Here is a 110,931-nt window from a genome sequence, read left to right on the forward strand (position 1 = left end):
GTGTTCAACGAGCTGTGCAAGCACGGCCGGGTGTCGGCGGTGGCGCAGAACCTGGGCATTTCGCAGCCGGGGGTCAGCAACGCGCTGGGGCGGCTGCGCAAGCTGCTGGGCGACGAGCTGTTCCTGCGAACCTCGCGCGGCATGGTGCCCACGCCCTATGCCGAGGCGCTGGCGCAGCCGATCGCCGACGCGTTGGCGGCGCTGCACGGCACGCTCAACGCGCGCGCCAGCTTCGATCCGGCGCGCAGCGAGCGCGCCTTCGTCATCGGCGTCAATGATGTCGGCGAGACCTACTTCCTGCCGCGCCTGATGCGGGCGCTGGATGACGCCGCGCCCGGCGTCACCATCCGCACCGTGCGCACCACCTCGATCGATGTGAAGGACGAGATGGAGCGCGGCCGCATCGACCTGGCGATGGGCTTTTTGCCGGGCCTGAAGCACGGCTTCTTCCAGCGCCGGCTGTTCCGCCAGCCCTATGTGTGCATCTTCCGCGAGGATCACCCGCTGGCGCGCACCGGCGTGTCGGCGCGACAGTTTCGCGCAGCGGAGCACGTCGCCATCGTGTCCGAGGGCACCGGCCACGGCGTGGTCGACCAGGTGATCGAGCAGGCCGGCATCCGCCGGCGCCTGCGCCTGACGGTGCCGCACTTCATGGCGGTGGGGCCGGTGCTGCAGGCCACCGACATGATCGCGGTGGTGCCGCGGCGCTTCGCCGATTGCGCCTGCAAGCCTTTCAGCCTGGCCACCGCGCCCTGTCCGGTGAAGATCCCGGAGTCCGTCATCAACGTGTTCTGGCATGCCCGCAACCATCGCGAGCCGGCCAACCAGTGGCTGCGGCAGGTAGTGGTGGAGCAGTTCGCGGACTAGGGCGGCGCGTGGCGACGGTTCGGCCGGGAAGGCTCCCGGGCGCTGGCCTGGCGTGTCATCGCGTGGCAGGGCCGGCGGTCCGGCAAATCAGAGTTCCGGGACGGGCGGGTTCAGGCTTCGCGCAGGGTCACCGGGAACCAGCCGCGCAGGGCGTTGGACAGCCGGATCTCGTCGGCGGCGTGCAGGTCGGCCAGGGTCAGCACGCGTTCGCTGACGTTGCCGGTATCGAGCAGTTCGGCGCGCTGCACGCCGGGCAGGCAGCCGCTGTCGACCGGCGGCGTGTACCAGTCGCCATCCAGGCGCAGGTAGACGTTGCTGCGGCTGCCTTCGCACAGCTCGCCGCGCTCGTTCAGGTAGACCAGGTCGAAGATGTGCGGATGGGCCGGCAGCCATTCGATGGTCTTGGTGTACCAGGGCCGATAGGTGGTCTTGTAGCGCAGCAGCGGCTCGGACGAGCGCAGCGCTTCGGGCGCCAGCATGATTTCCTGCACCGCCGGCAGGGGCGGCAGCATGGCGGTCTGGATGTGGCGGCTGCCGTCGCGCGCCACCAGCAGGCGCAGGCGGTGCGCGCCGGGGGTGTTCAGGCTGAGGGAAGCGATCATGATGTCGCTTTGCACCGCGTTGCCACCCCAGGCGTAGCCCAGCGCCTTGCAGGAATGCTCCAGGCGGCGCAGGTGGCGCGCCAGCAGCGGCACGCGGCGCTCGGCATCGACCAGGATGGTCTCGATCAGTTCGGGTTGCATGCGGGCTCCTGGTAAGCGGAGGACGGCGGGGCGGGCTCTATGCTACCCCGCGGACACGGATTGCGCACTCAGGCGCGCAGGATGCGGGCCTTCCAGTGGCATTCCTGCCATTCCTCGGCCGGATCGGAGTCGTGCACGATGCCGCCGCCGACGCTGTAGACGCCATGGCCGGTCGCGTCCAGCACCAGCGTGCGGATCGCCACGTTGAGCGAGAAGTCGCCGTCCGGCGCCAGCCAGCCGATGCTGCCGCAATACAGGCCGCGCGGCGCGGCCTCCATTTGCCGGATGCGGCGCATGGCGGCGACCTTGGGCGCGCCGGTGATGGAGCCGCACGGAAACAGCGCGCGCAGCACGTCCTCGAGCGTGGCGTGCGGCGCCTGCGCCGACACGGTCGAGGTCATGGTCCAGACCGTGGGATAGCGTTCCAGCGAGAACAGCGCCTCGACCTTGACCGAGCCGGGCTCGGCCAGCCGGCCCAGGTCGTTGCGCAGCAGGTCCACGATCATCAGGTTCTCGGCGCGGTTCTTGTCGCTGGCCAGCAGCGCCTGGCCCAGGCGCCGGTCCTGGGCCGGGTCGGGGTGGCGCGGCGCGGTGCCCTTCATCGGCCGGGTGGTCAGTCGCGCGCCGCGGCGGGTCACGAACAACTCTGGCGAGAACGACAGCACCGTGCGCGCGCCGTCCTCGATGTAGGCGCCGTGCGCCACCGGATTGCGCGCGGCGATGCGGCGGTACAGCGTGGCCGCGTCGCCCTGGTATTGCACGTCGAGCGGCTGGGTGTAGTTGACCTGGTACAGCTCGCCAGCGCTAATCAGGTCGCGGATAGCGTCGACCTGGCGCACATAGGCGGCCTCGGTCATGCGCGGCGCGGGCAGGCTGAGGGCGCCCGGCGCGCTGTCGGCGGCGGGGGCATCCCACGGCGCTTCGTCGATCTTGCGTTCGAACACCAGCGCCGTCAGGCGCGCCCGGCCGTCGTCGCGCGGTGGCGTCCAGGAGCCGGCGGGCGCGGGCCGGGTGGCTTCGGGCAACAGCCATTCGCCCAGCTCGTAGTCCAACAGCAGCGCGACCCAGTGGCCGCGCCGGCGCGCCGTGTCGATGGCGGCCAGCGCGGGGCCGACCTCGGCCGCCGCGCGCGCCTCGATGCGGGCCAGGAAGCCGTCCAGCCGCAGGGCGCGGCCGGCCAGCCGGTCTTCAAAACGACAATGCATGAATCTCTTTACTGTTGCGCCAGGAACTCCGTCAGCACCCGGCCCGTGTGGGAGTGGTCGCGCAAGCTCATGACGTGTTCCGGCGACCCCTGCGCCACCAGCTTGCCCCCGCCGGTGCCGCCTTCGGGGCCCAGGTCCAGCAGCCAGTCGGCCTCGGCGATGACGTCGAGATTATGCTCGATCACCACCACCGTATTGCCGGCTTCCACCAGGCGGTGCAGCACGTGGATCAGCTTTTCCACGTCGGCCATCGACAGGCCCACGGTCGGCTCGTCCAGCACGTACAGCGTGTGCGGGATGCGCGAGGCGCGGCCGGTCTTGATCAGGCCGTCGGTCAGGCGCGCCTTGGACAGCTCGGTGACCAGCTTGATGCGCTGCGCCTCGCCGCCGGACAGCGTCGGCGACGGCTGGCCCAGCGTGAGGTAGCCCAGGCCGACGTCTTGCATCAGTTGCAGCGGGCGATGGATCTTGGGATGGGCGGCGAAGTATTCGATGGCGTCATCGACTTCCATGGACAGCAGCTCGCCGGCGTTCTTGCCGCGCATCTGCACGCTCAGCGTGTCGCTGTTGAAGCGCGCGCCGTTGCAGGCGTCGCACGGCACCTTGACGTCGGGCAGGAAGTTCATTTCGATGGTGCGCATGCCCTGTCCTTCGCAGATCGGGCAGCGGCCGTCGCCGGTGTTGAACGAGAAGCGCGCCGCCGTCCAGCCGCGCATGCGCGCTTCGCGCGTGTCGGCGAACTGCTTGCGCACATCGTCCCAGAATCCGACGTAGGTGGCCGGGCACGAGCGCGGCGTCTTGCCGATCGGGGTCTGGTCCACTTCCAGCACGCGGTCGATCGCTTCCCAGCCCTTGATGCTTTCGCAGCCGGCCCAGCCGGGCGCCTTGCCCTGCGCGACGGCCTGCATCAGGTTGTCCAGCAGCACTTCGCGCGCCAGGGTCGATTTGCCGGAGCCGGACACGCCGGTGACCACGCTCAGGCGGCCCACCGGGATCTTGGCGTCGACGCTGCGCAGGTTGTGCAGGCGCGCGCCCTTGATCTCGATCATCGGCGTGTCGGCCGCGACCGGGCGGCGGCCCTGCAACGGGTGCCGCAGCGGCTTGGCCAGGTAGCGGCCGGTGACGGATTCGGGCGCGTCGATCAGGTCCTGCGCGCTGCCTTGCGCCACCACGCGGCCGCCGCGGATGCCGGCGCCGGGGCCGATGTCGATGATGTGCGAGGCGCGGCGGATGGTGTCGTCGTCATGCTCGACCACCACCAGCGTGTTGCCGTTGCCTTCCAGGCGCGCCAGCGCGTCCAGCAGGATGCGGTTGTCGCGCGGGTGCAGGCCGATGGTGGGCTCGTCCAGCACGTAGCAGACGCCCTGCAGGTTCGAGCCCAACTGCGCCGCCAGGCGGATGCGCTGCGCCTCGCCGCCCGATAGCGTGGGCGCGGCGCGGTCCAGCGCCAGGTAGTTCAGGCCGACTTCCTGCATGAAGTTCAGGCGGCCGCGGATCTCGGTGAGGATGTCGCGGGCGATCTCGCCTTCGCGGCCGCGCGCCACCAGTCCGGTGAAGAAAGTATGCGCGTCCGACACCGGCAGCGAGGCCAGCTCGGCGATCGACTTGTCGCGCCAGCGCACGGCGCGCGCGACGCGGTTCAGGCGCTGGCCGTCGCACTGCGTGCAGACCTTGGCCTCGCCTTCGTACCAGGCGTTCCAGGCGGTTTCCTCGCCGGTCTGCTCTTCGTCGAAGCCCTGCAGTTGCAGGCCGGTGCCGAAGCAGCCGGTGCACCAGCCATGCTTGGAGTTGTACGAGAACAGGCGCGGGTCCGGCTCGGGGAAGCTGGTGCCGCACGAGGGGCAGGCGCGCTTGACCGAGAAGTGCTGCTGCTGCAGTTCGCTGTTCAGCGCCTCGTGCAGCTTGTCCACCGGCCACACCACCGACATCACGCCCTGGCCGTTTTCCAGCGCGCTCTTGACCGCGGCGCGCAGGTCGGCCTCGTTGGCGGGGTCGACCACCACGTCGGCCACGGGCAGTTCGATGGTGTGTTCCTTGTAGCGGTCCAGGCGCGGCCACGGCGCCACAGGAATGAATTCGCCGTCGACCCGCAGGTGCGTGTGGCCCTTGGAGCCAGCCCACTTGGCCAGGTCGGTGTAGTAGCCCTTGCGCGCGGTGACCAGCGGCGCCAGCAGGCCGATGTGCTCGCCCTTGCGCTCGCGCAGCAGGCGCGCCACGATCTGGTCGGTGTTCTGCGGCTCCACCGCGACGTTGCAGTCAGGGCAGTATTGCGTGCCCAGCTTCACGTACAGCAGCCGCAGGAAGTGGTGGATCTCGGTCATCGTGGCCACGGTCGACTTGCGGCCGCCGCGGCTGGTGCGCTGCTCGATGGCCACGGTTGGCGGGATGCCGAAGATGGCGTCCACGTCGGGCTTGCCGGCCGGCTGCACGATGGCGCGGGCGTAGGCGTTGAGCGATTCGAGATAGCGCCGCTGGCCTTCGTTGAACAGGATGTCGAAGGCCAGGGTCGATTTGCCCGAGCCGGACACGCCGGTGATCACGGTGAACTTGTCGCGCGGGATCTCGACGCTGACGTTCTTCAGGTTGTGTTCGCGCGCATTGCGGATCTCGATCGCCATGTTGTCCTGGCGGCGCTTGCGCATGACCGATTGCAGCGGCGTGCCTTCGCCGGCGCCATAGCTGGCGGAGGGTTCGGCGACAAGGGCCGTCAGGCCCGCCTGCTCGGCTTCCTGCGCGTCGATGTCGCTGCTGACCACCACGTCGGCCGGCAGAATGCTGACCTCGTAGTCGCGCAGCGCCGCGCCGGTGTGCGAAGCGGGGTTGTCCATCAGGTCCTGCGGCGTGCCGACGCCGATCACCAGGCCGCCGGCGTCGCCGCCTTCGGGGCCCAGGTCGATGAGCCAGTCGGCCGCGCGGATCACGTCCAGGTTGTGCTCGATGACCAGCAGCGTGTGGCCCGCCGCCAGCAGCTTGCGGAAGGCGCGCATCAGGCGCGCGACGTCATCGAAGTGCAGGCCGGTGGTGGGTTCGTCGAACAGGAACAGGCTGCCTTTCTTGGCCACCTTGGCGGTGGAGATGCCGCTGCGCGCCGCCTCGGCCAGGTGGCCGGCCAGCTTCAGGCGCTGCGCCTCGCCGCCCGACAGGGTCGGCACCGGCTGGCCCAGCCGCACGTATTCCAGGCCGACGTCGGCCAGCGGCGCCAGGCCGGTCTGCACGTCGCGCAGGCCCTTGAAGAACTCCAGCGCCTCGCTCACGGTCATTTCCAGCACCTCGTCGATCGAGGCGCTCTTGCCCAGGTGCTCGACGCGCACTTCCAGCACTTCCGGGCGGAAGCGCTTGCCATCGCAATCGGGGCAGCGCAGGTAGACGTCGGACAGGAACTGCATCTCGACGTGCTCGAAGCCGGTGCCGCCGCAGGTGGGGCAGCGGCCGTCGCCGCCGTTGAAGCTGAAGGTGCCGGCGGTGTAGGCGCGCTCGCGCGCCAGCGGCGCCTGCGCGAACAGCTTGCGGATCGCGTCGAATGCGCCCACGTAGCTCGCCGGGTTGGAACGCGCGGTCTTGCCGATGGGAGTCTGGTCGACCATGACGACGTCGGCGATCTGCTCGGCGCCCAGCAGCCGCTCGAAGGCGCCCGGCGCTTCGGAAGGCTTGCCCTTCTGCTTGAGCAGGGCGGGGTAGAGCACATCCTGCACCAGCGTCGATTTGCCCGAGCCGGACACGCCGGTGACGCACACCAGCCGGCCCAGCGGCAGCTCGACCGAGACGTTCTTGAGGTTGTGGGCGCTGACGCCTTCGAGCAGCAGGCGCGGCGTGTTGGCCGCAACCGGCATGGGGCGCGGCGCTTCGACGCGCTGGCGGCCGCCGAGATAGTCGCCGGTCAGCGTATGCGCCGCGCGCAGCTGCGCCGGCGTGCCGTCGAACACGATCTGGCCGCCGCGTTCGCCGGGGCCGGGGCCGATGTCGATGATGCGGTCGGCGGCCACCATGACCTGCGGGTCGTGCTCCACCACCACCAGCGTGTTGCCGGCATTGCGCAGGCGATGCATGACTTCGACCACGCGGTGCATGTCGCGCGGGTGCAGGCCGATGGACGGCTCGTCCAGCACGAACAGCGTGTTCACCAGCGAGGTGCCGAGCGCGGTGGTCAGGTTGATGCGCTGTACCTCGCCGCCGGACAGCGTGCGGCTCTGGCGGTCCAGCGTCAGGTAGCCCAGGCCGACGTCGCACAGGAACTTCAGGCGCGCGCGCACCTCGGTCATGAGCAGGTCGGTGGCGGCGTCGAGCGCGCCTTCGAACGACAGCTTGTCGAAGAACGCGCGCACCCGTTCGATGGGCAGCAGCATCACGTCATGGATCGACAGGCCGTCCAGGTTGTCGAGCTGCTCGTGGCTCCAGTTGGCGCCGACCGGCATGAAGCGCTTGTAGCGGCCGTCTTCCGGCGGCAGCACGGCGTCGGCTTCGGCCTTGGTGCCCAGGCGCCACAGCAGGGCGTCGGGCTTGAGCCGCGCGCCATTGCAGGTGGGGCAGGGCGTGTAGCTGCGGTACTTGGACAGCAGCACGCGCACGTGCATCTTGTACGACTTGGTCTCGAGCCAGTCGAAGAAGCGCTGCACGCCATACCACTGGTGCTTCCAGGCGTCGTTGCCGCCCTTCCAGTCGGGCGTGCCGTACAGCACCCAGCGCTTGTGCTCCTCGCTCATGCTCTTCCACGGCACGCCCAGCGGAACGCCGGCGCGCGGCGCGTACTTCTGCAGTTCGTCCTGGCATTCCTTGTACGAAGGCGTGGTCCAGGGCTTGATGGCGCCTTCCAGCAGGGTCTTGTTCTCGTCCGGGATGACCAGGCCGAAGTCGATGCCGATCACCCGGCCGAAGCCGCGGCAGGCCTCGCAGGCGCCCAGCGGCGAGTTGAACGAGAAGCTGCTGGGCAGCGGGTCGGTGTATTCGATATTGCAGTCGGCGCAGTGCAGGCGGTCGCTGTACTTCCAGGTGTGCGCGTCGGCGCCCTCGGCGTCCATGACGTACACGGCTAGGTGGCCGGCGCCCATGCGCAATGCCGTATCCAGTGCTTCCATCACGCGTTCGCGTTCAGTGCCGGCGAAGCGGAAGCGGTCCTGGATCACGTGCAGGATGCGGCGCGCCTCGGTGCTGGCCTTGGCCTTGCCCTTTTCCTTCTTGGCGCCCTTGGCTGGCGCCGTGGCGTTGGGCACGGCGGTTTCCTCGGCGTGCACGCGGGTGTAGCCCTGCTGCTCGAGGAAGCCGCGCACTTCGTCTTCGGTGAAGTTGGCCGGCACGGCGATGGGGAAGGTCACCACCAGGCGCGGATCACCCGCGGCGGCCGAGCGCTCGGCCAGCGAGCGGTAGATCGATTCCGGGGTGTCGCGCTGCACCACCTTGCCACAGCCGCGGCAATGCAGCCGCGCGCCGCGCGCGAACAGCAGCTTGATGTGGTCATTGAGCTCGGTCATCGTGCCGACCGTGCTGCGCGAGCTGCGCACCGGGTTGGTCTGGTCGATGGCGATGGCCGGCAGGATGCCCTCGATACGGTCCACCTGCGGCTTGTCCATGCGGTCCAGGAACTGGCGCGCGTAGGGCGAGAAGGTTTCCACGTAGCGGCGCTGGCCCTCGGCGTAGAGGGTGTCGAAGGCCAGCGAACTCTTGCCGGACCCCGACACGCCGGTCACGACCACCAGTTCGCCGGTGGCGATGGTCAGGTCCAGGTTCTTGAGATTGTTCTGGCGGGCGCCAACGATGCGGATTTGGGAGCTCATGGACGGTATCGTAGCCTGAGGGAGGGGGCGGCCCCGGACGACGGCCAATGGCTGGTTCCGGGCGCGGCGATATGGAATAATTGCCTATATCGTGAGGCATGTGTCCACAATGTGGTCAAACATGCGCGACAAAGCTGTACAAATAAACAGTATCGCAGATTCGTCTGAAATTAGCGCGGTTTGCCGAGTGCTTTCCGCGGGCGCGTTGTTAACGCAGCGCATCTACCCGAGGTGGGGGCGGTTGTGTCGGAATCCAAGGTGGCGGGCGCGGCCGCGTTCGCCAAGTTCATGACGGTGTTGCAGGCGGTGGCGGACGCGCCCCGGCCGCCCACGGCGGCGGCGCTGGCGCGCAGCAGCGGCTATCCGCGGCCAACCGTCTACCGCATCGTGGCGGCGCTGGCCGAGCAGGGCATGGTGGCCGAAGCCGACGGCGCCTATCGCCTCGGGCCGCGCCTCCTGGCCCTGGCCAGCCGCGCCTGGTCGCAGTTCGACCTGCGCGCCGCGCTGGCGGCCGACCTGCAGGCGCTGCGCGACGCCACCGGCGAGACCGTGCACCTGGCGGTGCCGGCCGGCGCCGAAATGATCTATATCGACAAGCTTGAAAGCCCGGGCCCGGTGCGCATGGCCTCGCGCGTGGGCGCGGCGGTGGCGCTGCATTCGAGCGCGGTCGGCAAGGCCTACCTGGCGGCGCTGGGCGAGCCGGCGCGCGAACGCCTGCTGCGCGACCTGCCGCTGGAATCGCGCATGCCCGGCACGCTGGCGGACCTGCCCGCGTTGCGGACCGCGCTGGCCGAGACGGCGGCGCGCGGCTACGCCCTGGACAACGAGGAAAACGAGCCCGGCATCGTCTGCTATGGCGTGGCGCTGCGCGATGCCGGCGGCCAGCCGGTCGCATGCGTCAGCGTCAGCACGCTGATTTTCCGGCGCCGCGACGATCCGCAATCGGCCTATATCGAACCCCTGCTGCGGCTGCGCGATGCGGCCGCCGCCAAACTCGCCGTGCTGCCATCCGGCGGCGCCTGAACGCCCCTTCCCGAAAGGAATGCCATGACCGCTGCTCCCCGCGCCTCGAAACTCGACGCCCTGCTCGCCGCCAGGGTCGTGCCCGTGCTGCGCTACCAGGACGCCGCCACCGCGGCCTATGCCGCCGAAGTGGCCGTGGCCGCCGGCTGCACCACGCTGGAACTGACCTGGACCATTCCCGGCGTGACCGACCTGGTGCGCGCGCTGCGCGACAAGCACGGCCCCGCGCTGCTGCTGGGCGTAGGCACGGTGCTGGATGAAACCCAGGCGCGCGAAGCCCTGGTGGCCGGCGCCGACTTCCTGGTGTCGCCGGCCCTGGCCGCCGAGGTCGTCGATCTGGCGCACGCCGCCGACGCCCTCTGCCTGCTGGGCGCCTTCACGCCCACCGAAGTGCTGGCCGCGCGCCGCGCCGGCGTCGACGTGGTCAAGGTGTTCCCGGCCGACACCGGCGGCCCCAAGCACCTGGCGGCGCTGAAATCGGTGTATCCGGACACGGTGTTCTGCCCCACCGGCGGCGTCACCGCCGAGAACATGGCCGCGTATTTCGCCGCCGGCGCGGGCCTGGTCGGCATCGGCAGCAACCTCTACGACAAGGCAGCCTTCGCCGCGCGCGACACGGCCGCCCTGGTGGCGCAGATCACCCGCACCCGCGAGGCCGCCCATGGCTGATTTCGATATCGTCGCGCTGGGCGAGCCGCTGGTCGAACTGAACCAGACCAGCCAGGGCCAGCGCCAATACCTGCAAGGCTTTGGCGGCGACACCTCCAACGCCGTCATCGCCGCCGCCCGCCAGGGTGCGCGCTGCGCCTACCTGACGCGTGTCGGCGACGACGCCTTCGGCGCGCAGTTCCTGGCGTTGTGGCGCGACGAGGGCGTGGACACCTCGGGCGTCGAGGTCGATGCCAATGCGCACACCGGCCTGTACTTCGTGCAGCACGGCCCCGACGGCCACGCCTTCAGCTACCTGCGGCGCGGCTCGGCCGCCAGCCTGATGACGCCCGCCAGCCTCGACGGCGGCCTGATCGAACGCGCCCGGTTCCTGCACGTCTCGGGCATCAGCCTGGCGATCAGCACCAGCGCCTGCGACACGGTCTTCGCCGCCATCGCCCGCGCCCGCGCGGCCGGCGTGCAGGTCAGCCTGGACTCGAACCTGCGGCTGCGCCTGTGGCCGCTGGGCCGCGCCCGCGCCGTGCTGCGCGAAGCACTGTGCCACGCCGACCTGTTCCTGCCGAGCATGGACGACATGCAGCACCTGACCGGCAACGACGATCCCGAACGCACGCTCGACTGGATCCGCGACGCCGGCGCCACCGGCGTGGTGGTGCTGAAGCTGGGCAAGGACGGCTCCATCATCGACGACGGCAAGACCCGCACGCCGGTCGCGGCCCTGCGCGTGGACGCGGTCGATGCGACCGGCGCCGGCGACTGCTTCGCCGGCAGCCTGCTGGCGCGCCGCTGCCAGGGCGACGATTGGGCCGCCGCGGTGCGCTACGCCAACGCGGCGGCGGCGCTGTCGACGCTGGGCTATGGCGCCGTAGACCCGCTGCCGCGGGCGGAGCAGGTGCTGGCGAAGCTGCGGGGTTGACGCCTGGGGCTGAAAGGAGGGGGCCAGCGATTGGGGCCGGCACCAACCGTCGGCGCCGCGGGCGGCCCGTCGACAATGGCCTGCCGGCAATGCGCGGGTCGCCCGCCCGCCAGTTTCCCCGGGCCGTTTGTCTACCGCTGGCGTGCCCGGCCGCCCAAACAAAAAAAATCCCCGCCGGTTCGCACCAGCGGGGATTTTTTCGATCGGGCCGCATGCCAGGAAACCTGGCGCGGCGGGCGGGTCATTTAGACGCGCTTGATCTTTTCCAGCATCTTGAACACACCCTTGGGCGACTTGACGAACAAGCGCTTGAAGGCCTTGCCCAGGCAACGGCGTTCCAGGGTGTTGCGACGCACGCGTTTGCGTTCAGCCATGTTGATTCTCCTGTTGAATTTGCGGAAATCGAATTAGCGGGGCGAAGCCGCCTTCAAGCTTGGCTTGCGGGTGTCTTCGACCCGGCCGCGCAACCGGAAACTGGGCTGGCGGGGAAATTGGGTAACTCGGCATTCTAGCCTGAAAGTGCCGAGGGCGCCAATTTGGGGGCTTGTCTGAGACCCGAGAGCTCCTAAAAATAGGGACGCATTTGGCTTGATAGGTCGCCTTTCGGCCGGATTCGTGTGCAGGACATGCATCGACAAGGCAGCTAATTGGTCCCTTCGCACAGGCGAGAGCGCCGTCATCTCGACGCAAGACACCGCGTAAGCCTCAAAAGACCGCCCGCGCGGCCGGTTTGAGGCGGGCCCCGCAAAATCCTCCGCTCCACTCCTGATAGTCACCAGCACGCCAAGCAAGCCGACCGCCCCAACGCCCGCCGATCCCGCCACGCGCGGCGCAAGAATCCCGCATCGTCCAAAAAAACGACTACTCAGCCGGCCCCAACTTAGGCCGAATGAAATCCATGAACGCCCGCGTCTTGGCCGGCTGAATACTCGACGGATACACCACGTAGATCGAAATCGGATCCACCGACCACCCCGGCAACACCCTTCGCAGCGAATTGCGCTTGATGATCGGATCCAGCGCCTGGCAGTGCGGCATCCGTGTGATCGCCAGATCCAGCCCCGCCAGCGTCCCCGCGATGCTCATGTTGTTCGCCGCCAGATGTCCGCTCACCGGCACCTGCTCGCTCACCCGTCCATTGTGCAGCGTCCAATGCGAATGGGCGTCGTCGATCGTCGTGCGCAGGCATTGGTGCTGCGTCAGGTCCGACGGCGTCTTCGGTTCGCCGAAGCGTTCCAGATAGCGGTCCGAGGCATACAGATAGTTGTCCAGCGATACCAGCTCCTGTACCACCGCGCCGTCGCTGCGCGGCACCGGCGCCCCGCCATTGCCATTGTCGATGCCGGCCACCGGATAATCGCTGTTGCGGCCGAACCGCAGCACGATGTCGAAAGGCGTGCCCTGGGCGTCCGATGCCGTCATCATGCTCAGGTCGAACTCGCACACCACCTCCGGATAGCGGTCGGTGAAATCATTGATGGTTTCCGGCAGCAGCCAGATCGCCAGGCTGTAGGGCATCGACACCCGCAGATTGCCCGATGGGCCGCCCGACAGGGCCTGCAACTGCTCGTGCGCCAGGCGCGCCTCGTCGATCAGGCCCTGGCAGCGGCTCATGTAGGCCGTGCCGGCCTCGGTAAGGTCCAGGCGGCGGGTATTGCGGTTGATCAGGCGCAGGCCGATCGCGCGTTCCAGTTCGTTGATGCGGCGTGACAGCGTCGAAGTGGGAATGTTCAGGGCCCGCGCTGCCAGGCTGAAGCTCTTGCGCTTGGCAACCTCTACGAACAAGGCGATGTCATTGAGCTGAACGGTCGAGGCTTCCATAGGCATTCCGGTGTGGGCCGCCCGAGTTTACGCCACTCCGGCAGCGCATCCCAAAGGGGGCGGCCGTTGCCGGAACCGGTCCGGGAATCCGCAGATTGTCAGATTTGATTGCAAATTTGCATGACATGGCATGGGTTGGCGCGGGCATATCCCCTACACTTCAGGCGAAAACACCTAGACCAAGACCGCAGCGGTTGTCCGGAAATCGCAAAGGGGCCCAGTTCGCATGACCGATACGCCGACGTTCTTCACCGTCCTGACGCCCACCTACAACCGGGCGGGCACGCTGCATCGGGTGTATGAATCGCTTTCCCGCCAGACGTTCCGGGATTTCGAGTGGGTGATCGTGGACGATGGCTCCACCGACAACACGCATGAGGCCGTGCTCGACTGGCAGCAGCGCGCCGACTTTCCCATCCGCTATTTCTGGCAGAACAACCAGCACAAGAAGACCGCCTTCAACCGCGGTGTGCGCGAGGCCCGCGGCGAACTGATCGTGGCGCTGGACAGCGACGACGAAATGCCGCCCGAATCGCTGGCCACCTTCAAGGCCGCCTGGGACGCCATTCCGCCGGCCCGGCGCGATTCCTACGTGGCCGTGACCGGCCTGTGCGCGCGGCCCGACGGCAGCATCGTGGGTGATCGCTATCCGCAGGACGTATTCGACAGTACCTCTGTCGACGTGTACTTCCGCTATCGCATCAAGGGCGAGAAGTTCGGCTGTATGCGCACCGACATCCTGCGCAAGTTCCCCTTCCCCGAAGATGTGGCTGGCTTCGTGCCCGAGAGCCTGGTGTGGTGGGCGATCGCCCGGGCCGGCTACCTGAGCCGCTTCATCAACCAGGTGGTGCGCACCTACCATGACACCCCGGGCGGCTTGAGCCAGGGAGCGGTGTCGGTCGGCAACAATGCCCAGGGCCTGTACCTGCTGGCCTGGGACATGCTGCAGCACCACCTTGAGTTCTTCCGCTTCCGGCCGCGCGAATTCCTCATGGCCGCCGCGCGCTACACGCGCTTCCGCCTGCACCTGAAGCACTCCGGCGTACCGACCGCGGTGCAGGCCTATCGCCTGACCAATCCGTGGGCGCGGCTGATGGTGGGGGCGATGTGGCCGCTGGGGTATGCGCTGTATCGTCGCGACCGGCGGCGCGGCGTGGTCTGAACGGCTGCCGGCGTCCGCCACCGCCTCGCGACATCACGCCGGGGCCGGCGCCGCGTGCCCCAGTCCCAGGTACACCTCGACCACGCGCGGATCCTCGGCCACCTGGGCCGCCGGCCCTTCCAGCGTGACGCTGCCGGTTTCCAGCACGTAGGCGTAGTCCGCCACCTGCAGTGCGGCGCGGGCATTCTGCTCGATCAGCAGGATCGACACGCCCATGCCGCGCAACTGTTCGACGATGCGGAAGACTTCGCGCACGATGCGCGGCGCCAGGCCCAGGCTGGGCTCGTCCAGCATCAGCAGGCGCGGCTTGGCCATCAACGCGCGGCCCACCGCCAGCATCTGGCGTTCGCCGCCGGACAACGTGCCCGACAGTTGCGCGCGGCGTTCGCGCAGGCGCGGGAACAGGTCGTAGACCTCGGCCAGCGTCTGGTCCTGGTCGCGCAGGCCGCGGCGGAAGCGGTCGAAGGCGCCCAGCATCAGGTTGTCTTCCACCGACATCTCGGCGAACAGCTCGCGTTTTTCCGGCACCAGGTTCATGCCGGCCGCCACCATTTCCTCGATCTCGGCGTGTTCCTGGCGCTTGCCTCCGAACACGATCTCCCCGCGCGAGGGCAGCACGCCCATGATGGCCGACAGCAGGGTGGTCTTGCCGGCGCCGTTGGGGCCGATGACGGTGACGATCTTGCCTTCGTCCACCGACAGGCTGACGCCCGAGACGGCCTCGACCTTGTCGTAGGCCACGCGCAGGTCGCGCACTTCCAGCAGTTTCGCGCTCATCATTCCACTCCGCCCAGATAGGCTTCCAGCACCGCGGGGTTGTGCTGGATCTCGGCCGGCAGGCCCTCGGCGATCTTCTCGCCGAAGTCCATCACCACCACGCGATCCACCAGCCCCATCACGAAATCCATGTCGTGCTCGACCAGCAGGATCGCCATGCCTTCGGCCCGCAGCTTCTTCAGCAGCTCGGCCAATTCGCATTTTTCCTGGTAGCGCAGGCCGGCGGCCGGCTCGTCCAGCAACAGGATGCAGGGGTCCGACGCCAGCGCCCGCGCGATCTCCAGGATGCGCTGCTGCCCCAGCGCCAGCGAGCCGGCCTCGTCGTGCAGGTGTTTGCCCAGGCCGACGCGCTCGACCTGGCGCGCGGCCTCGGCCAGCAGGCGGGCCTCCTCTGCGCGGTCCAGGCGCCAGGCGGCCGGCAGCACGCCGCGATGGCCGCGCAGGTGGGCGCCGATGGCGACGTTCTCCAATACGCTCATGCGGCCCAGCAGGCGCACGTGCTGGAAGGTGCGCGACAGGCCCAGGCGGGCGATGCGGCGCGCGCCGGCGCCGGCCACCGGCTGGCCCAGCAGCGTGACCTGGCCGGAGGTGGGTGTGTCCACGCCCGAGATCTGGTTGAACATGGTGCTCTTGCCGGCGCCGTTGGGACCGATCAGCGCCAGGATCTCGCCGGCGCGGATCTCCAGGTTCATGGCGTTGTTGGCGACCAGGCCGCCGAACTTGCGGGTTACGTCCACCGCCTTCAGCACCACCTCGCCGCGCGGCGGCATCGGTTTGCGCGGCAGCGGCTCGGCGCGGGCGTCGATCTGGCGCTGGCGCTTGCGCACCGGCACGCAGCGCGCCAGCACCGGCCACAGGCCGCCGCGGAAGCGGTGCAGCAGCAGCACCATGCCGAAGCCGAACACGATTACCTCGAAGTTGCCGGTCTGGCCCAGCAGCCTGGGCAGCCAGTCCTGCAGCCACTGCTTGAGCACCGTGAACACGCCCGCGCCCACCAGCGCGCCCCAGACCTGGCCGGCGCCGCCGATGACGGTCATGAACAGGTATTCGATGCCCATCTGCAGGCCGAACGGGTTTGGATTGACGAAGCGCTGCATGTGCGCATACAGCCAGCCCGAGGCGCAGGCCTGCAACGCCGCGATGATGAAGATCACCATGCGCGAGCGGGCCGTGTCCACGCCCATGGATTCGGCCATGACGCGGCCGCCCTTGAGAGCGCGGATGGCGCGGCCCTCGCGCGAATCGAGCAGGTTGCTGGTGGACCACATGGCCACCAGCAGGAAGGCCCAGATCAGATAGTAGATGTCTTCTCCCTGCGTCAGCGCCCAGCCGAACAGGTGGATGGCCGGCACGTCGGGAATGCCGGTGTGACCGCCCAGGCCCTCGACCGAGCCGAACGCGAAGTACAGCGACAGGCCCCAGGCGATGGTGCCCAGCGGCAGGAAGTGGCCGGACAGCTTGAGCGTGATGGCGCCCAGCAGGTAGGCCACCACCAGGGTCAGCAGCAGGCCGGCCAGCAGCGTCAGCCAGGGCGAGGCGCCGAGCCACGCCAGCCAGGCGGGCAGGGCGTCGGCGCGGGTGGTGAGCAGCGCGGTGGTGTAGGCGCCGATGCCGACGAAGGCCGCCTGGCCGAAGCTGGTCAGGCCGCCGACGCCGGTCAGCAGCACCAGCCCCAGCGCTACCATGGCATACAGGCCGATGTAGTTCAGCAGCGTGACGTAGAACGGCGGCAACGCCAGCGGCGCGGCCGCCAGCAGCGCCAGGAACACGAGAACGAGGTGGCGCGGGGTCATTCTTCTTCTTCCTCGACGTGGTGGCTTTTCAGGGAGCGCCAGAGCAGCACGGGGATGATCAGCGTGAAGACGATGATCTCCTTGTAGGCGCTGGCCCAGAACGAGGAGAAGGCCTCGATCAGGCCGACCAGCACGGCGCCGGCGGCGGCCAGCGGGTAGCTCACCAGGCCGCCGATGATGGCGCCGACGAAGCCCTTCAGGCTGACCATGAAGCCGGAATCGAAATACATGGTGGTGATGGGCGCGATCAGGATGCCCGAGACGGTGCCGATCAGCGCCGCCAGGAAGAACGTGGCCTTGCCGGCGAATACCGGTGAAATGCCCATCAGGCGCGCGCCGAGCCGGTTGAAGGCGGCCGCGCGCAGGGCCTTGCCGTACATCGAGCGCTCGAAGAACTGGTACAGCACCACGATCAGCAGCGCCGACACCGCCACCACCCACAGCGCCTGGCTGTTGACGTTGACCGGACCCAGCGCCAGGCTGGCGTCGCTGAACGGCGCGGTGCGCGCGCCTTCGGCGCCGAAGGCCAGCAGGCCCAGGCCCACCAGCGCCAGGTGCACCGCGATCGACACGATCAGCAGCACCAGCGTCGAGGCCGAGGCGATCGGCTGGTAGAACAGGCGGTACAGTTGCGGGCCCATGGGCACCACCAGCAGCAGCGTCAGCAGCGCCTGTGCGGCCATCGGCAGTTGCGCCAGCGGCAGGCGGTAGAACAGCGCGGCCAGCAGCAGCGGATACACCACCTTGGCGCCGATGCGCCACAGTGGCGCGCGGCGTCCCGGCCGCCTGGCGCGCGCCAGCAGGTCGGCCACGGCCTCGGCCAGCGCGAACGCCAGCAGCAGCCACACCAGCAGCACCGGCTTGCCGGCCTGCAGCGCGGCCATGGTGAGCGCGCCGAAGGCGACGAACTCGCCCTGGGGGATGAACAGCACGCGGGTAACGGTAAAGACCAGCAGGATGGACAAGGCCAGCAGCGCGTAGATGGCGCCGTTGGTGATGCCATCCTGCCCGAGTATCAGGGCGATCTGAGCATTCATCGGTACTTCCGGATAACGGACAAATATCACCCCCCGAAGCGCTGCGCGCCTCCCCCCAGGGGGCATGCCTGCGGACCGGCAAAGCCGGCTCCGCGGCATCTCGATGGGGCAGCGTTCAAGGGGGGCTTACTTCACCAGCGTCCAGTTTCCGTCCTTGACGGTGATGAGTTCGCGGCCGCGGTCGTCGAAGCCGCTGTGGTCGGCGGCGCTCATGTTGTAGACGCCCTGGGTGCCGACCAGCTCGCGGGTCTGCTCCAGCGCATCGCGCAGCGCGCTGCGGAACTCCTTGGTGCCCGGCTTGCCGGCCTTTTCGGCCAGCGGCACGGCCTTTTCCAGCAGCAGGCCGGCGTCGTAGACGTTGGCGCCGAAGGTGGCCGGCTTGGAGCCGTTGAGTTTTTCGTAGGCGGCGATGTAGTCGCTGGCCACCTTCTTGGACGGATTGCTGTCGGGCATTTCGGGCAGCACCAGCATCAGGCTGGCGGCCAATACGGTGCCTTCGACCTTTTTGCCGCCAAGCTTGAGAAAGTCCGGCAGCGCGGCGCCGTGGGTCTGATAGAACTTGCCCTTGTAGCCCTGGTCGTACAGCGTCGTCTGCGGCAGCACGCTGGCGGCGCCGGGGGCGGCCACCAGCACGGCGTCGGGCTTGGCCGCCAGGATCTTCAGCGCCTGGCCGGTGACCGAGCTGTCAAAGCGCAGGTAGCGTTCGTTGGCGGTGATCTTGATGCCCTTCTCGGCGGCCAGGCCGGAGAACACCTTGTACCAGTTCTCGCCATACGGATCGTTCAGGCCGATGAAGCCGACCGTCTTGATGCCGGTCTTGGCCATGTGGTCGACCAGCGCACGGGCGATGATGTCGTCGTTCTGGGTGGTCTTGAAAACCCATTTCTTCTGTTCGTTCATCGGCAGCACCACGGCGGCCGTGCCCACCGGCGCCAGCATCGGCACGCCGGCTTCGGCGGCGAACTGGATCACGCCCATGGCGTTGGGCGAACCGGAAGGCCCGATCAGGGCATCCACGTTCTGCTCGGTGATCAGTTTCTTGAAGGCCGTGACCGAGTTGGTCGAGTCGCTGGCGTCGTCCAGCGAGATGTATTCCACGGTCAGGTCGCCGATCTTCTTGGGCAGCAGCGGCACCGTGTTCTTCTGCGGGATGCCGACCAGCGCGGTGGGGCCGGTGGACGAGGTGACGACGCCGACCTTGACCTGGGCCAGGGCGGGCAGGGAGACCAGGGCGGCCAGCACGGCGGCGGCCAGGGGGAGTTTCTTCGACAGCATGGCAAAACCTCCGGATAGGGAGCAGAGTGGGTGCGGCTGGAAAACGGAGAAAACGGGAAAGCGGATACCGCGGAAATTGCTTTTGGCTTCAACTTTCTGGCACTGCACTGTAGACGCGGTCTGCGTGCTTACCTATCCGTCAAAACCCGAAGCGGATGCCTGGGACGCCGGTCAGATGGTGATGGAACTGACGCTGGCGCCACCGCAGACGAACAGCGTCTGGCCGGTGACGAAGCTGTTGGCGGGGTCGGCGAAGAACATCACCGCCCGCGCCACGTCGTCCGAGCGTCCCAGGCGCTTGACCGGGATGCCGTTGGCCAGTTGCTTTTCGCGTTCGCTGCCGGGTTCGATCACTTCGTAGAACATATCGGTCTGGATCGGGCCGGGCGCCACCACGTTGACGGTGATGCCATGGGGCGCCAGTTCCAGCGACCAGGTGCGCGCCATGCCCACCATGCCGGCCTTGGTGGCCGAATAGGCGGTGCGGGTGGGCAGGCCCAGCGCGCCGCGCGAGGACATCATGACGATGCGGCCGAAATGGCGCTCCTGCATGCCGGGCAGGGCCGCCTGCACCAGGCTGATGGCCGCGCCCAGGTGGATCTGGGTCAGGCCGTGCAGTTCCTCCTGGGTCACCTGCGGCAGCAGGTTGGGCCAGATGACGCCGGCGTTGTGGATGACGTGGCTGACCGGAAAGCGCGCCGCGATCTCGGCGCCGGCCTGGGCCGTGGCGTCGGCGTCCAGCAGGTCCACCTGCACGTTGTGCAGGCGCGGGTGGCTGAACTCGGCGGCGCGGCGCGCCATCGAGATCACTTCGTAGCCGGCGTCGAGCATGCTGCGGCAGATTTCGGCGCCGATGCCGGCGCTGCCGCCGGTGACGATGGCGACGTTGGTGTGCGTCATGGTGGATCCCCCTGTGTTCTTTAGTTATCGGCCGCCGCTCAGGCGCGCGGCGCCAGCGCCAGCACCCGCAGCGGACTGCCCGAGCCGCTGCGGATCTTGAGCGGCGCCGAGAAGATCACCGCGCCGGTGGGCGGCAACTGGTCCAGATTGGTCAGGCACTGCAGGCCGTAGCGGTTGTTGCCGTGCATGAAATAGTGGCAGGGGTAGGGCGGATTCAGGTGATGGGCCTGGCCGGCGTCGGTGCCCACCGACTCCGTGCCGAAGCCGTGCACGTCGCGTTCCTTGATCAGCCACGGCACCACCTCGGCGTCGGGGCCGGGCGAGTGGGCGCCGTCTTGCTGCATGTTCAGGTATTCGGCCGGCTTGGCGCGCTTGGACCAGTCGGTGCGCATCAGCACCCAGGAACGGGCCGGGATGCGGCCATGCTGTTCCTCCCACTTCTTGACGAAGTCGATGGTCAGCAGGAAGTCCGGGTTGTCGCGCGCCTCGGCCGAACAGTCGATGACGCAGGCGCCGGCAATGAAGGCCTCCACCGGGATGGTGTCGACGGTGTTGTCGGGCTGGTCCTTGCCGGTGACCCAGTGCACCGGCGCATCGAAGTGGGTGCCGGTGTGCTCGGAGCACGAGAAATTGTTCCAGTACCAGGCCGGGCCGCGCTCGTCGTAGCGCGAGATTTCCTCGATGCGGAACGGCCAGGCCTGGCCGAACTCCGGCGGCAGCACGATGGTGGGAAATTCGGGCGTCAGCGTCTCGGTCAGGTCCACCAGGCGGATGCGGCCCGACACCAGTTCGGTCATGAATTGGGCAAGTATGGGTTGGCTCATCTGTTGCTCCTTTGGTTTTCGTGTCGGGGCGTCAGGCGCCCAGTTCCCGTTCCAGTCCCTTGGGGTTTTCCGCCAGCCGCGCGCGGAATTCCTGCGCGACGTCGCCGACGTACACGTCCTCGACGCCGTCCTTCAGCGCGCGCACGATGGCGCCCGCGATGGCCGCGGGGGCCACGCGCGGGGGCGGCGTGCGCTGCTCCCATTCGTGGTCGACCGGGCCGGGAAACACATTCACCACGCGCACGCCGGCCGGCCGCATTTCGGCGCGCAGGCATTGCGCCAGCGACAGCGCGGCGGCCTTGGAGGCCGACCACATGCCGCGCGCCGGCAGGTTGACGTGGGCGTAGATCGACAGCACGTTGACCCAGGCGGTGGCGTTGTTGACGCCGTCGGCGGCGCGGCCGCACAGCGCCGGGCCGAAGCCCTGCGCCAGTCGCATCAGGCCCAGCACGTTGACGTCCAGGGCGTCGCGCGCGGTGTTGACGTCCTTGCGGCCGAGCAGGCCGCCTTCGCGCTCCAGGTCGGCGGTGTTGACCAGGATCTCGACCTTGCCGCCAATCGACGCCGCGGCGCGCTCGATCGAGTCGCTGTCGGTCACGTCCAGCGCCAGCGCCTGCACCCGCGGATCGGTCGCCAGCGCGTCGAAGCCGGCGTCGCGGCGCCAGAGCTGCGGATCGCCCAGGAACACGGTCGGGCAGCCGGCGTCGAGCAGGGCGCGCGCCACCGCCTGGCCCACCGCCGACTTGCCGTCGGTGATCAGCGCCCGGCGGAATTTCGGATCGCACGAGGTCTCGCGCAGGGTCTTGTCGTCTTCCATATTGGGCGTGTTCCTTTCGGGCAGGGCGATCATCACGGCCTGGCCGCTGCGGTCCAGTTTCAGCGCCAGCCGCACGCGGGCGCCGTCGGCGCAGTCCTGGTGCACGTGCGCCACCACCGACGGGCCGGCGTCCATGCGCACCGTGCCCACGCGCCACGGCAGGCGTTCACGGAAATAGAGGTCGTTGCTGTGATGCAGCGTGGTGCTGACCAGCAGTTCCCCATGCGGGTCCACTGGCCGCCAGGGCAGGTGTTCCGACAGGCAATGGCCGCAGACTTCGCGTGGCGGGTACTGCACCGCGCCGCAATCGGCGCACGTCTGCAGCTCGAAGCGGCCTTCGGCGGCCGCGGCAGTCAGGCCCAGGGCGGCGCGGCTGCGGGCGCCCGGCGGCAGGGTGGGCTGGCGCGTGCGCGCCACGGGGTTCTTGCGCGGCGGCTTGGCTAGCGGCTCGGTCATGCGTCGCTCCTGGCCAGGATGGCCGCGGCGGTGCACAGGCCGCGGTCGTAGTTGATCATGCCGAAGCCGCTGACCAGACCCAGGCGCGCGTCGGCCACCTGCGTGCCGCCGGCCGTGCCGGTCAACTGGCGCAGCGCCTCGACCATGCCGAGGTAGCCGCCGGCGGCGCCCGCCTGGCCCACCGACAACTGGCCGCCGTTGGTGTTGAAGGGGAAGCTGCCGTCGATGGTGAAGGTGTTGGCGCGCACGAATTGTGGCGCCTCGCCCTTGGCGCAGAAGCCCAGGTCTTCCATCTGCATCAGGTTGATGACGGGGTAGTCGTCGTAGGCCTGCAGGAAGTCCATGTCGGCCGGCGCCGCGTCCGCCATGCCGTAGAGTTCGTCGATGTCCAGGGTCCAGCCGCCGCGGGTCTGGATCGGGTCCTCGATCCAGGCGTTGTGGCGCTCGATGGTGGACAGGATGCGGGCGTAGGGCAGATTGAGCGCCCGCGCCCGGTCTTCGCTCATCACCAGGAAGCCGTCGGCGCCCGCGCAGGGCATGACGCAGTCGAACAGGTGAATCGGGTCGGTGATGACACGCGCGTCCAGGTATTGCTTGAGCGTCAGCGGCTTCTTCATCAGCGCGTGCGGATAGCGCAGCGCGTTGTCGCGCTGCGCCACGCAGACCTTGCCGAAGTCCTCGCGGGTGGCGCCGGTGCTGCGCATGTAGTGCGCGGTCAGCAGCGCGAAGCTGGCGTTGGGGCCGCCCGCGCCATAGGGGTACACGGCATCCTGGGCGAAGCGCGAGAACTGGCTGACGGTGTTGCGGAACGAGTCGACCTGGTTGGTGTCGCCCGCGATGCAGGCAACGATGCCGGCGTCGCCCGCCTGCACCGCGCGCGCGGCGCGGCGCAGCGCGGCCACGCCGCTGGCCCCACCCATGGGGATGTGGTCGAGCCAGCGCGGGCTCATGCCCAGGTGCTGCGTCAGGCCCACGGCGGTGTCCGGCGCCAGCGTGAAGCTGGACACGCACAGGCCGTCGACGTCGGTCTTGGCGATGCCGGCCTGGCGGATCAGCGCGCCCAGCGCGCGGCCCAACCACCAATGCGCGGCATGGGTGGAGTAGCGTTCATACGGAATGCTGACGGGCAGGGCCGCCACCACGCCGTCGTAGCGGGCGCGCGGCGGGGTCATCGGGCCGGCTCCTGGCGCTTCTTCATCGCGGTGGTGTCGACGCAGCGGGCGGTGCCGGGCAGCGTCGGCGCCAGCGCCTTCATTTCGCCGCGCTGGATCTTGTTGGTGGTGGTGAGCGGCAGGCTGTCGACGAAGGCGACGTAGCCGGGCGCCTTGTAGTAGGCCAGTTGTTGCAGGCTCCATTGCACGATGTCGCGGGCCGCATCGTCGCGGGCGGCGTCGTCGGCGGGCGCGGTCTCGGCCACCACGCAGGCCAGCACCTCGTCACCGCGCACCGGATCGGGCACCGCGGCCACCGCCACAGCCTTGACCAGCGGATGCTGCAGCAGCACGCTTTCGACTTCCACGGCGGAGATGTTCTCGCCGCTGCGGCGGATCACGTTCTTCTTGCGGTCGACGAAACGCAGCGCGCCGTCGGCCTCGCGGCGCACGATGTCGCCGGTGTGGAACCAGCCGTCCTCCCAGGCCTGCGAAGTGGCCTCGGCGTCCTTCAGGTAGCCGGCGAAAAAGCCGTAGCGCGGATCGTCGCCGGCATGGCGCACCAGCAGCTCGCCTGGCTCGCCGGCGGCGGCCTCGCCGCCATGGTCGGCGACGATGCGCACCAGCACGTCGTCCTCTTCGCGGCCGAAGCAGCTGCTGCCGATATGGCGCGGTTCCTGGTTGGCGATGATGACGGCGCCGGCGCCGGTTTCGGTCATGGCCCAGGCTTCCAGCAGCGGAAAACCGAAGCGTTCCTCGAACGGCTGGTGCAACTTGCGGTCGACGCCCGCGCCGAAACCGAAGCGGATCGCCGGCTGCCTGTCGCGCGGCGAGGGTTCGGCCTTCATCAGGATCGCCGGCATCACGCCCAGGTAGTGCAGCACGGTGGCGCCCGAGTCGCGCACGCTGTCCCACCAGGTCTTGGGGTGAAAGCGGTCCAGCGGGATCAGGCAGCCCCCGGTCAGCACCATGGCCATGGCGGAATAGGCCATGGCGTTCATGTGCACCAGCGGCAGCGGCGTCAGCATGCGTTCCTCGCCCGGGCGCAGCGCGGCCAGGCCGCCGATGCGGGCGTACCAGCCGCCCGCGTGCAGGAAGTAGCGGTTCGGCAGGATGCAGCCCTTGGGGCGGCCGGTGGTGCCGGACGTGTACAGCAGCGCGCATTCGGTCAGTTCGTCGGGCGCGCCCGCCAGCGGCGCGGGGAAGGGCGCGGCGGGCGGGGCGTCGTCCGGACCCATCACGCGCAGCGGCCTGCCGGCGCGCTCGGCGGCGGCCAGCAGGTCGGCGTGGCGCTCGGGTAGGGCGACGGCCAGCGCGATCTCGGAATGGCCCGTCAGGTACTCCAGTTCGGCCGCGCGCAGGTCGGGGTTGATCGGCACCACCGACACGCCCAGCGCATTCAGCGCGAACCAGTGCAGGAAGAACGCCGGACGGTTTTCCAGCAGCAGGCCGGCGCGATGGCCGTGGCCGTAGCCGGCGCGGGCGTAGGCCGCCCGCAGCGTCTCGATGGCGGCGGCGGCCTGGGCGTAGGTCAGCTCGCCGGCGCCGATGCCGTAGATGGCGGCGGTTTCCGGCAGGATGCACAGGAAGGGCCGGGCGCCATGCCGGGTCGCGGTGTCCAGGAAAGCCTGGTGGACGGTGGTGCTCACAAGCCGCTCCTACATGAACAATTGGATGTTGCCGAAGGCGGCGTCGCAGTTCACCAGATCGACGCGCTTGAGGCGTATGCGCAGCGCGCCGTCCTGCTCGACCAGGTGATGGGTGGCCCAGCCCGCGTACAGCGTCTGCGCGTCCTGCCGTGTCTCGACGTAATGGAAGGCGGTACGCACCACGTGCCGTCCCTGGTCTGGCGCCGAGTCGGGGTGGTCGTGCTCGACCGTGGGCGCCTGCAGCAGGTGGTGGCAGCGGCTCTTGGGCTGTTGCGAGAAGGTGCGCTGGCCGGCCAGGCGCTCGACGCGCACGCGCAGCAGCAGCTTGTCTTCGTACATCAGCGAGGCGTGCAGGCGGGCGTCGGTCTGGTCGTGCGCCAGCGGCATCCAGTAATGGCCGTCCTCGGTGTACAGATCCAGCCAGTCCTCGAAGCGCAGCGCATCGAGCAGGCGCGCCTCGGCGTAGACGAAATCGATCAGGTCGCGGTCGCTCAAGCTCATGCCTGCTCCGTCATGTAGCGGCCCCATGCGCGGTACTGGTTGCGCATCTGCCATTCGTTGGTGCCGTTGGTGGTGACGTTCTTCTGGCCGATTTCGGCGGGGTCGTACAGGCGGCCGACATTGACCCAGTCGCGGGCGCGCGATTGCAGGCCGTCCTGGGCGCGCTCGTACATTTCCAGGTCGTCGTGGCCGACCACCGAGGTGGGCGCGTTGATCAGGCGGTTGTACATGAGGGTGCGTTCCAGCAGCAGGTCGGGCGCGCCGACCAGGCGGAAGGTCCACGACTCCACCAGGGTGCGGTCGGCGGCGATCGGTTTGAACACGCGCAGGGTCTGGATCGGGCCCTTGACCATGATGTTGGGGAAATACACGGTGTTGTGGCGCACGTCGCCCAGGATCTGGCGGGCGCGTTCCTCGCCGTAGGCGGCGACCATGGACTCCCAGTAGCCTGGAATGCCGGAATACGCGGCGTGGATCGAATCGGACACGCCGGTATGGCCGTGGCCGTTTTCCCAGACGCGGATGCCCATGTTCTCGAAGAACTCGTAGGGCGAGATGAAAGGCGCGAACAGTTCCACCGCCATCGGCTTGGGGGTGCCGGCCGGGGCCTGTTCCCAGACCTTGACCGCGGTGCCGGCCGACGACTCGTGCGCTACCATCGGATGGCAAGTGTCGGTCTGGTTGTCGACCAGCATCTTCCAGTTGCAGCGGTGCATGTAGCGCAGCACGCCGCCGGCCACTTCCAGCCGGCCCTCGGGCGAGCGGTCGACCATGTTGTCCAGCGTCGACAGCGCGTCGCCGAAGAATTCCTCGAACGACTGGCCGTTCGGGTTCAGGCGGCAGAACACGAAGCCGCGATGGTTGCGCACGTCTTTCACCGCCGCCATGCCCTGGCTGGCCTCGCACTGTTCCAGGCCGGTGTTCTCGTAGCCCTTCTTCAGCGGTATCGACAGCAGGCTGCCGTCGGTCTTGAAGGTCCAGGCGTGATAGGGGCAGCGGAAGAACTTGCCGGTGTTGCCGCAGGCGTCGCCCGCCACCATGGTGCCCTTGTGCGGGCAGCGGTTGTGCAGCACACGCACCGAGCGGTCGCTGTGGCGCACCATCACCACCGGCTGGTTGCCGACGGTGGTGGTGATGTAGTCGCCGGGGTTGGGCACCTGGCTGTCGTGGCCGACGTAGACCCAGGTGTTGGCGTACAGCCGTTCCATCTCCAGGTCGAACAGTTCGTCGTCGATGAACAGGTCCTTGTGCACCTCGGTCTCGCGCAGCAGGGCGCGGATGGCATCGGGGTTGTCGCGGTATTTGGCCATGGTGGTCTCCTCTTGTCGCGCCCGGCCCTACAGGTCCAGCACCAGGCGCGCCGACTTGGCGCGCGAAATGCAGATCTGGATGATCTTGCCGCTGGCCTTCTCGGTATCCGACAGGTAGTAGTCGCGGTGGTCCGGCTCGCCTTCCAGCACGGTGGCCTGGCACACGCCGCATTCGCCGCGCTTGCAGTCGTACATCGGGTCGCAGCCTTCCTCTTCCATCACGTCGACGATGGTCTTGTCGGCGGGAATAGTCAGCACCCGGCCGGACTGGCGCAGCTCGACCTCGAAGGGCTGGTCGCCGGCCTGCGGCGCGGCGGTCGCGAACAGCTCGAAATGGATGTGGGCGTCGGGCCAGTGGCGCGCGCGTGCTTCCTGGATGACGGCGTCGATCAGGCCCTTGGGGCCGCAGACGTACAGGTGCTGGCGCGGGTTGGCGGCGTCCAGCAGCGCCTTCAGGTCGAAGCGACAGGAAGCGTCGTCGTCGGCGTGGGGCACCAGCGCGTCGCCGGCCAGCGCCTGCAGTTCCGGCAGGAACGCCAGTTGGTCGCGGCTGCGGCCGCTGTAGTGCAGTTCGAAGGCGCGCCCGGCGGACTTGAGCGCGGCGGCCATCGACGCCACTGGCGTGATGCCGATGCCACCGGCGATCAGCACCACCGGCTCGTCGCCGGCCGGGCCCTCGTGCAGCGGGAAATCGTTCTTGGGGCCTTCGACGCTGATCGTGTCGCCCACCGCCAGACCGTGCATGTGGCGCGAGCCGCCCTGGCTGGCTTCTTCCAGCCGCACGCCCAGGCGGTATTCGACGGGTTCGGCGAAGCGGCCGGCCTCGGGCGCGAGTTGCACCAGCGAGTAGCAGCGCGGTTCGCGCAGGCCCGGCACGCTGACCTTCAGGTGGGCGCCGGGGCCGAAGGCGGGCAGGGCGCCGCCGTCTTCGCGCGCCAGGCGCAACGAGCGGATCAGCGGCGATTCCTGGCGGACTTCACGGACGATGAGTTTCAGGGTTTGCACGGCGTTCGTCTCTATCTCGATGTCAGGCGGCCAGTTTCTCGGCCAATTGGCGTTCCATGGGGCCGCATTTCTCGTCGGCCAGCGCGGCCTGGCGCAGGGCGCGCAGCGAGGCGGCCGCATCGGGCCGGCCCGCCAATTGGGCGGCGGCCGCGATCAATTGACGGTACTTGCCGCCGCCGCGCACGTGGGTGTCGCTGTAGCCCTTGACCAGGCGGCGGCAGTTGACGGTCTCGACCGCCAGGTCGTAGTCGCGCGGCGCCAGGCTGGCGATCAGGTCGAGCCATTGCTTCAGGCCCTCTGATTCGATCTGATGGCGCAGCGTGCGGCGGCGAAATCGGCGCATGCCGGCCAGCGTGTACAGCATGAGGAAGCCGCCCAACGTGCCGCTCTGCATGCGGCGGCCCTTGCCCAGGCGGCGTTCGACGAAGCCGCCGAACGCCTTCGATTGTTCGAGCCAGCGGCCCAGGCCGGCCGGCAGCGTGCCGCAGATTTCCTCCAACCGAGGATGCATGAATTCGGTGGTGTAGACCAGTTGGCCGGGCTTGGCGCCGACTTCGGCGCGCACCCGCTCGAAGCGCGTGCCGCGCGTCTTCAGATCGGCCACGCGGATCACGTCGTCGTAGGCCATGGCGGTGGCCAGGTAGCGCGCGGCGGCACAGGTCAGCGCCCATTGCTTCGATTCGCCGCCGTGGCGCGCGTCCAGTTCGCGGATCGCCGTCATGCGGGCCAGGTAATCCTCGGCGTACGCCAGGTCCTGGAACTCGATCTGGCGGCGCACGCCGGCCGTGAGCATCGGCTGCGCACAGACCGGGAAATCGCGGGTGATGCGATCCAGCAAGGCCTGCGCCTTCGGGCTGGCGGCGCGCTCGGGCACGACCGGCACCGGGCGCGCCAGATCGATCGCGGCCGGTTGCGCGGGCGCCTGGGCGGCGGCCTCGAAGCCCAGCGCGAAGGCGCGCAGGCTGGCGTCCACGCCGACGCCGGCGCGGCGCACGGTGGCCTCGAAGTCATCGCGCGAGAACGGCAGCGCGCCGCTGCCGGCCACGGCGCCGAACAGGCTGGCGCTGATGACGCTGCCGGCGCGGTCGGCCAGGTCCTGCAGGTCGAAGCAGAGGAAGCGGCGCGCCGCGGCGCGGCCGGCTTCCAACACCTTGTTGGGATCGGCGATGCCGTTGCCGGGCGCCGACTTCTCGCTGACCGCGTAGCTGCGGTGCGACGAGGCGATCAGCACGCTGCGGTCGGGCGTGACCAGCCCGCGCTGGATGGCGCGGCCGCCTTCCATCAGTTCGGCCGCCACCACCAGGTCGACGTCGCCCGGCGTGGGCATCAACGCCAGCGCGGGCGGACGGCCGGCGCTGGCCACGTCGGACTCGGGCAGCAGTTCCAGGTAATAGATGGTGGCGCCGGTGCGTTGCGCCACGCCCGGCACCGAGGTGGTCTGGGCCCACCAGCCGGCGTGCTCGGCCATGTCGACGATCCAGTCGGCCAGCACGCCGCCGCCCTGGCCGCCCATGGCCAGGATGGCGATCTTGATGGGAGTGCCTTGCTGCAATGCCACCGGGTTCATGGGGCGGGTCCTCACAGGGCGAATTTGGCCAGGCGCGCTTCGCGGCGGCGCTGCAGGTAGCCGATCACGCCCTGGCGCACACGCGCCAGGAAACGGTCGCGGCCGCTGGGGTTGTGGACGATGTCGGCGCGGTAGAAGGACGGGCACAGCACGGCGGCGTGCGCCACCTCGCCGCAGTTGCCGCAGCCGACGCAACTGCTCTCGACGTGGGCGACCGGATCTTCCTTGAGGGGATCGCCGCTGTCCTTGACCGTCAGCGACGGGCAGCCGGACAGCCGGATACAGGCGTGGTCGCCGGTGCAGACGTCGGGGTCGACGCCGAAGCGTTCCTTGACCACGCGCTTGCCCGCCTTGACCGCCTGGTTGAACAGCGGCTTGATGCGGCGCTGCTTGTTCAGCATGCATTCCGACTGGGCGATGATGACCTTGGGGCCCTTGACGTCTGTGGTCAGCGCTTCCTCGATGGTGGCGCGCACCTTGGCGACGTCATAGGTGCGGTCCAGCGTGCGCACCCACTTCACGCCCACGCCGCGCACGGCCTGGTCGATGGGATTGTTGGTGGAGCGGTCAGGATTCTCGGCGCGCGAGGACAGGATGTCCTGCCCGCCGGTGGCCGAGGCATAGAAGTTGTCGACGATGACGATGACGCCGTCGTACTTGTTGAACACCGCGTTGCCGATGCCCGAGGCCAGGCCGTTGTGCCAGAAGCCGCCGTCGCCCATGATCGAGATGGGCCGCTTGGCCGCCGGCACGTTGAAGGCCGCGGCGCTGGACGCGCCCAGGCCGTAGCCCATGGTGGTCGCGCCCAGGTTGAACGGCGGCAGAATCGAGAACAGGTGGCAGCCGATGTCGCAGGAGATATGGTGCTGGCCCAGCTTTTCCTGCGCCAGCGTCAGGGCCGAGAAGATCGGCCGCTCCGGACAGCCGGTACAGAAGCCGGCCGGGCGCGGCGGCACCACGGTGGCGAGTTCCGCGACGTGTTTGTGGAAGGTGATGGGCTGTTCGGCCGGACGCGGCGCGGGCTTGGGCCGCGTGATCTCGGTGACGTGCAGCGTGGTTTCGGCCGCGCCGGCGTCGGCGGCCATGGCCGGATGGGTCTGCAGCGATTCGGGGCGTTCGCGCTTGAGGAAGGCGCGCAGGCCGTCGCGCATCACCTGGGTGGTGTATTCGCCCGCCATCGGCAGCACGTCCTTGCCGGACAGCTTCGTGTTGATGCCGGCCTTGCGCAGCACCGCGTGCAGGGCCTGTTCCAGATAGTCGGGTTGGCCTTCCTCCAGCAGCAGCACGGCGCGCTTGCCGCGGCAGAAGTCGATGACCTCGTCCTCGATCACGGGGTAGGCCACGTTCATCACATACAGCGGGATGCGGCTGTTGCCGAAGTTGTCCGCCAGGCCCAGCAGTTGCAGGGCGCGGATCACGCCGTTGTACAGGCCGCCCTGCAGGATCAGGCCGATGTCGTCCTGGTCGCCGTCGAAGTGCTCGTTGAGCTTGTGTTCCTTGATATAGCGGATGGCGGCGGGCCAGCGTTCCTTGATCTTTTCCTGCTCGTGCAGGAACGACGCGGGCGGCAGCACGATGCGGCTGGTGTCGCGCGCCGGGCTTTCCAGCGCCTGGGCCAGCGAGAACGCCGGCCGCTGGTTGTCCTTGGCGATGAAGCGGCCATGCACGTGGCAGCCGCGGATGCGCAGTTGCAGCATCACTGGCGTCTTGCTGGCCTCCGACAGCGCGAAGCCATCTTCCACCGCCTTGACCATGCTTTCCAGGTTGGGGCGTGGATCGAGCAGCCAGATCTGCGATTTCATGGCGAACGCGTGCGAGCGTTCCTGCATGATGGACGAGCCTTCGCCGTAGTCCTCGCCCACGATGACCAGCGCGCCGCCGGTGACGCCGCCCGAGGCCAGGTTGGCCAGCGCGTCGGAGGCGACGTTGGTGCCGACGGTGGATTTCCAGGTGACCGCGCCGCGGATCGGGTACATGACCGAAGCGGCCAGGGTGGCGGCGGCGGTGGCCTCGGAGGCGCTGGCCTCGAAGTGCACGCCCAGTTCCTGCAGGATGTCGTTGGCGTCGGCCAGCACGTCCATCAGGTGCGAGATGGGCGAGCCCTGGTAGCCCGCGACATAGCCCACGCCGGATTGCAGCAGCGCCTTGGTGACCGCGAGAATGCCCTCGCCGCGGAACTCTTCGCCCGCGCCAATGCGCAACTGCTGGACTTCTTTCTTGAAAGACCTTTCAGCCATCTCGAACTCCTCCACGCGGACCGGCATCCGGGTCCCGCAGCCATGCTGCTTCGCAGCAACGCCATGTCACGAAATCTCGCCCTGAAAAATACTTTAGGAGTCAACGTTTTAGCTGTCAACAAAAAAGATGAAATTTCATGGAATCAAAAAAATATCACGCTAAAACAAGGGTGTATATACTGGTTGTTCTCTATCCAAAGCGCCTCGAAAAGGCGCTTTGATGGTGCAAAAACGGGTTGCGATTCGGGGTATACCCTGTGCTGCGCAACAGCATTGCGCCGCGTCATGGCGCAGGCTCGCGCCAACGTGGTGCAATGCGCCTGCCGGCCTCGGGTCGCCTATTCAATATTGATGCGTGGGAGCGGAACAACATGCGGTCGGACAAGCAGGGCGATACCCAGGCCAGCGGCGCGCGCTTCGTCGACGATTACCTGGCCTACCTGCTGGCGCAGGCCAGCCAGCGCATCTCGGCGGAATTCCACCAGCAGGTCAAGGCCGCCGGCTTGTCGGTGACCGAATGGCGGGTGCTGGCCAGCCTGGAAGGCAGCCAGGGCGAGACCATCGGCGATCTGGCGGTGTTGGCGATCACCAAGCAGCCAACCTTGAGCAAGGTGGTGCAGCGCATGGAAACCGAAGGGCTTGTGACGCGCACCGAAGTGCGCGCCGACCGCCGCCAGACGCGGGTGGTCATCACCACCAAGGGCCGGCACCTGATCGGCGCGCTGTGCGGACAGGCCATGCAGCACCAGAAGGCGGTGCTGGCGCCGTTCGGCGAGGATCAGGCGGCGCTGCTGATCGACATGCTGCGGCGCCTGATGGCCGAGCACGTGCCGCTCGACCTGCCGCTGGACGCCGACGAGTAGGCCGGCGCGGGCGGGCGGGCCGCCCACGGCGCGTCGGGACGTGACGGGGCCGATCGAACGCCGTTCACATCCAGGGACAGCGATTTTTTTTGGCATATCCATATACGTCCCCAAATAGGTTTTCCCTGTGAAAACCTGTTCCGCTACGCATAAACCCTTAATTGACGCGGGTCTTGGCGCTAGGCAATATCGCGCCGGTATTCAGACTACTGTCAGGAGTTGAATCTATGCGCCGCACTTTGATTGCTATCGCGATCGCCGCCGCCGCGGCCGCGCCCTCGATCGGGCAGGCCAAGACCTTCCGTTGGGCCGCCCAGGGCGACATCCTCACCTTCGACCCGCATTCCCAGAACGAAGGCATGACGATTGCCGCCAACAGCTACGTCTATGAACCGCTGGTGGACTACGACAAGGACTTCAAGGTGGTGCCGCGCCTGGCGACAGAGTGGGAGCAGGTTTCGCCCACGCTGTACCGCTTCAAGCTGCGCCCCGGCGTCAAGTTCCACGACGGCGCCGCCTTCACGGCCGACGACGTGGTGTTCTCGGTGCACCGCGCCATGGCGCCCACCTCGAACTACAAGGCCTACACCACCGGCATCAAGGAAGCGCGCAAGATCGACGACCTGACGGTCGAGATCGAGACCTCGGCGCCCAACCCGGTGCTGCTGCGCCAGTTGCCCAACGTGTTCATCATGAACAAGGCCTGGTCGGAGAAGAACAACATCGCCAAGCCGCAGGACTTCGTCAACAAAGAGGACACCTTCGGCGCGCGCAACACCAATGGCACCGGCCCCTACAAGCTGAAGTCGCGCGAAGTCGACGTGCGCACCGTGTTCGAAGAGAACAAGGACTGGTGGAACAAGGCCGGCAAGGTCGGCAACGTGACCGAAGTGGTGTTCACGCCGATCAAGCAGAACGCCACCCGCACCGCCGCGCTGCTGTCGGGCGAGATCGACTTCGTGCTCGATCCGGCCGCCCAGGACCTGGAGCGCCTGCGCCAGTCGGCCAAGGTGGTCGAGGGCAACGAATACCGCACCATCTATCTGGGCCTGGACCAGAAGCGCCCCGAACTGCAGTACTCCAACATCAAGGGCAAGAACCCGTTCCAGGACATCCGCGTGCGCGAGGCGCTGTATCGCGCCATCGACGTCGACGCGATCAAGCGCGCCGTGATGCGCGGCCTGTCGGCGCCCACCGGCACCATGATCGCGCCGCAGGTCCATGGCTGGGCCGAGTCGCTGCACAAGCGCGTGCCCTACGACCCCGAAAAGGCGCGCGCCCTGCTCAAGGAAGCCGGCTACGACGGCACCCTGAACTTCACGCTCGACTGCCCCAACAACCGCTACATCAACGACGAGGCCATCTGCCAGGCCGTGGTCGGCATGTGGGCCAAGGTGGGCGTGAAGGCGAGCATGAACGCCATGCCGCGCTCGACGTACTTCCCCAAGGTGCAGAGTTCCGACACCAGCGCCTATCTGTTCGGCTGGGGCGTGCCCACGTTCGATGCCATGTATACGCTGCAGAACCTGATCCGCACCAAGGGTGAGGGTGCCGACGGCATGTACAACCTGGGCAATTACAGCAACAAGGAGCTGGACGCGATCATCGACCGCATCAAGACGGAAACCGACGCGGCCAAGCGCGACGCCGACATCCGCAAGGTGCTGGAAGTGCACGCCCAGGAATTCGGCCACATCCCGCTGCACGACCAGGTCATTCCCTGGGCCATGCGCAAGAACGTGTCGGTGATCCACCGCGCGGACAACCGCCTCGTTGCCGACTGGGTCAAGGTCGACTGACCCCGCCTGTCCGGCTAACCAGACTGCGAAGCCCCGTGGGGCTTCGCGGTTTTGCCTTTCCCGCCTATGTTTGCTTTCATACTGCGCCGCCTGTTGCAGGCCGTAGCGGTGATGCTCACCGTCGCGCTGCTGGCCTTCGTGCTTTTCCAATACGTCGGCGACCCTGTCACCATCATGCTGGGCCAGGACGCCACCGATGCCGAGCGCATCGAACTGCGTGAGCGCCTGGGGCTGAACGAGCCCGCCATCGTCCAGTTCGGCCATTTCGTGACCAACGCCGCCCAAGGCAATTTCGGCATTTCCCTGCGCCAGAGCGAACCGGTCTCGAGCCTGCTCAAGTCGCGCCTGCCGGCCACGCTGGAGCTGTCCCTGGTGGCGGCCCTGCTGGCGCTGGTGGTGGGCGTGCCGCTGGGCGTGTACACCGCGCTCAAGCGCAACAGCCTGCTGTCGCAACTGCTGCTGGCCGGCTCGCTGCTGGGCGTGTCGCTGCCGACCTTCCTGATCGGCATCCTGCTGATCCTGGTGTTCTCGGTGCAGTTGGGCTGGCTGCCCAGCTACGGCCGCGGCGACACCGTGGCGCTGGGCTGGTGGACCTCGGGCCTGTTCACCGCCAATGGCTGGAAGCACCTGATCCTGCCGTCGATCACGCTGTCGCTCTTTCAGATGACACTGGTGCTGCGGCTGGTGCGCTCCGAAATGCTGGAGGTGCTGCGTTCGGACTACATCAAGTTCGCGCGCGCCCGCGGCCTGAAGCGCCGCGCCATCCATTTCGGCCACGCGCTCAAGAACACCATGGTGCCCGTCATCACCATCACCGGCCTGCAGCTGGGGGGCATCATCGCCTTTGCCATCGTGACCGAGACCGTGTTCCAGTGGCCCGGCATGGGGTTGCTGTTCATCCAGGCGGTGCAATTCGCCGACGTGCCGGTGATGGCCGCGTACCTGTGCCTGATCGCGCTGGTGTTCGTGGTGATCAACCTGATCGTCGATCTTCTGTATTTTGTCGTGGACCCGCGCCTGCGTTCCGGGCTGACCCGCGGCGGAGGTGGCCACTGATGCGTGCCGTTCTGAAGCGCTGGTGGGACAGCGACATTGCCTGGGCCTGGCGCCGGGCGCCCGTGGCCATCGCCGCCACCGTCATGCTGGCGCTGTTGCTGATCGGCTCGTTCGGCGCCGGCTGGGTGGCGCCGCACAATCCGTTCGACCTGACCAAGGTCGAATTGCTGGACGCGCTGCTGCCGCCAGCCTGGGAAGCGAATGGCCAGGCCACCTATCTGCTGGGCACCGACAGCCAGGGCCGCGACCTGTATTCGGCGATCCTGTACGGCACCCGCGTGTCGCTGCTGATCGGCCTGGCCTCGGTACTGCTGTCGATGCTGATCGGCATCGTGCTGGGGCTGATCTCGGGCTACGCGGGCGGGCGCATCGATGCGTTCATCATGCGCATCGCCGACGTGCAACTGTCGTTCCCGGCGATCCTGATCGCGCTGCTGATCGATGGCGTGGCGCGCGCCGCGGTGCCGCGCGAGCTGCACGAGATCATCGCGTTCCCGGTGCTGATCGGCGCCATCGCGCTAGCCGGCTGGCCGCAGTACGCGCGCACGGTGCGCGGTTCGACCCTGGTGGAGAAGAACCGCGAATACGTGCAGGCGGCGCGCGTGATCGGCGTGGCCTCGCCCGTCATCATGTTCCGCCACGTGCTGCCCAACGTGCTGGGGCCGGTGCTGGTGCTGGCCACCGTGCACCTGGCGACTGCCATCATCACCGAGGCGACGCTGTCGTTCCTGGGGGTGGGGGTGCCGCCGACGGCGCCGTCGCTGGGCACGCTGATCCGCATCGGCAACGATTTCCTGTTTTCCGGCGAATGGTGGATCACCATCTTCCCGGGCGCGGCGCTGGTGCTGCTGGTGCTGTCGGTCAACCTGCTGGGCGACTGGCTGCGCGACGCACTCAACCCGCGTTTAGGGTGATGGCCCACCCCCGAAGCGCTGCGCGCTTCCCCCTCAAGGGGGCATGCTGGCGGACCGGCGAAGCCGGCTCCGCGGCATCCCGATGGCCCCGTCGGCATTTCATCGGCCTCGGGGGCGCTGTACGTGGAACACGAATTTGAGAAATACCTATGAGCGCATTACTTGAAGTCCGCAACCTGCGCGTGGAGTTCCCCACACGTCGCGGCACGCTGCTGGCCCTGGACGACGTGTCCTTCTCGATCCAGGCGGGCGAAGTCCTGGGCGTGGTGGGGGAATCGGGCGCCGGCAAGTCGCTGACCGGCGCGTCGATCATCGGCCTGCTGGAACCGCCCGGCCGCATCGCGGCCGGCGAGATCCTGCTGGCGGGCCGGCGCATCGACAATCTGCCCGACGAGCAGATGCGCCGCGTGCGCGGGCGCGAGATCGGGGCGGTGTTCCAGGACCCGCTGACCTCCCTGAACCCGCTGTACACGGTGGGCCGGCAACTGGCCGAGACCATCGTGACGCACCTGGACATGAGCTGGTCGCAGGCGCGCAACCGCGCGGTCGAGCTGCTGGCGGCCACCGGCATCCCGGCGGCGCGCGAGCGCATCGACCACTATCCGCACCAGTTTTCGGGCGGCATGCGGCAGCGAGTTGTGATCGCGCTGGCGCTGGCGGCCGAGCCCAAGCTGGTGGTGGCGGACGAGCCGACCACGGCGCTGGACGTGTCGATCCAGGCGCAGATCATCGAGCTGCTCAAGCGCCTGTGCCGCGAACAGGGCACGGCGGTGATGCTGATCACGCACGACATGGGCGTGATCGCGGAAACGGCGGACCGGGTGGCGGTGATGTACGCGGGGCGGGTGGCCGAGATCGGGCCCGTGCGCGACGTCATCCACCAGCCGCGCCATCCGTACACGATGGGGCTGATGGGATCGATCCCGTCGCTGCAGGGACATTCCGAGCGGCTGGTGCAGATCGACGGCAGCATGCCGCGGCTGAACGCGATTCCGCCGGGCTGTGCCTTTAATCCGCGTTGCGGGCGGCGCCTGCCGCGCTGTGGCCAGGACCGGCCCGAGCTGATGCCGGCGGGCACGTCCCGCGCGGCCTGTTGGTTGCATGAAAACGAAGTCGAGGTGGCAACATGAGCACGCCGTTGGTGGAAGTGAAAGACGCGGCGCGCTGGTTCGATGTGTCGCCGCCCTGGCTGGAACGCAAGCTGGCGGGCAAGCCGCGGGTGATGCTGCGCGCGGTGGATGGCGTGTCGTTCGAGATCAAGCGCGGCGAGACGCTGGCGCTGGTGGGCGAGTCGGGCTGCGGCAAGTCGACGGTGGCGCGCATGCTGGTGGGGTTGTATGGGCTGACGCGTGGCGATATCCGCTTCGACGGCCAGCCGCTGTCGCGCATGTCGGAACCGGGCGGGCGCGAGCTGCGCAAGCGGCTGCAGATGATTTTCCAGGATCCGTACGCGAGCCTGAATCCGCGCTGGCGGGTTGGCCGCATCATTGCCGAGCCGATGCTGACGCACACGAAGATGACGCCGGCCGAGCGCACGGCGCGGGTCGGCGAACTCCTTCGACAGGTGGGGCTGGATCCGGCCGACCAGGGCCGCTATCCGCACCAGTTCTCGGGCGGGCAACGCCAGCGGATTTCGATCGCGCGGGCGCTGGCGGTGAATCCGGAGTTCCTGGTGTGCGACGAGCCGACCTCGGCACTGGATGTGTCGGTGCAGGCGCAGGTGCTGAACCTGATGAAGGATCTGCAGCGCGAGCTGGGGCTGACTTATCTGTTCATCTCGCACAACCTGGCGGTGGTGCATCACGTGGCCGATCGGGTCGGGGTGATGTACCTGGGGCGGATGGTAGAGGTGGCGCCGCGCGATGAGCTGTTCGCGCGGCCGCGGCATCCGTATACGCGGATGCTGCTGGCGGCGATTCCGGATATCGACGGGGCCGGCAAGCCGCGCACGGCGGTGGCGGGGGAAGTGCCGAATCCGCTGAATCCGCCGTCGGGGTGCACGTTTCATCCTCGGTGTCCGCATGCGAATGAGCGGTGCAGGGGGGAGGCGCCGGTGGCTCGGATGGCGGGAGTGGCGGTGGTGGCTTGCCATGCGGTGGAGGAGGGGCGGAGTGCGGGGTGATTCCAGTGTGGGCAGTTTGTTGAGTTCTTGAGGCGTCTGTCGCAGCGGTCGGCGGCGGGCGCGGGGCTACGATTGCGGTCCGGATCGTTCGCTCCGGACTGCCCCTTCCTCATCCTCGTTGCCGCCTGCGGCGGCTGCCTTCGGATTCCGTCGGGCGCATCTACACGCCCCGCGCCCGCCGCCGACCGCCGCGACAGACTTGCGTCAGCGGCTCATGACGGGTGCTGGGGCGACAGGTGTGCTTGGCGTTTTTGCAGCCACTGTCGTGGGGGAGGGGGTCTTGCGGGGCTGCTGCAACGGGGCCGCGCGGGCGGCCCGTTGCAGCGTCTGGGTGGTTGGGCGTCGAGGCGGTGCTGGTTTGCCCGCTTGCCGGTTTTTTGGCGGGGCGGTGTCGCGGGGGCGTGATTTTGGCAAAGGGCTTCTTTCTGGAAGCCCTTTTGCTTGTTGGCGGCGGCTTATTGTGTCTTGCCGCCTGCCTGCTGGTTCAGTGACGGTGGCCGGGGTCGTTGTGGTCGTGAGCGTGGTCGTGGCCGTCGTCTTCGTCCTCGTCGTCGTCTTCTTCGTCTTCCTCATCCGGATCGGGCAGGGGTTCCTCGGTCAGGGCGAAGGGCAGGACGTCTTCCAGGTTGTCGGACCAGGCGGACTCTTCGCCGTCGTGGTCGAGCTTGATGAAGCGTTCGCCTTCGTTCAGCGAGATCTGGATGGCCCAGAGGTGGAGGCAGTCGTAGGTGTCGTCGCCGGTCTGGGGCAGGCCGCCGCGGTTGCCGAGCAGGCGGGCGCCGGGGCCGCCGAGCTGGACGTGGGTCTGCGTTTCATCGGGTTCGGTGTTTTCGTCGATGGGCACGCCATAGGTGACCCATTCGGTGCCTTCTTCGCCCAGCACGACTTCGGCCAGGACCGGTTTGCCCAGGTAGGCGCTGAGGGCGTCGGCGGTCTTGGCGAGCATGTCCAGTTCGGTCGCGCTGAAGTGGGTCAGGGAAGGCGGGGGCGTGGCGGAGGCGGACATGAGGGTTCCTGGCGCGATGATGCCGCGGGGACGGCGTTACGAAAAAAATGCAGACGCTATTGTCTCGCGATCGCGCGCGGCTTGCATCGGGCGCTTGGATTACGCGGCTTTCAGGCGGCCGTCGGTATGCGCTTGCGGGCGCTGTCGGGTGACTGACCGGTCAGGCGCTGGAACATGGCGATAAAGGCGGATGGCGTGCTGTAGCCGAGCTGGCGCGATACGGCCTGCACCGGCTGGCCGGCGTCGAGCAGCGCCAGCGCGCTGACCACGCGCAGGCGCTGGCGCCATTCGTTGAACGACATGCCCAGGTGTTGCTGGCAGTGGCGCAGCAAGGTGCGTTCGGTAATGCCGGCGGTGGCGGCCCAATAGGCGGCGCCGCGTTTGTCGCCGGGCTGGCGCTGCAGGGCGGCGAGGATGGGAGCCAGAACGGGTTCGGTGGCGGACGGCAGGTAGCTGGCGTAGGCCGGCGCGATGCGGATCTGGTCGATCACCACTTGCGCCAGGCGCCGGTCTTCCGGCGTATCTGGATAGGCGATGCCGCGCCGTTCGAAGTCGCCCAGAATGGCGCGCATGACGGGACTGATCTCCAGCGTGCAGGGCCTGGCGGGCAGGGCGGCGCAGGCGGCGGCCGGGATGTCGATGCAGGCGTAGTGCACTTCCCCCTGGTTCTGGCAGCAGTGCGAGACGTGCGGCGGTATCCAGATGGCGTAGTGGGGCGGCGACAGGTAGGTGCTGTCCTCGATGCCGATTTCCATGATGCCGGACAGGGCGAAATTCAGTTCGCCCCAGGGCGAGCTGTGGCGCTGGATGCGCGAGTGCGGCAGGAAGTGCAGGATGCGGCAGGCCAGCGGATAGGGGCGGCCCGGGCCAAGGTTGGGCGGGGAGGCGGCGAGGTCCATGTCCGAAGTTCGCTGGGGATTGTCGGTTTTTCATTATATACAGCGAGTCAGACAGGTCCTACACTGGCCGGCCGTTATCCTGTTTTTGGCTGTATCCCCATGACGCGCGCCGATGTTTCGCCCACTCCCGCCCGCTATCTGCTGTTCCCGCTGCTGGCGGCGCTGATCTGGTCGGTCAACATGATCGTCACCAAGATGGCGGCCGGCGTGATCGCGCCCGCCGCCATCGGCTTTTACCGCTGGGCGCTGGCCGGGCTGCTGTTGACGCCGTTCGCACTGCCGGCCGCCTGGCGCCAGCGGCGCGCGCTGTGGCCGTACCTGCCCAAGTTCGCCGTGCTGGGCGGGCTGGGCATGGCGCTGTACCAGGGCCTGGCCTACGTGGCGGCCGGCAGCACCACCGCCACCAACATGGGCATCATCACCGCGATGATTCCGCTGCTGACCATCGCGGTCGGCGCCGTGGCGCTGCGCGAGCGTCCCTCCCTGATGGCGCTGCTGGGCGGCCTGCTGTCGCTGGCGGGCCTGGCGCTGCTGATCGGCGAAGGCGATCCGGCGCGGCTGCTGTCGGTGGGCGCGAACCATGGCGATGTGCTGATGGGCGTGGCGGCTTTGGCCTACGCGCTATACGGCGTGCTGCTGCGGCGCTGGGGCCTGCCGGCCGGGCCGTGGGTGTCGTTGTACGTGCAGGTAGCGTTCGGCGTGCTGTTCCAGTTGCCCGCCTTTCTGATGGCGCCGGCCTCGCCGCTCAATGCCGACAACCTGCCGCTGGTGCTGTATGCGGGCCTGTTTCCGTCGCTGTTCGCGCCGTTCCTGTGGATGCAGGGCGTGCGCCACCTGGGGCCGGCCCGCGCCAGCGTGTTCCTGAACCTGATGCCGGTGGCCACGGTGGCGATCGCGGCGCTGTTCCTGGACGAGAAACCGCATCTCTTTCACATTGTCGGCGGCGCGATGGCCCTGGCCGGCGTGATGCTGGCGCAGATGCGGGCGCCGTTCGCCGGCTGGCGGCGGGCGCGGGCCGTGTCATAGGACGGCCGCGTGTCGCACGCCTGTCCGGGTTCCGGCCTACAATCAGCGATTCATCAGCTTTCTTACCCTATACGAGCCCATGGCCCAATACGTCTACACCATGAACCGCGTCGGCAAGATCGTGCCGCCCAAGCGGCAGATCCTGCGTGACATCTCGCTTTCGTTTTTTCCTGGCGCCAAGATCGGCGTGCTGGGCCTGAACGGCTCGGGCAAGTCGACGCTGCTGAAGATCATGGCGGGCGTGGATCGCGAAATCGAGGGCGAAGCCATCCCCATGCCGGGCCTGAACATCGGCTACCTGCCGCAGGAGCCGCAGCTCAACCCCGAGCACACGGTGCGCCAGGCGGTTGAGGAAGGCCTGGGCGCGGTGGTCACCGCCAAGAAGCGCCTGGACGAGGTCTACGCGGCCTACGCCGAGCCGGATGCCGACTTCGACGCGCTGGCCGCCGAGCAGGCCGAGCTGGAAGCCATCATCGCGGCCGCCGCCTCCAGCGGCGCCGACGACATCGAACACCAGATGGAAATCGCCGCCGACGCGCTGCGCCTGCCGCCCTGGGATGCCATCGTCGGCAACCTGTCCGGCGGTGAAAAGCGCCGCGTGGCGCTGTGCCGCCTGCTGCTGTCCAAGCCCGACATGCTGCTGCTGGACGAACCCACCAACCACCTGGATGCCGAAAGCGTCGAGTGGCTGGAACAGTTCCTGCACAAGTTCCCGGGCACCGTCGTGGGCGTGACCCACGATCGCTACTTCCTGGACAACGCGGCCGAATGGATCCTCGAACTGGATCGCGGCTACGGTATCCCCTGGAAGGGCAACTACAGCTCGTGGCTGGAGCAGAAGGAAGACCGCCTCAAGCAGGAAGAGGCTTCCGAATCGGCCCGCCAGAAGACCATCAAGAAAGAACTGGAGTGGGTGCGCCAGAATCCGAAGGGCCGCCAGGCCAAGGCCAAGGCGCGCCTGGCGCGCTTCGAGGAACTGTCGTCCTACGAGTACCAGAAGCGCAACGAGACCCAGGAAATCTTCATTCCGGTGGGCGAGCGCCTGGGCAACGAGGTCATCGAGTTCAACAACGTCAGCAAGGCCTACGGCGACCGCCTGCTGATCGACAACCTCAGCTTCAAGATCCCGGCCGGCGCCATCGTCGGCATCATCGGCGCCAACGGCGCCGGTAAATCGACGCTGTTCCGCATGATCGCGGGCCGCGAGCAACCGGATTCGGGCGAAGTGAAGATCGGCCAGACCGTCAAGCTGGCCTACGTCGACCAGTCGCGCGACGCGCTCGAAGACAAGAAAACCGTGTTCGACGCGGTCGCCGACGGCGCCGACCTGCTCACCGTGGGCAAGTTCGAGATGTCCTCGCGCGCCTACCTGGGCCGCTTCAACTTCAAGGGCGGCGACCAGAACAAGGTGGTCGGCCAGTTGTCGGGCGGTGAACGCGGCCGCCTGCACATGGCCAAGACGCTGATCGCCGGCGGCAACGTGCTGCTGCTGGACGAACCGTCCAACGACCTCGACGTCGAAACGCTGCGCGCGCTGGAAGACGCGCTGCTGGAGTTCCCAGGCAGCGTCATGGTCATCAGCCACGACCGCTGGTTCCTGGACCGTATCGCCACGCACATCCTGGCCTTCGAAGGCGATTCGCAAGTGGTGTTCTTCGACGGCAACTACCAGGAGTACGAGGCCGACAAGAAGCGCCGCCTGGGCGAAGAGGGCGCCAAGCCCAAGCGCCTGCGCTACAAGGCACTGAAGTAAGCCGGCCTGTCAGGCGGTTCGAAAATCCCGGCCATTGCGCGCCGGGATTTTTCAAACCGTTCCCAAGATTCCGGGAGTCTCCCCATGCTGCTGCAAGCCTCCGATTCCACCCTGCTCATCGTCGACATGCAGGGCCGCCTGATGCCCGCGATCCACGACGGCGACGCGGTGGTGGCGGCCAATGCCAAGCTGGCGCGGGCCGCGCGGCTGCTGGATGTTCCCGTGGTCGCCACCGAGCATCACAGCAAGATGCTGGGCGTCACGGTGGCGCCGCTCGCCGAACTGGTGCAATCCACTTTCCAGAAAATGCATTTCTCGGCCGCGCGCGAACGCGGCTTCGATGCGTGGCTGCCGGCGGCGCGCAAGACGGTGCTGGTGACTGGCTGCGAAGCCCACATCTGCGTGCTGCAGACCGTCATTGGCTTGACCGGACTGGGCTTCAACGCGGTGCTGGTGGCCGATGCGGCCGGCTCGCGCAAGCCGGCCGACCATCATGCCGCGCTGCGCCGCGCGCGCGCCCATGGCGCCGAGATCGTCACCACGGAAATGGCGATTTTCGAGTGGATGGAAACCTGCGAGCACGCGCGCTTTCGCGACGTGTTACGTCTGGTCAAATAGTGGGCGGTTCCTGCAACACTGTCCCCGGGAGGTGCAATGATTCCCTCGCCGTTTGACACAATTCCTGGGCAAACCTAACAGCGCTGGCGCGGATATTTTGCGATTCTGAAGACTCTGAACCCATAAGGGGCATTGTGCGCGCTCGCGTCAGGATATCGGTGCGGCCCCGGGACAAGAATAGGAGCCTCCTCATGAAAATCGCATCTCTTTCCAAAATCTGTGTCGCTGTCGCCATGGCCGCCGCGATGGCGGGCTGTTCGTCCTGGGACAGCATGAGCCATCGCCAGAAAAGCACGGTGGGCGGTGCGGCGCTCGGTGGCGTGGCGGGTGCCGTCATCACCAACGGCGGCATCCTCGGCACGGTGGGGGGCGCGGCCATCGGCGGCGTCATCGGCGATCAGGTGGGTAAGCACTAAGCCCAGAACCACCCGGTATGCCAGCGCAGGCTGGCCTGCCGCGCCCAAATGCAGGAACGCCCGGCATGGCCGGGCGTTTTCTTTTGCGTGCATCGCGTGCGGATCCGGCGCCGGCAGGCGGCGCGCGGAAAACGCATCAGGATTCGCTTTGCGGCATCTCGATCTTCACTTCCAGGACTTCGAGGGTGTCCTGGCGTTCCAGGTGCACCTTGATGTCCTCGGGGTTGATCTTGACGTACTTCGAGATCACCGCGATCAGTTCCTGCTGCAACTGCGGCAGGTAATCGGGCGAGTCGCCGCGGCCCCGTTCATGGGCCAGGATGATCTGCAACCGTTCCTTGGCGACGGACGCGGAGGTTTTCTTTTGACCAAGCAGAAACGACAGGAAGGACATTGCTTACTTGCCTCCGAACAGGCGCTTCAGGAAACCCGGCTTTTCGTAATCGGTAAAGCGCAGGGCCTTGTCTTCGCCCAGGTAGCGGGCCACGACGTCCTTGTAGGCCTCGGAGACGTCGGTATCTTTCAGGTGGATGGCGGGCAGGCCCTGGTTGGAGGCCTGCAGCACGGCTTCGGATTCGGGAATTACGCCGATCAGCTTGATGCGCAGGATGTCCTCGATGTCGCCCAGCGACAGCATCTCGCCGTCGACCACGCGCTTGGGGTTGTAGCGCGTCAGCAGCAGGTATTCCTTGACCGGCTCGCCGCCCTCGACGGCGCGCTTGGACTTGGCCGCCAGGATGCCCAGGATGCGGTCCGAATCGCGCACCGACGAGACTTCGGGGTTGGTCACGACCAGGGCGTCGTCGGCGAAATAGGCCGCCATCAGCGCGCCCGTCTCGATGCCGGCGGGCGAGTCGCAGACGATGTAGTCGAAGCCCATTTCCTTCAGGTCGTTGATGACCTTTTCCACGCCTTCCTGCGTCAGCGCGTCCTTGTCGCGCGTCTGCGAGGCCGGCAGGATGAACAGGTTCTCGAGCTGCTTGTCCTTGATCAGCGCCTGGTTGAGCGTCGCCTCGCCCTGGATCACGTTGACGAAGTCGTACACCACGCGGCGCTCGCAGCCCATGATGAGATCGAGGTTGCGCAGGCCGACATCGAAGTCGATGACAGCGGTCTTGTGGCCCCGCATCGCGAGGCCCGCGGAAAAACTGGCGCTCGTCGTGGTCTTGCCCACGCCGCCTTTGCCGGAAGTCACCACAACAATGCGTGTCATGACGATCAAACCCTTATGTTCGAATAAATCGCGTTATCGTAAAGCAAAAAGCCTGTGTAAGGCTTCTTACAGAATGTGTTGAATGCGCGCGGATTGCGTTGATGCAACCGCGGCTTGCATCGGCGGCGCGGCCCTCGATCGTCGGCGTGCGGCAGCGGACCGCCGCAAGGGCCGGAGCGCGAGCGCGCCATGTCAGGCTTTCAGCGCCTCGATGCGCAGGGTGTCGCCGTCCAGGCGCACCAGCGCGGGCTGGTTGTGCAGCGAGCGGTCGAGCTTGTCTTCCACCACGCGGTACACGCCGGCCACGGCCAGCAGCTCGGCATCCAGGTGCGTGGTGAAGATGCGTGCCGAGGTGTCGCCGCGCGCGCCGGCCATGGCCTTGCCGCGCAACGGGCCGTAGACGTGCACGTTGCCGTCGGCGATGACTTCGGCCCCCTGGCTCACCATGCCAATCACGACCAGGTCGGTATGGCGCGCATAGACCCGTTGGCCCGAGCGCAGCGGCCGGGTAATGACCAGGGCCGACGATGATTGGGGCGCGCCCGGCGTCGGGCTGGCCGCCGACGTGGTGCTCGCGGCGGCGCGCTCGGGCAGCGGATCGGCGGCCGGGGCGGGCGGCTCCCCGGCCTGGTCCGTGGCCTTGCCGGAAGCCTTGTCGGCCGCCCTTTCGGTGGCATCGCCGGCGGCGGTGGCGGGCGCGATCTCGACCGCGGCCGCCGGCACCGACGGCACCGGCGTGGCGACGTCGTTGGGGGGCGCGGTGTCGATCACCTGTGCCGGCCGGGCCGAGGGGGTGGACAGTTCGACCGGCGTCAGGCCGGCGGCGCGGGCGGCGGCCAGGTTGGCGCCCTCGGCCACCACGCCGATGGGGGGCAGGTTGTGCGCGCGCAGGGCGGCGACCAGCGCGTCCCAGTCAATGGCCTCTTCGACGCGACTGGCATCGACGACCACGGGTTCGTTCTCGAAGAAACTGCCGGCATCGGCCATGCGCTTGGCCAGCGCGGCGTCCAGGCGCTCGGGGTCGGCGCTATGCAGGACCACCCGGATGGCATACAGGGTGGCGCTCTTGAAGTCCAGGGCTAGGGATTCAGTGTTCATCTTGAGTGGGGCTGGCGGTTCGGGGCGCCGGGAAGGGGCGCGCGCAACCGGCTGCGGAATGTCGGGCATGATAACCCGCCCCGGGCCCGTGCAATCGCTTTGCCTGGGGGGGAAACCCCCGGCTGTGCGGTGGATAGCGGCGCGGCCGGCTCCGGGAAACCGGCCGCGCGGCGGATCAGCCCTGTGCCCAGGAATCCCGCAACGTCACTACGCGGTTCAGCACCGGTTTTTCCACCGTCGAGTCCTTCAGATCGGCCGTGAAATAGCCCAGCCGCTCGAACTGCCAGGTCGCGCCCGGTGTGGCGACCGTGCCCGGCTCCAGCCAGGCCGTGACCGTCTGCTTGGAATTCGGGTTCAGGCAGGCCAGGAAGTCCTTGTCGCCGCCATCCGGACGCGGGTCGGCGAACAGGCGGTCGTATAGGTGGATCTGCGCCGGCACCGCGTGGGCGGCGCTGACCCAGGTGATGTTGCCCTTGACCTTGACGCTGTCCGCGCCCGGCGTGCCGCTCTTGGTGTCCGGCAGATACTCGGCCTGCACCTCGATCACCTCGCCCGCCTCGTTCTTGGTGAAACCGGTGCAGCGCACCACGTAGCCGTACTTCAGGCGCACCGTGTTGCCCGGGAACAGGCGGAAGTATTTCTTCGGCGCTTCCTCGCGGAAGTCATCGCGCTCGATCCAGAGTTCGCGCGACAGCGGGAATTCGCGCACGCCGGCGTCCGGATCGTGCGGATTGCGTGGCGCGGTGCATGGCTCGGCCTGGCCTTCCGGATAGTTGGTGATGACCAGCTTGAGCGGGTCCAGCACCGCCACCGAACGCGGCGCGATCGGATCCAGGTCGTCGCGCACGGCCTGCTCCAGCAGGCTGTAGTCGATGCGCGAATCCGACTTCGACACCGCCGTGCGGTCGCAGAACAGGCGGATCGAGGCCGGGGTGTAGCCGCGGCGGCGCAGGCCGAAGATGGTCGGCATGCGCGGATCGTCCCAGCCGTCCACATGGCCTTCACGCACCAGTTGCAGCAGTTTGCGCTTGCTGGTGACGACGTAGCTCAGGTTGAGGCGGGCGAACTCGTACTGGCGCGGCAACGGCCGGGCCAGCTTGCCCAGTTCGGCCAGGCGCGCCAGGATCCAGTCGTAGAACGGGCGCTGGTCTTCGAACTCCAGCGTGCAGACGCTGTGGGTGATGCCCTCCAGCGCGTCTTCCACCGGATGCGCCCAACTGTACATCGGGTAGATGCACCACTGGTTGCCGGTGCGGTGATGGGTGGCGTGGCGCACGCGGTACATGACCGGGTCGCGCAGGTTGATGTTGGGCGACGCCATGTTGATCTTGGCGCGCAGCACCAGGCTGCCGTCCGGATGCTTGCCGTCGCGCATCTCGCGCAGCAGCGCGATCGACTCGGCGGCCGGGCGGTTGCGCCAGGGCGAATCGGTGCCGGGTTCGGTCAGGGTGCCGCGGTTGGCGCGGATCTCGTCGGGGCTCTGTTCGTCGACGTAGGCGTGGCCGGCCTCGACCAGCGCCTCGGCGAACTCGTACATATATCCGAAGTAGTCGCTGGCGAAGTACAGGTTGTCACGGCCGTCGGCCTTCCAGTCGAAGCCCAGCCAGTGCACCGCCTCGATGATGGCGTCGACGTATTCCTGGTCTTCCTTCTCGGGGTTGGTGTCGTCGAAGCGCAGGTGGCAGACGCCGCCGAAGTCGCGGGCCAGCCCGAAGTTCACGCAGATGCTCTTGGCGTGGCCGATGTGCAGGTAGCCATTGGGCTCCGGAGGGAAACGGGTGCGGATCTTCGCCGGATCGGGCTCGCCCTGCTGCTGCACGGCGGCCGGCCCGGGCTTGCCCGCCCAACGCTTGCCCTGGAAGCGGTTGGCTTGCAGGTCGTCTTCGACGATGTTGAGCAGGAAATTGGATGCGGCGGGGGTCGGCGTCGTGGCGGAGGTCATTCTTGAAAGAATAGGAAAAAGCAGCGACAAAGCGTCAATTTTGCCACGTTCCCGGGAGAAGCCTTTTTTGGCCGGCTGCAGGCGGTTTCAAACTGGCCCCATTGTCGTGTAACTGGCTCTACACTACGGGCCATCATGGATATCTCCACCCTTTTCCTGGCCCGCGCGCAATTCGTGGCCAGCCTGAGCTTCCTGGCGCTGTTCCTGGCCGTGGCCCTGGCGCTGGCGTGGGTTCTGCTGTTCTTCAAGGTCCGCGCCCGCGTTTCGGGGCGGGGCGGCTGGACCGCCGCCTACCGCTTCTGGGTCCGCATCTTCGCCCTGTCGTTCGTGCTCACGCTGGCGGCGTCTGTGCCGGTGCTGATCCAACTGGGCAGCCTGTGGTCCGGGCTGATGGACAAGATCGGCAACGTCGCCGGCCCGCTGCTGGGCTACGGCATCCTGTCGGTCTTCATCCTCAAATCCTGCTTCCTGGGCGTCATGCTGTTCGGCCAGCGCCGGGTGTCCGATGGCATCCATACCCTGGCGGTACTGATGGTGGCACTCGGCCAGTTGGTGGCGCTGTTCTGGGTGCTGGCGCTGCAATCGTGGATGCAGACGCCGGATGGCGCGGTGCTGGTCGATGGCCGCTATCAGGTCTACGACTGGGCGGCGGTGGTGTTCAATCCCTCCGTTGGTTGGCGCCTGGCGGTGGTGGTGGTGGGCGCGGCCCTGGCCGCCGCCTTCCTGATGATGGGCGTGACCGCGCTGCAATCCCTGCGCCGTCCGCTCGGCGATGGCGAGCGTGCCACCTTCAAGACCGGGCTGGTCATCGCCGTGCTGGCCGCCGTGCTGCAATTGCCGGTGGCCGTCGGCGCCGGCCAGACCATGGCCAAATACCAGCCCGCCAAGGCGGCGGCCGCCGCCGGCTACTGGGAAAGCGGCAGCGAGCCGCGCCTGGTGCTGTTCGGCTGGCCCGACGCCCGCGCCCACACCAACGTGGCTGACTGGACCCTGCGCAACGCCGGCGGTATGTGGCTGCACCGCAATGAAGACGGCTCCTACCAGGGGCTGGACAAGTATTCCGGCATGCTGCCGCCGGTGGCGCTGACGTTCTGGTCGCTGCGGGTCGCCGCGGGGCTGGGCCTGCTGATGCTGGCCGTTTCCTGGGTTACCTTTCTGTGGACCTGGCGCCGGGGCATGGATGTCGCGGTGCTGCCGCCATGGTGGCAGCGCGTGTTGTGCGGCATGATGTTCTCGGGCGGCTTCGCAGCGGTGGCCGGCTGGTGGGTTTCCGTGATCGGCCTGCAACCCTTCGTCGTCAATGGCACGGTCACGCAATCCGAAGTGCTGGGCAGCATGTCCTCCAGCACCGTGCTTTATGGCCTGGCGGGCTATGGCCTGTTGTACGCATTGCTGCTGGCGGCCTTCGCCGGCATGCTGTTCCACGCGGCCCGCTACGGCGTGGTGCCGGTGCGCAAACTGGGCGGAGGCACGCCATGATCGCCATGCTCGCGGCGTCGCAGGGCTTGAGCCCCGACGATCCTTCTTTCTGGATGCCGCTGGCGTTCATGGGCCTGCTGTTCATCGTCATTGCCGCGGGCGTGGTGCTGGACGGCTTCGACCTGGGCGTTGGGATTCTGTTGCAACTGGCGCCCGAGCAGGAACGGGGCCGCATGATGAGTCTGCTGAGTCCCTGGCGCGACGCCAACGAGTTCTGGCTGTTGCTGGGCATGGGCCTGTTCGCCGCGGCCTTCCCGTTCGCCTGGGGCGCGGTGCTGGGCAAGCTGTACGGGCCGCTCACTTTCATGGTGCTGGGGGTGGTGCTGCGCAGCGTGGCGTTCGAGTTCCGCATCCGCGCCCGCACCGAATCCAAGCCGCGCTGGATCCTCGCCTTCTGGGCCGGCTCGCTGATGACCGCCTTTGGCCAGGGCATGTTGCTCGGGCGCATCGCCACCGGCTACCAGTCGGACGCGGGCTACGGCTGGTTCGCGCTGTTCGTCGGCCTGTGCGCGGTGGCCGCCTATGTGCTGCTGGGCGCGTCCTGGCTGGTGATGCGGGTCGACGGCGACCTGCAGCGCCGCGCCGCCAACTGGGCGCGCCACGCGATCCGCTGGACCGCGGTCGGCATGGTCGCCATCGCCGTCACGCTGGGCCTGGCCAACGCCGGCATCTTCTACAAATGGAGCAACATCGCCCACCTCAGCCTGGCGGCCACGGTCTGGGGGCTGATGCTGGCCGGCTTCGTCGCCGCCGAAATGCTGCTGGCGCGCCTGCCGGGCCGCGCCGACCATTTCCGCTGGCTGCCGTTCGTGCTGTGCGTGGCGCTGTTCCTGCTGATGCTGAGCGGCCTGGCGTACAGCCTGTTCCCCTACCTGATCCTGGACGACATGACGCTGTGGGACGGCGCTGGCGCGCTCGGCTCGATGCGGTTGGTGATGGCCGGCGCCGTAGTGGGGATTCCCGTGGTGCTGGTGTTCAACATCCTGGCCTACCGCTCGGTGTTCGGCAAGGAACGCGCGCCCGTGCCGCTGCTGCCGCCGCCGTCGCCCTGACGGCAACGCGGGCGCCTTCGAGGCGCCCGCCGCATGGGCCGCCACGCGGACGGCCGCCATCGAACCGGCTGCTACAGCACCGGCCGCGCCACCCGCTGCAGGATTTCCTCGCCGTAGGCTTCCAGCTTGCGCGCGCCCACGCCGCTGATGTGGCTGAGCGCGTCCATCGAGTCGGGCTGGGCCAGCGCGATCTCGCGCAGCGTGGCATCGTGGAAGATGACGTAGGCCGGCACGCCGTGGCTCTTGGCCACTTCGCCGCGCCAGGCGCGCAGCGCCTCGAACACCGGCTGCAGTTCGGCGGGCAGGTCGATCGCCGCGGCCTTGGCGCGGCTGCCGCCGCTCTTGCCGGAGCGGGCCTTCTTTTCGGATTCGCGCCGCAGCATCAGTTGGCGCTCGCCCTTGAGCACCGCGCGGCTGCCTTCGGTCAGGGCCAGGGTGCCGTAGCCTTCGTTGTCGACGGTCAGCAGGCCCTGCGCCAGCAACTGGCGCAGCACGCCGCGCCAGGCGGTATCGCTGAGGTCTTCGCCCACGCCGAACACGCTGAGCGTTTCGTGGCCATGCTGCTTGGTGCGGTCGGTGACCTTGCCGCGCAGGATGTCGATGATGTGGCCGGCGCCATAGCGCTGGCCGCGTTCCTTCCATAGCCGGTACACGGCTGACAGCACCTTCTGCGCTGCCACGGTGCCGTCCCAGGCCTGGGGGGGATCGAGGCAGACGTCGCAATTGCCGCAGGCGGTGATCTGCTGGCCGAAGTAGGCCAGCAGGCGCACGCGGCGGCATTCCACGGTTTCGCACAGGCCCAGCATCGCGTCCAGCTGCTGGCCGAGGCGGCGGCGGTAGGCGTCGTCGCCGGGGGATTCGTCGATCATGCGGCGCTGTTGCACCACGTCTTGCAGGCCGTAGGCGAGCCAGGCGGTGGCGGGCAGGCCGTCGCGGCCGGCGCGGCCGGTTTCCTGGTAGTAGCCCTCGACCGACTTGGGCAGGTCGATGTGCGCCACGAAGCGCACGTCGGGCTTGTCGATGCCCATGCCGAAGGCGATGGTGGCGACCATGACCACGCCGTCCTCGCGCAGGAAGCGCGCCTGGTTGGCGGCGCGCACCTGGGGGCTGAGCCCGGCGTGGTAGGGCATGGCGTCGATGCCCTGGTTGCAGAGGAATTCGGCGGTTTCCTCGACCCGCGCCCGCGACAGCGCGTAGACCACGCCGGACTCGCCCTCGTGTTCGGTGCGGATCATGTCCAGCAACTGCTTGCGCACTTCGTTCTTCTCGACGATGCGGTAGCGGATGTTGGGGCGGTCGAAACTGGAGACGAAGTGGTGCGCGTCGGTCAGCGACAGGCGCTGGGCGATTTCGGCGCGGGTCTCGGCGGTGGCGGTGGCGGTGAGCGCGATGCGCGGCACGTCCGGCCAGCGCTCGTGCAGCATCGACAGGCCCAGGTATTCCGGACGGAAGTCATGGCCCCATTGCGAAACGCAGTGGGCCTCGTCGATGGCGAACAGGGCGATGTTGCCGCGTTCCAGCAGTTGCAGGCAGCGGTCGGTCAGCAGGCGTTCGGGCGCCACGTACAGCAGGTCCAGCTCGCCGGCCAGGAAAGCCTGCTCGACGTCGCGGGCCACGCGCCATTCCTGCGTCGAATTGAGGAACGCGGCGCGCACGCCCAGTTCGGTCAGCGCGTCGACCTGGTCCTGCATCAGCGCGATCAGGGGCGAGACGACGATGCCGGTGCCTTCGCGCACCAGGGACGGGATCTGGTAGCAGAGCGACTTGCCGCCGCCGGTGGGCATCAGGACCAGCGCGTCGCCGCCGTCGATGACTTGCTGGACGATGGCTTGCTGGTCGCCGCGGAAGGATTCGTAACCGAAAACGCGCTGCAGGACACCTAGGGCGCGCGCGTCAGACATGGGGATAGGCCGTGAGCATCATGGCGGGGATTTTAAGCCGCAAATCCGGCGGCTCGGGCGCGGGTGGCCAATTCCGTCCACGATCCTGCCGGTTCACCAGCTCAGCCAGGTACCGCGCATGAACGTGTCCACCGGCATGCTGAGGTTGGCGCGCCACTCGTAATTGCCCGAAATGATGTCGCGATCGGCCCCCACCGCCAGCCTGACCCGCGGCGCCACGAACATGCTGTGGCTCAGGCCGAAGCGCCTCTCGGCCAGCGCCGAGCCTTCGTGCAGCCCCGAATACGTGCCGCTCAAGGTGCCCCAGCCGGTGATGGGCACACCGGCAGACACAGTGTTGCGGGTTTGCGGCGCGCTGGTCACGCCGCCCGTGTAGGTGGACAGGTCGCCGAAACCCGCGCCGATCTGTTCGTTGGTGTAGCCCAGGTTGACCGTGTCGGCCACGTCGACGCTGTAGCCGAAGCGATAGCGCCAGGCGCTGGTGGCGTCGAACGAACTCTGGGTGGCGCCGGCCTGGAAGGTGCCATAGTCGCCGGCGGAGTAGGTGGTGCCCATGCCGCGGGTGGTCAGCGATGGCGCGCTCTGCATCTGGCCCTCCAGCGTCAGCACCGGCGTCAGTCCGTAGCGCACCGTGCCGTTGCCGACCGATGCGCCGTAGTCGACCGCGCCCGAGGTGGCGGCCGGGTCCATGCGATTAAGCCGTCCGAGCGACGATGAATAGCCGAACGCACCTTCAGCCAGCGGCGCCGTGCTGCCCTGCAGGTTGGAGATCTGCAGCCCGCCAACCGGCGCGCTGCTGCCCCAGGCGGGGGCGCTGGCATTGATATTGCCCACCGCGAACGACGGCCCGCTGGTGCTGCGATAGGTCCAACTGCGGTCGCCGCCGTAGCGCAGGCCATCCTGGCCGCTGACCGAGGCGAACCAGGGACGGCTGGGCCGCGATACGCCGGAGATGATGACCACCGGCGCCCGGGGTATGTCCCCGCTTTCGAGGTCGAACGATGCGTAGTCGGGCGTCTCTGCCGGGGCTGCCGCGATCCCTGGGGTATCGCAGCCCAGCGGGCCGGCGTCGGCATCGGCGTCTCCGGACAGGGTCGACCCTGTCCCCGGTATCACTTCGGCATCGCTACCCGCCACGCTGGTGTCCATGGCCGGTTCGCTCGTGTGCATCTCGCAGGGGGCCGGGTCCAGCGGCACCGCCCGCGATGCTATCGAGGGAGCCGGCCGCACCGGCACCGGTTGCACCGGCGACAGCACGGCGATGCCGCGCGCCACGTAGGCCGGAACCGGCGCGGCGGATGAGTAGACGGCCGACGTGCCGCCGAACGCCGGCATCAATGGGCTGGCCAGGCCAGCCGCCAATGCCGTGTGCAGCAACAACCGTCCGCGCCAATGTGCAGGGGCGACCATAACCGACAGTGTAGAAAGGGGACGTTGCCGCCGCTGTAAACGATTTTTAGTAAACCGGACCAACGTATGCGCGGGCAATCGGCGCTATTTTAGGGCCAGTCCGGTCGCGGTGCCATGTCGGCGCCAATGGGCCGGCATCGGCGCCAAACATCGTGCAACAGGTATATTTCAGATGATTTCCCGGCTCTTGCCGCAGACGACGGACGGCTCCACTATGGCATCCATGGACAATCCCCACACCAAGCTGCTGGTCGTCGATGACGACCCGGCCCTGCGGCAATTGCTGGCCGACTATCTGAACCGCCATGGCTACGACACGCTGCTGGCGCCCGACGCCAGCGACCTGCCATCGCGCATCACCCGCTATGCCCCCGACCTGCTGGTGCTGGACCGCATGCTGCCGGGGGGCGACGGCGCCGACGCCTGTCGCCGCCTGCGCGAGCAGGGCGAAGACATCCCCGTGATCCTGCTGACCGCTCGCGACGAGGCCGTGGATCGCATCATCGGCCTGGAGGCCGGCGCCGACGACTACGTCGGCAAGCCCTTCGACCCGCGCGAATTGCTGGCCCGCATCGAAGCCGTGCTGCGGCGCAAGCGCGGTCCCTCGGCGCTGACCAAGGACGCGCCGGTCGCCTTCGGCCCGTTCCTGTTCGATCCGTCCACCCGCCAGCTCTCGCGCGACGGCACGGTGGTCAAGCTCACCGGCGGCGAAATCAACCTGCTCGAGGCGCTGGTGCGCAATGCCGGCAAGCCGCTGTCGCGCGAACGCCTGCTGGCGCTGGCGCGCGACGACGACGCCGGCGAACGCAACGACCGCGCCATCGACATCGCCATCCTGCGCCTGCGCCGCGTCATCGAGGACGATCCCAAGCAACCCCGCTGGATCCAGACCGTCTGGGGCATCGGCTACCGGTTCTCGCCCTGATGCGCTTCTCCGCCAGTTCCCTGGTGCCGCGCTCGCTGCGCGCGCGGCTGATCCTGCTGATTCTCGGGTCGGTGCTGCTGACTCAGGCGGCGACTCTGGTGACGGTCTCGTACTTCCGCCACAAGTTCATGGAAGACGTGGCCATCGGCTACATCACCACCACCATCCGCACCCTGCGCGCCGCCGTGTCGCAGGTGCCGGCCGAGGAACGCGCCGATTTCGTGCGCGCCGCCTCGCAGAACCAATGGCGCCTGTGGTCGCGGGTCCTGCCGGCCGAAGCCAAGCTGCAGCGCTTCAATGGGCGCCGTCCGCCACCGCGCAAAATGCAGCATCCGCCGCCGCCCCCGCCCCCGCCGCCGCCGACCGCGCAGATCCAGGGGCCGCCCTTGCCGCCCGAGATGCGTGGCGGCGAGCGCGAGATCGACCAGGCCCAGGCCGAACACGAACGCCAGCGCGAGCACGAAGAGCGCGTGCGCCGCTACAAGCCCGAACCCGATGACATCCGCCGCGACCTTCGCGGTCTGGTGCAGCAGCTCAACGAACGCCTGAACGATGGCACGCGGGTGGCGCTGTCGCACGGCCCCACGCCCGAGATCTTCATTTCGCTGGCTCCCAACCCGGCCAGCGAGGACGCGCCACGCCTGCGCGAATGGCTGGTTATCCCGCTGGACCGCCTCGATCCGCCGGTGGCCACGCCGCTCATCGCCGCCTGGCTCGGCGGCCTGGGCCTGTTGTTATTGCTGGCGGTGGGATTCTCGTGGCACATCACCCGGCCCATCACCCGCCTGGCCGATGCGGCTGACCGTCTGGCTGCCGGCCAGCCGCAGCGGGTCGAGCCTTCCGGTCCGCATGAAACCCGCGTGCTGGGCGAGCGTTTCAACGCCATGCTGGACGCCCTGGCCGAATCCGACTCGGTCAGGCGTACGCTGCTGTCCGGCCTGCCGCACGACCTGAAGGGGCCGCTGTCGCGCATGTGGCTGCGCATCGAACTGGCCGACGATTCGGCACTGAAGGACGGCCTGCGCACCGACCTGCAGGATATGCAGCACATGGTCGACCAGTTCATCGGTTTTGTGCGTGGCACGGACCCGGCGGCGTATCGCTATGCGTCGATGATGCTGCCCGACTGGCTGACCGAGCGCGTCAACGCCTGGAGCGGCGCCGGCACGGACATCCATCTCAAGACCTCCGATGGCGATGAGGCGCTGGTGGTGCAGGGCGACGCGGTCGCGCTCGGCCGCCTGCTGGACAACCTGATTGGCAATGCCTTGAACCATGGCGCGCCTCCCGTCGAGGTGAGCCTGCGGCGCGACGGCCGCTACGCGGTGCTGGACGTAGCCGACCACGGCCCCGGCATCGTGCCGGAACGCCGCCTGGAGGCGCTGCGGCCCTTCAGCCGCCTGGATGACGCCCGCACCCGCACCGGCAGCGTCGGCCTGGGGCTGGCGCTGGCCGAAGCCATCGCCCGCGCCCACGGCGGTTCGCTGGAACTGCTGCAGGCGGCGTCGGGCGGATTGTGCGTGCGGGTCAAGCTGCCGCTCGCCGAGGGAGCCTGATCCGGCGCGCGGGAGTTTTGTTCCTCCTTCCGGCCCGGCGCCGGGTGGTTACGGTACGATGCAGCATCCCGCCCAGTATCCCGTCGTTCCCGCACCATGGCCATCCAGTCCGATTCGCTCTCTTCCCGCCCCGACGCCCCTCGCATCGTCGCGCCCCAACCGGCGTCGCCCAACGAGGAATCGATCGAACGCGCCCTGCGCCCCAAGGCGCTGCAAGAGTACGTCGGCCAGCAGCGCGCGCGCGAACAGCTCGAGATCTTCATCGCCGCCGCCCGCAAGCGGGGCGAGGCGCTCGACCACGTGCTGCTGTTCGGCCCGCCGGGCCTGGGCAAGACCACGCTGGCCCACATCATCGCGCATGAAATGGGCGTGCAGTTGCGCCAGACCTCCGGCCCCGTGCTGGAACGCCCGGGCGATCTGGCCGCGCTGCTGACCAACCTGGAAAAGAACGACGTCCTGTTCATCGACGAAATCCACCGCCTGTCGCCGGTGGTCGAGGAAATCCTCTATCCGGCGCTGGAGGACTTCCAGATCGATATCCTGATCGGCGAGGGCCCGGCCGCGCGCAGCGTCAAGCTCGACCTGCAGCCGTTCACGCTGGTCGGCGCCACTACCCGAGCCGGTATGCTGACCAACCCGTTGCGCGACCGCTTCGGCATCGTCTCGCGGCTGGAGTTCTACAACGCCGACGATCTCGGCCGCATCGTCACGCGCAGCGCCGGCCTGCTCAACGCCGGCATCACGCCGGACGGCGCCGCCGAGGTGGCGCGCCGCGCCCGCGGCACGCCGCGTATCGCCAACCGCCTGCTGCGGCGCGTGCGCGACTACGCCGAGGTCAAGGCTGGCGGCACCATTGATGCCGATGTCGCCGGCCGCGCGCTGGCCATGCTCGAAGTCGATCCGCAGGGCCTGGACCTGATGGACCGCAAGCTGCTCGAAGCCATCATCCACAAGTTCGACGGCGGCCCCGTCGGCGTCGACAGCCTGGCCGCCGCCATCGGCGAAGAACGCGACACCATCGAGGACGTGATCGAGCCCTACCTGATCCAGCACGGCTATCTGCAGCGCACGCCGCGCGGCCGCACCGCTACCCTGACCACCTGGCGCCACCTGGGCCTGACGCCGCCGGCAGGCGCGGCCAGCGGCAGCGGCGAGCTGTTCGGCAAGTAAAACGCTCGGGCATCATGGGGCGGCGGCGCCGGCGGGTTTATGATCCGGGGGTTTCGTTTCCGACTATCTCCGCGATCCAAGGACTGCTTCCATGCTGCCCGAACTGCCCTCATTCGACGATGTCGCGCGCGCCAGCGAGCGCCTGGCCGGCCATGCGCACCGCACGCCGGTGCTGACTTCGACCACCGCCGACGACATCGCCGGCGCCTCGCTGTTCTTCAAGTGCGAAAACTACCAGCGCATGGGCGCTTTCAAGTTCCGCGGCGGCTATAACGCCATCGCCCGCCTGACTCCGGAACAGCGCGCCGCCGGCGTGGTCACGTTCTCGTCCGGCAACCACGCGCAGGCGATCGCGCTGGCCGCCAGGCTGCAGGGCGTCAAGGCCACCATCATCATGCCGCTGGACGCGCCAGCGGCCAAGCGCGCCGCCACCGAAGGCTATGGCGGACAGATCGTCACCTACGACCGCTACACCGAAGACCGTGAAGCGATCGCGCGCCGCCTGCAGGCCGAAACCGGCGCCACGCTGATTCCGCCGTACGACCATGAAGACGTGATCGCGGGCCAGGGCACCGCTGCCAAGGAACTGTTCGAGGACGTCGGCGAACTGGATTACCTGTTCGTATGCCTGGGCGGCGGCGGCCTGTTGTCGGGCTCGGCGCTGTCGGCATTCGCGCTCAGCCCGCGTTGCCTGGTCTACGGCGTCGAACCTGAAGCGGGCAACGACGGCCAGCAATCGCTGCGCAAGGGCGAGATCGTCCGCATCCCGGCGCCCAAGACGCTGGCCGACGGCGCCGCCACCACCCATCTGGGTCACCTGACTTTCCCGCTCATCCAGAAGCACGTGCGCGACATCGTCACGGTGACGGATGATCAACTGGTCTCGACCATGAAATTCTTCGCCGAACGCATGAAGATGGTGGTCGAGCCCACCGGCTGCCTGGCGGCCGCGGCCGTGCTGCAGGGCGTGGTGCCCGTGCGTGGCGCGCGCGTCGGCGTCATCATCAGCGGCGGCAACGTCGACCTTCCGGCCTACGGCAAGTTGCTGGCGGGTTGAACCGCCCGCGCGCGGGGCGCCGGCGGGATCTCGTCCGGTGCTTGGCGCGTGTGCTTGCGGAGGCGGCCGGCGCAGGGCAGAATCGGGCCTGAATCCTGAAGAACAGGGGCTGCTCCATGCGTATCCTTGTCATCGGCGGCACCGGCTTCATCGGCCGTCACCTCATCGCCCGGCTGTCGGGTGGGCAGCACCAGATCCTGGTGCCCACCCGCCGTTACGGCCAGGGGCGAGAACTCCAGATCCTGCCCACCGTCACGCTGCTGGCCAGCGATGTACATGACGACGATGCGCTCGATCGGCTGGTGCATGGCTGTGACGCCGTGATCAACCTGGTGGGTATCCTGCACGGCAAGGCCGGCAAACCCTATGGCGCCGACTTCGCGCAGGCCCATGTGCACCTGCCGCAGCGCATCGCCCGGGCCTGCCGCCGCCAGGGCGCGCGGCGCCTGCTGCATGTCAGCGCGCTGGGCGCCGACTCCCACGGAGCCAGCATGTACCAGCGTTCCAAGGGCGACGGCGAGGCCGCCATCAAGCACGAACTGGCCGACTGGCGCGAGGGCGGCTGGACGATATTCCGGCCTTCGGTGGTGTTCGGGCCGGACGACAATTTCACCAATATGTTCGCGCGCCTGGCGCGCTGGCTGCCGGTGTTGCCGCTGGCCGGCGCGCATGTGCGCATGCAGCCGGTATATGTGGGCGACGTGGCGTCGGCGATGCTGGCGGCGCTGGACGATTCCCATACTTGCGGCAAGACCTACGAACTGGGCGGGCCGCAGGTCTATACCCTGGGCGAGATCGCGCGCCTGTGCGCCGGATGGAGCGGGCACCCGCGCCCGGTGGTCGGGGTGCCGATGGGCGTGGGCCGCATGCAGGCGCTGCTGTTCGAATGCCTGCCGGGGCAGCCGCTGATGTCTCGCGACAACCTCGATTCCCTGCGCAGCGACAACATCTGTGGCACGCCGATGGCGCCCGAACTGAACGTGGTGCCGACCGGCCTGGAGGCGGTGGCGCCGGGATACCTGGCCCCGGCCCGCTAGGTGCGAGCCGGCAGCCCGCCTCGAGGCCGGCCGCCGGCAACCTCAATGCCGATTGCGCGCCAACTCGGCGGATTGCGTGATCCGTGGCCTGGGCGGCGCGTCAGCGCACCAGCGCTTTCAGCGCCTGCTTGATGCCGTCCGACACACCCACGCCTTCGGGCAGGGTTTTGAGGGCCGACATCGATTCCTTCTCGGAGTACCCCAGCGCCAGCAGCGCGTTCAGGATGTCCGATTGATTGTCCTGAACCGCATGCGCGCTGGCGCCGATGTCCGCGCCCAGCTTGCCGCGCATTTCCAGCAGCAGGCGTTCGGCGGTCTTCTTGCCGATGCCCGGCACGCGGGTCAGGCGGCCCGATTCCTGCAGCGTGATGGCCTGGGCCAGGTCGGCCACCGATAGCCCGGACAGCACCGACAGCGCGGTGCGCGCGCCGATGCCGCTGACCTTGATCAGCTCGCGAAAGGCGCTGCGTTCGCCCGCGGTGGCGAAGCCGTAGAGGATGTGGGCGTCCTCGCGCACGGTCAGGTGCGTGTACAGGGTGACGCGCGCGCCGGTTTCCGGCAGCGAGTACAGCGTGCTCATGGGCACGTCGATGTCATAGCCCAGACCGTTGACGTCCACGCACACGGTGGGCGGCAGTTTCTCGATCAGGGTTCCGGTGATGCGTCCGATCATGGTGGCAGTGGCCTGGCAAAAGAGAAGGCCGCGACTGTCGCGGCGGATGCGGGGATTCTATACGGGTCGGCGCGCCGAGTGGCGTAGGCCGTTTTCAGCCAAGCAGGCGGCCGTTGCGGACGCGGGTCCTGCCGCTCAGGCTCAGGCGCGAGCCCAGTTGTTCCAGGCGGCCCTGCAGGGGGCCGACATGGGCGTGGCAGATGGCGCAGGCCAGGGCGTCGGCCGAGTCGGGGGCAGGGGTGCCGTCCAGCGCAAGCAGGTGCTGCACCATCATCTGCACCTGCTCCTTGGCCGCGCGGCCGGTGCCGACCACGGCCTTCTTGATCTGCAGCGCGGTGTATTCATGCACCGCCAGCGAACTGTCGGCCAGCGCGCACAGCGCCGCGCCGCGGGCCTGGCCCAGCAACAGGGTCGAGGCCGGATTCGTGTTCAGGAAGACGATTTCCAGCGCGGCCACATCGGGTTGCGTGTCGCGCGCAACCTGGCGCAGGTTGTCCAGGATGACCTTGAGGCGTTCGGACAGCGTCAGCGCCGGCGGCACCACGATGGTGCCGCTGGCGACATAACGCAGGCGCGGGCCGTCGGCATCGATCACACCGAAGCCGGTGCGGCGCAGGCCGGGATCGATGCCGAGGACGCGCATCAGTGGCGGAAGTGGCGGGTGCCGGTCAGCACCATGGCGATGCCATGCTCGTCGGCCGCGGCGATGACTTCATCGTCGCGCACGCTGCCGCCGGGCTGGATCACGCAGGTCGCGCCCGCTGCCACCACCACGTCCAGGCCGTCGCGGAACGGGAAGAAGGCATCCGACGCCACCGCCGAGCCCTTCAACGTCAGGCCGGCGTTCTCGGCCTTGATCGAGGCGATGCGGGCCGAATCGATGCGGCTCATCTGGCCGGCGCCGACGCCCAGCGTCATGCCGCCGCCGACGAACACGATGGCGTTGGACTTGACGTACTTGGCGACCTTCCAGGCGAACGCCAGGTCGTTCATTTCCTGCTCGGTGGGCTGGCGCTTGGTGACAACCTTCAAGGCGTCGCGCGGCACGTTGTAGGCATCCGGGGTCTGCACCAGCCAGCCGCCGCCGACGCGCTTGACGTCGAAGGCGTTCTGGCCCGTGCCCATCGGCACCTCCAGCACGCGCACGTTCTTCTTGGCGGCCAGGATGGCCAGCGCGGCGCCGTCATAGGCCGGCGCCAGCAGTACTTCCAGGAACTGGGCGCTGACGGCCTCGGCGGTGGCCGCGTCGACCGGACGGTTGAAGGCGATGATGCCGCCGAAGGCCGAGGTCGGGTCGGTCTTGAAGGCCTGCTGGTAGGCGCCCAGCGTGTCGGCCGCCACGGCCACGCCGCAGGGGTTGGCGTGCTTGACGATGACGCAGGCGGGCGCCTCGAAGCTGCGCGCGCATTCCCAGGCGGCATCGGCGTCGGCGATGTTGTTGTACGACAGTTCCTTGCCCTGCAATTGGCGGTAGTTGCCCAGCAGGCCGGCGGGACGCTGCGCGTCGACGTAGAACGCCGCCGTCTGGTGCGGGTTCTCGCCGTAGCGCAGGGCCTGTTCCTGCTTGACCTGCAGCGTCAGGGTGCCGGGCCATTCCTGGCGGGCCGGCACGGCATCCTGCGCCGGTTCGGCCTCGGTCAGGCTGGTCAGGTAGGCGGCGATGGCGCCATCGTAGGCCGCGGTGTGGGCGTAGACCTTGGCGGCCAGCGCCAGGCGCAGGCCGTAGGAGGTGGCGCCGCCCTGGTCCATTTCGGACAGCACGCGCGAGTAGTCGGCCGGGTCGATCACGACCGTCACGCCACCGGCCTCGGTGCCGTGGTTCTTGGCTGCGGCGCGCAGTATGGCCGGGCCACCGATGTCGATGTTCTCGACTGCGTCGGCGAAGGTGCAGTCGGGCTTGGCCACGGTTTCGCGGAACGGATACAGGTTGACCACCAGCATGTCGATGCGATCGATGCCGGCCGCCTTGATGGTCTCCATGTGTTCGGCGCTGTCGCGGCGGGCCAGCAGGCCGCCGTGGATCTTCGGATGCAGCGTCTTGACGCGGCCGTCCAGGATTTCGGGCGAACCAGTGTGGGCGGCCACTTCGGTGACGGTCAGGCCGGATTCGGCCAACAGCTTGGCGGTGCCGCCGGTCGACAGCAGGCGTACGCCGCGCGCGGCCAGGGCGCGGGCAAATTCAACGATGCCGGTCTTGTCGGACACCGAAAGCAGGGCGGTTTCGATTTTCATGGTGAGGGACGGGAGTGCGGCGCGTACGCCAGTCTCGCTTCAGGTCGGGATGGGAAATCGGTAAAGCGGGCGCGCCTGCCGGCCCGCCCGCGCGGGGCAACGCTCTATACCTGGATGTTGTGGGCCAGCAGCTTCTTGCGCAGGGTGTTGCGCGTGATGCCCAGCATTTCGGATGCCCGCGACTGGTTGCCGCCAGACCGTTCCAGCGCCACTTCGAGGACCGGGCGCTCCACGCAGCGCATCACCATGTCCCACATGTCGTGGGGCTCGGATTCGCCCAAGTCTTCGAAATAGCGCTCCAGGCTGGCGCGCACGCATTCTTCCAGGACATCTTTCTTGCTCATCGGAGTACAGATATTTTTATGTTGGTGTTGAGGCGGTTATGCCGCCAGCAGGGCTTTCGCGACCGGCGCCGGGTTGGGGTTGCCGTCACGGGAAAGATTGAGGAACCATTCCGACACCGCCCGCCACTGGTCGCGGGTGTTGTCGATGAGGTTCATGCGGTCACGGAACGAGTCCGCGTCCGGCAGGCCGTCCAGATACCACCCGATGTGCTTGCGCGCCGTGCGTACGCCGGTGTGTTCGCCATAGAAGCGGTAGTGGTCGTCGAGATGTTCTAGCAGCAGTTCGCGCATTTCCCCATAGCTGGGAGGGGCCAGTGTTTCGCCCGTGCGCAGGTAATGGTCGACTTCGCGGAAGATCCAGGGCCGCCCTTGGGCCGCCCGGCCGATCATGACCGCATCGGCGCCAGTGTAATCCAGGACGCGCCTGGCCTTTTCAGGGGAGTCGATGTCGCCATTGGCGATCAGCGGGATCTTCAGCTCGGCGCGGACGGCGCGGATAGTGTCATATTCCGCCTCGCCCGTATAGAGATCGGCGCGCGTGCGTCCATGCAGTGTGAGCGCGGCGATGCCAGCGTTTTCGGCCAGCCTGGCCACGCGCAGGGCGTTGCGGCTGTCGCGGTCCCAGCCGGTGCGGGTCTTGAGCGTGACCGGCACGCCCAGCGGCGCGCAGGCCTCGACCACGGCATCCAGGATGCGGGCGATCAGGTCTTCGTGGCGCAGCAGGGCCGACCCCGAGGCCACGTTGCAGACCTTCTTCACCGGGCAGCCCATGTTGATGTCGATGATACGCGCGCCCTTGTTGGCGTTGAAGACGGCGGCCTCGGCCATCATGGCCGGGTCGGCGCCGGCGATCTGCACCGAGATGGGAGCGATCTCGCCGTCATGATTGAGGCGGCGCGAAGTCTTGACACTGTCCCACAGCCGGGGGTTGCTGGCGGCCATTTCCGAGACGGCATAACCCGCCCCCAGTTTCTTGCAAAGCTGGCGGAAAGGGCGGTCCGTCACGCCCGCCATGGGCGCGACCAGAACGTTGTTGGGGAGAGTCCACGGGCCGATGCGCATGCTCACATTTTAACCGGCTCGATCGAACCCTCTTTTTTGTCCCGCCACCGCTTGGTAACAGCCGGACGAAAAAAGGGCAGGATCAGGCGCGGAAACCCTGTAGCAGGTGGCGCGCCAGCGGTGCCCGCAGCGGCGCGGCCAGGTCCAGGCCCAGCAGCGCCAGGCCGCAGGCATGCTCGACCGGCGCCAGGCCGGTGGCGAAGATGCGCGGCATCAGGTCGGTGACCCCGGCCGTGATGACGCGGTCGACCTGGCGTGCCCGTGCGAAATCGTGCAGCGCGGGGGCGGGGGTGGCGTTGGGCTGCGCCAGCCAGCCGCCCAGCGACTGGGCCAGCCGTGCAGCATCGCGCAACCCGAGGTTGAGCCCCTGGCCCGCCACGGGGTGCAAGGTCTGCGCCGCGTTGCCGATCACGGCCACGCGACCCTGCACCTGGGCGCGGCGCGCGCTCAGCGCCAACGGGAAGACATGGCGCGGCGCCTGGCAGGTCAGGCGGCCGAGGCGGTCGCCAAAGGCTTTGCCCAGTGCCTGCGAGAAGGCGGTGTTGTCCAGCGCCGCCAGCTCGGACGCGCGCTCGGGCGCGCTGCACCAGACCACCGAATAGGCATCTGGCGTCTGGGGGTGGGGCAGCAAGGCCAGCGGCCCTTCGGCCGTGAAGCGCTCCCAGGCCCAGCCGCGGCGCGGCAGGCTGGCGTGGGCGGTGGTCAGCAGGGCGTGCTGGCCGTAGTCGCGGCGCAGGTCGCTGCCGCCGGCGCCGTCCGACTGCACGGCGACCCGGCAACTGAGGGCGCGGTCGCCCTGGCTGATGCGCACGCCATCGGCATCCTGGCCGTCGACCACGGCAGGCGGACCGGACAGCAGCGTGACGCCGCTGGCGGCCACGCATTCCTCCAGCCTGGCGTGCAGCGCCGCGTAGGCGACCACGCAGCCCAACTGCGGCACGTCGAAATCGGTGTTGCGGATCACGCTGCGGCCAAGCCGGCCGCGCTGCGAGACGTGGATGTTGAGGATGTCCGCCGCCTTGGCCGGCCAGGCGTGCAGCGATTCGAGCAGCACGCGGCTGCCATGGTTCATGGCCAGCACGCGCGGGTCGGCCGCGGGCACGGCGGCGGCCGGGGTGGCAGGCGCCGCCGTGCCCTGCAGCAGGGCGATGCGGGACGGGTCCGGCGCCACGCGCGCCAGCATCAACGCCAGGACACGCCCCACGGGGCCGGCGCCAAGAATCGCAATGTCGAAGGCGGAGAGAGTCATGCCGGGATTTTACCTGTCCACTACAATCCGGGTCTGCCGGCGCGGCTTGGCGCCCGGGGACCCATTACCGGTTGATTGATATGACGCAGCTCGAGGCTTCTTCTTCGCTGTCCGCCGCAATCCCGCGCCGCCCTCGCGGCAAGGTCGCCGTCGGCCTGCTGGCCTGCCTGTTCGGCTGGCTCGGCGCGCATTGGTGGTACCTGGGCCGGCGTTACGCCTGGCTGGTGACGACGCTGTCCCTGCTCAGCCTGTTTTGCGCGCTGCGCTACTACCCGGTCTGGTACGACAACCCGGCTTTTTTCCTGGTGTTCATTCCCATGATCGACGGCTTCATCGAGAGCGCGGTGTTTTCGCTGATGCCCGACGAGAAGTTCGATCGCCTCTACAACCCCGGATTGCCGCCGTCCCCCAAGACCGGCTGGGGGCCGGTGCTGGTTGCCCTCCTGGCCTGCCTGGTCGGCGCCACCGTGTCCATGTTCGCCATTGCGATGGTGGTGGTCTATGTGTGGGTGGCAATGGGCTGGCTGGACGGCCTGACGCTGTAGGCCCGGCGTCCGGCGGCACGCAAGCGGCGCGGTCCCGCGCGCCGCTCGGCTATTCGCGCATCAGCGCCTCGATCTCGGCGGCCTGTACCGGCACCCCGCGGGTAATCAGCTCGCAACCCTCGTCCGTCACCAGCGCATCATCCTCGGTGCGGATGCCGATGTTCCAATAGGCCTCGGGTACGTCGTCGGCCGGGCGCACGTAGATGCCGGGTTCGATCGTCAGCATCATGCCGGTTTCCAGTGTGCGCCACGGGCGTTCGGCGCCGGGTCCCGCGCCCGGTTGGCGGTAGTCGCCGACGTCGTGTACGTCCAGCCCCAGCCAGTGGCCGGTGCGGTGCATGTAGAAGCGGCTGTAGTCGCCCGATTCGATCACGCCGTCCAGCGAACCCTTCAGCAGTTTCAGGTCCAGCATGCCCTGCGCCAGCACGCGCACCGCGGCCTCGTGGCCGTCATTCCAGCCGCGGCCCGGCGCGGTGGCCCGGGCCGCCGCCTCCTGGGCCGCCACGGTCAGGTCGTACAGCGCGCGTTGCGGGCCGCTGTAGCGGCCGTTCACCGGGAAGGTGCGGGTGATGTCGCTGGCGTAGCTGTCGACTTCGCAGCCGGCGTCAATCAGCACCAGGTCGCCGTCGCGCAGCACCGCCTCGCCGGCGGGGTAGTGCAGCACGCAGGCATTGGCGCCGGCCGCGACGATGCTGTTGTAGGCCACCGCCTGGGCGCCATGCCGGCGGAATTCGTACAGCAGTTCCGCTTCCAGCTCGTATTCACGCATCCCTGCGCGCGTGGCCCGCATGGCGCGGGCGTGGGCGCCGGCGGAGATCTTGGCCGCGCGCCGCATCGCGGCGATCTCGCTGGCGTCCTTGACCAGCCGCATCTCGGCCAGGATCGGCCGGATGTCCAGCTGCCGCGCGGGCGGCTGGTGGCCGCCGCGGCTGGCTTCGCGCGCCGCCGCCAGCCAGCGGTGCAGCCGGCCGTCGCTGCGCTTGTCGCCCGCCAAAGGCGCAAATAGCGTGGGCTGGTCCCGCAGCAGCTTGGGCACCAGCTCGTCCAGCGCATCCAGGGGGTGGGCGTCGTCGAAGCCGAAATGTTCGGCCGCGGCCTCCGGACCGAAGCGCCGGCCTTCCCAGATCTCGTGTTCGACATGGCGCGGGCGGCAGAACAGCAGGGCGCGGTCGGTGGCGCCGGCGATCAGCACCAGCCAGGCGCCGGGCTCGGTGAAGCCGGTGAGATAGAAGAAATCGCTGTCGTGCCGATAGGGATACTCGGCGTCGCGGTTGCGAATGGCTTCGGGCGCGGTGGCCAGGATGGCGATGCCGCCGCCTTCCGCGCGCATCCGCGCCATCAGGCGCTCGCGGCGGGCGGCGAAGGGGGCGACATCGGTGGGCGGCAGGCTCATGGGTGAAAAGGGGCGCAAGGCCCGGCGGGAAGCTGTGGTGCCAGTTACTTTACTCGCCGCGCTGCCGATGCGACAGCCCGGCCGCATGCCCGCGCGCGGTGTGTGGATTCACTCGACTGTCACGGGCAGGCTGCTACAATCGCGCCTCTGTCATTGGGGAGTAGCCATCCTTTGTCCCCAAAGGAGTTAGCGTCAACAGACTTGGTGGTCCGGTTCCGCGCAGCGGTTTCCAGGACTCCATGGCGCTAACGGTCTCCATGCCGCGGTCCGCCCGCGCATGGATCAGCCAGGCGAGACCTTTGGCCGCGTAGCGTTCACCCTTGGCCGGGCGAGCCGCTACGTCGCGCCAATTGGTTTCTGCTCGCCCGGCTCGCCTCTATGTTGCTCACCCTGTTCCTGTTTTTCCTGTCCGCGGCAGTGATCTATTTCGCCTGCGAATTCTTCGTCAACGGCGTCGAATGGGTCGGACACCGCTTCCAGCTTGGCGCCACCGCGACCGGCACCGTGCTGGCCGCCTTCGGCACGGCCCTGCCGGAAAGCGCCGTGACCTTCATGGCCGTGGTGTTCGGCGAAACTCCCGAGCAAAAGGACATCGGCGTCGGCGCCGCCATGGGCGGCCCACTGGTGCTGGCGACGCTGGCCTATGCCGTGGTCGGCCTGGCGCTGTGGCGCGCCCGCCGGGGCCAGCCGACACAGGCCAACTGTATCAACGCGGACCAGCGCCGACTGGCCCGCGACCAGGCCTGGTTCATGGGCATCTTCGTCTTCAAGGTCGGCCTGGGCCTGCTGGCCTTCGCCTGGAAACCCTGGCTCGGCATCCTGTTCCTGGCCACCTATGGCCTGTACGTCAAGCGCGAACTGAGCAACGACGAGGACTGTCTGGATTGCGAAGACCTGGAGCCGCTCAAGCTGCGCCCGCGCGACGAGAATCCGTCGATGTTCTGGGCGGCGACCCAGACGCTGCTGGCGCTGGTGGTGATCGCCGGCGCCTCGCACGTATTCGTCAACCAGATCGAACTGCTGGGCATCGCCATGGGCGCCTCGCCGCACGTGGCCGCGCTGCTGCTGGCGCCGGTCGCCACTGAGTTGCCGGAGATCATGAACGCGCTGATCTGGGTGCGCCAGGGCAAGGAACGCCTGGCGCTGGCCAACATCTCGGGCGCCATGATGATCCAGGCCACCATCCCCAGCGCCCTGGGCATCTTCATGACGCCCTGGTTGCTCGATGGTCCGCTGCTGGCCGCGGGCCTGTTCACCATGTTGTCCATCAGCCTGCTGTGGCTGCGCTTTCGCCGCGCTGGCATGAGCGTGCCGGCGCTGTCGGCGGTGGGGGGCTTTTATGCCCTGTTCGGGGCCTATCTGGGTTGGCATTTCTACGCCTGACGGGGCAAGGGCGCGAGGCTCCGGGCCTCGCGCCCTTTTGCACAAAAAGCAAAATTTGTGCCGGCAAGCCTTGTCCATCAGTGGAAACCCGCGTAAAATTTTGCCGTTATCCATCCCAGGAGCAGTCTTCGTGAATACCGATTCCGGCGAAAGTAGTCGATCTTGCATCGACGCCGCTGTTTGACAGGTCCACGCAGAACTCCGTCTGCCGCAACCTGTTGAGCAGGTTGCGGTGATATCCCAGGCCCGGCTTTCTTTCCGGGCAGCAAGCGCAAGCCCACGGCTTGCCGGGATTCTCCCCAACACAATCCGCCAGAACCGCCGCTCGTCGCAGCGCCAGCGTTCGCGCACGCGTTTTCGCGTCCGCCCGCCGGCACGGTGACCCTGCGTGCACGCGTATGCGCGAAAGCCGCTCCCCATTCGCAATGGAGGTCGCTATGCGTTTCTTCGACTTGTTCCTGCGCCGTGCTGGCGTCGACCGCGCCACCGCCCTGGGCCGCCGCCGCGGCACCTCGCGCCTGACGGTCATCTGCCCGCGCGATGAATTGGGCGCGCTGCGCAAGCAGATCTGCCTGGACTTCGGTGCCGCCGGGCTCGATGTCTCGCAAGTGCAGATCGACCAGGGGCGCGACCCCGGCATGGCCTCGGCCTGCATCACCGTTAATTGCCCGCCCGAGCTGCGTGGCGAACTGATGTCGCAAGCCCGCCGGTTGAGCGCCAATCCCGCCGTGCGCCACGTCCATTTTGGCGCGCAACCGCTGGCGGCCTGATTCCGCCTTTCATTTCCCAGGAGAGACCATGCCCAGTGCCTTAGACCCCGAGCCTCGATTGCGCCCCGCGCGCGGGGCCGGCCTGCCTGTCTGACCTGTCTTCTCCCTTGCGAGCCGACTGGCCGGATAGTCACCCGGTCTAGTACGGAATCCGCAGCCCCGAACCCCCGGCCCGGCCCGCTCGACGCGCGCCACTGCCGCCGGCCCCGGTTCTCCCGCTAGTTTCCCGTTCCGCTTCCCGCAACCGGCGCGCCTCGACGCGATCCGGACGCCGGCAACATCGCCCCGGTGCCTGCGCACGCCCGTACGCGGCGGCAACGGCCTGCTTCGCCCAGGCCGCGGCCCCGTGCTGCCCGCGCAAAGGCATGGCGGCGGCCTGCCCGTGTCTTCCAGAACAACATCAATAACGGGAACACTCCGATGTTCAAATTCCTGAAGACCTTCTTCTCCTCCGCGGTCGGCCTGCGGCGGTCGGGGCGCCACTTCCGGCGTTCGCCCATGCTGGAGCAGGGCGGCGGACCGGCCAGCGCCACGGCTGATTCCTCCGACGCCGCGCGCCGCGCCAACCGCCGCATGCTCGATGTGGCGCGCATGGATTTCGACGCGCTGTTCTCGATGTTCCGCAGCGGCCGCGGCGGCCTGTCCGCAGCCCAGGCCGATGAGGCCCGCGCCCGCTATGGCGCCAACGAAGTCGATCACGAAAGGCCGCTGACCTGGTACGTCCACCTGTGGCAGTCGTTCCGCAATCCCTTCAACCTGCTGTTGACCGGCCTGGCCTTGCTGTCGTGGGTGACGGACGTGTACATGGCCGAGCCCGACGACCAGTCCTGGAAGGGCGTCATCATCATCGGCTCGATGGTGGCGATCTCGACCTTGCTGCGCTTCATGCAGGAGCGCCGTTCCAATCGCGCCGCCGAGGCCCTGAAAGCGATGGTGCAGAACACCGCCACGGTCCTTCGCAGCGACGCCGCCGGCACGGCCGAGGGCGATTCGCGGCGCTTCTTCGGCGCTACGTTGCATGCCTCGGGGGCGCGCCAGATCGAAGTGCCCCTGGCCGAGCTGGTGCCTGGCGACGTGGTGCTGTTGTCCGCGGGCGACATGATTCCGGCCGACTGCCGCATCCTGGGCGCCAAGGATCTGTTCGTGGCCCAGGCGGCCCTGACCGGCGAATCGCTGCCGGTCGAAAAATACGCCATGCAGCGCGGCGAGACCGCCAATGCGCTGGAACTGGAGAACATGGCCTTCATGGGCACCAACGTGGTCAGCGGCTCCGGCACCGCCCTGGTGGTCGCCACGGGCGCCGGCACCTATTTCGGCCAGTTGGCCGGACGTGTGACCCAGACCGCGCGCGTGCCGACGCAGTTCCAGCAGGGCATCAACCGCGTCAGTTGGGTGCTGATCCGCTTCATGCTGGTGATGGCGCCCATCGTGCTGCTGATCAATGGCTTCACCAAGGGCGACTGGCTCGAAGCGCTGCTTTTCGCGCTGGCCATCGCCGTCGGCCTTACGCCGGAAATGCTGCCGATGATCGTCACCGCCACGCTGGCCAAGGGCGCGGTGCGGATGTCGCGGCGCAAGGTGGTGGTCAAGCGGCTCGACGCGATCCAGAACCTGGGCGCCATGAATGTGCTGTGCACCGACAAGACCGGCACGCTGACCCAGGACCGCATCGCGCTCGAGCGCCATACCGACGTGTACGGCGCCACCAGCGACGACGTGTTGGCCTACGCCTATCTCAACAGTTACTACCAGACCGGCCTGAAGAACCTGCTCGACGTGGCCGTGCTGCGCCATGCCGAAGTGGAGCGCAAGCTGGATCTGGCCGCCCGCTACCGCAAAATCGACGAGATCCCGTTCGACTTCTCGCGCCGCCGCATGTCGGTGGTGGTCAGCGAGACCGAGAACGGTCGTGAGCACCACGAGCTGATCTGCAAAGGCGCGCTGGAGGAAATGCTGGCGGTCTGCACCCGCCTGCGGGTCGGCCACGAGGTGCATCTGCTTACCGAGGCGCGTCGCGCCGACATCCGTCGCGTTACCGCCGACCTGAACCGCGACGGGCTGCGGGTGATCGCGGTGGGCGTGCGCGAGCTGCCGCCTACGCAGCCTGCCTACGGCGTGGCGGACGAGGTCGATCTGGTTCTGGTCGGCTATATCGCTTTCCTCGATCCCCCCAAGGAATCCACCGGCCCGGCCCTGGCCGCGCTGCGCGACTCCGGCATCGAGGTCAAGGTACTGACCGGCGACGTCGAGCTGGTGACGCAGAAAGTGTGCCGCGAAGTCGGTTTCCAGATCCGCAAGGTCTGCCTGGGCGCCGAGGTCGAGGCCATGGACGACGCTCAACTGGCCGTGGCGGTGCGCGAGGCCAATGTGTTTGCCCGCCTGACGCCCGCGCACAAGGAGCGCATCGTGCGTGCCCTGCGCGCCCAGGGCAACACCGTGGGCTTCATGGGCGACGGCATCAACGACGCCCCGGCGTTGCGCGCCGCGGACGTCGGTATCTCGGTGGATTCCGCGGTGGATATCTCGAAGGAGGCCGCCGACATCATCCTGCTGGAGAAAAGCCTGATGGTGCTGGAAGACGGCGTCATCGAAGGCCGCAAGACCTTCTGCAACATGCTCAAGTACCTGAAGATGACCGCCAGCTCCAACTTCGGCAACGTCTTCTCGGTCCTGGTGGCCAGCGCCTTCCTGCCGTTCCTGCCGATGTTGCCGATCCATCTGCTGCTGCAGAACCTGATGTACGACGTTTCGCAGACCGCCATCCCGTTCGACAATGTCGACGAGGAACTGCTGAAGAAGCCGCAGCAATGGGATCCCGCCGGGCTCGGCCGCTTCATGGTGTTCTTCGGGCCGATCAGCTCCATCTTCGACATCACCACGTACGCCCTCATGTGGTACGTGTTCCAGGCCAATGCGCCCGAGCACCAGACCCTGTTCCAGTCGGGTTGGTTCGTCGAGGGCCTGTTGTCGCAGACGCTCATCGTGCATATGATCCGCACACGCAAGGTGCCGTTCCTGCAGAGCCGCGCCGCCTGGCCATTGATGGCGATGACGGCGCTGGTCGTGGGGCTGGGGTTGTTCCTGCCGTTCTCGCCCCTGGCCGGATATTTCCAACTGCAGGCGCTACCGTGGAGCTATTTCCCCTGGCTGGCCGGCATCCTGCTGGGGTACTGCGTGCTGACCCAGGTGCTCAAGGGCGTCTGGGTGCGCCGCTATGGTTGGCAATAGGCATTCCTGATACATACCGCGGCGGACGGTGCTCGCCGCGGCCTCCTGGAGACCAGCATGAAAATCTCGACTGTTGCCGCCTCCCTGGTGGCGGGCGTGGCCTGTTGGCCGCCGGGCGCCTGTGCGGCTGGCGACGCCCCGGGCGTGCAGCTCTATGGTGTGGTCGACGCCGGCATCGCCACTACGCACATTTCGGGGCAGGGCAGCCACACCGGCCTGCTCAATGGCGGCTTGACCGACTCCCTGTGGGGGCTGCGGGGAAGCGAGGATCTGGGCGACGGCTGGCAGACCCGCTTCCAGCTCGAAAGCGGCTTCGACCCCGCCACCGGCAAGCGCGCCGACGATGCGCGCCTGTTCAACTATGGCGCCTGGGTCGGACTGGCCCACGACCACTATGGCGACCTGCGCCTGGGGCGCCAGTACACGGTCGGCAAGACCTACGGCAATGCGCTGGAACTGGCGTCCTGGAAGGAAATGGGTATGGGCGCCACCTTCAAGGCTTCGGACAACTACCAGTTCAGCAACCTGGTCAACTACTACACGCCTACCTGGGACGGCTGGCAGGCCGGCATCGGCTACGCCTTCGACGCCGACGACCGCGGCAATTTCCAGACCGCGGCCAACAACCGCGCGCTCAGCCTGGGCCTGAAGTACGAGCAAGGCCCCTTGCTGGCGGTCGCCACCTGGGACCAGATGCGCCTGGCCGAGCCGCCCGCCGGCAGCGACGGCCGGCCACAGGCGCTGCAATTGGGCGTGGCCTACGACTTCGAGGTGGTCAAGGTGTCGCTGGCCTGGTCGCGCCAGCGCAATGGCTACGTCGGCCTGGATGGGGGCGATCCGGACAGCCTGGGGCAAAACCTGGGGCCCGCGGCTTTCGCGCGCGGCGGCAGTGTCAATGCCTGGCTGCTGGGAGCCAGCGTGCCGGTGGGTCATGGGGCGGTGGTGGCCCAGTGGTCGCTGGCGCGGCCCGACTGGAAATGGGAGGACGGTTCGACGGCGCGCAATGCGCAAGTGTTGACATTGGGTTATACGTATGACCTGTCGCCGCGCACCACGTTCTACGCGTTCGCCGGTTACGCGTCCAATTACACGCTGGACAACCAGTTCGACCCGGGGCATTCCCACACCACGCGCTTCGGCACCGGTATTACGCACCGGTTCTGAGCCGCGCGCAGGGCGGGGGCGGGTCCACTACAATCGTTCCCGGCCGCGTGTTCTGGCCCGGCCTGCCCGGCATGGCCGGGGCGCCTCCCGATGGCATTTTCCGGATGACCCGCATGGACAGTCTCGAATGGCTCATACCCTGGGAGTTCTCTCCCACGCTGGTGGCCTCCTTCCTGGTGGCCATCGCGCTGTTCGTGCGCGGACAGCGGGTGCACCATGTCACGGTGGCGCGCCGCACGCTGTTCTGGGTGGGCATGGTGCTGCTGTACCTGTCGCTGCACACGCGCCTGGATTATTACGCCGAGCGCATGTTCTTCATCCACCGCATCCAGCATCTGGTGCTGCACCATCTGGGGCCGCTGCTGGTGATGGCGGCGTTTCCCGGGCAGGTCATGCGGGCCGGGCTGCCGCTGCGCTGGCGCGTGCGCCTGCGTGACTTCCTGCGCACCGGCGCCGGCCGCGCCACCGTGGCGGTGCTGACCCACAAGATCCTCGTGCCGACGCTGTTCGTCTTCCTGGTGCTGGTCTGGCTGATCCCGTCGGTGCAGTTCTATTCCATGCTCGATTGGCGCTTGTACCGGCTGATGAATTGGTCGGTGGTGATCAGCGGGTTCATGTACTGGAACCTGATCCTCGATCGCCGGCCGGCTCCGCCGGCCGCGATGACGCCGGGCGGCCGCGTGATTTCCCCGATCCTGACGATGCTGCCGCAGATGGTGGCGGGCGCCGTCATCGCCTTCACCGAAAGCGATATCTATCCCTTGTTCGAACTGTGCGGCCGCGCCATCGCCATGTCGGCGCAGACCGACCAGACCATCGGTGGCCTGACCATGTGGATTCCCGCCGCGTTGGTCGAAGTGATCGGCCTGATGGTGGCCCTGGGCACGTTGATGCGCCTGTCGGCCAAGGGCCGGCTGCGCAAGGCCGACCGCGACGCCCTGGCGCGGGCGCGCCGCGCCGCTTCGGCCTGACGCGCGCCGGCGATGAACCGCCGGGCGCATGCGCCCGGTCGGGTTATTCCGGCAGCAGGCCGTGGTACTTCTTGCCCAGCGCCACGGTGGCCTGGAACATGCCGGCCTTGTTGCCGCAGTCGTAGCGCGTGCCATCGTAGCGGTGCGCGTACACGGCGCGCTCGCGCATCATCGAGGCGATGCCGTCGGTCAGTTGGATCTCGTTGCCGGCGCCCATCTTGGTCGAGCGCAGGTGGTCGAAGATCGCGGCTTCCAGCACGTAGCGTCCCACCACCGCCAGGGTCGAGGGCGCGGCGTCGGGATCGGGTTTTTCAACGATGTGGGTGACGCGTTCGGTGCGGCCATCGCCTGCGCCGTCACGGGTGGCCACGATGCCGTACTTGCGCGTGTCTTCGCGCGGCACGTCCTGCACGCCCAGCACGCTGGCATTCTGCGCGATGGCGATGTCCACCAGTTGCTTCATGGCCGGCGTGTCGGCGTCGATCAGGTCGTCGGCCAGCAGCACGGCGAAAGGTTCATCGCCCACGGCCGGCGCGGCCGACAGCACCGCGTGGCCCAGGCCCAGCGGCGCCGATTGGCGGATATAGAGGCAATTGACATGGGCGGGTAGAATGCCCCGCACCATGGCGAGAAGCTCGTGCTTGCCCTTGCTTTCGAGGTCGGATTCCAGCTCTGGGGCGGAATCGAAATGGTCTTCGATCGCCCGCTTGTTGCGACCCGTAACGAAAATCAGGTCGGTGATGCCGGCGGCCACGGCTTCTTCGACGGCGTACTGGATCAGCGGCTTGTCGACGACGGGCAGCATTTCCTTGGGCATCGCCTTGGTGGCGGGCAGGAAGCGCGTGCCCATGCCGGCGACAGGGAAAACGGCTTTACGGACGGGACGCATTGAAACCTCGTTGGGGGTATCGATGAAACATTTTAAGCGCATCGCTATCATAGGCTCATGAACCGCAGGAAAATGCCATCCATTTGCTCGATTGCGCGGCGAGGCGCAATCTTCGGAATCTGTGCCGCGCTGGCTGTGCCGGTCTTGCCCGTGACGGCCTGGGCCCAGCCGGTGGGCCTGCCCTCGATGGGCGCCGCTTCCGCCGCGGACCTGTCGCCGGCGCTGGAGCGCAGCCTTGGCGAAGCCATCATGTCGCAGGGGCGGCGCGATCCCACCTATGTCGACGATCCGGAACTCAGCCAGTACCTCACCACCATGGGGCGCAAGCTGGCGGCGTTCTCGCCCGGGGCGGTGCCGGACGTGGAGATGTTCGGCGTGCGCGACCCCGAGATCAACGCCTTCGCCATGCCGGGCGGCTTCATCGGCGTCAATACCGGGCTGATCGTGTCTTCCGGCAGCGAATCCGAACTGGCGGCGGTGCTGGCGCACGAAATCGGCCACGTGGTGCAGCGCCATATCGCGCGCGGCATGACGCAGCAGAGCCAGAACAGCATGGTCATGCTGGCGAGTCTGGCGGGTGCGCTGCTGGCGGCGCTGGCCGGCGGAGGTGGCAATCTTGCGATGGGCGTGGCTGCATTCGGCCAGGCCGCCGCCATCAATCGCCAACTGGGTTTCTCGCGCGACGCCGAGCGCGAGGCCGACCGCGCCGGCTTCACCATGCTGACCAAGGCGGGCTATGACCCGCAAGGCATGGCGCAGATGTTCTCGCGCCTCATGAACGCCTCGCGCCTGAACGAAGGCGCCGGCGGCGGTTCGTGGGCCAGCACCCACCCGCTGTCCATCGAGCGCATGTCCGATGTGCAGAATCGGGTGCGTTCGCTGCCGGTATCGCGCCACGTCGACAGCGACGATTTCTGGTACATCCGCGCCAAGATGCGCGTGGTGCAGGGGCGGGACGCGGTCAGCCTGCGAACGGCCGGCCAGCAGTTGCAGGACGAGGCCCAGGCATTATCCGGCGTGCGCCGCTCGGCCGCCTATTACGGGCTGGCCCTGCAGGCCTTCCAGCGCAACAGCCTGGACGAGGCCGACCGCCAGCTCGCCCAGGCCCAGGCCGATGGCCGCGATTCGCCGCAGATGGCCAAGCTCGCCGTCGACATCGCGCTGGCGCGCAAGGACAACCGGCGGGCGCAGGAGCTGGCGCAAGCCGCCATCCGGCGCTGGCCTGAACAGCGCGCGCTGGGTATTGCCTATGCCACCGCCCTGCAGGCCAATGGCCGCCATGCCGAGGCTCAGGACTACTTGCGCGCCAGGATCAAGCAGTGGGGTTCGGACGAACCCAGCCTCTACCAGATGCTGGCGCAGAGCGAAGAGCGCACCGGCAAGCCGGTGCAGGCGCGCCGCGACCTGGCGCGCTACTACGTCATGACCGGCGCTTTCGCGGCGGCGGAATCGCAGTTGCAGCAGGCGCGCGGCATGTCCACCGATTTCTACGAGCAGTCGCAGATCGACGTGCAGATCAAGGAAGTCAAGGACAAGCTGGCCGAAGAACGCCAGTTGCTGGAGCGCTTCAAGTCTGGTTGACGGCATGCCGGCGCGCGCCGGGGCGCTGCCGGCCGCGGGCGTTCATGCGCCCGCTGGGGGCCGGGTCCGGGCCCATGGACGACCAGGGGCGCAGGCCGGGCAAGGCCGGGGTTACAGGCCGGTCTCGAAGAATCGCCCCAGCCGCTGAGGCAGCCAGCCCAGGTGGGCCGGAAACGCTCCCGTCGGGAAGCCGGCGTGGCCGCCGTCGGTCGGCTGGTGCAGGAGGATGCTGGATGAGCATTCGTCCGGCGTCGGCAGGGCGCTGGCGGGAATGAACGGATCGTTCAGCGCGTTCAGCACCAGCGTCGGCACCGAGATGCGCGGCAGCCAGGGTTTGCTGGACGCGCGCGTCCAGTAATCGAGCGCATTGCGAAACCCGTGCATGGGCGCGGTGTAGGCGTCGTCGAAGTCGCGCAGGTCGCGCGCATGGGCGATGCGCATCACGTCGATGGCGCCGGGATAGCGGTGGGCCTTCTCCAGCACCTTGTGCTTGAGCGTCTTGAGGAAATGGCCCGTGTACACCTTGCGGTTGAAGAACCCGGTGGACAGCGTCTTGCCGCAGGCCACCAGGTCCATCGGCACCGAGACGCCCGCGCAGGCCGTCAGCCAGCCGGTGTCTTCCTGGTGTTCGCCCAGGTACTTCAGCAGCGCATTGCCGCCCAGCGACACGCCCACGGCGTGCCAGCGCGCGTGCGGGATGCGGTTGCGCACCGTGTTCAGCAGGAAGCCGACCTCGGCCGAATCGCCGGAGTAGTAGGCCCGCGCCAGACGGTTGGGAACACCCGAGCAGCCGCGGAAGTGGGCGATGACGACGATCCAGCCACGCGCCCGGAAATGGTGCGCGATCGACTGCGCATAGCGGCTGTTGCTGCCGCCTTCGAGGCCGTGGAACAGCAGCAGCGCCGGCGTGTCGGCCGTTTGCGGCAATGATTTCCAGTCGGCCTCGGTCATCCAGCGCGCGGCCGCGGTCTTGCCATTGGCGACCGGCCGCTGGCCGCTCACGGGGGCGCCGTCGGCGGCTTTGTGCGGGAACAGCCCGGGCCCGGTCCAGTCGAAATCGACGAAATCGGTGTCGGGGGTTTCGACCCGGTCGCGCACGAAGGCGATGCGGTGGTACTGCGCGAACAGCGCGGCGTAGACCGTCTGGGCATCGCCTCCGGGCAGCCAGGAGGGAACGGGGCAGGGCGTTGTGTCGAAACGAGCAGCAGCCAAAGTCGACCCGATCAGTGCAGCATGTCGGGCACGTCGTGCAAATCGAGCACCCCGGCTTCGGTGGGCGCCGACGAGGCGTGGTGCATGACCATGCGCCAGCCGGTGGGGCCCTTGTGATAGATGTTGGTGGCGTAGCAGTTGGCGAACTGCGTGCCCTCCCGCGTGCGCACCGCCACCTGCTCGACCAGCACATGCACCGCGCACATCATGCTCAGCATGACCAGAGGGCGCAGCGGCCGGATGTGCAGCGGGCCATTCGCCAGCACGTGTTGCCAGGACTCCTGCACGGCCGAGTGGCCGACGATGCGCAGGCCTCCCGGGTGGATGCAGACGACTTCCTTGTCGTCCGCCCACACTTGCATCAGGCGGACGGTGTCCCCCTGTTCAAGGGCTTCATAGAACGCGTGTTCTGCTTCTTCTGGCGTGGCGAACATGATGGCGGAGCGGATGGCTGTTGGGCGGCAGGTCGTCTTAGTGGCCGTGGCCGTGCAGCACGGTGCCGGGCTTGAGCCGGTACTCGGCGCCGCAATAGGCGCAGCGCGCCGAGCCGTTGTGGGCGACGTCCAGGAAGACGCGCGGGTGCATGCTCCACAGCGGGGCCTTGGGACCCGGACAGAACACAGGCAGGTCTTCGGCGCCGACTTCGATGACTTCGTGGGGGGCGGCGGCCGGGGCAGCGGCGGTCATGGAAATTTCCTGAATAAAAAATACCGGTGATACGGTAGGTTGGGGCAGTAACGCTGTCCTGCCAGGGCAGGGCGGCGCGAATCAGACTTTGCTTAGCCAGTGATGGTACTTCGGGTTGCGGCCATTCACCACGTCAAAAAAGGCTTTTTGCAGCTTCTCGGTGATGGGGCCGCGCCGGCCCGAGCCGATCCGGCGGTTGTCGACCTCGCGGATCGGCGTGACTTCGGCCGCGGTGCCGGTGAAGAAGGCTTCGTCGGCGATGTAGACGTCGTCGCGTGTGAGGCGCCTGGTGACCACGCGCAGCCCGGCGTCGGCCGCCAGGGCGTGCAGGGTCGAACGGGTGATGCCGGTCAGGGCCGAGGCGATTTCGGGTTCGCACAGCACGCCGTCCTTGACCAGGAACAGGTTTTCGCCGGAGCCTTCGGCCACGAAACCCTCGGTGTCCAGCAGCAGGGCCTCGTCGTAGCCGTCCTGCAGGGCCTCGGTGTTGGCCAGGATCGAGTTGGCGTAGGTGGTGGCGACCTTGGCGCGCGGCATCGTCACGTTGACGTGCTGGCGCGCGAACGACGATACCTTGACGCGAATACCCTGTGACAGGGCCTCTTCGCCCAGATAGGCGCCCCAGGGCCAGGCGGCGATGGCCACGTGCACCTTGGCGCCCTTGGGCGAGACGCCCATTTTTTCGGCGCCGTAGAACACCAGCGGGCGCAGGTAGCAGGATTCGAGCTGGTTTTCGCGCACCACCGTGCGCTGGGCCTCGTTGATCGTGTCGCGATCGAACGGCATCGGGATCTGGTAGATGTGCGCCGAATTGAACAGTCGGTTGGTGTGGTCTTCGAGACGGAAGATGGCCGTGCCGATCTCGGAGCGGTAGGCGCGCACGCCCTCGAAGACGGACAGGCCGTAGTGCAGGGAGTGCGTCAGCACGTGCGTGGTCGCCTCGCGCCAGGGCACGAGCTTGCCGTCATACCAGATGAAGCCATCGCGGTCAGCCATCGACATGGTCTGCTCCCTGTCTAAACCCGAGGTCAGTATTGTATCAAGCGGCGAGGTTACAATAGCGCGCTATTCGCGCACCGGCGCGGTGCCCGCGGGCGCCAGCGGGCCCGGCGGGCGATCAGGTTGTCGTGCGTTTCCTTTCCCACAGAGTTTCCATGTCGTCCTGTCCGAATCCCCAGGGGCCCGCCGTTGTCCTCTGAGTCTGCGCTGTCCGAAACCGAAGATCCGCGGCTGGTCCGCCAGGAGCGCATCGCCGCTTTCCGGTTGGGGGTCCACGCCATCGTGCCCGCCCTGATCGCCACCGCCACGTGGGGACTGGTGACCGGCGTGGCCATGGTCAAGTCGGGCCTGACCGAATCCATGGCGCTGGCCATGACCCTGCTGCTGTATGCCGGTTCGGCCCAGCTCACGTCCCTGCCACTGATCGCCACCGGCGCGCCGCTCTGGCTGGTGTTCGCCGCTGGCTGCGTGGTGAACCTGCGCTTCCTGATCTTCGGCGCGGCGCTGCAACCCTATTTCCGGCACCTGTCCTGGCCCAAGCGCCTGGGCCTGGGCTACTTCACCACCGACATGGGCTTCGTGCTGTTCATGCCGCGCTTTGGTGACGCTGCGGAGCGCGGCACCCGCGAGCAGTTGTGGTATTTCATCGGCACCATCGCGCCGGGCTGGCTGGTCTGGCAGACCTCGTCGATCATCGGCATCTACCTCGGCACCATGGTGCCGTCGGCCTGGTCGCTGGATTTCGCGGCGGTGCTGGCGCTGCTGGCCATCACCGTGCCGCTGGCCAATTCCAAGCCCATGCTGGTGTCGATGCTGGCCGCAGGCGTGGTCGCCTGGACCGGCCAGGTGCTGCCGCTGCGCCTGGGGCTGGCGGCCGCGGTCATCGCCGGCGTGGTGGCCGGCATGTGGGCCGAACGCTTCTTCAAGGCGCGCGCATGACCTTCTGGCCGTCTGAAATCTATGTCTATTCGGCGATCCTGCTGCTGGCGCTGTGCAGCGTGCTGACGCGCGCCGGCTTCATGCTGTTCGGCGACTACATCCCGCTGCCAGATGGGGTGCGCCGCGCGCTGCGCTACGCGCCCGCCGCCGCGCTCACCGCCATCGTGGTGCCCGACCTGCTGCCCTGGAAGGCGGGGTTGGGACCGCTGTTCGACTACAAGCTGGTGGCCGGCATCGTCGCCATCCTGGTGTTCCTGCGCACCCGCAGCGCGGTGCTGGTCATCGTGGTCGGCATGCTGGTGCTGTGGGGGCTGCGCTGGCTGGCGGGCTGACACTGGTCAGCCAAGCGCGGCAGCCGCTTCCATTTCGGATTTCAGTCCACTGAGGAAATAGCGCTTCATGATCAGCCTGGGCAGCAGCCGCAAGGCCGTATTGCGCAGGCCGAAAGCGAAGGCCGAGGCCGGCACGTAGACGGGCGCCAGCTTGCGGCTGCGCTGCTGCAGGCTGTCGATTACTGGCCGCAGCCGCCGCTCGTGGGCCGCCAGGGCCTGTTCAATTGGCTGCCTGCCCAATTCCTGCGCGAGCACGTAGGCGCCGGCCAATGCCATGCCCGCGCCCTGTCCAGAAATAAGGGACAGGCTATGCGCGGCGTCACCCGCCAGCAGGATGCGGCCCCGGTGCCAACAGGGCAGTTCGACCAGCGCCAAGTCGTCCATGACGATGGGCGTGTCGTGCGCCAGCATGGCCAACTGCCGTCCGACTTCCGCGTGTGTGCCGCGGGACAGTTCGCGCAGCAGGCCAAGCCGTTGCGGCGCCGCGACCCAACCGTGTTCATGGCTGCGCCATACGTGCAAGGCCGCTTTGCGGCCGCCGCCGAGCCCGTGGTATTCCACTTGGTGGCCGGGCGCCGCGTAGGATACGAAGTCCCGCGCCATGCCAGTGTCGTCCTCGGTGTCGTAGGCGGCGTAGCGATAGCCCAGCGTGGACAGCGGGGGATCGTCGGCGCCGAACACCTGGGCGCGCAATGCCGAGCGCACACCGTCCGCCCCGACCAGGAGGTCGGCGCGCAATTGACTGCCATCCGACAGCGTGATGTCCACGCCGCCGGGGTCCTGGGTACAGTGGGCGACAGTGGTCGCCAGCCGGATCTCGGCGTGGTCGCGCACCGCCTCATGCAGGACCTGCACCAGATCCGTGCGGCGCAAGGTGATCCAGTCCAGATCCTTCAACAATTCGCGGTAGCGGATCCGCATGACTTCCCGGCCCCGTCGGTCGCGGTAGATGTTTTCGCCGATCTCGTGTTCCACCGCGCGCAGCGCCGGTACCAGCTCCATGCGGCGCGCGGTCAGCAGGCCGGGGCCGGACAGGCCCATCATGTAGCCGCCGTCGCGCAGGTGCGCGGCGCGTTCCGCGATGACGGCGCGCCAGCCGTGCCGCGTCAACCACCAGGCGCAGGCCAGCCCGGCAACACCGGCGCCGGCGATGACCACGGTGCGTTCAGACATGTTCATTCTCCGGGGAAAAGGGCGGCGCCAGGCGCCGCATCAGGGTAGGGAGGGCGAGCAACCCGGCAGCGCCGAAGGCCGCCGCGGCGCCGAAGCAGACGCTATAGCCCCAGTGCTGCGCCAGCCAGCCGGCGGCGACGCCGCCGATCGTGGCGATCATGGCGTCCGCGCACTGGAACAGGGTGAAGTCGACGCCGGCCTGTGCTGGCGAGGCCCGGCCCATGAGGAAGGCGTACAAGGCCACGAAGCCGGTGGCCGCCGTTGCCGCTTTCAGCAATGCCAGCGCCACCAGCCAATGCGGGTCGGCGTGCGGCAGCCAGGATGACGCCAGCACGGCGGCCAGGAAGATGACCAGCGCCATGGTCTGCAGGGCCAAGGCCACGACCACCGCCCGCGCCGCCGCGAGGCGCTGCAGGATCAGGGCGCCGAGCAAGGTGCCGGCCAGGCCCGCCACGACCGCACCGGCGCCATTGATCCAGCCCACCGACGCCAGCGGCACACCGCGATCGAGCAGCAGCAGGGGCGTCATGCCATAGGCCAGCCGGGAGCCGGCCTGGAACACGATCGTGATGACCAGGCCCAGGCGCACGTCGGGACGACCCAGCGCATGCGCCAGACTGGGGCGGCGCGCGGGCGGGCAGGCCGCGCGCGCCGGCTCGCGCACCAGGGCGAATGGCAGCGTCAACAGCAGGACCAGTCCGCCCATGGTGGCCGCCGCCACGCACCAACCGTGGCTGCCTGCCAGGACGACGAACAGCCCGGCGCCCAGGAACATGCCCAGGTAGCTGGAGCCGACCTGGGTGGCGTTGCCCCAGCCGCGTCGGTTCTCCGCCAGCTGTTCGACCGCGAACGCGTCGCCGGCGATGTCCACCGTGGCTGCCGTCAACGAGATCAGGCCCAGGATGGCCAGCAGCACGGGCATGGCTGGCTGGCCCAGGCCCGCCAGCAGGAACAGCAGCGCGGCCAGCAACCATTGCCCGGGCAGCACGATGCGGCGGGTGCGCCGCTCGGCATGGCCCGCAGGCAGCCGGTAGCGTTCGATCCAGGGCGCCCACAGGAACTTGAGCGCCCAGGGCAGGAACGCCAGATTGGCCAGGCCGATCTGGTCCAGCGGCGCGCCGCTGTCGCGCAGCAAGGCGGGCACGCCCTGGAAGGCGATGCCGCTCACCAGGCTTTGGGCCATGCAGATGCCGCCGATGGCGGCGATCACCTGCGCCGTGGGCAGGCGCGCGGGCACGTCTGGGCGCATGCCGCCGCTCCTAGTATTCGAAGGCGACGTTCAGGCCGACCGTCCGGCCCGGATCGACCTGGGCGAAGTCGCCCATCGGCCCGCCGGCGAAGGCGAAGGTGCGGTAGCGCTTGTCGGTGAGGTTGTTGGCATACAGCGTGGCCTCGACCTGCGGCCGGATGCGCCAGGCCAGGCTAAGGTCGACCAGCGTGTAGGCGTCCTGGCGCAGCGAGTTGGCGATGTCGAAGAACTGCGCGCCGATGCGCCGTACGGCCAGCGTGGGCGACAGCCACCCGATGCCGGTGGCGAAGTGGCCGCGGGCGCTGGCGGTCAGGCCGTAGCCCGGCGAGAACGGCACCCGGTTGCCGTCGCAGCCCTGGCAGGCGGAGGCGTCGCTGAAGCTGCGGAACGTGGTGTGGTTGACGAAGCCGTCCAGGCCCAGCGTCCATTGCGCCGAGACGTCCCAACCCAGGTCGAATTCGACGCCCGTGGCGCGCGTGTTGCCGACGTTCTGCAGGTGCTGCTGCCCCAATCCGCCGACATAGAGCTGCGCGTCGTGGATGTCAGTGCGGTAGACGGCGGCGCCCAGCCGCAGCGTGTCGCCGTCATGGCGCGTGCCGACCTCGTAGCTCAGGCCTTTTTCCCTGCCATAGGGGCGGGCGTCGGCGGGATTGGAAGGCGCCAGGTTGTAGCCTCCCGGTTTGTAGCCCTGCGCGGCGTTGGCGTACACGCGCCACTCGGGCGACAGCCGGTAGCCGGCCGACAGCTTGCCCAGCGCGCTGCTGCCCGCGCTCGAGCCCGAACCGCTGAACGGCGCTTGGCCCAAGGTGGAGAAATCGAGCGTCTGGCCGTCATAGCGCGTGGCAGCCTTGTCGCGGGAATAGCGCAGGCCGGCCGACAGATCGAGCGCGTCGGTGGCATGCCAGGTGGCGTCGGCATAGGCGGCGAGCGATTCGCTGGTGTTGCGCGAGTCGGACTGGTGCGTGTCCAGCGGCATCGGCCCCTGCATCTGGTTGAACACCGCGCGCGATTGGCTGACGCGCTGGCGATACAGGCCCAGCACGCCATCGACGGCGCGCTTGCCGGTGGTGGACAGGCGCAGCTCCTGCACCTGCTGGCGCCAGCGCTCGGGCTGGCTGGTGTAGCTGGGGCCGATCGGGAAGTGGCGGTCGTAGTGCAGGGCCTGCCAGGCCGCCACCGCGTTCAGGCGCCAGCCGTCGAAATCGTAGCGGCCGCTCAGCGACTGGCTGTTGCCGCAGCGCTTGTGATAGAAATCCGCCAGCGACGCCGGCATGCCCGGCGCGGTGTACGCGTGGCTGGCATGGAGATCGTCGAACGGAACGTAGGCGTCCTGGCTGGCGCGGGTGCATTCGCCGCTGACGGCCAGTCCCAGTTCCCACGGACTGCCGGCGGGTGCCAGCCGCAGCCGCGCGGCGCCCGCATTGGCCGAGGCGCCGCCCACATGGCTGGCGCCGGTGGCGGGGTTGTCCAGCCGGCCGGGTGCGTCGCTCGCCACGGCGGTGACCGAGCCGTACAGCAGGTTGGCGACCAGCGGCCCGCCGCCGCTGGCCTTGAACAGGTAGCCGTCGCGGCTGGCGACGCCGGCGCTGGCGCGGAAGTAGGGCTCGTCGCCCGGCTGCCGCGACACGATGTTGAGGACGCCGCCCATGGCGCTCTTGCCGTAGAGCGTGCCCTGGGGCCCCTTCAGCAGCTCGACGCGGTCGACGTCGGTCAGCAGTTGCGAGGTGAACGTCGGCAATTGCGGCACGCCGTCAACGTAGACCGTCAGGGCGGGGTTGTAGAAGTCCTGCGCGGACGTGATGCCGCGCACCGATATCACCGGGTACAGGAACGAGCCGCTGCTGGACATCTGCACGCCGGGCAGCACGCGCGACAACTGCATGGTGTTGTCGACCTGGGCGGACTGCAGGGTATCGGCCGGCACGATGAACGCGGCGCCGTTGAGATCGCGCAGCGACTGTTCCTGCTTGCTGGCGGTGACGGTGATGGGAGCAAGCTCGCTGACGGACTGTGCCGCGGCGGGCGCCGCGAAGGCACACAGGGCGGTCGCCAGGGCGGTGTGTCGGAAAGGGAACGCTGTCGTCATGTTGTCGGGCCGGGCTTTGGGTAGAATCATTAATGAGAATTATTGTTGTTTGATGGGCGCCACGCTGACGTTTTCAGTGCCGCCGTTGTTCAAATCGGGGTCTGAATTTGGATTTCGCCATCGGCGCTATGACGCCCCCCGCCGCCGGGTCTCTCGTGCGCTCCGACCATCCATTGCTGTCGGCGGTTGCCATGCCGCCCGAGTGGATGACCATGCTGCGCTCGGAGGCGTGTGACGACGACCTGGCCTTGACCGTCTGGAGCGGCGCGCCTGCCATCGGCCTCGACGTCAACGCCGAAGGCCCGCCGATGTTCTGCATCGCCGTCTTCCTGGATGGCCGTGCGCGCATGTCGATCCAGGGGGGAGAGCCGTTGGCGGTGGGGCCCGGCATGGCCGTGGTGCAAACCGGTGAGCGTGGGACGCGGGGCTGGTTTCACATGCCGGGCAGGCAGAATGTCCGTCTGGTGGACATCCGATATTCACCCGCCGGGCTGCTGCGCGCCGGCGGCAGGCCGCTGGCCGCGCTGCGCGGCGCTTTCGTGCTCGATCACAGCGTGCCGGCCACGGGATCGCTGATGGCGGGCTTTCCCGCGCCGCCAGGCTTGTTGCGGCTGGCGGCGGACGTGCTGGATTGCCGCCACGAAGACGCCACCGCGCGCCGCCTGTACATGCGCGCCAAGGCGCTCGAAGCCCTGGCCATCGTGCTCGAGACCATGAGCGACGCCAGCGGCGAGCCGCCGGTCGCGGCCCGCGAGCGGCGCCAGCTGGCCCAGGCCCGGCGCCTGATCGAGGCCCGCTATGGCGAGGTATGGACAGTGCCGCGGCTGGCGCGCGAGGTCGGCCTGAGCGAGAAAAAGCTCAAGGCCGGCTTTCGCCAGGTGGCCGGCCGCTCGGTCCATGCCTATCTGAGGTCGGTCCGGCTGGAGGCCGCGGCGTCCATGCTGGAGGCCGGTTACAGCGTCACCGACGCCGCGCTGGCCACCGGATTCGTCAACCTGAGCCATTTCAGCAAGAGCTTCCGCCAGGCCAAAGGAGTCGCTCCCAGGCACTGGCTTGACCGCCCCGGCGTCCGGCTGCGCTAAAATTAAGTTATCCACAGCAATCCGGGCCTGGTACTGCCCTCATAAGTATCGAAACCAGAATGCGCCACCTGGCCTGCAAGGCAGGGTGCCGATTGCCCGCGATGCGCTTGCGCTTCGGGTGGTTCGCACGTGGCCGCGCGAGCGTGGCGCGCGTTCCGGTTGTCCCGATGCATATGCATTGCAGTGCTCGCAGCACTCTCGTTTTGTTCTTTTTCACTGGTCCCGGTACTTGCCTAACCCTGATGACTGAATCCACTCAATCCGCAGCACCCACCGCCGCAGCGCCCGCGCCGACGCCCACGTTCTCCGACTTCGGGCTGCATCCCCTGCTGTTGCAATCGATTGCCGAAACCGGCTACACCACGCCCACTCCGATCCAGGCGCAAGCCATTCCCGTCGTGGTCGAAGGGCGCGATGTCATGGGCGCGGCCCAGACCGGCACCGGCAAGACGGCGGCCTTCACGCTGCCGATCCTGCATCGCCTGATGCCGCTGGCCAACACCAGCGCCTCCCCCGCCCGCCATCCGGTGCGCGCGCTGATCCTCACGCCCACGCGCGAGCTGGCCGACCAGGTCTACGAAAGCGTCAAGCGCTATAGCAAGCAGACGCCGCTGCGTTCCGCGGTGGTGTTCGGCGGCGTCGATATCGGTCCGCAGAAGGAAGCGCTGCGCCGTGGCTGCGAAGTGCTGGTGGCCACGCCTGGCCGCCTGCTCGACCACGTCGAGCAGAAGAACGTGAACCTGAGCCAGGTCGGCATCCTGGTGCTGGACGAAGCCGACCGCATGCTCGACATGGGCTTCCTGCCCGACCTGGAACGCATCATCCGGCTGCTGCCCGCGCAGCGCCAGGGCCTCTTGTTCTCGGCCACCTTCAGCAACGAAATCCGCAAGCTCGGCCGTTCGTACCTGAACCACCCGGTCGAAATCGAAGTCGCGGCCCGCAACGCCACGGCCAACACCATCACGCAGATCGCCTACAAGATGAGCGGGGACCAGAAGCGCGCGGCGGTGGTGCACCTGGTGAAGTCGCGCGGCCTGAAGCAGGTCATCGTGTTCTCGAACACCAAGATCGGCACGGCGCGCCTGGCGCGCGAGCTCGAGCGCGACGGCGTCAAGGCCGAATCGATCCACGGCGACAAGACCCAGGCCGATCGCATGAAGGCGCTCGAAGCCTTCAAGGCCGGTGATCTCGAAGTGCTGGTGGCTACCGACGTGGCCGCGCGCGGGCTGGACGTGGCCGGCGTGCCTTGCGTGATCAACTATGACCTGCCCTACAACGCCGAAGACTATGTGCACCGCATCGGCCGTACCGGCCGCGCTGGCGCCAGCGGTGAAGCCATCGCCCTGTTCACCGCCGACGAAGAGCGTTTCCTGCTCGACATCGAGAAGCTGATCAAGCGCGAAGTGCCGCGCGGCACGCTCGACGTGCCGGCCGACCTGGTCGCGCGCAGCCACGGCCGCCGCGAAGAGCGCGGTGCGTCGTCGCGCGAGGGCGGCCGCGAGCGTGGCCGCGCGTCGGATCGCCGTTCTGGCGGCACACCGCGCCAGGCCCCGGTGGACGACTTCTTCCTCAAGCCGTACGAACCTTCGGCGCCGTCTGCCCCGGTCGAAGAACAGGCGCCGCGCCAGAACGGTAATTCGTCCGCGCCCAAGCGCCAACTGGCCGTGTTGCTGGGAGGCAGCCGCAAGTAGGCAGCGTGTCCGCCTGGCGGGGTTGCCGAGGCGATCCATGCCCACAAAAAAAGCGCCTGGCATGGCGCTTTTTTTGTGGCTGGCGGTGTCAGGCAGCCAGCAGCCGTGGCAGGTCGGGCAACGCCGCAGTCACCGGCGCGCTGTGCTCGTCCAGGCTGTCGAGCAGGCGTTCGAGATGGCCGATGTGCGGCAGCATGGGGCCATAGAAGACGACCCGCCCGCCGATCTGGACCAGGAGGGTGGGGAAGTTCTCGACGTCGACGTCGCCCAGCAGTTCGGCGTGATCCTCGATATCGATCCAGGCGAACACATGCTGCGGACGGGCGCCGGACAGCGCCCGCAGCTTGGGCTTGTATTCCTCGCAAGTGTCGCACCAGGCGGCGCAGAAGCAAGCCACCAGCCAAGCTTGCGGCGAGGCGGCCAGTTGCGCCCGCAGGGCGGTGAGATCGGAGCCGGGTACCAGTAATGTCATACGAGCGCGGAAAAGCAGGTTTGACTATCATACCCGGGATGATCACCTGCCATCTTTGCATTCATGCCCGTCCTGCGTCCTGACACCGAATCCACCGGCACCAGCCGCTTCGCTCGCAGCACGGCGGGCGTGGCGCAGGCGTTCAAGCGCGCCCTGGTGTCGCAGTGCCACCCGACGATGCTGTTCGCGCTGCTGCTGCCGTTCCTGATTGCGCTGGTCGGCGCGCTACTGCTGTTCTGGCTGTTCTGGACGCCGTTGACCGACTGGCTGGCCACCCAGGCATCACACTGGGATTTCATCAACCGCACCGATGAATGGCTGCTGGCAATGGGCTTGTTCTCGCTCAAGCTCTATCTGGTGCCGGTGATCGCGGTATCGATCCTGTTGCCGCTGTCGGGTGTGCTGGGCCTGGCCATCGCGGCGGTTTTCGTCATGCCGCTGGTGCTGCGCCACGTGAGCCAGCGCGAATACGCGGGCCTGCGCCACCAGGGCAAGCTGGCCACCGCCGTCAGCGTCTGGAACGCGGTGTGGGTGTCGGGGGCGTTCGTGCTCGGCTGGCTGTTCACCCTGCCACTCTGGCTGGTGCCGCCGATGGCGCTGGTGCTGCCGGTCTTCTGGTGGACGTTCGCGTTCTCGCGCATGATGCGGGTCGACGCCATCGTCGAGCACGCCAGCCCCGCCGAGCGCAAGCTCATCCTCGAACGCCACAACGGCGGGTTCTGGACCATCGGCCTGATTTGCGCCCTGCTCAACCTGTTGCCTCCGGCCTGGATTATCCTGCCGGTGTTTTCGGCGCTGGTCTATGCGCACTACGGCCTGGACGCACTGCAGCGCCTGCGCCAGGAACGCATCATCGACGCCGCCTGATGGCGGCGGCCGCGCTCATTCAACCGCACTCTCTGGAACCGGACATGGCAGCAGAACCCGCCTCCCGCCGCATCGGCCTCATCATCGTCGGCGACGAAATCCTCTCCGGCCGTCGGCAGGACAAGCATTTCTCCAAAGTGGTCGAGCTGCTCGGCGCCCGGGGCATGCAGCTCGCATGGGCGCAGTTGCTGCCGGATGACCGCGACACCTTGGTGGATGCCTACCGGCGCAGCTTCGCCAGCGGCGACGTGGTGTTCTCCTGCGGCGGCATTGGCGGTACGCCCGACGATCACACTCGCCAGGCTGCCGCCGCCGCCCTGGGACTGGCGCTGGCCCTGCACCCCGAAGCCGAGCAGGCGATCGCGTTGCGCACGGCCGAAATGGCGGCCAAGGGGCAGGGCACGGCCGACATGGGCGCGCCCGAGAATCAGCAACGGTTGCAGATGGGCATGTTTCCCGAGGGCTGCGAGATCGTGCCGAACCCCTACAACCGCATTCCCGGGTTCTTCATCAAGGACCATACCTTCGTGCCGGGATTTCCCGTGATGGCATGGCCGATGCTCGAATGGACGCTCGATACGCGCTATCGTGCGTTGCAGCATATTCGCCGCCACGCCGAACACTCCTTCCTGGTGTTCAGCATGCCCGAGTCGCGCATCACGCCGGCCATGCAGACCGTGGAAACGCGCTGGCCGGGCGTGCGCGCCTTCAGCCTGCCCAGTGTGGGCGAGGCCGGCGGCACACCGCACATCGACCTGGGCGTGAAGGGCGATCCCGAGGCAGCGGCCGAGGCGTTGGCGTTCCTGCGGGCGGAAGTGCTGCGCCTGGGAGGCAAGCTGGCGCCGCCGGCCATGTGACAGACGGGCAACGCCGCGGCGAAACGCCTCGGCGGGCCGGCAGCCAAAAAACGGTTGCCAAACGGCGTCGTAAATTTCACAATACGGGAAAGAACTGTTTGCTGCGTTGCCGCAAGTTAGGTCTCTTTCGGCGGCGCGGCGCTAGCCCCTCTTTGGTCCCATGTCCCGTCCTTCCTCCACTCGCAATGCCCAGGATGCCGAAACCGATGGCGCCTCGGGTAGCCCCATCGCCATCCAGGTCATCGAACGCGCCATGCGCCTGCTCGACGCGCTGGCCGCGCAGCCCGATCCCGTCACGCTCAAGGAATTGTCCGCGACCACCGGCCTGCACGCCTCCACCGCGCACCGCATCCTGAACGACCTGGTGGTGGGGCGGTACGTCGAGCGGGTGGACAACGGCCTGTATCAGTTGGGCATGCGCCTGCTGGAGCTGGGTTCGCTGGTCAAGGGGCGGCTCAACGTGCGCGAAGCGGCCATCGCCGCGATGCGCTCGCTGCACAAGCTTACCGGTCAGACCATCAATCTGTCGGTCCAGCAGGGTGACGAAATCGTCTATATCGACCGCGCCTGGAGCGAGCGCTCGGGCATGCAGGTGGTGCGCGCCATCGGCGGCCGGGCGCCGCTGCACTTGACCTCCACCGGCAAGCTGTTCCTGTCCACGGCCGATACGCGCCAGGTGCGCGCCTACGCTTTGCGCACCGGCCTGGCCGGGCACACCCGCAACAGCCTGACCGATCTCGACCGGCTCGAGCGCGAGCTGGCGCTGGTGCGGCGCCATGGTTACGCGCGCGACAACGAAGAGCTGGAGCTCGGTGTGCGTTGCATCGCTGCCGGCATCTTCGATGACACCGGCAAGCTGGTGGCGGGCTTGTCCATCTCGGCCCCGGCAGAACGCTTGCAGGACGATTGGATAAAGGCCCTGGTAGATACCGCCGCCAGCATTTCCGAGGCGCTCGGCTACGAGCCTCCGGTATCTGGCAGTTTCAACGGATTGGGCATGGCGGCGCAAGCCCTGCGCTCCTGACAGCGCGCCGGGCGTCCGGCCGACCGGGCAGAAAAACGCAGGCCCCGCGGTGGGCGAGGCCTGGTTGGCTTATTGCGGTTCGACGCCGGCTTTCTTGAACAGCTCGGCCCATTGCGGGACTTGCTGCTTGACCTTGGCCTCCAGGGCCTGGGGGTTGGCGTCGGCGGTCAGCACCGTGGCCCCCAGCTGTTTCATGCGCTCCTGGAACTTCGGGTCCGCCAGGCCGGCCTGCAGGCTCTTGACCAGCTTGTCGACCACCGGCTTGGGCGTGCCCTTCGGCACCCACATGCCATGCCAGATCCCGACCTCGAAACCCTTGTAGCCGGATTCGTCCATGGTCGGCAGGTTCGGCAGGGTGGGCACGCGCTTGAGACTGGTGACGGCATAGGCCTTGACCTTGCCGCCGTCGATCTGTTGGGTGGTGTTGGTGGTCTGGTCGCAGAGCATGTCGACCTGCTTGCCCAGCAGGTCGTTCATGGCCGGCGCCGTGCCCTTGTAGGGGATGGTCAGCAGTTGCACGCCCAGCGCCTCGACCAGCATGGTGCCGCACAGGTGGCTGGCGGCGCCGATGCCAGCGTTGGCCAGCGAGACCTTGTCCTTGTTCTTTTTGACGTACTCGGCCAGTTCCTGGATGGTGTTGGGCGGGAAGTCGGCGCGCGCGATGATGGTCATGGGCACGTCGACGACCAGGCCGATCGGCTCGAAGCTCTTGTAGGGGTCGTACCCCGGATTCTTGTACAGCGAGGGCGCGGTCGAGAAGCCGGCATGCATCAGCAGCACGGAATAGCCGTCGGGCTGCGAGCGGGCCACTTGCGTGGTGCCGATCGTGCCGCCCGCGCCCCCCTTGTTCTCGACCACGACGGTCTGGCCCAGCGAGTGCCGCATGGCTTCGGCCAGCGAACGCGCGACGTTGTCCGTCGGACCACCTGCGGCGAACGGCACCACCATGTTGACGGGGCGTTCCGGATATTCCGCGTGGGCGGCGCCGGCCGCGAGCATGGCGCTGGCCGCGAGCAGGGCCGATAGCGTGCGGGGGATGAGGGTCATGAAGTCTCCAATTGCAGGGTTTTGCTTGCTGCGATGTGTTTTTGACCGCTGACTTATGGTTTGTATTTGTCTGTCATCAGCGTGCAAGCAGTGTAGAAAAGAATTGAAACGCCGTCATGTCCGGTATTTCCCGGATCATGGGAAATCCTTGTCCTTGATCAAACCCGGTCCTGGGCGTGCACGGTTAATGCACGGTTAATGTGCAAATAGTTGTTGCGTTGCACCAATATTGCTTGACAACGATTTTCAGGCCCGTAGAATGCCAATTGTGCAGTGCATCAAACGGGCCGGCGGTAGCTTGTAGTACCAGTTTCCGCGCACGTTCCTTATTTCGTCGCAGACACCATCCTTACCTGCCGGACAGCCTCCGGCGACCCTTAAAAGGAGCAATTCTATGAGCGCTATCCCGCAACAAGTCCTGGACCGTCAGAAAGCCGGCATCAACACCTTCGTGGCTGCCCAGTCGGCCGTGTTCGCCGGCTTCGAAAAGCTGGTCGAGCTGAACCTGAAGGTCGTACGCGCCACGCTGGACGAAGTCGCCCAGAAGTCGCAGCAAGCCGCCAGCGTGAAGGACCCGCAGGAAGCCGCGGCTTTCGCCTCGGGCCTGCTGCAGCCGGGCGCCGAAAAGGCCCTGGCCTACACCAAGCACGTGTACGACATCGTTGCCGGCGTGCAAGGCAACCTGGTCAAGCTGACCGAAGAGCAGATCGCCGAAGGCCAACAGCAACTGAGCGACGCCGTCGAGCAGTTCTCGAAGAACGCCCCCACGGGTTCGGAAAGCGCGGTCGCCATGATCAAGTCGTCGCTGGCCACCGCCAACAGCGCCTACGATTCGCTGACCAAGGCCGCCAAGCAGGCCGCTGAAGTTGCCGAATCCAACCTGAATGCCGCCGCCAACGCGACCTTCAAGGCCGCGACGGATGCCGCCGACGCCGCCACCAAGGTCGCCAGCCGCAGCCGCCGCAGCGCCTGAGTATTCAGCGCGTAGTGCTGCGCAAATCGCAGTTATGTAGTACTGTTGAGTGACAGAGCAGAGCTGGAATTAGGGCCACCCTTCGGGTGGCCTCTTTTTTTGCCTGTTTTTGCCGTGGACAGGCAGGCCTGCGTGCAGGCTCGCGGCGGCTGCGGGGCCCCGCAGCCGGTCTTCGCCGCGAAGCGGCCGTCCGCTTTGGGCTGGGCCGGACCGGTCAGTTCCGGCGGGCCACCGCCCGCACGCATTCTCCTACCAGGGTGGGACCTCTGTAGATCAGGCCCGTGTACAGTTGCACGGCGTCGGCGCCGGCCTCGATCTTTTCGCGGGCCTGCTGGCCCGACAGCACGCCCCCCACGCCGATGATCGCCAGGCTGTCGCCCAATTGCTGCCTGAGGCGACGGATCACCGCCAGCGACAGTTCGTGTACCGGCGCGCCGGACAGGCCGCCAGCCTCTTCAGCGTGCGCCATGCCGCTGACGGCATCGCGCGACAACGTGGTGTTGGTGGCGATGACGCCGTCGATGCCGTGGCGCGGCAGGGTGTCGGCGATGGCGTCGATCTGCTCGGTTGTCAGGTCCGGGGCGATCTTCACAGCCATCGGCACGCGGCGTTGGTGCTGGTCTTCGAGCGCGTGGCGCTTGTCCGCCAGTTGCGCCAGCAGCGCCGACAATTCATCGCCGCCTTGCAGCGCGCGCAGGTTCTTGGTGTTGGGCGACGAGATGTTCACCGTCACGTAGTCGGCATGCGGATAGACCCCCGCCAGACCGATCAGGTAGTCGTCGGCCGCGCGTTCGATGGGCGTGTCCGCGTTCTTGCCGATGTTGAGCCCCAGGATTCCGCCCTGCTTGCGCCATTGGCTGCGCTGCACATTTGCCAGGAATGCGTCCAGGCCCTGGTTGTTGAAGCCCAGGCGGTTGATCAGCGCATTGGCCCGCGGCAGGCGGAACATGCGCGGCTTGGGGTTGCCCGGCTGTGCGCGCGGCGTCACCGTGCCGACCTCGATGAAGCCGAATCCCAGATTGCCCAGCGCGTCGATGTAGGCGCCGTTCTTGTCCAGGCCGGCCGCCAGCCCGATGGGATTGGCCAGTTGCATGCCCATCAGCGTGCATGGCGCCTTGGGCTGCGCGTGCAGCAGCTTGCGCGTGGCGCCGCAATCATAGGCCCGCTGCAGTCCCGACAGGGTGACTTCGTGGGCGGTTTCCGCGTCCATGGCGAACAGCGCCGGGCGGGCCAGGGGGTAGGCGTGGAAGAGGATCGACATGGAGCGGGATTGTAAAGCGTCTTGGCCGCGCCATCCGTGGCCGTGCGCCAGCGCGGTTCAGGCGGCGCCTGGCGCGCGCGCGGGGCGCTCGCCCCAGGCACCGTCCACCAGGTACTGGGCAGGGTGGAAGCTGGCCTTGTAAGACATCTTGCGGCTGTCCTCGATCCAGTACCCCAGGTAGAGCCAGGGCAGATTGAGGGTACGGCACTGCTCGATCTGCCACAGGATGCTGTAGGTGCCCAGGCTGCCAGGCACGTCTGGGTCGTAGAAGGTGTAGACGGACGAGAGGCCATCGTCGAGCACATCGATGATGGAGACCATCAACAGCACGCCGCCGGGATCGCGGAATTCGACCAGGCGGGTATTGACGCGGCTGGTCAGCAGGAACTGCGCGTACTGGGTGCGGCTGTCTTCGTCCATGCCGCCGCCCGGGTGGCGGCCTTGCTGGTAGCGAGTGTAGAGCCGGTAGTGTTCGGGTGACCAGGCCAGCTCGGCGACGAACGATTGCAGGTCGCCGTGGTCGCGCCAGGCACGGCGCTGGCTGCGATTCGGGGCGAAGCCGGCGGCGTCGACGCGCACCGGCACACAGGCGCGGCAATTGTCGCAGTGTGGCCGATAGGTGAACAGGCCGCTGCGGCGGAAACCCTGTTCGACCAGTTGCGAATAGGTGCCGGCATTGATCAGGTGGCCGGGCGCGGCAACCTGCGATCGCGCCTGGCGATCCGGCAGGTAACTGCAGGGATACGGCGCGGTCGCGTAGAACTGCAGCGTGGAGAAGGGGAGTTCTTTTAGCTGGCTCATGGGGTGTTCCCGCCAGTGCGTGACGGGCACATGCACATATTAACGCCTAACCCGCGATCGCATGCGGGCCGGGACAAGCCGGGGCGGGGCTTTGCCGTCAGGGTCGCGCCGCCAGCGGCATCAGCCGGCCGTCGCTGTAGAGCCTGCCGGGCGCCCAGGCAAGGGCGGGTTCGGCGCTGGCGGCCCGGACATGCGCCAGGAAGCGCGAGCGCGGCACCGGCCGCGCGCCCAGGCTGGCGAGATGCCGGGTCTGCTGCTGGCAGTCGATCCACTGCACGCCCTGGGCGCTGACGTGGCGCACCAGGTAGGCCAGCGCGATCTTCGAGGCATTGGGCACGTGCGTGAACATCGATTCACCGAAAAACATGCGGCCCAGGCTGATGCCGTACAGCCCGCCCGCCAGTTCGCCATCGATCCAGGTTTCGATGCTGTGGACATAGCCGGCCTGGTGCCAGGCGGCATATGCCTGGCGCATGGCAGCGGTGATCCAGGTGCCCGGCTGGCCGTCGCGCGGCGCGGCGCATTGCGCCATCACGGTGCTGAAGGCCGTATCCACCCGTACCTCGATGCGCGGCGCGGCGTCGTGCTCGTGGCGTGCGATCTGGCGCAGCAGCTTGCGCAGCGAGTGCGAGGGCGCGAAATCCTGGCAGGCCAGCACCATGCGCGGATCGGGGCTCCACCACAGGATCGGCTCGCCTTCGGAGTACCACGGGAAGATGCCGTTGGAATACGCCTGGATCAGGCGCGGCGTCGACAGGTCGGCACCGGCCGCCAGCAGGCCGTCTGGATCGGTCAGGGCGAACTCGGCCGGCGGAAACGGCGTGTCGGCGGCGAGCCAGGGCAGCTTCAACGGTGCGATTCTAGGGTGTAGTGGTGAGGGCCGAAGGTGCCGTGCCTGCGGTCCTCGAAATAGCGCTGCAGCGTGGTCGCCACGGTGCGGAACGCCAGGTCGTCCCAGGGAATCTCGGCCTCGTCGTAGAAGCGGGCCTCCAGGCTTTCCGGGCCGGGATCCAGCTCGGGGCCCAGCACCTCGGCCAGGTAGAAGACATGAACCTGCTCGATCTGCGGCACATCGATGATGGTGTAGATATCGCCCAGCCGGATACGAGCGCCGGATTCCTCCAGCGTTTCGCGGCCGGCGCCCTGCGCGGTGCTTTCGCCCAGCTCCATGAAGCCGGCCGGTAGCGTCCAGGTGTTGTAGCGGGGCTCGATCGCGCGTCGGCAAAGCAGCACGCGGTTGTCCAGTACCGGCACCGTGCCCACCACGAGGCGCGGGTTCTGGTAGTGGATCGCGCCGCAATGGTCGCAGATGTCGCGTTCGCGGTTGTCGCCCTCGGGCACCCGGCGATTCACGGGCGAGCCGCATTGGCTGCAGAAGTTCGCACGGCGCGGCGCGGGGAAATATTCGAGGGGCGATTTGGCGGTCATGGGTACGATTCTAACGGCTGCCGCGCCGGCTGGCGCGGCGGGCAGGCGCCACCGGCGTTCCGCTGCCGAAACGGGCCTCCAGGTGCTCCACGAAGGAGCGAACCTTGGGCGACAGGAAGCGCCGGTGCGGATAGGCGGCGTACATGGAAATCGGGGTGTGGGCATAGTCCTGCAGCAGGGCCGTGAGGCGGCCGCTGCGCACATCCTCGCCCACCAGGAACTCCGGTTGCAGAATCACGCCGTGTCCGGCCAGCGCGGCTGTGCGCAGCACGTCGCCGTTGTTGGCGCGCAGGGCGGCGTTGACCCGCACAAGGTGGGTGACGCCGTCTTTCTCGAAATGCCACTCGTTGCCGGTGCTGGCGTAGGCGTAGTGCAGGCAGCGGTGCTGCTTCAGGTCTTCCGGGGTGCGCGGCACGCCGTGGCGTTCCAGGTAGGCCGGCGCGGCGCACACCAGCAACTGCTGCGGCGCCAGCGGTCGGGCCACCAGCGAGGAATCCTGCAACGGTCCGATGCGGACCGCCACGTCGTAGCCGTCCTCGACCAGGTCGACCACGCGGTCGTTCAGGTCGAGGTCGATGACCACGTTCGGATAGCGCAGCAGGTATTCGGCGATGGCTGGTCCCAGGTGCAGGATGCCGAACGAGACCGGGGCGCTGACGCGCAGGCGGCCGCTGGGCACCTGGCCCTCGGCCTGGAGCGACAGCTCCAGGTCGGCTACCTCGGCCAGGATGGGGCGCACGCGCTCGTAGAAGGCGCGGCCGGCGTCGGTCATGCTGAGCTTGCGGGTGGTGCGGTTCAGCAGCCGCACCCCATATTTTTCTTCCAGGAAGGCGATCTGCCGCGTGACCACGGAACGGGCCTGGTCCATCTTGTCCGCGGCGGCCGCGAACGAGCCCAGTTCCACGACCCGTGCATACGTCTGCATGGCAATGTGGGTATCCATGATTGTTTCCTAATGGGGAACAATAAGTTGCGATTCTGCATGTTTATCTTTGTTTTTGGAATCGCAAGAATAGCGGCCATGAAGAATCTTCCCGTTCTGGGCGATTCGCTCACGGAGAATGCAATGATCGATACCCGTACCGCGCCATATGCCGCGCTTTTGCTCCGCCTTGCGCTGGGCGTGATGTTCCTGGCCCATGGCCTGACCAAATTGCTGGTGTTCACGTTGCCTGGCACCGCGCAGTTCTTCGCCAAGATCGGCTTTGCCGGCTGGCTGGCGTACCCGGTGACCTTCTTTGAAATCGGCGCCGGCGTGCTGTTGATTCTGGGCGTATGGCCGCGCTGGATCGCGGTGATCGCGGCGGTGCAGCTATTCGTGGCGTCGACCGTGCATTTTGGCAATGGCTGGGGTTTCAGCAACCCGGGCGGTGGCTGGGAATACCCTATTTTCCTGGCCGTGGCAGCCGCAGTGCTGGCGCTGCTGGGCGACGGCAAGTACGCGCTGCTCAAGAGCGGCCGCGGCTGATTGCCGTGCGTCCGGTTGGCGGCTGCGCGAGGCATCTTTTCGAGTCGACCGACCCTAGGCGGTGGGGTTGGCCTGGAAACCCAGCGTGGCCGGCACCGCGTCGCGTCCGATCTGGCGCAGCGGTGCGCTGGGGTAGATGCCGGGCAGCGCGATCTCCAAGGGTTGCGCCAGCGCCAGATGGTCCAGCGATTCCAGCAGCGGCTCGCCGCCCGCCGTGGCCAGCCGCTCCATCAGCGGCGCGAGGTCGCGATCCAGCACGATGCCTGGGCCTTGCCCGGCCATGGCGTACAACTGGCCGGTGTCGTCCAGCCACCAGCCGGTGACTGTCGTTACCGGCTGGTCGGTATGGGTGCGCAGCGCGCGGCCGTCATCATCCAGGCGCAGTACGTAGGGCGCCGCGTCCAGCCGCAGGAAAACGCGTTGCGGGCCGTTCTGGAAAAACCAGCGGCCCGCGTCGTCATGTTCGTAGTTGCGGTTGATGAAACCCAGGATCTGCGTATTGGTGATGGACTCGCCGGCGCCGCCGTGCGCCGCCTGTCCTTGCGGATGCAGGCGCCAACGGCCACGCGGATCCAGCGACAGCCAGCCGAACACTGCGGGCACGTCGGGCCAGCGGGCGATGGCGTCTTGCACCGAGGCATCCATGGTCAGGGGCGGATGATGATGGGGGGCGGATTGATGACGATGGCGGGCGCGGGCATCGCCGGCACCAGCACGGGCTGCGGGGCGTAGCCGTAGCGATAGTCGTCGCGGCATTTGCGCTTTTCGCTGTAGTCGCCGTTGCGCTTCCATTTGCGTTCGACTTTACAGGCTCCGTCCCAATACTTCTCTTTGTACTCGCCGCGGCCATGGCGGTGGTGATGGCGGCCGGAATCCGCTTCGGCGGCCAGCGGCGCCAGGGTCATCAGCGCGGCGGCGGACAGGGCGAGCAGGGCGGGGCGGACGGGGCGCGATGTCTGATTGTCGTGCATGGATTCGTCGTCAAATGAAAACGGCGTCACCTTAACAATCAATCGATTGACCGGGCGTAGGGATGGGTAACCAGATGCAGGGGGGGAGGTACTGGAGGCGCAAGCCGGAATCGAACCGACGTACACGGATTTGCAATCCGCTGCATAACCACTCTGCCATTGCGCCAGTACTGCAAGAAAAAAGGAAGCGCGGTATAGGCCGGTGCTTCCTTTTTGTATTTGGAGCGGGAGACGAGTCTCGAACTCGCGACCTCAACCTTGGCAAGGTTGCGCTCTACCAACTGAGCTACTCCCGCGGGGGCACTGCATTCTGGTGTTGGGCCGGCATTGCCGCCGACATTTCGACACGTTCTGAAAGAGGCCGTGTCCACCAAAGACAGCGATTATACACAGTTTTTAGGACTTGTGCGGGCACGGTGGCCGGCTGCGCGAAAAAGTTGCCGCATCGCGGTGCTCGTCGGCTTGTGCCACGGGACTTGCTCGCATGAGTTTCTTTTGCAAGGTTGGGGCTGGGGGCAAGTCTTGCGTCTGAATGCGACAGCCGCAGGGTGTCCTCAGGACGTGACGCGACTCCACGATGTCGCACCGGGTGCTGCACAGGCCGGGTATTGCGTTGGGGGTGTTGCGTTGGCGGTGTTGCATCGACCGCCGTTGCGTTGGGTTTTGCCCGGGGGTATCGGGGGGGGCATTGTCGCTGGAGGGTGCCGCGCGTCGCCAGATGATCCCGGCGGCGGATTCCATTGATGCGGCGGCGTTCATGAAACGGCGCATCGACTGGAGCGGGAGACGAGTCTCGAACTCGCGACCTCAACCTTGGCAAGGTTGCGCTCTACCAACTGAGCTACTCCCGCGCGGGTACTGCTTTGAAGAGGCGTGAGTATACAGCAATTCGCAGCATGGTCAACGCGGTGCTTGTGCCCGGCCGCGGGTATCGGCGCTATCTGCATGGCCCAGCCCGAATGACATTTCTTGGCGCTTTCATGCCGGGGCCGCGGGGCGCACCATGCGGGGTATGCGGCGACCTCGTCCGCGACTCCTCCAGTAAAGGTATTTCCGAAATGAGCCAGCGTCTGAATTACTTCCAGGTTTCCGCCGAACTTTCCAAACACTATCTCGATTTCAGTGCCGCGCTGAAGAAGACGGCCGTCATCAGGGAGTTCAATGATCTTGTCACCATCCGTGCTTCGCAGATCAATGGTTGCGGCTTCTGCCTGGACATGCATGTCAAGCAGGCCAGGATTGGCGGCGAGCGCGAGCTGCGCCTGCACCATATCGCCATCTGGCGCGAGTCGCCGTTGTTCAGTGCGCGCGAGCGCGCCGCGCTGGCGTGGACCGAGGCCTTGACGGCGCTGCATCCTCACGGCGTGTCGGACGCGGTCTACGAGGAGGTTCGTGACCAGTTGTCCGAAGAGGAAATCTCGGACCTGACCTTCCTGGTGGTCGGCATCAACGGTTGGAACCGCCTGAACGTCGCCTTCCGCACCGCCCCGGGTTCCGCGGATGTTGCCTTCGGCCTGGACAAGGCTGGCCTGAACTGAGGCGGGGGCAGGCTGCGCTACATCAGTTCCAGAATGCGACGGCCGTACTGCTCGGCCAGTTCCTGCGATTCGATGTTGGTAAAGCCCATCAACAGGCCCGAGCCGCAGGGCGCGGCGGTGGTCCAGCGCGACAGCGCGTGCGCATAGATGCCATGCTCGATCATGCGCTGGGCCAGCGCGCGGTCGGTGTGGTGTCCTTTCATCCGTACCAACAGGTGCATGCCGCCCGGCTGCGGATGGATCGGCATGGCGGGGCCGAGTGCCTTGGAAAGCCCTGCCGCGGTGGCGTTGCGGCGTTCCGAGTAGAGTCGCCGCATGCGCTGGATGTGGCGCGCAAAATGTCCTTCGGACATGAAGGCGCTGACCAGCGCCTGGGTCAGTCCTGGAATGCCGTTGCCCAGCACGCGGTTGACGTCCTCGAAGCGCCGGATCTGGGCTTGCGGCACCACCAGGTATGCCAGCCGGATGCCTGGGAACATCACCTTGCTGAAGGTGCCGGCGTAGAGCACGCGGCCATGGCGATCCAGGCTCTTGAGCGCGGGCAGCGGCCGGCTCACGTAGCGGTACTCGCCGTCGTAGTCATCTTCCACAATCCAGCGCTGTTGGCGCTCGGCCCAGTCCAGTAGTGCCTGGCGCCGTGTCAGCGACAGCGTCACGCTCAATGGGCTCTGGTGCGCCGGTGTCACGACCGCGGCGCTGGCGTCCGGCGCCTGAGCGATGCCTTGCGCCACCATGATGCCTTCGGCGTCGACCTGCACCGGCGCGAACGTCAGGCCCGAGTGCTTGAGCAATTCGCGCGTGGGCGGGTAGCCGGGGTCTTCGACCCAGACCTGCTCGCCAGGTTGCAGCAGCGCCTGGATCACCAGGTTCAGGCTTTCACGGTAACCCGAGGTGATGAAGACCTGGGCGGGTGCGCAGTGGATGCCGCGCGCGACCTGCAAGTGCGCGGCGATGGCGGTGCGCAGCGCGGGCAGGCCATCGGCGGGCGGATAGGACAGGTCGGCCGCCTGCGTGGCGCGCAGGTGCCGGGCGCCGAGCCGCGCCCAGATCTTGCGCGGGAAGGCGTCCAGCGCCGGCAGGCCCATCTGGAACGGCAGCAGGTTCGGTGGTTGGCGCCAGGCGTCGGAGTCCGGTCGCGCGGGCGGTGGCGGCGGCTTGGTCGCCGGCAGGGCTTGCAGGCCGGGCGTGACCACGGTGCCGGCCTGGCCGCGAGGCTGCACGTAGCCTTCGGCGTGCAGCAGCGAGTAGGCCATCTCGATCGTCCCGCGCGCTACCCCCAGATCCTTGGCGAGCGCGCGCGCCGACGGAATGCGGTCGCCGGGCTTGAGCGTGCCCTGGGCGATGGCGCCCCGGAAGCGTTCATAGACCTGCCGATATAGTGGCTCGTCGCTGGCGGGGGGCGGCAGATCGCCGAGAGGCGAGGACATCATGGCATAGTCGAAAGATGAATTTATGGTTCTTCAAATTATGGCATGGCTTCTCTAGCATGATGTCTGCGCCCGCCATTGCGGCGGGCAGCGTTTTTAGGACAGAACCATCATGAGTCATCAGGACATCCGCCCTGTCGAAACCGCCGCGCAATTGCGCGCCTGCTTTCCGGTCATGCGGGAGTTGCGCCCGCATCTGGCCGACGAGCGCGATTTTGTCGATCGTGTCGCGCGCATGCGTGCGGAGAATTACGCCCTGCTGGCGGTCTGGGAGGATGGTGCGCCCGTTGCGCTGGCCGGCTACCGCCACCAGGAAAATCTGATCTACGGGCGCTTCCTTTATGTGGATGACCTGGTTGTCACCGAGCGCAGCCGCGGTGCGCGCCATGGCGCCGGCCTGTTGCGGGCGCTGGAGCGCATGGCGCGCGAGCAGGGTTGCGCCAAGCTGGTGCTGGATACGGGCCTGGGCAATGCGCTGGCGCAGCGTTTCTACTTCCGGCAGGGCTTGCTGACAGGCGCGATGCGCTTCGGCAAGATCCTGGAGGAGCAAACGGCATGAGCATCCTGCGTTTGACCTGCAGTCCTCGCGGCAGGGATTCCGAAAGCCATCGGTTGTCGCAGCGCATCGTCGATGCTTTGGCGCGGAGCGACGCCGAGCGCGGTCGCGATGTCGTCGAGATCGACGCCAACCTGCTGCCGCACGTGGATGCCGAGTACGCCCGTGCGCTGGGTTCGCCCACGGACCCGGACAGTGATCCGCGCGGCTCGTTGCATCAGTCCGATCGCCTGATCCAAGCGCTGGCCGATGCCGACTATGTCGTCATCGCCACGCCGATGCACAATTACACCGTGCCGTCGGCGCTGAAGGTCTGGATCGATCATGTGGTGCGGGTGCGCAGTACGTTCAGCGTCACGCGCGAAGGCAAGGTGGGCGTGCTGGCGGACCGGCCGGTGTTCGTGGCGGTGGCGTCGGGCGGCCTGTTCTCGGGATCGGACGCGCGCCAGCCGGATTTCCTGACGCCCTACCTGAAGGTGGCGTTGGCCACCATCGGCCTGAAGCGGCTGACCTTTTTTTCGGTGGAGGGTACGGCCATCGGCGGGCAGGCCCTGGAAGCGGCGCGCGCGCGGGCCCGGGCGGATATCGCGGAGCATTTCGCGGGCGACCGGCGGCATTCCCCAGTGTTGTCCGCCTGAGGCGCCATTGCCGGCGCCGTCGGCGATGGACTTAGTCGTCTGTGGCAGGCATCCGGCGGCAGGCGCCTTGCGGCAACTCGGAGCGGCGCCGAAATGAAAAAAGGGCCCGTAAGGGCCCTTTCGTTCAATCGGGTAGCAATGAATGCTGCCCAGGAATTCTGGAGCGGGAGACGAGTCTCGAACTCGCGACCTCAACCTTGGCAAGGTTGCGCTCTACCAACTGAGCTACTCCCGCATGGGTCCGCAAGGCCTGGCGGGTGGAAATTCCACGTTTGCCAGATGCAAACCATTTCTTATTGCCAACCGCTTTCGCGATTGCCTGATCAACTTGGTTATCGATCAGAAGGCGCGCATTCTACATGATTTTTTTCGGTCGTGCTTTTTGCTCAGGTTTTTTCGATCGTGCCTGTCGTTGGTGGTTGCCAGGGACGGGCGGATCGCACTGAATTTGCACGCTGGGCTTCGCGTTGTCCGGCGCCTGAAGCAATGCCTGAAGCATTTTCCGGCGGACCTGACGGCCAAGCTTAATCAAGTAATATGAGCGAAGACAGAAAATATAGCACACCCGGTAGTATCCATGTCAAATTCCCCCGCTACGGCACCTGTGTTGATCCCCGCGCCACAGGATCTTTCCACGTTCAATACCCTGGGCCTGGTGTCCTCTGCCGACGCCTGCGTGACCCTGGACGATGTCGCGCAATTGCCCTCATTGTCCGCGCTGGCAGCGCGCCATGCTTCCTTGCTGGTCCTGGGCGGCGGCAGCAACCTGGTATTGCCCGAGGCGGTGCCCGGCCTGGTGGCGAGAGTCGCGCTGCGAGGCGTGCGGCTGCTGCGGGCCGAGCCCGATGCCTGGCTGGTGGAAGCTGCCGGCGGCGAGAGCTGGCATGGTTTCGTGGCCGAGTGCGTGCGGCAGGGGTGGGACGGGCTGGAGAACCTCGCATTGATTCCTGGCACCGTAGGCGCCGCGCCGGTGCAGAACATCGGTGCCTATGGCGTCGAATTGGCCGACCGCTTCGACAGCCTGACGGCGTGGGATGTGCGCGAGGGGCGCTACGTGGAAATGACCGCCGCCGACTGCCGCTTTGCCTATCGCGACAGCGTGTTCAAGCGCCAGCCGCCGGGCAGTTGGGTGATCGTGGCGGTGCGCTTGCGCCTGCCGCGGCCCTGGCGGCCGGTGCTGGAATATCCGGACCTCAAGCGCCATCCCGGGCTGACGGTGGCGCCGTCGGCGCGAGCGGTTTTCGAAGCGGTCTGCGAAATCCGGCGCGCCAAGCTGCCTGATCCGGCGATCACCGGTAACGCCGGCAGTTTTTTCAAGAATCCGATCGTGTCGGCTGCGCAGCGCGATGCGCTGGCGGCGCGCTTTCCCGGCCTGGTGTCGTATCCGCAGCCCGATGGCCGCTACAAGCTGGCTGCCGGCTGGTTGATCGACCAGTGCGGTTGGAAGGGCCGCGTCCTGGGCGCGGCCGGTGTGCACGACCGCCAGGCGCTGGTGCTGGTGAACCGTGGGGGCGCCACCGCCGCCGACATCCTGGCGCTGGCGCGTGCGATCCAGGAAGCGGTCGCGGAACGCTACGGCGTGGCTTTGGAGCCCGAACCCGTGGTGGTTCGAGCGGGATGATCCGCAAAAAAGAGGACCCTGGTGGCAATGCCACCTGGGGGACTCCCGCCCCGCGAGGACGCGTTACGGGCGCAGGCGTCGAGCGCCCCCCTTCGCGGCCAGCACCCGCCAAAGAAAATGCCAGTCAGCGCTCAACTGACTGGCATTGTTCTTACGGGCCCTTTTTCGTTGGCACGGCGGGATCAGAGCCCCAGCACTGCCTGCATGTCGTACAGGCCGTTGTGCTTGCCTTCGAGGAAGCGCGCCGCGCGCAACGCGCCCTCGGCGTAGGTGGCGCGACTGGCCGAGCGGTGCGTGATCTCGATGCGTTCGCCGATGCCGCAGAACGACACGGTGTGATCGCCGACGATGTCGCCGCCGCGCAGCACCGAGAAGCCGATGGTGCCCGGCTTGCGCACTCCGGTGTCGCCGTGGCGGCTCCAGGTGGCGACGTCGGGCAGGGCGACGTCCCAGGCCGAGGCAATGGTCTCGCCCATCTTGAGCGCGGTGCCCGACGGGGCGTCGACCTTGTTGCGGTGGTGCGCCTCGAAGACCTCGACGTCGTAGCCCGAATTCAGGATGCGGGCGGCCATGTCGAGCAGCTTGAGCGTGGCGTTGACGCCCACGCTCATGTTGGGCGCGAACACGATGGCGGTTTTCTGGGCGGCCACCTCGATGGCGGCGCGGCCGTTGTCATCGAAACCGGTGGTGCCGATGACGGCCTTCACGCCCAGCCTGGCGCAGGCATGCAGGTGTTCCAGCGTGCCCTCGGGGCGGGTGAAATCGATCAGGCAGTCGGCGTTGGCCAGCGCGGCCAGATCGTCGGTGATGGCGACGCCGGTCTGCTGGCCCAGCGGGGCGCCCGCATCCTGGCCCAGTGAGGCGGAACCTTTGCGGTCGAGGGCGACGGTCAGTTGCAGGCCGTCTGCTTTGAGGACGGCGTCGATCAGCATCTGGCCCATACGGCCGCTGGCGCCGGCGATAGCGATACGCATGAAGTGAGTCCTTGGGGTTAGCGCAGCGGCTCGGGCGCGTTGCCGGGCTGGCCGGGGTACTGGTTCATCGGGCTGGAAGGGGCGGCAGCATCGCGTTTCTTCTGCTCTTCTTCCTGCTTGAGGCGGGCCTCGTCCTCGCTCAGGCGGGTGTCGGCCTTTTCGTCGGCCGTGGCGCTGGGCGCGTTGAGCTGGTACGGCTGCAGATCGGGTTGCTTGTCGCCTTCCCAGCGGGTCAGCCGGTCGTTCTCGAACCAGACCGTGAACTTGCGTTCCTGCGCCTGGCCGTAGCCGGGCTTGTAGTAGTAGGGGTAGTCCCAGCGGTTGGCGTGCAGCACGCTGGTCAGGGTAGGGCTGCCCAGGGCGAAGCGGACCTGTTCGCGCGTCATGCCCGGTTGCAGCAGGGCGACCTGTTCCTGGGTGATCCAGTTGCCTTGCTGGACACCGGCCTTGTAGGGGAAGCCCCACTTGTCCCCCGTGCAGCCGGCCAGGGCGACGGCCAGGGCGGCGATGGCCAATCCGGTCTTGAGCGAGCGGGAAGGAATTCGTGCAATCATGGACACTACGCGCCCCTATTATTTGGAAGCAGACAAAACCGTTATCATAAAGGTTTCATAAGGATAGTTCTGCGGGGCGGCAGGAATTCAGGGGGAGCCGGCTCGCGGTGACCGAGTATCCTTGCCCATGCCAACGCGGACGGAGAGCGATTACACCATGAGCGACCAAAGCGAACTGAAAAACATGGGTTTGAAGGCGACTTTCCCGCGCCTGAAAATTCTTGATATCTTCCGTAAGTCGGACCAGCGCCACCTCAGCGCCGAAGACGTCTACCGGGCCCTGATCGGCGAAAACGTCGAGATCGGCCTGGCCACCGTCTATCGCGTCCTGACCCAGTTCGAGCAGGCCGGCATTCTCGCCCGCAGCCAGTTCGACAGCGGCAAGGCCGTGTTCGAGCTGAACGACGGCGATCACCACGACCACCTCATCTGCACCAATTGCGGCAAGGTGGTTGAATTCTCCGACCCGGATATCGAAAAGCGTCAGCAGAAGATCGCCAAGGACAACGGCTTCGCGCTCGAAAGCCACGCCATGGTGCTCTACGGCATCTGCGGCAGTTGCCTGAAAAACCGCTGAGCGCTTTCGTTTGCCCTGGTCCGGCCGCGCTCGCCGCGATCAGGTAACGAAAAAAGCCCCTTCTTAAAGAAGGGGCTTTTTCGTTTCGGCCCGGCGGGGTGCCGGTTTCAGGCCGGCGCGGGGCCGAAGCTTTCCAGCATTTCCCGAGCGTGTTCGCGTGTGGTGGCGGTGAGCTTGATGCCGCCCAGCATGCGGGCGATTTCCTCGACCCGGGCGCCGTCGTCCAGTTCTTCGATGCGCGAGCGGGTCGTGCCGCGCGATTCGGTCTTGCTGACCAGGAAGTGGTTGTTGCCGCAAGCCGCCACCTGCGGCAGGTGGGTGACGCACAGCACCTGGTGGCGCTCGCCCAGTTCGCGCAGCAGCTTGCCGACGGCTTCGGCCACCGCGCCGCCCACGCCGCTGTCGACTTCGTCGAAGATCAGGGTGGGTACGCGCGCGGCGCGGCTGGCAATGACCGACAGCGCCAGCGAGATGCGCGACAGCTCGCCGCCGGAAGCAACCTTGGCCAATGGCCGCGGCGTGGTGCCGGCATGGCCCGCCACCAGGAATTCGACCTGCTCATTGCCATGCGCCGAGGGCGCGGCGGCGGCCAGCGTGGGCTCGAACTTTCCGCCCTGCATGGCCAGCGCCTGCATGGCCTGGGTGACCTGCTTGCCGAGATCCTTGGCGATCTTGCGGCGCGCCGTGGTGAGCTTGGCGGCGACAGCATCGTATTGCGCCTGCGCCGCCTGCTCCTGGGCGCGCAGCGCGTCGATGTCGGCGGCGGCCTGCAGGGCCGATAGCTCGGCGTGCAGGCTGTCACGCAAGGCGCAGAGCGCCTCGGGTTCGACGCGGAATTTGCGGGCGGTCTCGAACACCGCGCTCAGGCGCGCCTCGACGTCGGCCAGGCGCTGCGGATCGAGATCGACCCGGCTGACGTAGTTGTTAAGGTCGGACACGGCCTCGCTGATGGCGATACGCGCCGATTCGAGCTCGTCGTGGATGCCTTGCAGGCCGGGATCGTGCCGCAGCATCTGCTGGATGCGGTGGTTGGCGGAGGTCAGGCGGTGGTGGACGGAATCGCCTTCGCCATCGAGCGCGTCCAGGATCTGCGTGGCGCCGTCCAGCAGCGACTGCGCGTGCGACAGGCGGGTGTGCTCGGATTGCAGCGCTTCCCATTCGTCGGGGCCGAGACCCAGGCGATCGAGTTCGTCGACCTGCCATTGCAGTCGTTCGCGTTCGCTGGCCAGGCCGGCTGCATCCTTTTCGGCGGATTCGAGCTGGCGCGCCAGCGCGCGCCATTGCTTCCAGGCCTGGGCCACGCCTTGGCGCAGCGTGCCGTGGCCGCCATGCGCGTCCAGCAGGTCACGCTGGGCGTCGGCGCGCATCAGGCTCTGGTGCGCATGCTGGCCATGGATGTCGACCAGGCTGTCGCCCAGTTCGCGCAATTGCGCGACCGTGGCCGGCGTGCCGTTGATGTAGGCGCGGCTGCGGCCCTGCGCGTCGATCACGCGGCGCAGCGCCAGCTCCTCGTCGGCGTCGATTTCGCGTTCCGCCAGCCAGTCCCGCAACGCTGTCGGCGTGTCGAAGACCGCGGTGATGTCGGCGCGCGCGGCGCCTTCGCGCAGCACGCTGACGTCGCCGCGTTCGCCCAGCGCCAGCGCCAGGGCGTCGATGAGGATGGATTTGCCCGCCCCGGTCTCGCCGGAGAAAACAGTGAAGCCGGGACCGAAATGGATCTCGGTCTGCTCGACGATGACGAAATCGCGGATGTGCAGGGTGCGCAGCATGTCGGGGCGCTTACTACTCTACGTTGTCGGTGGCCTGCGGCATCAGGTTCCAGTGCAGCTTGCGGCGCAGGGTGGAAAAGAAGCTGTAGCCTTCCGGATGCACGAAGCGGATGGTGTACGGCGCGCGCTGGACCACGATGCGGTCGCCGGGCTGCAGATCGGACCAGGTCTGCATGTCGAAGTGCACGCTGGCGCCGACCTCGACGCGGCCCATGGCGGTGAGCGTCATGTTGAGCACGCCGGTGTCGGGAATGACGATAGGGCGGTTGGACAGCGTTTGCGGCGCCACCGGTACCAGCACCATGGCGTTCATGCCGGGGTGCAGGATCGGGCCGTTGGCCGACAGCGCGTAGGCGGTCGAGCCGGTGGGGGTCGCGATGATCAGGCCGTCGGCGCGCTGGGTGTACATGAAGGCGCCGTCCAGTTCGACGCGCACCTCGATCATGCCGCCGCGGCCGGCGCGGTTCAGCACCACGTCGTTCAACGCCGAGGCCGCGTACATCTGCTGGTCGCCGCGCCAGGCGCTGCCTTCGAGCAGCATGCGTTCCTCGATCTGGAAGTTGCCTTCCAGCACCCGCGTCAGGGCGCCATGCGCGTCCTGCACCGGGATGTCGGTGATGAAGCCCAGATGGCCATGGTTGATGCCGACCACCGGCACGCCGTAGGGGGCCAGGTGACGCGCGGCGCCCAGCACCGTGCCGTCGCCGCCCATGACCACCGCCAGCGAGGCGTCCTGGCCGATCTGCGCGTAGGTGGCGACCGGATATTCCGTCAGTCCGGTGTTGCGGGCCGTGTCGGCATCGACGAGCACCTGCCGCCCGGCCTGCGTGAGCGCGTGCGCGAGCGCCCTCAACGGAGTGGCCAGGCCGGTGTCCTGGTATCTGCCGATCAGCGCGACGATAGGAAAGTGCATGGTGGCGAGGCGAGTCAAAATACGGAATCGGCCCGGAATCGGGCTTATTAGCCGATTATATGGGGCCGCATATCGGCTTGCGGGACAAAAATCGCCTCAATTGGAAAAGATTCCCTAAAATACCGGGTATGGATGACCGCGCACGCGCATTACTGAAAGCGTTGATCGAACGCTACATCGCCGATGGGCAACCAGTCGGCTCGCGGACGCTATCGAAGGTCTTCGATCTGTCGCCCGCCACCATTCGCAACGTCATGGCCGACCTGGAAGAGTTGGGGCTGATCCACAGTCCGCATACCTCGGCCGGGCGCATTCCCACGCCGCGCGGCTACCGCATGTTCGTCGATTCCCTGCTGGCGGTGCAGTCGTACCAGCTCGAACCGCACAACATGGGCGAGATGCTGGCGGCCGCCGAGCCCACCCGCGCGGTCAATGCCGCCGCGGCGCTGCTTTCCAACCTGACCCAGTTCGCCGGC

The 110,931-nt window shown here is 67.7% G+C and carries 100 protein-coding genes, 4 tRNA genes and 1 riboswitch (2 of these 105 cut by a window edge); of the genes, 44 read left to right on the forward strand and 60 right to left on the reverse strand.

The features are described 5' to 3' along the window. A protein-coding gene (locus tag AC6LKG_RS01605) for a LysR family transcriptional regulator (RefSeq protein WP_498162217.1) crosses the window boundary here: on the forward strand, positions 1 to 867 show its 3' portion. Its footprint begins 36 nt before the window's first position; 867 of the gene's 903 nt are visible here — the last part of the coding sequence; its start codon lies off the left edge, out of view; its stop codon occupies positions 865 to 867. A 110-nt stretch (positions 868 to 977) separates the two neighbouring features. On the opposite strand, the gene AC6LKG_RS01610 is transcribed toward AC6LKG_RS01605, so the two are convergent. The 3 genes from AC6LKG_RS01610 to uvrA all read right to left on the reverse strand — a co-directional run bounded on the left by AC6LKG_RS01610 (position 978) and on the right by uvrA (position 8,583). Beyond that, on the reverse strand, positions 978 to 1,610 hold the full coding sequence (locus tag AC6LKG_RS01610; protein ID WP_498162218.1) for an aminotransferase class IV family protein: 633 nt from the start codon (positions 1,608 to 1,610) through the stop codon (positions 978 to 980). 68 nt (positions 1,611 to 1,678) lie between these two features. Then, complete coding sequence (locus AC6LKG_RS01615; RefSeq protein ID WP_498162219.1) at positions 1,679 to 2,815, reverse strand: aminodeoxychorismate synthase component I; 1,137 nt, start codon at positions 2,813 to 2,815, stop codon at positions 1,679 to 1,681. An 8-nt stretch (positions 2,816 to 2,823) separates the two neighbouring features. Next, entirely contained in the window at positions 2,824 to 8,583 is a 5,760-nt protein-coding gene (gene uvrA / locus AC6LKG_RS01620) for an excinuclease ABC subunit UvrA (protein WP_498162220.1), read from the reverse strand. Positions 8,584 to 8,826: 243 nt separating this feature from the next. On the opposite strand from uvrA, the gene AC6LKG_RS01625 reads away from it, so the two are divergent. Genes AC6LKG_RS01625 through AC6LKG_RS01635 form a run of 3 tightly spaced genes read left to right on the forward strand, consistent with a single transcriptional unit; the run spans position 8,827 to position 11,191 of the window. Continuing rightward, positions 8,827 to 9,606: an IclR family transcriptional regulator gene (locus AC6LKG_RS01625; protein WP_498162221.1), complete on the forward strand. Its 780-nt coding sequence runs from the start codon at positions 8,827 to 8,829 to the stop codon at positions 9,604 to 9,606. Positions 9,607 to 9,630: 24 nt separating this feature from the next. After that, positions 9,631 to 10,275 carry a bifunctional 4-hydroxy-2-oxoglutarate aldolase/2-dehydro-3-deoxy-phosphogluconate aldolase gene (locus AC6LKG_RS01630; RefSeq protein ID WP_498162222.1) on the forward strand — a complete coding sequence of 215 codons (645 nt, stop codon included), beginning with the start codon at positions 9,631 to 9,633 and terminating at the stop codon, positions 10,273 to 10,275. Beyond that, positions 10,268 to 11,191, forward strand: a complete 924-nt coding sequence (locus AC6LKG_RS01635; RefSeq protein ID WP_498162224.1) for a sugar kinase — start codon at positions 10,268 to 10,270, stop codon at positions 11,189 to 11,191. The genes AC6LKG_RS01630 and AC6LKG_RS01635 overlap by 8 nt, the downstream gene beginning before the upstream one ends. A gap of 245 nt (positions 11,192 to 11,436) precedes the next feature. Here AC6LKG_RS01635 and AC6LKG_RS01640 read toward each other — a convergent pair whose 3' ends face one another. Both AC6LKG_RS01640 and AC6LKG_RS01645 read right to left on the reverse strand, forming a co-directional pair. Further along, positions 11,437 to 11,565 carry a hypothetical protein gene (locus AC6LKG_RS01640; protein WP_006226408.1) on the reverse strand — a complete coding sequence of 43 codons (129 nt, stop codon included), beginning with the start codon at positions 11,563 to 11,565 and terminating at the stop codon, positions 11,437 to 11,439. A gap of 487 nt (positions 11,566 to 12,052) precedes the next feature. Next, on the reverse strand, positions 12,053 to 13,012 hold the full coding sequence (locus tag AC6LKG_RS01645; protein WP_498162225.1) for a LysR family transcriptional regulator: 960 nt from the start codon (positions 13,010 to 13,012) through the stop codon (positions 12,053 to 12,055). Between the two features lie 226 nt (positions 13,013 to 13,238). On the opposite strand from AC6LKG_RS01645, the gene AC6LKG_RS01650 reads away from it, so the two are divergent. Then, positions 13,239 to 14,174, forward strand: a complete 936-nt coding sequence (locus AC6LKG_RS01650; RefSeq protein ID WP_498162227.1) for a glycosyltransferase family 2 protein — start codon at positions 13,239 to 13,241, stop codon at positions 14,172 to 14,174. 33 nt (positions 14,175 to 14,207) lie between these two features. Here AC6LKG_RS01650 and AC6LKG_RS01655 read toward each other — a convergent pair whose 3' ends face one another. The 14 genes from AC6LKG_RS01655 to AC6LKG_RS01720 all read right to left on the reverse strand — a co-directional run bounded on the left by AC6LKG_RS01655 (position 14,208) and on the right by AC6LKG_RS01720 (position 31,473). Next, positions 14,208 to 14,951: an ABC transporter ATP-binding protein gene (locus AC6LKG_RS01655; RefSeq protein ID WP_498162229.1), complete on the reverse strand. Its 744-nt coding sequence runs from the start codon at positions 14,949 to 14,951 to the stop codon at positions 14,208 to 14,210. Continuing rightward, positions 14,951 to 16,744 carry a branched-chain amino acid ABC transporter ATP-binding protein/permease gene (locus AC6LKG_RS01660; RefSeq protein ID WP_498162231.1) on the reverse strand — a complete coding sequence of 598 codons (1,794 nt, stop codon included), beginning with the start codon at positions 16,742 to 16,744 and terminating at the stop codon, positions 14,951 to 14,953. The genes AC6LKG_RS01655 and AC6LKG_RS01660 overlap by 1 nt, the downstream gene beginning before the upstream one ends. Beyond that, positions 16,741 to 17,781, reverse strand: coding sequence for a branched-chain amino acid ABC transporter permease (locus AC6LKG_RS01665; protein ID WP_498162233.1), 1,041 nt, complete (start codon positions 17,779 to 17,781; stop codon positions 16,741 to 16,743). The genes AC6LKG_RS01660 and AC6LKG_RS01665 overlap by 4 nt, the downstream gene beginning before the upstream one ends. A 126-nt stretch (positions 17,782 to 17,907) precedes the next feature. After that, positions 17,908 to 19,056, reverse strand: coding sequence for an ABC transporter substrate-binding protein (locus AC6LKG_RS01670; protein WP_498162235.1), 1,149 nt, complete (start codon positions 19,054 to 19,056; stop codon positions 17,908 to 17,910). 171 nt (positions 19,057 to 19,227) lie between these two features. Then, positions 19,228 to 19,956, reverse strand: a complete 729-nt coding sequence (locus tag AC6LKG_RS01675; RefSeq protein ID WP_498162237.1) for an SDR family NAD(P)-dependent oxidoreductase — start codon at positions 19,954 to 19,956, stop codon at positions 19,228 to 19,230. A 38-nt stretch (positions 19,957 to 19,994) separates the two neighbouring features. Beyond that, positions 19,995 to 20,780: a cyclase family protein gene (locus AC6LKG_RS01680; protein ID WP_498162239.1), complete on the reverse strand. Its 786-nt coding sequence runs from the start codon at positions 20,778 to 20,780 to the stop codon at positions 19,995 to 19,997. A 31-nt stretch (positions 20,781 to 20,811) separates the two neighbouring features. Then, a complete protein-coding gene (locus AC6LKG_RS01685) occupies positions 20,812 to 22,053 on the reverse strand; it encodes an SDR family NAD(P)-dependent oxidoreductase (RefSeq protein WP_498162241.1) in 1,242 nt (413 codons plus the stop codon). Continuing rightward, positions 22,050 to 23,225, reverse strand: coding sequence for a thiolase family protein (locus AC6LKG_RS01690; protein WP_498162243.1), 1,176 nt, complete (start codon positions 23,223 to 23,225; stop codon positions 22,050 to 22,052). The genes AC6LKG_RS01685 and AC6LKG_RS01690 overlap by 4 nt, the downstream gene beginning before the upstream one ends. Then, positions 23,222 to 24,853 (reverse strand): AMP-binding protein, encoded by a 1,632-nt coding sequence (locus AC6LKG_RS01695; RefSeq protein WP_498162245.1) that lies wholly within the window; start codon positions 24,851 to 24,853, stop codon positions 23,222 to 23,224. The genes AC6LKG_RS01690 and AC6LKG_RS01695 overlap by 4 nt, the downstream gene beginning before the upstream one ends. 9 nt (positions 24,854 to 24,862) lie before the next feature. Continuing rightward, positions 24,863 to 25,354, reverse strand: a complete 492-nt coding sequence (locus AC6LKG_RS01700; protein WP_498162246.1) for an aromatic-ring-hydroxylating dioxygenase subunit beta — start codon at positions 25,352 to 25,354, stop codon at positions 24,863 to 24,865. Next, positions 25,351 to 26,664, reverse strand: coding sequence for an aromatic ring-hydroxylating dioxygenase subunit alpha (locus AC6LKG_RS01705; RefSeq protein ID WP_498162248.1), 1,314 nt, complete (start codon positions 26,662 to 26,664; stop codon positions 25,351 to 25,353). Before AC6LKG_RS01705 ends, AC6LKG_RS01700 begins: the two co-directional genes overlap by 4 nt. Positions 26,665 to 26,691: 27 nt before the next feature. Further along, positions 26,692 to 27,669 carry a PDR/VanB family oxidoreductase gene (locus AC6LKG_RS01710; protein WP_498162250.1) on the reverse strand — a complete coding sequence of 326 codons (978 nt, stop codon included), beginning with the start codon at positions 27,667 to 27,669 and terminating at the stop codon, positions 26,692 to 26,694. Positions 27,670 to 27,691: 22 nt separating this feature from the next. Further along, entirely contained in the window at positions 27,692 to 29,236 is a 1,545-nt protein-coding gene (locus AC6LKG_RS01715; RefSeq protein ID WP_498162252.1) for an indolepyruvate oxidoreductase subunit beta family protein, read from the reverse strand. 11 nt (positions 29,237 to 29,247) lie between these two features. Continuing rightward, entirely contained in the window at positions 29,248 to 31,473 is a 2,226-nt protein-coding gene (locus AC6LKG_RS01720; protein WP_498162254.1) for a thiamine pyrophosphate-dependent enzyme, read from the reverse strand. Between the two features lie 371 nt (positions 31,474 to 31,844). Here AC6LKG_RS01720 and AC6LKG_RS01725 point away from each other — a divergent pair, with 371 nt between their 5' ends. From AC6LKG_RS01725 to AC6LKG_RS01750, 6 genes are all read left to right on the forward strand, one after another. After that, positions 31,845 to 32,336 carry a MarR family winged helix-turn-helix transcriptional regulator gene (locus AC6LKG_RS01725; protein ID WP_498162256.1) on the forward strand — a complete coding sequence of 164 codons (492 nt, stop codon included), beginning with the start codon at positions 31,845 to 31,847 and terminating at the stop codon, positions 32,334 to 32,336. Positions 32,337 to 32,563: 227 nt separating this feature from the next. Further along, a complete protein-coding gene (locus AC6LKG_RS01730; protein ID WP_498162258.1) occupies positions 32,564 to 34,135 on the forward strand; it encodes an ABC transporter substrate-binding protein in 1,572 nt (523 codons plus the stop codon). Positions 34,136 to 34,201: 66 nt separating this feature from the next. Then, on the forward strand, positions 34,202 to 35,191 hold the full coding sequence (locus AC6LKG_RS01735) for an ABC transporter permease (RefSeq protein WP_498162260.1): 990 nt from the start codon (positions 34,202 to 34,204) through the stop codon (positions 35,189 to 35,191). Next, on the forward strand, positions 35,191 to 36,105 hold the full coding sequence (locus AC6LKG_RS01740) for an ABC transporter permease (RefSeq protein WP_498162262.1): 915 nt from the start codon (positions 35,191 to 35,193) through the stop codon (positions 36,103 to 36,105). The genes AC6LKG_RS01735 and AC6LKG_RS01740 overlap by 1 nt, the downstream gene beginning before the upstream one ends. Positions 36,106 to 36,254: 149 nt before the next feature. Beyond that, entirely contained in the window at positions 36,255 to 37,235 is a 981-nt protein-coding gene (locus AC6LKG_RS01745; protein ID WP_498162264.1) for an ABC transporter ATP-binding protein, read from the forward strand. Then, complete coding sequence (locus AC6LKG_RS01750) at positions 37,232 to 38,227, forward strand: ABC transporter ATP-binding protein (protein ID WP_498162266.1); 996 nt, start codon at positions 37,232 to 37,234, stop codon at positions 38,225 to 38,227. The genes AC6LKG_RS01745 and AC6LKG_RS01750 overlap by 4 nt, the downstream gene beginning before the upstream one ends. 484 nt (positions 38,228 to 38,711) lie before the next feature. On the opposite strand, the gene AC6LKG_RS01755 is transcribed toward AC6LKG_RS01750, so the two are convergent. Together AC6LKG_RS01755 and AC6LKG_RS01760 are read right to left on the reverse strand one after the other, a co-directional pair. Beyond that, positions 38,712 to 39,233, reverse strand: a complete 522-nt coding sequence (locus AC6LKG_RS01755; protein ID WP_498162268.1) for a hypothetical protein — start codon at positions 39,231 to 39,233, stop codon at positions 38,712 to 38,714. A gap of 110 nt (positions 39,234 to 39,343) precedes the next feature. Beyond that, positions 39,344 to 40,132, reverse strand: coding sequence for an AraC family transcriptional regulator (locus AC6LKG_RS01760; protein WP_498162270.1), 789 nt, complete (start codon positions 40,130 to 40,132; stop codon positions 39,344 to 39,346). Positions 40,133 to 40,231: 99 nt separating this feature from the next. On the opposite strand from AC6LKG_RS01760, the gene AC6LKG_RS01765 reads away from it, so the two are divergent. The 4 genes from AC6LKG_RS01765 to AC6LKG_RS01780 all read left to right on the forward strand — a co-directional run bounded on the left by AC6LKG_RS01765 (position 40,232) and on the right by AC6LKG_RS01780 (position 43,945). Then, positions 40,232 to 41,158, forward strand: coding sequence for a DMT family transporter (locus tag AC6LKG_RS01765; protein ID WP_498162272.1), 927 nt, complete (start codon positions 40,232 to 40,234; stop codon positions 41,156 to 41,158). 79 nt (positions 41,159 to 41,237) lie between these two features. After that, entirely contained in the window at positions 41,238 to 42,911 is a 1,674-nt protein-coding gene (ettA, locus tag AC6LKG_RS01770) for an energy-dependent translational throttle protein EttA (RefSeq protein ID WP_024067854.1), read from the forward strand. A gap of 84 nt (positions 42,912 to 42,995) precedes the next feature. After that, positions 42,996 to 43,529, forward strand: a complete 534-nt coding sequence (locus AC6LKG_RS01775; protein WP_498162274.1) for an isochorismatase family protein — start codon at positions 42,996 to 42,998, stop codon at positions 43,527 to 43,529. A 191-nt stretch (positions 43,530 to 43,720) separates the two neighbouring features. After that, positions 43,721 to 43,945: a YMGG-like glycine zipper-containing protein gene (locus AC6LKG_RS01780; protein ID WP_006388976.1), complete on the forward strand. Its 225-nt coding sequence runs from the start codon at positions 43,721 to 43,723 to the stop codon at positions 43,943 to 43,945. A 136-nt stretch (positions 43,946 to 44,081) separates the two neighbouring features. On the opposite strand, the gene minE is transcribed toward AC6LKG_RS01780, so the two are convergent. From minE to AC6LKG_RS01800, 4 genes are all read right to left on the reverse strand, one after another. After that, the gene (minE, locus tag AC6LKG_RS01785; RefSeq protein WP_006393143.1) at positions 44,082 to 44,339 is read right to left on the reverse strand and encodes a cell division topological specificity factor MinE; all 258 of its coding nucleotides are present in this window, start codon (positions 44,337 to 44,339) and stop codon (positions 44,082 to 44,084) included. Between the two features lie 3 nt (positions 44,340 to 44,342). Next, positions 44,343 to 45,158 carry a septum site-determining protein MinD gene (gene minD / locus AC6LKG_RS01790; RefSeq protein ID WP_498162276.1) on the reverse strand — a complete coding sequence of 272 codons (816 nt, stop codon included), beginning with the start codon at positions 45,156 to 45,158 and terminating at the stop codon, positions 44,343 to 44,345. A gap of 192 nt (positions 45,159 to 45,350) precedes the next feature. Then, positions 45,351 to 46,256: a septum site-determining protein MinC gene (gene minC, locus AC6LKG_RS01795; protein ID WP_498162278.1), complete on the reverse strand. Its 906-nt coding sequence runs from the start codon at positions 46,254 to 46,256 to the stop codon at positions 45,351 to 45,353. A 175-nt stretch (positions 46,257 to 46,431) separates the two neighbouring features. Then, on the reverse strand, positions 46,432 to 48,198 hold the full coding sequence (locus AC6LKG_RS01800) for a glutamine--tRNA ligase/YqeY domain fusion protein (RefSeq protein WP_498162280.1): 1,767 nt from the start codon (positions 48,196 to 48,198) through the stop codon (positions 46,432 to 46,434). A 135-nt stretch (positions 48,199 to 48,333) separates the two neighbouring features. Here AC6LKG_RS01800 and AC6LKG_RS01805 point away from each other — a divergent pair, with 135 nt between their 5' ends. Further along, complete coding sequence (locus tag AC6LKG_RS01805; RefSeq protein ID WP_498162282.1) at positions 48,334 to 49,677, forward strand: cytochrome ubiquinol oxidase subunit I; 1,344 nt, start codon at positions 48,334 to 48,336, stop codon at positions 49,675 to 49,677. Further along, entirely contained in the window at positions 49,674 to 50,729 is a 1,056-nt protein-coding gene (locus AC6LKG_RS01810) for a cytochrome d ubiquinol oxidase subunit II (protein ID WP_498162284.1), read from the forward strand. The genes AC6LKG_RS01805 and AC6LKG_RS01810 overlap by 4 nt, the downstream gene beginning before the upstream one ends. A 71-nt stretch (positions 50,730 to 50,800) precedes the next feature. On the opposite strand, the gene recQ is transcribed toward AC6LKG_RS01810, so the two are convergent. Then, entirely contained in the window at positions 50,801 to 52,630 is a 1,830-nt protein-coding gene (gene recQ / locus AC6LKG_RS01815) for a DNA helicase RecQ (RefSeq protein WP_498162286.1), read from the reverse strand. Positions 52,631 to 52,723: 93 nt separating this feature from the next. Further along, entirely contained in the window at positions 52,724 to 54,004 is a 1,281-nt protein-coding gene (locus tag AC6LKG_RS01820; RefSeq protein ID WP_498162426.1) for a fimbrial protein, read from the reverse strand. A 259-nt stretch (positions 54,005 to 54,263) separates the two neighbouring features. On the opposite strand from AC6LKG_RS01820, the gene AC6LKG_RS01825 reads away from it, so the two are divergent. The 5 genes from AC6LKG_RS01825 to AC6LKG_RS01845 all read left to right on the forward strand — a co-directional run bounded on the left by AC6LKG_RS01825 (position 54,264) and on the right by AC6LKG_RS01845 (position 59,785). After that, entirely contained in the window at positions 54,264 to 54,965 is a 702-nt protein-coding gene (locus AC6LKG_RS01825; RefSeq protein WP_498162288.1) for a response regulator, read from the forward strand. After that, on the forward strand, positions 54,965 to 56,521 hold the full coding sequence (locus AC6LKG_RS01830; protein ID WP_498162290.1) for a sensor histidine kinase: 1,557 nt from the start codon (positions 54,965 to 54,967) through the stop codon (positions 56,519 to 56,521). The genes AC6LKG_RS01825 and AC6LKG_RS01830 overlap by 1 nt, the downstream gene beginning before the upstream one ends. A 96-nt stretch (positions 56,522 to 56,617) precedes the next feature. After that, positions 56,618 to 57,691: a Holliday junction branch migration DNA helicase RuvB gene (gene ruvB, locus AC6LKG_RS01835; RefSeq protein ID WP_498162292.1), complete on the forward strand. Its 1,074-nt coding sequence runs from the start codon at positions 56,618 to 56,620 to the stop codon at positions 57,689 to 57,691. 91 nt (positions 57,692 to 57,782) lie between these two features. Beyond that, positions 57,783 to 58,748 carry a threo-3-hydroxy-L-aspartate ammonia-lyase gene (locus tag AC6LKG_RS01840; RefSeq protein ID WP_498162294.1) on the forward strand — a complete coding sequence of 322 codons (966 nt, stop codon included), beginning with the start codon at positions 57,783 to 57,785 and terminating at the stop codon, positions 58,746 to 58,748. A 116-nt stretch (positions 58,749 to 58,864) separates the two neighbouring features. Continuing rightward, the gene (locus tag AC6LKG_RS01845; protein WP_498162296.1) at positions 58,865 to 59,785 is read left to right on the forward strand and encodes a complex I NDUFA9 subunit family protein; all 921 of its coding nucleotides are present in this window, start codon (positions 58,865 to 58,867) and stop codon (positions 59,783 to 59,785) included. 100 nt (positions 59,786 to 59,885) lie between these two features. Here the strand turns inward: AC6LKG_RS01845 and ruvA are convergent, their stop codons facing one another. The 6 genes from ruvA to AC6LKG_RS01875 form a co-directional block, all read right to left on the reverse strand. Then, a complete protein-coding gene (ruvA, locus tag AC6LKG_RS01850; protein ID WP_498162298.1) occupies positions 59,886 to 60,458 on the reverse strand; it encodes a Holliday junction branch migration protein RuvA in 573 nt (190 codons plus the stop codon). Between the two features lie 94 nt (positions 60,459 to 60,552). Continuing rightward, complete coding sequence (gene ruvC, locus AC6LKG_RS01855; protein ID WP_498162300.1) at positions 60,553 to 61,101, reverse strand: crossover junction endodeoxyribonuclease RuvC; 549 nt, start codon at positions 61,099 to 61,101, stop codon at positions 60,553 to 60,555. Beyond that, on the reverse strand, positions 61,101 to 62,690 hold the full coding sequence (purH, locus tag AC6LKG_RS01860) for a bifunctional phosphoribosylaminoimidazolecarboxamide formyltransferase/IMP cyclohydrolase (protein ID WP_498162301.1): 1,590 nt from the start codon (positions 62,688 to 62,690) through the stop codon (positions 61,101 to 61,103). Before purH ends, ruvC begins: the two co-directional genes overlap by 1 nt. 104 nt (positions 62,691 to 62,794) lie before the next feature. After that, positions 62,795 to 63,034 carry a helix-turn-helix domain-containing protein gene (locus tag AC6LKG_RS01865; protein WP_006217670.1) on the reverse strand — a complete coding sequence of 80 codons (240 nt, stop codon included), beginning with the start codon at positions 63,032 to 63,034 and terminating at the stop codon, positions 62,795 to 62,797. 36 nt (positions 63,035 to 63,070) lie between these two features. Continuing rightward, positions 63,071 to 64,096, reverse strand: coding sequence for a tRNA dihydrouridine synthase DusB (dusB, locus tag AC6LKG_RS01870; RefSeq protein WP_498162427.1), 1,026 nt, complete (start codon positions 64,094 to 64,096; stop codon positions 63,071 to 63,073). Positions 64,097 to 64,178: 82 nt separating this feature from the next. After that, on the reverse strand, positions 64,179 to 65,345 hold the full coding sequence (locus tag AC6LKG_RS01875) for a UbiH/UbiF/VisC/COQ6 family ubiquinone biosynthesis hydroxylase (RefSeq protein WP_498162303.1): 1,167 nt from the start codon (positions 65,343 to 65,345) through the stop codon (positions 64,179 to 64,181). 80 nt (positions 65,346 to 65,425) lie between these two features. Here AC6LKG_RS01875 and AC6LKG_RS01880 point away from each other — a divergent pair, with 80 nt between their 5' ends. Beyond that, a complete protein-coding gene (locus AC6LKG_RS01880) occupies positions 65,426 to 65,890 on the forward strand; it encodes a TM2 domain-containing protein (protein WP_498162305.1) in 465 nt (154 codons plus the stop codon). Positions 65,891 to 65,939: 49 nt separating this feature from the next. Here the strand turns inward: AC6LKG_RS01880 and AC6LKG_RS01885 are convergent, their stop codons facing one another. Continuing rightward, on the reverse strand, positions 65,940 to 67,283 hold the full coding sequence (locus tag AC6LKG_RS01885) for an aminopeptidase P N-terminal domain-containing protein (protein WP_498162306.1): 1,344 nt from the start codon (positions 67,281 to 67,283) through the stop codon (positions 65,940 to 65,942). Between the two features lie 143 nt (positions 67,284 to 67,426). Continuing rightward, positions 67,427 to 67,582: riboswitch (yybP-ykoY riboswitch) on the forward strand. A 79-nt stretch (positions 67,583 to 67,661) separates the two neighbouring features. Here AC6LKG_RS01885 and AC6LKG_RS01890 point away from each other — a divergent pair. The 5 genes from AC6LKG_RS01890 (at position 67,662) to AC6LKG_RS01910 (ending at position 74,799) form a co-directional block, all read left to right on the forward strand. Beyond that, positions 67,662 to 68,666, forward strand: coding sequence for a sodium:calcium antiporter (locus tag AC6LKG_RS01890; RefSeq protein ID WP_498162307.1), 1,005 nt, complete (start codon positions 67,662 to 67,664; stop codon positions 68,664 to 68,666). A gap of 437 nt (positions 68,667 to 69,103) precedes the next feature. Then, the gene (locus AC6LKG_RS01895; RefSeq protein ID WP_498162309.1) at positions 69,104 to 69,436 is read left to right on the forward strand and encodes a hypothetical protein; all 333 of its coding nucleotides are present in this window, start codon (positions 69,104 to 69,106) and stop codon (positions 69,434 to 69,436) included. Positions 69,437 to 69,856: 420 nt separating this feature from the next. Further along, positions 69,857 to 72,664 carry a magnesium-translocating P-type ATPase gene (gene mgtA, locus AC6LKG_RS01900; protein WP_498162310.1) on the forward strand — a complete coding sequence of 936 codons (2,808 nt, stop codon included), beginning with the start codon at positions 69,857 to 69,859 and terminating at the stop codon, positions 72,662 to 72,664. A gap of 57 nt (positions 72,665 to 72,721) precedes the next feature. Next, positions 72,722 to 73,828 (forward strand): porin, encoded by a 1,107-nt coding sequence (locus AC6LKG_RS01905; protein ID WP_498162312.1) that lies wholly within the window; start codon positions 72,722 to 72,724, stop codon positions 73,826 to 73,828. A gap of 104 nt (positions 73,829 to 73,932) precedes the next feature. Beyond that, complete coding sequence (locus tag AC6LKG_RS01910) at positions 73,933 to 74,799, forward strand: cytochrome c oxidase assembly protein (protein WP_498162314.1); 867 nt, start codon at positions 73,933 to 73,935, stop codon at positions 74,797 to 74,799. 43 nt (positions 74,800 to 74,842) lie between these two features. On the opposite strand, the gene galU is transcribed toward AC6LKG_RS01910, so the two are convergent. Then, positions 74,843 to 75,688, reverse strand: coding sequence for a UTP--glucose-1-phosphate uridylyltransferase GalU (gene galU / locus AC6LKG_RS01915; RefSeq protein ID WP_498162316.1), 846 nt, complete (start codon positions 75,686 to 75,688; stop codon positions 74,843 to 74,845). Positions 75,689 to 75,760: 72 nt separating this feature from the next. On the opposite strand from galU, the gene AC6LKG_RS01920 reads away from it, so the two are divergent. Then, complete coding sequence (locus AC6LKG_RS01920) at positions 75,761 to 77,269, forward strand: M48 family metalloprotease (protein WP_498162428.1); 1,509 nt, start codon at positions 75,761 to 75,763, stop codon at positions 77,267 to 77,269. A 111-nt stretch (positions 77,270 to 77,380) separates the two neighbouring features. On the opposite strand, the gene AC6LKG_RS01925 is transcribed toward AC6LKG_RS01920, so the two are convergent. From AC6LKG_RS01925 to AC6LKG_RS01940, 4 genes are all read right to left on the reverse strand, one after another. Continuing rightward, a complete protein-coding gene (locus AC6LKG_RS01925; protein WP_498162318.1) occupies positions 77,381 to 78,481 on the reverse strand; it encodes a YheT family hydrolase in 1,101 nt (366 codons plus the stop codon). 11 nt (positions 78,482 to 78,492) lie between these two features. Continuing rightward, on the reverse strand, positions 78,493 to 78,915 hold the full coding sequence (locus tag AC6LKG_RS01930; RefSeq protein ID WP_498162320.1) for a YybH family protein: 423 nt from the start codon (positions 78,913 to 78,915) through the stop codon (positions 78,493 to 78,495). A gap of 37 nt (positions 78,916 to 78,952) precedes the next feature. Continuing rightward, on the reverse strand, positions 78,953 to 79,168 hold the full coding sequence (locus AC6LKG_RS01935) for a zinc-finger domain-containing protein (RefSeq protein ID WP_175131249.1): 216 nt from the start codon (positions 79,166 to 79,168) through the stop codon (positions 78,953 to 78,955). An 81-nt stretch (positions 79,169 to 79,249) separates the two neighbouring features. Next, positions 79,250 to 80,170, reverse strand: a complete 921-nt coding sequence (locus AC6LKG_RS01940; RefSeq protein ID WP_498162322.1) for a branched-chain amino acid transaminase — start codon at positions 80,168 to 80,170, stop codon at positions 79,250 to 79,252. 186 nt (positions 80,171 to 80,356) lie between these two features. On the opposite strand from AC6LKG_RS01940, the gene AC6LKG_RS01945 reads away from it, so the two are divergent. Both AC6LKG_RS01945 and AC6LKG_RS01950 read left to right on the forward strand, forming a co-directional pair. Then, the gene (locus tag AC6LKG_RS01945) at positions 80,357 to 81,106 is read left to right on the forward strand and encodes an AzlC family ABC transporter permease (protein ID WP_498162324.1); all 750 of its coding nucleotides are present in this window, start codon (positions 80,357 to 80,359) and stop codon (positions 81,104 to 81,106) included. Then, a complete protein-coding gene (locus tag AC6LKG_RS01950) occupies positions 81,103 to 81,438 on the forward strand; it encodes an AzlD domain-containing protein (protein ID WP_175131252.1) in 336 nt (111 codons plus the stop codon). Before AC6LKG_RS01945 ends, AC6LKG_RS01950 begins: the two co-directional genes overlap by 4 nt. Positions 81,439 to 81,444: 6 nt before the next feature. Here the strand turns inward: AC6LKG_RS01950 and AC6LKG_RS01955 are convergent, their stop codons facing one another. The 3 genes from AC6LKG_RS01955 to AC6LKG_RS01965 are packed head-to-tail and all read right to left on the reverse strand — an operon-like array spanning position 81,445 to position 85,946. Next, positions 81,445 to 82,611, reverse strand: a complete 1,167-nt coding sequence (locus AC6LKG_RS01955) for an FAD-dependent monooxygenase (protein WP_498162326.1) — start codon at positions 82,609 to 82,611, stop codon at positions 81,445 to 81,447. After that, positions 82,604 to 83,860 (reverse strand): MFS transporter, encoded by a 1,257-nt coding sequence (locus AC6LKG_RS01960; RefSeq protein ID WP_498162328.1) that lies wholly within the window; start codon positions 83,858 to 83,860, stop codon positions 82,604 to 82,606. Before AC6LKG_RS01960 ends, AC6LKG_RS01955 begins: the two co-directional genes overlap by 8 nt. A gap of 10 nt (positions 83,861 to 83,870) precedes the next feature. After that, the gene (locus tag AC6LKG_RS01965) at positions 83,871 to 85,946 is read right to left on the reverse strand and encodes a TonB-dependent receptor (RefSeq protein WP_498162330.1); all 2,076 of its coding nucleotides are present in this window, start codon (positions 85,944 to 85,946) and stop codon (positions 83,871 to 83,873) included. 128 nt (positions 85,947 to 86,074) lie between these two features. On the opposite strand from AC6LKG_RS01965, the gene AC6LKG_RS01970 reads away from it, so the two are divergent. Together AC6LKG_RS01970 and AC6LKG_RS01975 are read left to right on the forward strand one after the other, a co-directional pair. Further along, a complete protein-coding gene (locus tag AC6LKG_RS01970) occupies positions 86,075 to 87,028 on the forward strand; it encodes a helix-turn-helix transcriptional regulator (protein WP_498162332.1) in 954 nt (317 codons plus the stop codon). Between the two features lie 242 nt (positions 87,029 to 87,270). Then, the gene (locus AC6LKG_RS01975; protein WP_498162334.1) at positions 87,271 to 88,719 is read left to right on the forward strand and encodes a DEAD/DEAH box helicase; all 1,449 of its coding nucleotides are present in this window, start codon (positions 87,271 to 87,273) and stop codon (positions 88,717 to 88,719) included. Between the two features lie 88 nt (positions 88,720 to 88,807). Here the strand turns inward: AC6LKG_RS01975 and AC6LKG_RS01980 are convergent, their stop codons facing one another. Then, positions 88,808 to 89,191 carry a thioredoxin family protein gene (locus AC6LKG_RS01980; RefSeq protein WP_498162336.1) on the reverse strand — a complete coding sequence of 128 codons (384 nt, stop codon included), beginning with the start codon at positions 89,189 to 89,191 and terminating at the stop codon, positions 88,808 to 88,810. A gap of 63 nt (positions 89,192 to 89,254) precedes the next feature. Between AC6LKG_RS01980 and AC6LKG_RS01985 the strand changes: the two genes are divergently transcribed. From AC6LKG_RS01985 to AC6LKG_RS01995, 3 genes are all read left to right on the forward strand, one after another. Beyond that, positions 89,255 to 90,058, forward strand: a complete 804-nt coding sequence (locus AC6LKG_RS01985) for an EI24 domain-containing protein (RefSeq protein WP_498162338.1) — start codon at positions 89,255 to 89,257, stop codon at positions 90,056 to 90,058. Between the two features lie 44 nt (positions 90,059 to 90,102). Next, complete coding sequence (locus AC6LKG_RS01990; RefSeq protein WP_498162339.1) at positions 90,103 to 90,915, forward strand: competence/damage-inducible protein A; 813 nt, start codon at positions 90,103 to 90,105, stop codon at positions 90,913 to 90,915. Between the two features lie 160 nt (positions 90,916 to 91,075). Next, entirely contained in the window at positions 91,076 to 91,939 is an 864-nt protein-coding gene (locus AC6LKG_RS01995; RefSeq protein WP_498162341.1) for an IclR family transcriptional regulator, read from the forward strand. Between the two features lie 69 nt (positions 91,940 to 92,008). Here AC6LKG_RS01995 and AC6LKG_RS02000 read toward each other — a convergent pair whose 3' ends face one another. Then, positions 92,009 to 92,986: a tripartite tricarboxylate transporter substrate binding protein BugD gene (locus AC6LKG_RS02000; RefSeq protein WP_498162342.1), complete on the reverse strand. Its 978-nt coding sequence runs from the start codon at positions 92,984 to 92,986 to the stop codon at positions 92,009 to 92,011. Between the two features lie 394 nt (positions 92,987 to 93,380). Here AC6LKG_RS02000 and phaP point away from each other — a divergent pair, with 394 nt between their 5' ends. After that, complete coding sequence (phaP, locus tag AC6LKG_RS02005; protein WP_498162344.1) at positions 93,381 to 93,959, forward strand: TIGR01841 family phasin; 579 nt, start codon at positions 93,381 to 93,383, stop codon at positions 93,957 to 93,959. A 214-nt stretch (positions 93,960 to 94,173) separates the two neighbouring features. Here the strand turns inward: phaP and AC6LKG_RS02010 are convergent, their stop codons facing one another. From AC6LKG_RS02010 to AC6LKG_RS02030, 5 genes are all read right to left on the reverse strand, one after another. Then, a complete protein-coding gene (locus AC6LKG_RS02010; protein WP_498162346.1) occupies positions 94,174 to 95,220 on the reverse strand; it encodes a quinone-dependent dihydroorotate dehydrogenase in 1,047 nt (348 codons plus the stop codon). A gap of 57 nt (positions 95,221 to 95,277) precedes the next feature. Next, positions 95,278 to 96,021, reverse strand: a complete 744-nt coding sequence (locus AC6LKG_RS02015) for an arginyltransferase (RefSeq protein WP_498162347.1) — start codon at positions 96,019 to 96,021, stop codon at positions 95,278 to 95,280. Between the two features lie 97 nt (positions 96,022 to 96,118). Next, entirely contained in the window at positions 96,119 to 96,871 is a 753-nt protein-coding gene (gene aat / locus AC6LKG_RS02020) for a leucyl/phenylalanyl-tRNA--protein transferase (RefSeq protein WP_498162349.1), read from the reverse strand. Further along, the gene (locus tag AC6LKG_RS02025) at positions 96,868 to 97,449 is read right to left on the reverse strand and encodes an NUDIX hydrolase (protein WP_498162351.1); all 582 of its coding nucleotides are present in this window, start codon (positions 97,447 to 97,449) and stop codon (positions 96,868 to 96,870) included. The genes aat and AC6LKG_RS02025 overlap by 4 nt, the downstream gene beginning before the upstream one ends. 10 nt (positions 97,450 to 97,459) lie before the next feature. Next, a complete protein-coding gene (locus AC6LKG_RS02030) occupies positions 97,460 to 98,392 on the reverse strand; it encodes a LysR family transcriptional regulator (RefSeq protein ID WP_498162353.1) in 933 nt (310 codons plus the stop codon). A gap of 123 nt (positions 98,393 to 98,515) precedes the next feature. Here AC6LKG_RS02030 and AC6LKG_RS02035 point away from each other — a divergent pair, with 123 nt between their 5' ends. Continuing rightward, positions 98,516 to 98,917 carry a DoxX family protein gene (locus AC6LKG_RS02035; RefSeq protein WP_498162355.1) on the forward strand — a complete coding sequence of 134 codons (402 nt, stop codon included), beginning with the start codon at positions 98,516 to 98,518 and terminating at the stop codon, positions 98,915 to 98,917. 54 nt (positions 98,918 to 98,971) lie between these two features. On the opposite strand, the gene AC6LKG_RS02040 is transcribed toward AC6LKG_RS02035, so the two are convergent. The 5 genes from AC6LKG_RS02040 to AC6LKG_RS02060 all read right to left on the reverse strand — a co-directional run bounded on the left by AC6LKG_RS02040 (position 98,972) and on the right by AC6LKG_RS02060 (position 100,739). Continuing rightward, positions 98,972 to 99,562 (reverse strand): DUF2946 family protein, encoded by a 591-nt coding sequence (locus AC6LKG_RS02040; RefSeq protein WP_498162357.1) that lies wholly within the window; start codon positions 99,560 to 99,562, stop codon positions 98,972 to 98,974. A gap of 2 nt (positions 99,563 to 99,564) precedes the next feature. Next, on the reverse strand, positions 99,565 to 99,888 hold the full coding sequence (locus AC6LKG_RS02045; protein ID WP_498162430.1) for a hypothetical protein: 324 nt from the start codon (positions 99,886 to 99,888) through the stop codon (positions 99,565 to 99,567). A gap of 92 nt (positions 99,889 to 99,980) precedes the next feature. Next, positions 99,981 to 100,054: transfer RNA gene (locus tag AC6LKG_RS02050), tRNA-Cys, on the reverse strand. A gap of 54 nt (positions 100,055 to 100,108) precedes the next feature. Continuing rightward, positions 100,109 to 100,184 (reverse strand) — tRNA-Gly (locus AC6LKG_RS02055). Positions 100,185 to 100,663: 479 nt separating this feature from the next. Then, positions 100,664 to 100,739: transfer RNA gene (locus AC6LKG_RS02060), tRNA-Gly, on the reverse strand. 207 nt (positions 100,740 to 100,946) lie between these two features. On the opposite strand from AC6LKG_RS02060, the gene AC6LKG_RS02065 reads away from it, so the two are divergent. Then, positions 100,947 to 101,426 carry a carboxymuconolactone decarboxylase family protein gene (locus tag AC6LKG_RS02065; RefSeq protein WP_498162358.1) on the forward strand — a complete coding sequence of 160 codons (480 nt, stop codon included), beginning with the start codon at positions 100,947 to 100,949 and terminating at the stop codon, positions 101,424 to 101,426. A gap of 17 nt (positions 101,427 to 101,443) precedes the next feature. Here AC6LKG_RS02065 and pdxR read toward each other — a convergent pair whose 3' ends face one another. Continuing rightward, positions 101,444 to 102,856: a MocR-like pyridoxine biosynthesis transcription factor PdxR gene (pdxR, locus tag AC6LKG_RS02070; protein WP_498162359.1), complete on the reverse strand. Its 1,413-nt coding sequence runs from the start codon at positions 102,854 to 102,856 to the stop codon at positions 101,444 to 101,446. 109 nt (positions 102,857 to 102,965) lie between these two features. On the opposite strand from pdxR, the gene AC6LKG_RS02075 reads away from it, so the two are divergent. Further along, complete coding sequence (locus AC6LKG_RS02075) at positions 102,966 to 103,412, forward strand: GNAT family N-acetyltransferase (protein ID WP_498162360.1); 447 nt, start codon at positions 102,966 to 102,968, stop codon at positions 103,410 to 103,412. Further along, positions 103,409 to 104,047, forward strand: a complete 639-nt coding sequence (locus AC6LKG_RS02080; protein ID WP_498162362.1) for an FMN-dependent NADH-azoreductase — start codon at positions 103,409 to 103,411, stop codon at positions 104,045 to 104,047. The genes AC6LKG_RS02075 and AC6LKG_RS02080 overlap by 4 nt, the downstream gene beginning before the upstream one ends. Before the next feature lie 159 nt (positions 104,048 to 104,206). Here AC6LKG_RS02080 and AC6LKG_RS02085 read toward each other — a convergent pair. Next, positions 104,207 to 104,282 (reverse strand) — tRNA-Gly (locus tag AC6LKG_RS02085). Between the two features lie 342 nt (positions 104,283 to 104,624). Here AC6LKG_RS02085 and murB point away from each other — a divergent pair. Further along, the gene (gene murB, locus AC6LKG_RS02090) at positions 104,625 to 105,668 is read left to right on the forward strand and encodes a UDP-N-acetylmuramate dehydrogenase (RefSeq protein ID WP_498162363.1); all 1,044 of its coding nucleotides are present in this window, start codon (positions 104,625 to 104,627) and stop codon (positions 105,666 to 105,668) included. Positions 105,669 to 105,850: 182 nt separating this feature from the next. Here the strand turns inward: murB and dapB are convergent, their stop codons facing one another. Beyond that, positions 105,851 to 106,642: a 4-hydroxy-tetrahydrodipicolinate reductase gene (dapB, locus tag AC6LKG_RS02095; protein WP_498162364.1), complete on the reverse strand. Its 792-nt coding sequence runs from the start codon at positions 106,640 to 106,642 to the stop codon at positions 105,851 to 105,853. A 17-nt stretch (positions 106,643 to 106,659) separates the two neighbouring features. After that, positions 106,660 to 107,196, reverse strand: coding sequence for an outer membrane protein assembly factor BamE (locus AC6LKG_RS02100; RefSeq protein WP_498162365.1), 537 nt, complete (start codon positions 107,194 to 107,196; stop codon positions 106,660 to 106,662). A gap of 157 nt (positions 107,197 to 107,353) precedes the next feature. Between AC6LKG_RS02100 and fur the strand changes: the two genes are divergently transcribed. Beyond that, entirely contained in the window at positions 107,354 to 107,773 is a 420-nt protein-coding gene (gene fur / locus AC6LKG_RS02105; protein WP_498162366.1) for a ferric iron uptake transcriptional regulator, read from the forward strand. A 107-nt stretch (positions 107,774 to 107,880) separates the two neighbouring features. Here the strand turns inward: fur and recN are convergent, their stop codons facing one another. Continuing rightward, positions 107,881 to 109,542: a DNA repair protein RecN gene (gene recN, locus AC6LKG_RS02110; RefSeq protein ID WP_498162368.1), complete on the reverse strand. Its 1,662-nt coding sequence runs from the start codon at positions 109,540 to 109,542 to the stop codon at positions 107,881 to 107,883. 13 nt (positions 109,543 to 109,555) lie between these two features. Then, a complete protein-coding gene (locus AC6LKG_RS02115; RefSeq protein ID WP_498162370.1) occupies positions 109,556 to 110,455 on the reverse strand; it encodes an NAD kinase in 900 nt (299 codons plus the stop codon). Between the two features lie 128 nt (positions 110,456 to 110,583). Here AC6LKG_RS02115 and hrcA point away from each other — a divergent pair, with 128 nt between their 5' ends. Then, positions 110,584 to 110,931, forward strand: the 5' end (the start) of a protein-coding gene (hrcA, locus tag AC6LKG_RS02120; protein WP_049071722.1) for a heat-inducible transcriptional repressor HrcA. 657 nt of this gene lie beyond the right edge of the window; only the first 348 of its 1,005 coding nucleotides appear in the window; its start codon is at positions 110,584 to 110,586; its stop codon lies off the right edge, out of view.

Source organism: Achromobacter sp. 46006, from assembly GCF_059761975.1.

Bases quoted from the DNA above. Each gene is read 5' to 3' on its own strand.
- ettA (WP_024067854.1), top strand. From the start codon at position 41,238: ATGGCCCAATACGTCTACACCATGAACCGCGTCGGCAAGATCGTGCCG.
- AC6LKG_RS02065 (WP_498162358.1), top strand. From the start codon at position 100,947: ATGAGCCAGCGTCTGAATTACTTCCAGGTTTCCGCCGAACTTTCCAAA.
- AC6LKG_RS01660 (WP_498162231.1), bottom strand. From the start codon at position 16,744: ATGACCCCGCGCCACCTCGTTCTCGTGTTCCTGGCGCTGCTGGCGGCC.
- AC6LKG_RS01730 (WP_498162258.1), top strand. From the start codon at position 32,564: ATGCGCCGCACTTTGATTGCTATCGCGATCGCCGCCGCCGCGGCCGCG.
- AC6LKG_RS01765 (WP_498162272.1), top strand. From the start codon at position 40,232: ATGACGCGCGCCGATGTTTCGCCCACTCCCGCCCGCTATCTGCTGTTC.
- AC6LKG_RS01740 (WP_498162262.1), top strand. From the start codon at position 35,191: ATGCGTGCCGTTCTGAAGCGCTGGTGGGACAGCGACATTGCCTGGGCC.
- AC6LKG_RS01680 (WP_498162239.1), bottom strand. From the start codon at position 20,780: ATGAGCCAACCCATACTTGCCCAATTCATGACCGAACTGGTGTCGGGC.
- AC6LKG_RS01675 (WP_498162237.1), bottom strand. From the start codon at position 19,956: ATGACGCACACCAACGTCGCCATCGTCACCGGCGGCAGCGCCGGCATC.
- AC6LKG_RS01935 (WP_175131249.1), bottom strand. From the start codon at position 79,168: ATGACCGCCGCTGCCCCGGCCGCCGCCCCCCACGAAGTCATCGAAGTC.
- AC6LKG_RS02010 (WP_498162346.1), bottom strand. From the start codon at position 95,220: ATGTCGATCCTCTTCCACGCCTACCCCCTGGCCCGCCCGGCGCTGTTC.
- AC6LKG_RS01830 (WP_498162290.1), top strand. From the start codon at position 54,965: ATGCGCTTCTCCGCCAGTTCCCTGGTGCCGCGCTCGCTGCGCGCGCGG.
- AC6LKG_RS01985 (WP_498162338.1), top strand. From the start codon at position 89,255: ATGCCCGTCCTGCGTCCTGACACCGAATCCACCGGCACCAGCCGCTTC.
- minD (WP_498162276.1), bottom strand. From the start codon at position 45,158: ATGACACGCATTGTTGTGGTGACTTCCGGCAAAGGCGGCGTGGGCAAG.
- AC6LKG_RS01665 (WP_498162233.1), bottom strand. From the start codon at position 17,781: ATGAATGCTCAGATCGCCCTGATACTCGGGCAGGATGGCATCACCAAC.
- AC6LKG_RS01655 (WP_498162229.1), bottom strand. From the start codon at position 14,951: ATGAGCGCGAAACTGCTGGAAGTGCGCGACCTGCGCGTGGCCTACGAC.
- AC6LKG_RS01995 (WP_498162341.1), top strand. From the start codon at position 91,076: ATGTCCCGTCCTTCCTCCACTCGCAATGCCCAGGATGCCGAAACCGAT.
- AC6LKG_RS01890 (WP_498162307.1), top strand. From the start codon at position 67,662: ATGTTGCTCACCCTGTTCCTGTTTTTCCTGTCCGCGGCAGTGATCTAT.
- AC6LKG_RS02100 (WP_498162365.1), bottom strand. From the start codon at position 107,196: ATGATTGCACGAATTCCTTCCCGCTCGCTCAAGACCGGATTGGCCATC.
- AC6LKG_RS01940 (WP_498162322.1), bottom strand. From the start codon at position 80,170: ATGTCGATGGCTGACCGCGATGGCTTCATCTGGTATGACGGCAAGCTC.
- AC6LKG_RS01635 (WP_498162224.1), top strand. From the start codon at position 10,268: ATGGCTGATTTCGATATCGTCGCGCTGGGCGAGCCGCTGGTCGAACTG.
- AC6LKG_RS01990 (WP_498162339.1), top strand. From the start codon at position 90,103: ATGGCAGCAGAACCCGCCTCCCGCCGCATCGGCCTCATCATCGTCGGC.
- AC6LKG_RS01750 (WP_498162266.1), top strand. From the start codon at position 37,232: ATGAGCACGCCGTTGGTGGAAGTGAAAGACGCGGCGCGCTGGTTCGAT.
- AC6LKG_RS01980 (WP_498162336.1), bottom strand. From the start codon at position 89,191: ATGACATTACTGGTACCCGGCTCCGATCTCACCGCCCTGCGGGCGCAA.
- AC6LKG_RS01610 (WP_498162218.1), bottom strand. From the start codon at position 1,610: ATGCAACCCGAACTGATCGAGACCATCCTGGTCGATGCCGAGCGCCGC.
- recQ (WP_498162286.1), bottom strand. From the start codon at position 52,630: ATGTCTGACGCGCGCGCCCTAGGTGTCCTGCAGCGCGTTTTCGGTTAC.
- AC6LKG_RS01725 (WP_498162256.1), top strand. From the start codon at position 31,845: ATGCGGTCGGACAAGCAGGGCGATACCCAGGCCAGCGGCGCGCGCTTC.
- AC6LKG_RS01755 (WP_498162268.1), bottom strand. From the start codon at position 39,233: ATGTCCGCCTCCGCCACGCCCCCGCCTTCCCTGACCCACTTCAGCGCG.
- AC6LKG_RS01630 (WP_498162222.1), top strand. From the start codon at position 9,631: ATGACCGCTGCTCCCCGCGCCTCGAAACTCGACGCCCTGCTCGCCGCC.
- AC6LKG_RS01615 (WP_498162219.1), bottom strand. From the start codon at position 2,815: ATGCATTGTCGTTTTGAAGACCGGCTGGCCGGCCGCGCCCTGCGGCTG.
- AC6LKG_RS01840 (WP_498162294.1), top strand. From the start codon at position 57,783: ATGCTGCCCGAACTGCCCTCATTCGACGATGTCGCGCGCGCCAGCGAG.
- AC6LKG_RS01735 (WP_498162260.1), top strand. From the start codon at position 34,202: ATGTTTGCTTTCATACTGCGCCGCCTGTTGCAGGCCGTAGCGGTGATG.
- AC6LKG_RS01685 (WP_498162241.1), bottom strand. From the start codon at position 22,053: ATGACCGAGCCGCTAGCCAAGCCGCCGCGCAAGAACCCCGTGGCGCGC.
- AC6LKG_RS02015 (WP_498162347.1), bottom strand. From the start codon at position 96,021: ATGAGCCAGCTAAAAGAACTCCCCTTCTCCACGCTGCAGTTCTACGCG.
- mgtA (WP_498162310.1), top strand. From the start codon at position 69,857: ATGTTCAAATTCCTGAAGACCTTCTTCTCCTCCGCGGTCGGCCTGCGG.
- AC6LKG_RS01910 (WP_498162314.1), top strand. From the start codon at position 73,933: ATGACCCGCATGGACAGTCTCGAATGGCTCATACCCTGGGAGTTCTCT.
- AC6LKG_RS02115 (WP_498162370.1), bottom strand. From the start codon at position 110,455: ATGCACTTTCCTATCGTCGCGCTGATCGGCAGATACCAGGACACCGGC.
- AC6LKG_RS01885 (WP_498162306.1), bottom strand. From the start codon at position 67,283: ATGAGCCTGCCGCCCACCGATGTCGCCCCCTTCGCCGCCCGCCGCGAG.
- AC6LKG_RS01845 (WP_498162296.1), top strand. From the start codon at position 58,865: ATGCGTATCCTTGTCATCGGCGGCACCGGCTTCATCGGCCGTCACCTC.
- AC6LKG_RS01800 (WP_498162280.1), bottom strand. From the start codon at position 48,198: ATGACCTCCGCCACGACGCCGACCCCCGCCGCATCCAATTTCCTGCTC.
- dusB (WP_498162427.1), bottom strand. From the start codon at position 64,096: ATGCGCATCGGCCCGTGGACTCTCCCCAACAACGTTCTGGTCGCGCCC.
- AC6LKG_RS01875 (WP_498162303.1), bottom strand. From the start codon at position 65,345: ATGACTCTCTCCGCCTTCGACATTGCGATTCTTGGCGCCGGCCCCGTG.
- AC6LKG_RS02035 (WP_498162355.1), top strand. From the start codon at position 98,516: ATGATCGATACCCGTACCGCGCCATATGCCGCGCTTTTGCTCCGCCTT.
- AC6LKG_RS01670 (WP_498162235.1), bottom strand. From the start codon at position 19,056: ATGCTGTCGAAGAAACTCCCCCTGGCCGCCGCCGTGCTGGCCGCCCTG.
- AC6LKG_RS01715 (WP_498162252.1), bottom strand. From the start codon at position 29,236: ATGAACCCGGTGGCATTGCAGCAAGGCACTCCCATCAAGATCGCCATC.
- AC6LKG_RS01700 (WP_498162246.1), bottom strand. From the start codon at position 25,354: ATGAGCTTGAGCGACCGCGACCTGATCGATTTCGTCTACGCCGAGGCG.
- minE (WP_006393143.1), bottom strand. From the start codon at position 44,339: ATGTCCTTCCTGTCGTTTCTGCTTGGTCAAAAGAAAACCTCCGCGTCC.
- AC6LKG_RS01720 (WP_498162254.1), bottom strand. From the start codon at position 31,473: ATGGCTGAAAGGTCTTTCAAGAAAGAAGTCCAGCAGTTGCGCATTGGC.
- AC6LKG_RS01970 (WP_498162332.1), top strand. From the start codon at position 86,075: ATGACGCCCCCCGCCGCCGGGTCTCTCGTGCGCTCCGACCATCCATTG.
- AC6LKG_RS01690 (WP_498162243.1), bottom strand. From the start codon at position 23,225: ATGACCCCGCCGCGCGCCCGCTACGACGGCGTGGTGGCGGCCCTGCCC.
- AC6LKG_RS01825 (WP_498162288.1), top strand. From the start codon at position 54,264: ATGGACAATCCCCACACCAAGCTGCTGGTCGTCGATGACGACCCGGCC.
- AC6LKG_RS02045 (WP_498162430.1), bottom strand. From the start codon at position 99,888: ATGCACGACAATCAGACATCGCGCCCCGTCCGCCCCGCCCTGCTCGCC.
- AC6LKG_RS01975 (WP_498162334.1), top strand. From the start codon at position 87,271: ATGACTGAATCCACTCAATCCGCAGCACCCACCGCCGCAGCGCCCGCG.
- dapB (WP_498162364.1), bottom strand. From the start codon at position 106,642: ATGCGTATCGCTATCGCCGGCGCCAGCGGCCGTATGGGCCAGATGCTG.
- AC6LKG_RS01745 (WP_498162264.1), top strand. From the start codon at position 36,255: ATGAGCGCATTACTTGAAGTCCGCAACCTGCGCGTGGAGTTCCCCACA.
- AC6LKG_RS01760 (WP_498162270.1), bottom strand. From the start codon at position 40,132: ATGGACCTCGCCGCCTCCCCGCCCAACCTTGGCCCGGGCCGCCCCTAT.
- AC6LKG_RS01640 (WP_006226408.1), bottom strand. From the start codon at position 11,565: ATGGCTGAACGCAAACGCGTGCGTCGCAACACCCTGGAACGCCGTTGC.
- purH (WP_498162301.1), bottom strand. From the start codon at position 62,690: ATGAAAATCGAAACCGCCCTGCTTTCGGTGTCCGACAAGACCGGCATC.
- AC6LKG_RS02075 (WP_498162360.1), top strand. From the start codon at position 102,966: ATGAGTCATCAGGACATCCGCCCTGTCGAAACCGCCGCGCAATTGCGC.
- AC6LKG_RS01920 (WP_498162428.1), top strand. From the start codon at position 75,761: ATGCCATCCATTTGCTCGATTGCGCGGCGAGGCGCAATCTTCGGAATC.
- AC6LKG_RS01930 (WP_498162320.1), bottom strand. From the start codon at position 78,915: ATGTTCGCCACGCCAGAAGAAGCAGAACACGCGTTCTATGAAGCCCTT.
- AC6LKG_RS01965 (WP_498162330.1), bottom strand. From the start codon at position 85,946: ATGACGACAGCGTTCCCTTTCCGACACACCGCCCTGGCGACCGCCCTG.
- AC6LKG_RS01865 (WP_006217670.1), bottom strand. From the start codon at position 63,034: ATGAGCAAGAAAGATGTCCTGGAAGAATGCGTGCGCGCCAGCCTGGAG.
- AC6LKG_RS01880 (WP_498162305.1), top strand. From the start codon at position 65,426: ATGACGCAGCTCGAGGCTTCTTCTTCGCTGTCCGCCGCAATCCCGCGC.
- ruvB (WP_498162292.1), top strand. From the start codon at position 56,618: ATGGCCATCCAGTCCGATTCGCTCTCTTCCCGCCCCGACGCCCCTCGC.
- AC6LKG_RS02040 (WP_498162357.1), bottom strand. From the start codon at position 99,562: ATGGATGCCTCGGTGCAAGACGCCATCGCCCGCTGGCCCGACGTGCCC.
- recN (WP_498162368.1), bottom strand. From the start codon at position 109,542: ATGCTGCGCACCCTGCACATCCGCGATTTCGTCATCGTCGAGCAGACC.
- AC6LKG_RS01705 (WP_498162248.1), bottom strand. From the start codon at position 26,664: ATGGCCAAATACCGCGACAACCCCGATGCCATCCGCGCCCTGCTGCGC.
- galU (WP_498162316.1), bottom strand. From the start codon at position 75,688: ATGCGTCCCGTCCGTAAAGCCGTTTTCCCTGTCGCCGGCATGGGCACG.
- AC6LKG_RS01810 (WP_498162284.1), top strand. From the start codon at position 49,674: ATGATCGCCATGCTCGCGGCGTCGCAGGGCTTGAGCCCCGACGATCCT.
- phaP (WP_498162344.1), top strand. From the start codon at position 93,381: ATGAGCGCTATCCCGCAACAAGTCCTGGACCGTCAGAAAGCCGGCATC.
- uvrA (WP_498162220.1), bottom strand. From the start codon at position 8,583: ATGAGCTCCCAAATCCGCATCGTTGGCGCCCGCCAGAACAATCTCAAG.
- AC6LKG_RS01955 (WP_498162326.1), bottom strand. From the start codon at position 82,611: ATGTCTGAACGCACCGTGGTCATCGCCGGCGCCGGTGTTGCCGGGCTG.
- AC6LKG_RS01645 (WP_498162225.1), bottom strand. From the start codon at position 13,012: ATGGAAGCCTCGACCGTTCAGCTCAATGACATCGCCTTGTTCGTAGAG.
- minC (WP_498162278.1), bottom strand. From the start codon at position 46,256: ATGAACACTGAATCCCTAGCCCTGGACTTCAAGAGCGCCACCCTGTAT.
- ruvC (WP_498162300.1), bottom strand. From the start codon at position 61,101: ATGCGCGTCCTCGGCATCGATCCCGGCCTGCGCCGCACCGGCTTCGGT.
- AC6LKG_RS02025 (WP_498162351.1), bottom strand. From the start codon at position 97,449: ATGACCGCCAAATCGCCCCTCGAATATTTCCCCGCGCCGCGCCGTGCG.
- AC6LKG_RS01775 (WP_498162274.1), top strand. From the start codon at position 42,996: ATGCTGCTGCAAGCCTCCGATTCCACCCTGCTCATCGTCGACATGCAG.
- AC6LKG_RS01950 (WP_175131252.1), top strand. From the start codon at position 81,103: ATGACCTTCTGGCCGTCTGAAATCTATGTCTATTCGGCGATCCTGCTG.
- AC6LKG_RS01905 (WP_498162312.1), top strand. From the start codon at position 72,722: ATGAAAATCTCGACTGTTGCCGCCTCCCTGGTGGCGGGCGTGGCCTGT.
- murB (WP_498162363.1), top strand. From the start codon at position 104,625: ATGTCAAATTCCCCCGCTACGGCACCTGTGTTGATCCCCGCGCCACAG.
- AC6LKG_RS01895 (WP_498162309.1), top strand. From the start codon at position 69,104: ATGCGTTTCTTCGACTTGTTCCTGCGCCGTGCTGGCGTCGACCGCGCC.
- ruvA (WP_498162298.1), bottom strand. From the start codon at position 60,458: ATGATCGGACGCATCACCGGAACCCTGATCGAGAAACTGCCGCCCACC.
- AC6LKG_RS02080 (WP_498162362.1), top strand. From the start codon at position 103,409: ATGAGCATCCTGCGTTTGACCTGCAGTCCTCGCGGCAGGGATTCCGAA.
- AC6LKG_RS01960 (WP_498162328.1), bottom strand. From the start codon at position 83,860: ATGCGCCCAGACGTGCCCGCGCGCCTGCCCACGGCGCAGGTGATCGCC.
- AC6LKG_RS02000 (WP_498162342.1), bottom strand. From the start codon at position 92,986: ATGACCCTCATCCCCCGCACGCTATCGGCCCTGCTCGCGGCCAGCGCC.
- pdxR (WP_498162359.1), bottom strand. From the start codon at position 102,856: ATGATGTCCTCGCCTCTCGGCGATCTGCCGCCCCCCGCCAGCGACGAG.
- AC6LKG_RS01805 (WP_498162282.1), top strand. From the start codon at position 48,334: ATGGATATCTCCACCCTTTTCCTGGCCCGCGCGCAATTCGTGGCCAGC.
- fur (WP_498162366.1), top strand. From the start codon at position 107,354: ATGAGCGACCAAAGCGAACTGAAAAACATGGGTTTGAAGGCGACTTTC.
- AC6LKG_RS01650 (WP_498162227.1), top strand. From the start codon at position 13,239: ATGACCGATACGCCGACGTTCTTCACCGTCCTGACGCCCACCTACAAC.
- AC6LKG_RS02030 (WP_498162353.1), bottom strand. From the start codon at position 98,392: ATGGATACCCACATTGCCATGCAGACGTATGCACGGGTCGTGGAACTG.
- AC6LKG_RS01780 (WP_006388976.1), top strand. From the start codon at position 43,721: ATGAAAATCGCATCTCTTTCCAAAATCTGTGTCGCTGTCGCCATGGCC.